General features: G+C 71.5%; 101 protein-coding genes, 1 tRNA gene, 2 pseudogenes and 1 riboswitch (1 of these 105 running past the window's edge). Of the genes and pseudogenes, 66 read left to right on the top strand and 38 right to left on the bottom strand.

The features are described from left to right. On the bottom strand, positions 1-2,143 hold the 5' portion of the coding sequence (locus tag AC067U_RS12765) for a YfhO family protein (protein ID WP_478829681.1). 269 nt of this gene lie to the left of the window's left edge; the window shows 2,143 of its 2,412 coding nt (coding positions 1-2,143); the start codon lies at positions 2,141-2,143; its stop codon lies off the left edge, out of view. A 177-nt stretch (positions 2,144-2,320) separates the two neighbouring features. Here AC067U_RS12765 and AC067U_RS12760 point away from each other — a divergent pair, with 177 nt between their 5' ends. Both AC067U_RS12760 and AC067U_RS12755 read left to right on the top strand, forming a co-directional pair. Then, complete coding sequence (locus AC067U_RS12760) at positions 2,321-2,941, top strand: SurA N-terminal domain-containing protein (protein WP_478829680.1); 621 nt, start codon at positions 2,321-2,323, stop codon at positions 2,939-2,941. 30 nt (positions 2,942-2,971) lie between these two features. Then, positions 2,972-3,979, top strand: coding sequence for a nucleoside triphosphate pyrophosphohydrolase (locus tag AC067U_RS12755; protein ID WP_478829679.1), 1,008 nt, complete (start codon positions 2,972-2,974; stop codon positions 3,977-3,979). Positions 3,980-4,076: 97 nt separating this feature from the next. On the opposite strand, the gene AC067U_RS12750 is transcribed toward AC067U_RS12755, so the two are convergent. Then, a complete protein-coding gene (locus tag AC067U_RS12750) occupies positions 4,077-5,303 on the bottom strand; it encodes a globin domain-containing protein (protein WP_478829678.1) in 1,227 nt (408 codons plus the stop codon). A 136-nt stretch (positions 5,304-5,439) separates the two neighbouring features. Continuing rightward, a complete protein-coding gene (locus tag AC067U_RS12745) occupies positions 5,440-6,672 on the bottom strand; it encodes a cytochrome P450 family protein (protein ID WP_478829677.1) in 1,233 nt (410 codons plus the stop codon). 157 nt (positions 6,673-6,829) lie between these two features. Here AC067U_RS12745 and AC067U_RS12740 point away from each other — a divergent pair, with 157 nt between their 5' ends. From AC067U_RS12740 to AC067U_RS12695, 10 genes and pseudogenes are all read left to right on the top strand, one after another. Then, positions 6,830-7,165 carry a recombinase family protein gene (locus AC067U_RS12740; protein ID WP_478829676.1) on the top strand — a complete coding sequence of 112 codons (336 nt, stop codon included), beginning with the start codon at positions 6,830-6,832 and terminating at the stop codon, positions 7,163-7,165. A 450-nt stretch (positions 7,166-7,615) separates the two neighbouring features. Continuing rightward, positions 7,616-7,756: pseudogene (locus AC067U_RS12735) on the top strand (cytochrome P450); the annotation flags it as partial. A 143-nt stretch (positions 7,757-7,899) separates the two neighbouring features. After that, entirely contained in the window at positions 7,900-9,156 is a 1,257-nt protein-coding gene (locus tag AC067U_RS12730) for a transglycosylase family protein (RefSeq protein ID WP_478829675.1), read from the top strand. A 275-nt stretch (positions 9,157-9,431) separates the two neighbouring features. Further along, a riboswitch (cyclic di-AMP (ydaO/yuaA leader) is annotated at positions 9,432-9,608 on the top strand. Positions 9,609-9,611: 3 nt separating this feature from the next. Beyond that, positions 9,612-10,340, top strand: coding sequence for a transglycosylase family protein (locus tag AC067U_RS12725; protein WP_478829674.1), 729 nt, complete (start codon positions 9,612-9,614; stop codon positions 10,338-10,340). A gap of 265 nt (positions 10,341-10,605) precedes the next feature. Continuing rightward, entirely contained in the window at positions 10,606-11,892 is a 1,287-nt protein-coding gene (gene eno / locus AC067U_RS12720) for a phosphopyruvate hydratase (RefSeq protein WP_478829673.1), read from the top strand. Between the two features lie 83 nt (positions 11,893-11,975). Next, positions 11,976-12,458: an FtsB family cell division protein gene (locus tag AC067U_RS12715; protein ID WP_478829672.1), complete on the top strand. Its 483-nt coding sequence runs from the start codon at positions 11,976-11,978 to the stop codon at positions 12,456-12,458. A gap of 31 nt (positions 12,459-12,489) precedes the next feature. Further along, complete coding sequence (locus AC067U_RS12710; protein ID WP_478829671.1) at positions 12,490-13,065, top strand: DUF501 domain-containing protein; 576 nt, start codon at positions 12,490-12,492, stop codon at positions 13,063-13,065. Then, positions 13,062-14,003 (top strand): Ppx/GppA phosphatase family protein, encoded by a 942-nt coding sequence (locus AC067U_RS12705; RefSeq protein WP_478829670.1) that lies wholly within the window; start codon positions 13,062-13,064, stop codon positions 14,001-14,003. Before AC067U_RS12710 ends, AC067U_RS12705 begins: the two co-directional genes overlap by 4 nt. Before the next feature lie 390 nt (positions 14,004-14,393). Beyond that, positions 14,394-15,776, top strand: coding sequence for an NAD(P)/FAD-dependent oxidoreductase (locus tag AC067U_RS12700; RefSeq protein WP_478829669.1), 1,383 nt, complete (start codon positions 14,394-14,396; stop codon positions 15,774-15,776). 140 nt (positions 15,777-15,916) lie between these two features. Continuing rightward, positions 15,917-17,299, top strand: a complete 1,383-nt coding sequence (locus AC067U_RS12695; protein WP_478829668.1) for a class I SAM-dependent methyltransferase — start codon at positions 15,917-15,919, stop codon at positions 17,297-17,299. Between the two features lie 108 nt (positions 17,300-17,407). Here AC067U_RS12695 and AC067U_RS12690 read toward each other — a convergent pair whose 3' ends face one another. Continuing rightward, positions 17,408-19,954 (bottom strand): ABC transporter permease, encoded by a 2,547-nt coding sequence (locus tag AC067U_RS12690; RefSeq protein WP_478829667.1) that lies wholly within the window; start codon positions 19,952-19,954, stop codon positions 17,408-17,410. 80 nt (positions 19,955-20,034) lie between these two features. Beyond that, positions 20,035-20,808 (bottom strand): ABC transporter ATP-binding protein, encoded by a 774-nt coding sequence (locus AC067U_RS12685; protein WP_478829666.1) that lies wholly within the window; start codon positions 20,806-20,808, stop codon positions 20,035-20,037. A 394-nt stretch (positions 20,809-21,202) separates the two neighbouring features. Between AC067U_RS12685 and AC067U_RS12680 the strand changes: the two genes are divergently transcribed. Both AC067U_RS12680 and AC067U_RS12675 read left to right on the top strand, forming a co-directional pair. Then, positions 21,203-21,284, top strand: a tRNA-Leu gene (locus AC067U_RS12680). 172 nt (positions 21,285-21,456) lie between these two features. Continuing rightward, positions 21,457-22,314, top strand: coding sequence for a Bax inhibitor-1/YccA family protein (locus AC067U_RS12675; protein WP_478829665.1), 858 nt, complete (start codon positions 21,457-21,459; stop codon positions 22,312-22,314). 144 nt (positions 22,315-22,458) lie between these two features. On the opposite strand, the gene AC067U_RS12670 is transcribed toward AC067U_RS12675, so the two are convergent. Then, a complete protein-coding gene (locus AC067U_RS12670; RefSeq protein WP_478829664.1) occupies positions 22,459-22,689 on the bottom strand; it encodes a DUF4287 domain-containing protein in 231 nt (76 codons plus the stop codon). 104 nt (positions 22,690-22,793) lie between these two features. Between AC067U_RS12670 and AC067U_RS12665 the strand changes: the two genes are divergently transcribed. Beyond that, positions 22,794-23,174 carry a hypothetical protein gene (locus AC067U_RS12665; RefSeq protein WP_478829663.1) on the top strand — a complete coding sequence of 127 codons (381 nt, stop codon included), beginning with the start codon at positions 22,794-22,796 and terminating at the stop codon, positions 23,172-23,174. Here the strand turns inward: AC067U_RS12665 and AC067U_RS12660 are convergent. The 3 genes from AC067U_RS12660 to AC067U_RS12650 all read right to left on the bottom strand — a co-directional run bounded on the left by AC067U_RS12660 (position 23,158) and on the right by AC067U_RS12650 (position 26,994). After that, on the bottom strand, positions 23,158-23,976 hold the full coding sequence (locus AC067U_RS12660; protein ID WP_478830099.1) for a hypothetical protein: 819 nt from the start codon (positions 23,974-23,976) through the stop codon (positions 23,158-23,160). The genes AC067U_RS12665 and AC067U_RS12660 overlap by 17 nt on opposite strands. 326 nt (positions 23,977-24,302) lie before the next feature. Beyond that, positions 24,303-25,523, bottom strand: a complete 1,221-nt coding sequence (locus tag AC067U_RS12655) for an acetyl-CoA C-acetyltransferase (RefSeq protein ID WP_478829662.1) — start codon at positions 25,521-25,523, stop codon at positions 24,303-24,305. Between the two features lie 418 nt (positions 25,524-25,941). Continuing rightward, complete coding sequence (locus AC067U_RS12650; RefSeq protein WP_478829661.1) at positions 25,942-26,994, bottom strand: SGNH/GDSL hydrolase family protein; 1,053 nt, start codon at positions 26,992-26,994, stop codon at positions 25,942-25,944. 144 nt (positions 26,995-27,138) lie between these two features. Between AC067U_RS12650 and AC067U_RS12645 the strand changes: the two genes are divergently transcribed. Together AC067U_RS12645 and AC067U_RS12640 are read left to right on the top strand one after the other, a co-directional pair. Beyond that, positions 27,139-28,524: a cystathionine beta-synthase gene (locus tag AC067U_RS12645; RefSeq protein WP_478830098.1), complete on the top strand. Its 1,386-nt coding sequence runs from the start codon at positions 27,139-27,141 to the stop codon at positions 28,522-28,524. A 417-nt stretch (positions 28,525-28,941) separates the two neighbouring features. Further along, the gene (locus AC067U_RS12640) at positions 28,942-29,787 is read left to right on the top strand and encodes a MurR/RpiR family transcriptional regulator (RefSeq protein WP_478829660.1); all 846 of its coding nucleotides are present in this window, start codon (positions 28,942-28,944) and stop codon (positions 29,785-29,787) included. Positions 29,788-29,857: 70 nt separating this feature from the next. Here the strand turns inward: AC067U_RS12640 and AC067U_RS12635 are convergent, their stop codons facing one another. After that, positions 29,858-31,012 carry an FAD-dependent oxidoreductase gene (locus AC067U_RS12635; protein ID WP_478829659.1) on the bottom strand — a complete coding sequence of 385 codons (1,155 nt, stop codon included), beginning with the start codon at positions 31,010-31,012 and terminating at the stop codon, positions 29,858-29,860. A gap of 105 nt (positions 31,013-31,117) precedes the next feature. On the opposite strand from AC067U_RS12635, the gene AC067U_RS12630 reads away from it, so the two are divergent. Further along, complete coding sequence (locus AC067U_RS12630; RefSeq protein WP_478829658.1) at positions 31,118-31,672, top strand: TetR/AcrR family transcriptional regulator; 555 nt, start codon at positions 31,118-31,120, stop codon at positions 31,670-31,672. A gap of 546 nt (positions 31,673-32,218) precedes the next feature. Here AC067U_RS12630 and AC067U_RS12625 read toward each other — a convergent pair. Then, positions 32,219-33,670: a type III PLP-dependent enzyme domain-containing protein gene (locus AC067U_RS12625; RefSeq protein ID WP_478829657.1), complete on the bottom strand. Its 1,452-nt coding sequence runs from the start codon at positions 33,668-33,670 to the stop codon at positions 32,219-32,221. Between the two features lie 104 nt (positions 33,671-33,774). Here AC067U_RS12625 and hutU point away from each other — a divergent pair, with 104 nt between their 5' ends. From hutU to AC067U_RS12585, 8 genes are all read left to right on the top strand, one after another. Continuing rightward, the gene (hutU, locus tag AC067U_RS12620) at positions 33,775-35,439 is read left to right on the top strand and encodes a urocanate hydratase (RefSeq protein WP_478829656.1); all 1,665 of its coding nucleotides are present in this window, start codon (positions 33,775-33,777) and stop codon (positions 35,437-35,439) included. Positions 35,440-35,588: 149 nt separating this feature from the next. Next, positions 35,589-36,803: an allantoate amidohydrolase gene (locus AC067U_RS12615; RefSeq protein WP_478830097.1), complete on the top strand. Its 1,215-nt coding sequence runs from the start codon at positions 35,589-35,591 to the stop codon at positions 36,801-36,803. Further along, a complete protein-coding gene (locus tag AC067U_RS12610; protein WP_478829655.1) occupies positions 36,800-38,137 on the top strand; it encodes a formimidoylglutamate deiminase in 1,338 nt (445 codons plus the stop codon). Before AC067U_RS12615 ends, AC067U_RS12610 begins: the two co-directional genes overlap by 4 nt. 300 nt (positions 38,138-38,437) lie before the next feature. After that, positions 38,438-39,607: an imidazolonepropionase gene (hutI, locus tag AC067U_RS12605; protein WP_478829654.1), complete on the top strand. Its 1,170-nt coding sequence runs from the start codon at positions 38,438-38,440 to the stop codon at positions 39,605-39,607. Positions 39,608-39,745: 138 nt separating this feature from the next. After that, on the top strand, positions 39,746-40,444 hold the full coding sequence (locus tag AC067U_RS12600) for an LPXTG cell wall anchor domain-containing protein (protein ID WP_478829653.1): 699 nt from the start codon (positions 39,746-39,748) through the stop codon (positions 40,442-40,444). A gap of 11 nt (positions 40,445-40,455) precedes the next feature. Then, a complete protein-coding gene (locus AC067U_RS12595) occupies positions 40,456-41,562 on the top strand; it encodes a COG1470 family protein (protein ID WP_478829652.1) in 1,107 nt (368 codons plus the stop codon). Beyond that, a complete protein-coding gene (locus AC067U_RS12590; RefSeq protein ID WP_478829651.1) occupies positions 41,559-42,686 on the top strand; it encodes a hypothetical protein in 1,128 nt (375 codons plus the stop codon). Before AC067U_RS12595 ends, AC067U_RS12590 begins: the two co-directional genes overlap by 4 nt. Further along, positions 42,683-43,999, top strand: coding sequence for a hypothetical protein (locus AC067U_RS12585; RefSeq protein WP_478829650.1), 1,317 nt, complete (start codon positions 42,683-42,685; stop codon positions 43,997-43,999). Before AC067U_RS12590 ends, AC067U_RS12585 begins: the two co-directional genes overlap by 4 nt. A gap of 93 nt (positions 44,000-44,092) precedes the next feature. Here AC067U_RS12585 and AC067U_RS12580 read toward each other — a convergent pair whose 3' ends face one another. Further along, complete coding sequence (locus AC067U_RS12580; protein ID WP_478829649.1) at positions 44,093-45,613, bottom strand: peptide MFS transporter; 1,521 nt, start codon at positions 45,611-45,613, stop codon at positions 44,093-44,095. Positions 45,614-46,011: 398 nt separating this feature from the next. Between AC067U_RS12580 and AC067U_RS12575 the strand changes: the two genes are divergently transcribed. Both AC067U_RS12575 and AC067U_RS12570 read left to right on the top strand, forming a co-directional pair. Next, positions 46,012-46,689, top strand: a complete 678-nt coding sequence (locus AC067U_RS12575) for a response regulator transcription factor (protein WP_365108821.1) — start codon at positions 46,012-46,014, stop codon at positions 46,687-46,689. A gap of 14 nt (positions 46,690-46,703) precedes the next feature. Further along, a complete protein-coding gene (locus AC067U_RS12570) occupies positions 46,704-47,969 on the top strand; it encodes an ATP-binding protein (RefSeq protein WP_478829648.1) in 1,266 nt (421 codons plus the stop codon). Positions 47,970-48,016: 47 nt separating this feature from the next. Here AC067U_RS12570 and AC067U_RS12565 read toward each other — a convergent pair whose 3' ends face one another. Beyond that, on the bottom strand, positions 48,017-48,595 hold the full coding sequence (locus AC067U_RS12565) for a GtrA family protein (RefSeq protein ID WP_478829647.1): 579 nt from the start codon (positions 48,593-48,595) through the stop codon (positions 48,017-48,019). Positions 48,596-48,808: 213 nt separating this feature from the next. Here AC067U_RS12565 and AC067U_RS12560 point away from each other — a divergent pair, with 213 nt between their 5' ends. The 3 genes from AC067U_RS12560 to AC067U_RS12550 are packed head-to-tail and all read left to right on the top strand — an operon-like array spanning position 48,809 to position 51,638. After that, positions 48,809-49,927 carry a 5-(carboxyamino)imidazole ribonucleotide synthase gene (locus AC067U_RS12560; RefSeq protein ID WP_478830096.1) on the top strand — a complete coding sequence of 373 codons (1,119 nt, stop codon included), beginning with the start codon at positions 48,809-48,811 and terminating at the stop codon, positions 49,925-49,927. Further along, a complete protein-coding gene (gene purE, locus AC067U_RS12555) occupies positions 49,924-50,451 on the top strand; it encodes a 5-(carboxyamino)imidazole ribonucleotide mutase (protein WP_478829646.1) in 528 nt (175 codons plus the stop codon). Before AC067U_RS12560 ends, purE begins: the two co-directional genes overlap by 4 nt. Next, a complete protein-coding gene (locus AC067U_RS12550) occupies positions 50,448-51,638 on the top strand; it encodes a dipeptidase (protein WP_478829645.1) in 1,191 nt (396 codons plus the stop codon). The genes purE and AC067U_RS12550 overlap by 4 nt, the downstream gene beginning before the upstream one ends. A 46-nt stretch (positions 51,639-51,684) precedes the next feature. Here the strand turns inward: AC067U_RS12550 and AC067U_RS12545 are convergent, their stop codons facing one another. After that, positions 51,685-52,050, bottom strand: coding sequence for a VOC family protein (locus AC067U_RS12545; protein WP_478829644.1), 366 nt, complete (start codon positions 52,048-52,050; stop codon positions 51,685-51,687). Positions 52,051-52,157: 107 nt separating this feature from the next. Here AC067U_RS12545 and AC067U_RS12540 point away from each other — a divergent pair, with 107 nt between their 5' ends. Next, on the top strand, positions 52,158-52,646 hold the full coding sequence (locus AC067U_RS12540; protein WP_478829643.1) for a CGNR zinc finger domain-containing protein: 489 nt from the start codon (positions 52,158-52,160) through the stop codon (positions 52,644-52,646). A 25-nt stretch (positions 52,647-52,671) separates the two neighbouring features. Here the strand turns inward: AC067U_RS12540 and AC067U_RS12535 are convergent, their stop codons facing one another. Continuing rightward, entirely contained in the window at positions 52,672-54,018 is a 1,347-nt protein-coding gene (locus AC067U_RS12535; RefSeq protein WP_478829642.1) for a UDP-glucose dehydrogenase family protein, read from the bottom strand. A gap of 153 nt (positions 54,019-54,171) precedes the next feature. Between AC067U_RS12535 and AC067U_RS12530 the strand changes: the two genes are divergently transcribed. Further along, positions 54,172-55,326 (top strand): acyl-CoA dehydrogenase family protein, encoded by a 1,155-nt coding sequence (locus AC067U_RS12530; RefSeq protein WP_478830095.1) that lies wholly within the window; start codon positions 54,172-54,174, stop codon positions 55,324-55,326. Positions 55,327-55,526: 200 nt separating this feature from the next. Here AC067U_RS12530 and AC067U_RS12525 read toward each other — a convergent pair whose 3' ends face one another. Then, positions 55,527-56,702 carry a tyrosine-type recombinase/integrase gene (locus AC067U_RS12525; RefSeq protein WP_478830094.1) on the bottom strand — a complete coding sequence of 392 codons (1,176 nt, stop codon included), beginning with the start codon at positions 56,700-56,702 and terminating at the stop codon, positions 55,527-55,529. Positions 56,703-56,837: 135 nt separating this feature from the next. Between AC067U_RS12525 and AC067U_RS12520 the strand changes: the two genes are divergently transcribed. From AC067U_RS12520 to AC067U_RS12485, 8 genes are all read left to right on the top strand, one after another. Beyond that, positions 56,838-57,380 carry a hypothetical protein gene (locus AC067U_RS12520; protein WP_478829641.1) on the top strand — a complete coding sequence of 181 codons (543 nt, stop codon included), beginning with the start codon at positions 56,838-56,840 and terminating at the stop codon, positions 57,378-57,380. Between the two features lie 82 nt (positions 57,381-57,462). Further along, positions 57,463-57,624 (top strand): helix-turn-helix domain-containing protein, encoded by a 162-nt coding sequence (locus AC067U_RS12515; RefSeq protein ID WP_478829640.1) that lies wholly within the window; start codon positions 57,463-57,465, stop codon positions 57,622-57,624. A gap of 65 nt (positions 57,625-57,689) precedes the next feature. Continuing rightward, the gene (locus tag AC067U_RS12510) at positions 57,690-58,289 is read left to right on the top strand and encodes a hypothetical protein (protein WP_478829639.1); all 600 of its coding nucleotides are present in this window, start codon (positions 57,690-57,692) and stop codon (positions 58,287-58,289) included. Between the two features lie 349 nt (positions 58,290-58,638). Beyond that, positions 58,639-58,989: a hypothetical protein gene (locus AC067U_RS12505; RefSeq protein ID WP_478829638.1), complete on the top strand. Its 351-nt coding sequence runs from the start codon at positions 58,639-58,641 to the stop codon at positions 58,987-58,989. A gap of 14 nt (positions 58,990-59,003) precedes the next feature. Next, positions 59,004-59,918, top strand: a complete 915-nt coding sequence (locus AC067U_RS12500; protein WP_478829637.1) for a phage major capsid protein — start codon at positions 59,004-59,006, stop codon at positions 59,916-59,918. A gap of 92 nt (positions 59,919-60,010) precedes the next feature. Next, positions 60,011-60,361 (top strand): hypothetical protein, encoded by a 351-nt coding sequence (locus AC067U_RS12495; RefSeq protein WP_478829636.1) that lies wholly within the window; start codon positions 60,011-60,013, stop codon positions 60,359-60,361. A gap of 482 nt (positions 60,362-60,843) precedes the next feature. Continuing rightward, complete coding sequence (locus tag AC067U_RS12490; protein ID WP_478829635.1) at positions 60,844-61,578, top strand: Lsr2 family DNA-binding protein; 735 nt, start codon at positions 60,844-60,846, stop codon at positions 61,576-61,578. Between the two features lie 88 nt (positions 61,579-61,666). Beyond that, entirely contained in the window at positions 61,667-63,007 is a 1,341-nt protein-coding gene (locus tag AC067U_RS12485) for a DUF3987 domain-containing protein (protein ID WP_478829634.1), read from the top strand. 60 nt (positions 63,008-63,067) lie between these two features. On the opposite strand, the gene AC067U_RS12480 is transcribed toward AC067U_RS12485, so the two are convergent. From AC067U_RS12480 to AC067U_RS12450, 7 genes are all read right to left on the bottom strand, one after another. Continuing rightward, positions 63,068-63,535: a hypothetical protein gene (locus AC067U_RS12480; RefSeq protein ID WP_478829633.1), complete on the bottom strand. Its 468-nt coding sequence runs from the start codon at positions 63,533-63,535 to the stop codon at positions 63,068-63,070. An 80-nt stretch (positions 63,536-63,615) separates the two neighbouring features. Continuing rightward, positions 63,616-63,840 (bottom strand): DUF397 domain-containing protein, encoded by a 225-nt coding sequence (locus AC067U_RS12475; protein ID WP_075970399.1) that lies wholly within the window; start codon positions 63,838-63,840, stop codon positions 63,616-63,618. A gap of 277 nt (positions 63,841-64,117) precedes the next feature. Beyond that, entirely contained in the window at positions 64,118-64,330 is a 213-nt protein-coding gene (locus tag AC067U_RS12470) for a hypothetical protein (protein ID WP_331798278.1), read from the bottom strand. Between the two features lie 303 nt (positions 64,331-64,633). Beyond that, complete coding sequence (locus AC067U_RS12465; protein ID WP_478829632.1) at positions 64,634-65,482, bottom strand: helix-turn-helix domain-containing protein; 849 nt, start codon at positions 65,480-65,482, stop codon at positions 64,634-64,636. A gap of 26 nt (positions 65,483-65,508) precedes the next feature. Further along, on the bottom strand, positions 65,509-66,039 hold the full coding sequence (locus AC067U_RS12460) for a DUF6879 family protein (RefSeq protein WP_344332682.1): 531 nt from the start codon (positions 66,037-66,039) through the stop codon (positions 65,509-65,511). Further along, positions 66,014-66,271, bottom strand: a complete 258-nt coding sequence (locus tag AC067U_RS12455; protein ID WP_331798277.1) for a hypothetical protein — start codon at positions 66,269-66,271, stop codon at positions 66,014-66,016. The genes AC067U_RS12460 and AC067U_RS12455 overlap by 26 nt, the downstream gene beginning before the upstream one ends. A 336-nt stretch (positions 66,272-66,607) precedes the next feature. Then, the gene (locus AC067U_RS12450) at positions 66,608-66,841 is read right to left on the bottom strand and encodes a GntR family transcriptional regulator (protein ID WP_478829631.1); all 234 of its coding nucleotides are present in this window, start codon (positions 66,839-66,841) and stop codon (positions 66,608-66,610) included. A 180-nt stretch (positions 66,842-67,021) separates the two neighbouring features. On the opposite strand from AC067U_RS12450, the gene AC067U_RS12445 reads away from it, so the two are divergent. Continuing rightward, positions 67,022-67,363, top strand: a complete 342-nt coding sequence (locus AC067U_RS12445; protein ID WP_478829630.1) for a hypothetical protein — start codon at positions 67,022-67,024, stop codon at positions 67,361-67,363. Then, a complete protein-coding gene (locus tag AC067U_RS12440; protein ID WP_478829629.1) occupies positions 67,363-67,578 on the top strand; it encodes a hypothetical protein in 216 nt (71 codons plus the stop codon). Before AC067U_RS12445 ends, AC067U_RS12440 begins: the two co-directional genes overlap by 1 nt. Before the next feature lie 301 nt (positions 67,579-67,879). Here AC067U_RS12440 and AC067U_RS12435 read toward each other — a convergent pair whose 3' ends face one another. Further along, a complete protein-coding gene (locus AC067U_RS12435) occupies positions 67,880-68,869 on the bottom strand; it encodes a helix-turn-helix transcriptional regulator (RefSeq protein ID WP_478829628.1) in 990 nt (329 codons plus the stop codon). 286 nt (positions 68,870-69,155) lie between these two features. Here AC067U_RS12435 and AC067U_RS12430 point away from each other — a divergent pair, with 286 nt between their 5' ends. The 7 genes from AC067U_RS12430 (at position 69,156) to AC067U_RS12400 (ending at position 76,425) form a co-directional block, all read left to right on the top strand. After that, a complete protein-coding gene (locus AC067U_RS12430) occupies positions 69,156-69,338 on the top strand; it encodes a hypothetical protein (RefSeq protein WP_478829627.1) in 183 nt (60 codons plus the stop codon). Between the two features lie 10 nt (positions 69,339-69,348). Next, a complete protein-coding gene (locus tag AC067U_RS12425) occupies positions 69,349-69,618 on the top strand; it encodes a hypothetical protein (RefSeq protein ID WP_478829626.1) in 270 nt (89 codons plus the stop codon). A gap of 167 nt (positions 69,619-69,785) precedes the next feature. Beyond that, positions 69,786-71,219: a CHAP domain-containing protein gene (locus tag AC067U_RS12420; protein WP_478830093.1), complete on the top strand. Its 1,434-nt coding sequence runs from the start codon at positions 69,786-69,788 to the stop codon at positions 71,217-71,219. Between the two features lie 114 nt (positions 71,220-71,333). Next, complete coding sequence (locus AC067U_RS12415; RefSeq protein WP_478829625.1) at positions 71,334-72,557, top strand: transglycosylase family protein; 1,224 nt, start codon at positions 71,334-71,336, stop codon at positions 72,555-72,557. A 293-nt stretch (positions 72,558-72,850) separates the two neighbouring features. Further along, the gene (gene manB / locus AC067U_RS12410) at positions 72,851-73,933 is read left to right on the top strand and encodes a mannose-1-phosphate guanylyltransferase (RefSeq protein ID WP_478829624.1); all 1,083 of its coding nucleotides are present in this window, start codon (positions 72,851-72,853) and stop codon (positions 73,931-73,933) included. A 52-nt stretch (positions 73,934-73,985) separates the two neighbouring features. Next, on the top strand, positions 73,986-74,789 hold the full coding sequence (locus tag AC067U_RS12405) for a polyprenol monophosphomannose synthase (RefSeq protein WP_478829623.1): 804 nt from the start codon (positions 73,986-73,988) through the stop codon (positions 74,787-74,789). A 52-nt stretch (positions 74,790-74,841) separates the two neighbouring features. After that, positions 74,842-76,425, top strand: a complete 1,584-nt coding sequence (locus tag AC067U_RS12400; protein WP_478829622.1) for a hypothetical protein — start codon at positions 74,842-74,844, stop codon at positions 76,423-76,425. A 68-nt stretch (positions 76,426-76,493) separates the two neighbouring features. Here AC067U_RS12400 and AC067U_RS12395 read toward each other — a convergent pair whose 3' ends face one another. Both AC067U_RS12395 and AC067U_RS12390 read right to left on the bottom strand, forming a co-directional pair. Further along, positions 76,494-77,624 (bottom strand): acyltransferase family protein, encoded by a 1,131-nt coding sequence (locus tag AC067U_RS12395; RefSeq protein WP_478829621.1) that lies wholly within the window; start codon positions 77,622-77,624, stop codon positions 76,494-76,496. Between the two features lie 130 nt (positions 77,625-77,754). Further along, on the bottom strand, positions 77,755-79,116 hold the full coding sequence (locus tag AC067U_RS12390; protein ID WP_478829620.1) for an LCP family protein: 1,362 nt from the start codon (positions 79,114-79,116) through the stop codon (positions 77,755-77,757). Between the two features lie 106 nt (positions 79,117-79,222). On the opposite strand from AC067U_RS12390, the gene AC067U_RS12385 reads away from it, so the two are divergent. Then, entirely contained in the window at positions 79,223-79,759 is a 537-nt protein-coding gene (locus AC067U_RS12385) for an acyl-CoA thioesterase (RefSeq protein WP_478829619.1), read from the top strand. Positions 79,760-79,795: 36 nt separating this feature from the next. On the opposite strand, the gene AC067U_RS12380 is transcribed toward AC067U_RS12385, so the two are convergent. After that, positions 79,796-81,274, bottom strand: a complete 1,479-nt coding sequence (locus AC067U_RS12380) for an LCP family protein (RefSeq protein WP_478829618.1) — start codon at positions 81,272-81,274, stop codon at positions 79,796-79,798. A 146-nt stretch (positions 81,275-81,420) separates the two neighbouring features. On the opposite strand from AC067U_RS12380, the pseudogene AC067U_RS12375 reads away from it, so the two are divergent. Then, positions 81,421-82,443 (top strand): annotated as a pseudogene (locus AC067U_RS12375) (glycosyltransferase family 2 protein); the annotation flags it as partial. Between the two features lie 489 nt (positions 82,444-82,932). On the opposite strand, the gene AC067U_RS12370 reads toward AC067U_RS12375, so the two are convergent. The 4 genes from AC067U_RS12370 to AC067U_RS12355 all read right to left on the bottom strand — a co-directional run bounded on the left by AC067U_RS12370 (position 82,933) and on the right by AC067U_RS12355 (position 89,146). Beyond that, positions 82,933-84,654, bottom strand: coding sequence for an LCP family protein (locus AC067U_RS12370; RefSeq protein ID WP_478829617.1), 1,722 nt, complete (start codon positions 84,652-84,654; stop codon positions 82,933-82,935). 107 nt (positions 84,655-84,761) lie between these two features. Further along, positions 84,762-86,591 (bottom strand): LCP family protein, encoded by a 1,830-nt coding sequence (locus AC067U_RS12365; protein WP_478829616.1) that lies wholly within the window; start codon positions 86,589-86,591, stop codon positions 84,762-84,764. Between the two features lie 161 nt (positions 86,592-86,752). Further along, entirely contained in the window at positions 86,753-87,952 is a 1,200-nt protein-coding gene (locus AC067U_RS12360) for an LCP family protein (protein ID WP_478829615.1), read from the bottom strand. 441 nt (positions 87,953-88,393) lie between these two features. Beyond that, positions 88,394-89,146: a TIGR03089 family protein gene (locus AC067U_RS12355; RefSeq protein ID WP_478829614.1), complete on the bottom strand. Its 753-nt coding sequence runs from the start codon at positions 89,144-89,146 to the stop codon at positions 88,394-88,396. 140 nt (positions 89,147-89,286) lie between these two features. Between AC067U_RS12355 and AC067U_RS12350 the strand changes: the two genes are divergently transcribed. Both AC067U_RS12350 and AC067U_RS12345 read left to right on the top strand, forming a co-directional pair. Next, positions 89,287-90,729 (top strand): peptidoglycan recognition protein family protein, encoded by a 1,443-nt coding sequence (locus AC067U_RS12350; RefSeq protein ID WP_478829613.1) that lies wholly within the window; start codon positions 89,287-89,289, stop codon positions 90,727-90,729. Positions 90,730-91,738: 1,009 nt separating this feature from the next. Beyond that, on the top strand, positions 91,739-92,746 hold the full coding sequence (locus tag AC067U_RS12345; protein WP_478829612.1) for a DNA-3-methyladenine glycosylase family protein: 1,008 nt from the start codon (positions 91,739-91,741) through the stop codon (positions 92,744-92,746). A gap of 9 nt (positions 92,747-92,755) precedes the next feature. Here the strand turns inward: AC067U_RS12345 and AC067U_RS12340 are convergent, their stop codons facing one another. The 3 genes from AC067U_RS12340 to AC067U_RS12330 are packed head-to-tail and all read right to left on the bottom strand — an operon-like array spanning position 92,756 to position 95,533. Next, a complete protein-coding gene (locus tag AC067U_RS12340; protein WP_478829611.1) occupies positions 92,756-94,048 on the bottom strand; it encodes a coenzyme F420-0:L-glutamate ligase in 1,293 nt (430 codons plus the stop codon). Next, the gene (gene cofD / locus AC067U_RS12335; RefSeq protein ID WP_478829610.1) at positions 94,045-94,998 is read right to left on the bottom strand and encodes a 2-phospho-L-lactate transferase; all 954 of its coding nucleotides are present in this window, start codon (positions 94,996-94,998) and stop codon (positions 94,045-94,047) included. Before cofD ends, AC067U_RS12340 begins: the two co-directional genes overlap by 4 nt. A gap of 31 nt (positions 94,999-95,029) precedes the next feature. Further along, positions 95,030-95,533, bottom strand: coding sequence for a cysteine dioxygenase (locus AC067U_RS12330; RefSeq protein ID WP_478829609.1), 504 nt, complete (start codon positions 95,531-95,533; stop codon positions 95,030-95,032). Positions 95,534-96,148: 615 nt separating this feature from the next. On the opposite strand from AC067U_RS12330, the gene AC067U_RS12325 reads away from it, so the two are divergent. The 3 genes from AC067U_RS12325 to AC067U_RS12315 all read left to right on the top strand — a co-directional run bounded on the left by AC067U_RS12325 (position 96,149) and on the right by AC067U_RS12315 (position 101,917). Further along, positions 96,149-96,412: a WhiB family transcriptional regulator gene (locus AC067U_RS12325; RefSeq protein WP_003983763.1), complete on the top strand. Its 264-nt coding sequence runs from the start codon at positions 96,149-96,151 to the stop codon at positions 96,410-96,412. 214 nt (positions 96,413-96,626) lie between these two features. Further along, positions 96,627-100,415: a glycosyltransferase gene (locus AC067U_RS12320; protein ID WP_478829608.1), complete on the top strand. Its 3,789-nt coding sequence runs from the start codon at positions 96,627-96,629 to the stop codon at positions 100,413-100,415. Further along, positions 100,412-101,917: a DUF5719 family protein gene (locus AC067U_RS12315; protein WP_478829607.1), complete on the top strand. Its 1,506-nt coding sequence runs from the start codon at positions 100,412-100,414 to the stop codon at positions 101,915-101,917. Before AC067U_RS12320 ends, AC067U_RS12315 begins: the two co-directional genes overlap by 4 nt. Before the next feature lie 42 nt (positions 101,918-101,959). Here AC067U_RS12315 and AC067U_RS12310 read toward each other — a convergent pair whose 3' ends face one another. Further along, positions 101,960-102,409, bottom strand: a complete 450-nt coding sequence (locus AC067U_RS12310; protein ID WP_478829606.1) for a metallopeptidase family protein — start codon at positions 102,407-102,409, stop codon at positions 101,960-101,962. Between the two features lie 180 nt (positions 102,410-102,589). Between AC067U_RS12310 and AC067U_RS12305 the strand changes: the two genes are divergently transcribed. The 6 genes from AC067U_RS12305 (at position 102,590) to AC067U_RS12280 (ending at position 109,029) form a co-directional block, all read left to right on the top strand. Then, positions 102,590-103,018, top strand: coding sequence for a DUF3499 domain-containing protein (locus tag AC067U_RS12305; protein WP_478830092.1), 429 nt, complete (start codon positions 102,590-102,592; stop codon positions 103,016-103,018). A gap of 78 nt (positions 103,019-103,096) precedes the next feature. Continuing rightward, complete coding sequence (locus tag AC067U_RS12300; RefSeq protein ID WP_478829605.1) at positions 103,097-104,461, top strand: phosphomannomutase/phosphoglucomutase; 1,365 nt, start codon at positions 103,097-103,099, stop codon at positions 104,459-104,461. A gap of 568 nt (positions 104,462-105,029) precedes the next feature. Further along, entirely contained in the window at positions 105,030-105,212 is a 183-nt protein-coding gene (locus tag AC067U_RS12295; protein ID WP_393573055.1) for a Trm112 family protein, read from the top strand. A gap of 192 nt (positions 105,213-105,404) precedes the next feature. Further along, the gene (locus tag AC067U_RS12290) at positions 105,405-106,538 is read left to right on the top strand and encodes an SIS domain-containing protein (protein ID WP_478829604.1); all 1,134 of its coding nucleotides are present in this window, start codon (positions 105,405-105,407) and stop codon (positions 106,536-106,538) included. 278 nt (positions 106,539-106,816) lie between these two features. Beyond that, positions 106,817-107,974, top strand: a complete 1,158-nt coding sequence (manA, locus tag AC067U_RS12285; RefSeq protein WP_478829603.1) for a mannose-6-phosphate isomerase, class I — start codon at positions 106,817-106,819, stop codon at positions 107,972-107,974. Positions 107,975-108,072: 98 nt separating this feature from the next. Then, entirely contained in the window at positions 108,073-109,029 is a 957-nt protein-coding gene (locus tag AC067U_RS12280; protein WP_478829602.1) for a cation diffusion facilitator family transporter, read from the top strand. 111 nt (positions 109,030-109,140) lie between these two features. On the opposite strand, the gene lepB is transcribed toward AC067U_RS12280, so the two are convergent. After that, positions 109,141-109,824 (bottom strand): signal peptidase I, encoded by a 684-nt coding sequence (lepB, locus tag AC067U_RS12275; protein ID WP_478829601.1) that lies wholly within the window; start codon positions 109,822-109,824, stop codon positions 109,141-109,143. Between the two features lie 418 nt (positions 109,825-110,242). On the opposite strand from lepB, the gene ahcY reads away from it, so the two are divergent. Then, on the top strand, positions 110,243-111,679 hold the full coding sequence (ahcY, locus tag AC067U_RS12270; RefSeq protein ID WP_478829600.1) for an adenosylhomocysteinase: 1,437 nt from the start codon (positions 110,243-110,245) through the stop codon (positions 111,677-111,679). Between the two features lie 114 nt (positions 111,680-111,793). Continuing rightward, a complete protein-coding gene (locus AC067U_RS12265; RefSeq protein ID WP_478829599.1) occupies positions 111,794-112,414 on the top strand; it encodes a hypothetical protein in 621 nt (206 codons plus the stop codon). A 12-nt stretch (positions 112,415-112,426) separates the two neighbouring features. Here the strand turns inward: AC067U_RS12265 and AC067U_RS12260 are convergent, their stop codons facing one another. Both AC067U_RS12260 and AC067U_RS12255 read right to left on the bottom strand, forming a co-directional pair. Continuing rightward, positions 112,427-112,729, bottom strand: coding sequence for a hypothetical protein (locus tag AC067U_RS12260; protein ID WP_478829598.1), 303 nt, complete (start codon positions 112,727-112,729; stop codon positions 112,427-112,429). A gap of 47 nt (positions 112,730-112,776) precedes the next feature. After that, positions 112,777-113,838: an RDD family protein gene (locus tag AC067U_RS12255; RefSeq protein WP_478829597.1), complete on the bottom strand. Its 1,062-nt coding sequence runs from the start codon at positions 113,836-113,838 to the stop codon at positions 112,777-112,779. A 116-nt stretch (positions 113,839-113,954) separates the two neighbouring features. On the opposite strand from AC067U_RS12255, the gene AC067U_RS12250 reads away from it, so the two are divergent. Further along, on the top strand, positions 113,955-114,962 hold the full coding sequence (locus tag AC067U_RS12250; RefSeq protein ID WP_478829596.1) for a stage II sporulation protein M: 1,008 nt from the start codon (positions 113,955-113,957) through the stop codon (positions 114,960-114,962). Positions 114,963-115,343 lie beyond the last annotated feature (381 nt).

Here is a 115,343-nt window from a genome sequence, read left to right as displayed (position 1 = left end):
CCAGCACCGCCGTGCCCTTCGACCCGGCCGGCAGCTCCGCCCGGACCCCGCGCGAACCGACCCGCACCGAGACCGCGGCCGTGTCCCGCAGCACGGACAGGGCCGCGTCGAGGCGGTTCCGGTTCAGGCACTCCAGGGTCCAGCGGCGCGGCTCCTGCTTGGTGAAGAGCAGCTTCGAGGACGCACCGTGCGAGACGCCCATCGGCTGCATCGCCGCCCGGTTCTTCGGGGCGTTCCCGCGCAGCGCGAAGGGCTTCCCGTCCGCCAGCCGCGCCCTGCCGTCGTACTCCGGGGCCCACAGGAACGCCTCCGTGCCGGCCGCGCACACCCCCGGGGAGACCGGCGCCTCGTACACCCGGGCTCCCAGCAGGAGTTCCTGGTTGCGGAACGGCGAGTCCCCGTAGGCCGGCCCGGCCGCGGCCGGCGGGCGGACCGTGACCAGCGGCAGGGTGTCCCGGCGCAGCACCGAACCGTCGGGCTGCAGCCGGGCGCCCACCGCGAACAGCGCGTCCGTCACCGGGTTGTCGATGCTCTGCACGTTCCGCCCGCGCGAGGTCCAGCCCGCGCCCAGCGCCGCCAGCGTCCGCGTGAGCACGTCCGGGGTGTGGCTGCTGTAGTACGCGCCGCCCTGCCCGCCCAACAGCATCGGGTCGTTCCCGCTCAGCGCCGGCCGGCTCGCGTCGGTGCGGTACGCGGGCCAGCCGTCGGCCGCGGCCAGCGCCCGGGCCCGCGCGGTGTGCTCCCGGCCCCAGGACGGGTAGTCGTCCAGCCCGGCCAGCTTCTCGTGGTGCCCCCACGCGGTGGTCGCCGCCGCCTGGCCGGCCAGCACCAGCGCGAGCAGCCCGGCCGCCGGAACGGCCAGTCGGCGCCGGTGCAGCAGCCACCAGGCGAGCCCGGCCGCCGCCAGCCCGCCCAGGAACAGGCCGTACGACCAGGAGGTCGGCAGCGCGCTGCCGGTGGCGCCGGCCGCGGCCAGGGCCACCACCGCCGCGCCGCCCGCGAGCGCACGCGGCCCCGGCCGGCCCGCCGCCAGCCCCGTCCACGCGGCGATGACCAGCACCCCCGCCAGCACGAAGGTCTGCCGGTAGGCGCTGCCGTTCGGGGTGGCGAACACGTGCCAGGCCAGATGGGTCGGCTTCCACTGGAAGGAGAGGAGCACCGCGAGCACCAGCCCGGTCCACCACAGCCGGGTCCGGGCCGGCACCGCCCGGTGGAACGGCAGTGCGGCCGCCAGCAGCAGCGTGCCCGTCCCCACGAACAGCGCCGGGGAGGAGAAGCTGTACGTGGCCGGCAGCAGCCGCGCGGACAGGTCCGCCCACTCCACCGGTTCGAACTCCTTCACCAGCCCCGGATAAGCGTGCCGCGAGCCGAGGAACACCGGGACCAGCACCGGCCCGGCCAGCGCGATGCCCAGCAGGGTGCTGACCGCCGCCCGCAGTACGACCCGCACCCGGTCGCGTACCTCCTCGCGCTCCAGCACCACGCGGACCAGCAGCACCAGCGCCGCACCCAGCGTCGCCATGTACGCCGTATAGAAGTTCGCCGCCCAGCACACCGCCACGACCACCGGGGCGAGCCCCGCACGGCGCCGCCGCAGCGCCCACTCGCCGGTCAGACAGAGCATCGGGAAGGCGATCAGGCCGTCCAGCCACATCGTGTTGTAGGAGGCCTCGATCACCGACCAGCCGCACAGCGCGTACGAGGCGGCCAGCAACGCCGCACCCCACCAGGGGCCGGGCCGCACCGTCCGCAGCAGCCAGGCCATCGCCGCCGCGGCCGCCGCGATCTTCACCACGGTGACCACGTAGACCGCGAGGTCGATGTCCTCCCGCGGGAACAGCCCCACCAGCAGGGCGAACGGACTGGTCAGATACGTGCCGAGGTCCGGCAGGAAGCTCGTGCCGTAGCCCGACTGCCAATTGAGCAGCACCCCGCCCGAGGCCTCGCCGTGCAACAGGTCCCACAGCCGGGCGTGGAAGGGCACGAACTGGTTGCCGAGGTCATTGATGCTGCGGTGCCGAGGACCGTACGGGAAGACGCGGGCGACCGCGTCCCCGGCACACACCGCCAGCGCGGCGATCAGCGCCGCGAGCACCGATCCGTACAGGCCGGGTCGGCGCGGGGAGTTGTGCGATGAGGGCATGGTGGGGTGACCTTGGCAGCATCGGGAAACGGACGGATGGCCACCGGGTGAACACGCACCCCAACCGCTCGGGAATCGTTGGTCGAACCAGTGGCCCGTACCAACCTGAGCTCATACCATCGATCACCGCAAGGCCCTTGTGCGCCGACGCACAATCTGATGGCCCTGGAGGCTCCTTTGCACCGTCGCACTGCGCTCTCCGTCTCCGCCGCCCTGCTCCTCGCGGCACCGCTGCTCTCCGCCTGCTCCGGCGAGACGCGCCCCGGCACGGCGGCCGTCGTCGGCGGCCAGCGGATCACGACCTCCACGCTCCAGGCCCAGGTGAACGACGTGCGGGCGGCCCAGCAGCGCACCGACAACCCGGCCCAGCAGATCGCCGCCGCCTCCCACCTGGAGCGGATCAAGCTCAGCAGGTTGGTCCAGCTGCGGATCCTGGAACGGGCCGCCGACGAGGCCGGGATCACCGTCACCACCAAGGAGACCGAGGACGTCGCCAAGAGCCAGCTGGCACAGGCCGGCGGCGACCCCGCACAGCTGGAGAGGATGCTGCTGGCCCAGCGCACCCCGCTGGCCCCCGGCCAGGCCGCCGACGAGATCCGCTTCCAGCTCCTCTACGGCAAGCTCCTCGACCGCTACGGCGAGGAGAAGACCATGACCCGCCTCGCCGAGGCCGCCGGGCAGCTGCACATCGAGATCAACCCGCGCTACGGCTCCTGGGACGCCAAACAGATCACCCTCGGCGAGAGCCGCACCCCGTGGATCACGCAGAAGACCCGCACCACGGAACCCCAGGCCTGACCCCGACACCGGCCGGGGTACTTTCGAGGGGTGACCCACGACCACGACGCCCACTCCGCGCACCCCGACCGGTCCGCCGACGGGGACACCGGCCGGATCGTCCTGCTGACCACCAGCCACCGGGTCGCCCCCGGACTGCTGTCCTGGTCCGCGTGGCAGACCCTGCGCGCCGCCGACCGGGTGCTGTGCGCCGACCCCGGACACCCGCAGCTGCCCTACCTGCGGGAAGCCGGCATCCGGGTCGAGCAGGACAGCCCCGACGCCCGCGACCTCGTCGAGGAGTGCGCCGGCGGCCGGACGGTCGTGGTCCTGCCCACCGGCGAGGGCGACCGGCACCTCACCGACGGCCTGGCCCGGATGGCCGGCTCGGGCCGCGTCGCCATGCCCGGCCTGGAGCTGCTGCCCGGCTCCTACGACCTGCCCGGCGCCCGGCTGCTCGACCTGGTCCAGGTCATGGACCGGGTCCGCCGGGAATGCCCGTGGACCTCGCAGAAGACCCACGAGGGCCTGGCCAAGTACGCCATCGAGGAGGCGTACGAGCTGGTCGAGGCCATCGAGGCGGGGGACCGCGAGGAACTCCTGGAAGAGCTCGGCGACGTACTGCTCCAGGTGGTATTCCACGCCCGCATCGCGGAGGAGAGCGAGGAGGAGCCGTTCTCCATCGACGACGTGGCCGGCGCCCTCGTCGCCAAGCTCGTCCACCGGCACCCGCACGTCTTCGGCGACGCCGAGGCCGAGACCCCCGAGGACGTCCGCGAGCACTGGCAGCGGACCAAGGCGGAGGAGAAGCAGCGCGAGTCGGTGACCGACGGCGTCCCGCTGGGCCAGCCCGGACTGGCGCTCGCCGCGAAGCTCGCGGGCCGGGCGCGCGCCGGCGGCATCGAGGTGGCCCTGCCCCAGGGCGAGGGGATCGGCTACGAACTGCTCGCGCTCGCCGCGCGCGCGGAGGCCGAAGGAGTGGAGCCGGAGACCGCGCTGCGCGCGGCCGCCCGCGCCTACCGGGACGCGATCCGGGCCGCGGAGGGCGTCGCCCAGTAGCCCCGCGAGCAGCCCCGGCGGCCGGCCACGGCCCCACATGGGCACGGCCCGCGTCGGTGCGGCCGCGTCGGTGCGGCCCGTGTCCGTGCGGCCCGAGTCACTGCGGCCCGTGTCCGTGCGGCCCGTGTCCGTGCGGCCCCGGGTCCCGCTCCGAGGGATTGTGCCAGTGGGTGTCCGGCGGGTTCAGGAACCACTCGCCGAACCCGAGCGGCCGGGACCGGCTCGTGGCGGGCACCGCGTCATGGAAGATCCGATCGGGCGGGGCACCCAGCTCCTCCAGCACCAGCGCGGTCACCTCGATGAACCGCGGCGGCCCGCTGAGGTACACGTCATGGTCGCGCCACAGCCCCCGGGTGCCGAGCGCGGTCGCCAGCCGGTCGGTGGCCTGGTAGCGGTGCCGCCCCGGAGCCGGGGTGATGTAGGTGACGCTCAGCCAGTCTGACGCCGCCGCCAACTCGTCCATCAGCGGCCGGTCGTACAGGTGGGCCTGGTCCCGGGCGGCGACGAAGAGCCGCACGTCCTGATCGGGAGGGCGTTCGGTGAGCTCCTCCAGCATGGCCCGCACCGGCGCCCAGCCGGTCCCGGCGGCGATCAGGCTGATCGGCCGGCCGTCCCGGCGCAGGACCATCCGCCCGCCCGGCGCGCCCAGCCGCAGCACCTCTCCCGGCTCTACGTCGCGCACCAGGGCGGTGCTCAGCCGGCCCCGGTCGATCCGGCTGACGTGCAGGTCCACGGTGTGGTCGGCGCGGGGCGCGTTGCCCAGGGAGTACGTGCGCCAGGTCGTCGGCACGCGGGCGCTGCTCACGCTGACGTACTGGCCGGGCCGGTACGGCAGCGGGAGGTGCGGCCGCAGGGTCAGCACCGCGATGTCCTCCCCGTACTGGAGGTGGCGGACGATCTCCGCGTCCCACCACGCGGGGTCCTCGCTCTCCGCGGCGCCGGCCGTCATCGTGTCGGCGATCAGCTGGTAGGCCTCGCCCCAGGCCTTCTCCACATCCGGGGTCCACGCCTGCCCGGAGGTCTCGGCGAGCGCGGCGAGCAGACTGGCGCCGACGGCGGCGTAGTGCTCGGGGCGGATCAGGAACTTCCGGTGGTCCCGGCCGAGTTCCCGTAGATAGGGGAAGACCGACTCGTCGTCCAGATGGGCGATGACATGGGTGAGCGCGGCGAACAGCCGGTCCCGCTGCCGTGCCATGTCCTCGAAGGAGGAGGGGAACAGCTCGCGGATCGCGGGGTTGTGCCAGAAGAGGTGCGAGTAGAAGAACTTGACCGCGTGTTCGGCCCGTCTCTCCACCACCGCGAAGCTGTTTCTCAAGATCCTCACATCCACAGACGAAAGTAGGAACAGAGCACGAGGCCAGGTCAAGTTCTGTCCGTTCTGCGGACAGCCGCGACGAACGCCTCATAACGGGTGGCGCCCTGATCCGGGTACTCCGTACGCGTGCAGGTCAGAAGCCCTCTCAGCGCTCCTGCGGCGTGAACCGGACCGGGAGCTCGCGCAGTCCGCGCATGATCAGACCCCCACGCCAGCGCAGTTCGGAGGGCTGGACGGCAAGTTGCAGGTCCGGCAGGCGGGTCAGGAGGGAACGGAGCCCCAGCTGCCCCTCCAGACGGGCCAGGGGGGCACCCAGGCAATAGTGGATTCCGTGTCCGTATCCGAGGTGCTGGTTGTCGGCCCGCGCTAGGTCCAGGGTGTCCGGGTTGGTGAACCGCTCGGGGTCCCGGTCGGCTGCGGCGAGGACGACGAGGACCGGGTCGCCGGCGGCGATGTCCTGGCCGCCGAGGCTCAGCGGGCGCGTGGCGAACCGCCAGGTGGCCAGTTCGACCGGGCCGTCGTAGCGGAGGAGTTCCTCGACCCCGGTGGCGAGCAGATCCGTCTCTCCGGCCGCGAGGGAGGCTTGCAGGCGAGTCCTCTGGTCGGGATTCCGCAGCAACGCGTAGGTGCCATTGCCCAGGAGGTTGATGGTGGTTTCGAAGCCGGCGAACAACAGGACGAAGCACATCGCCGCGGCTTCGTTCTCGGTGAGGTGCTCGCCGTGGTCGCTTGCCCGGATCAGTCCGGAAATCAAGTCGTCACCGAGGTCGGCCCGCTTGCGGTGGATCAGCTCCGCCAGATAGCCGCGGATCTTCTTCACCGACCGCGCCACCCCGCCCCGCGGCCCGCCACCGTGCCGGATCATCATGCCTGCCCAGTCCCGGAAGTCGTCCTGGTCCTCGCGGGGGACGCCGAGCATCTCGCAAATGGCGTAGATGGGGAGGGGGAAGGCGAACTCGTGGATGATGTCTGCCTCCCCCCTGCTCGCGAAGCCGTCGATGAGGTGGTCGGTCAGCTCCTGTACCCGCGGGGTGAACTCGGCGACCCGGCGCGGGGTGAATGCCTTTGACACCAGCCGCCGCAGGCGCGTGTGGTCCGGTGGGTCGATGTTGAGCAGGTGGGTCATCAGGCCGGCGCTGCGCTCACCCGGAATGCCCGTCTTGCCCGGCTCGGCATGGTGCACCGGATTCTTGCTGAGCCGTTGGTCGGCGAGCGCTTGGCGGGCATCGGCGTAGCGGGTGACCAGCCACGCCTCGACCCCGCTGGGGAGTTTGGTGCGGTGGACAGGGGAGTGTTCGCGAAGCCAGGCGTAGGCGGGGTACGGGTCGGTCGCGAACTCCCAGGTGAAGAGTCCGGGTGCGGGCGGCGGCTGGTGCATGGGAGCGACGGTATCCGGGCCGAGGCGAACGGGCCTCGCAGGCCCGGGCAACCCTGCCCCGTCTTTTCCCCCGCGCAGGTAGCGCAGGGGCCTCAACCTTCTCCGACGGTGCTGGAACACCCCGGAGTGCGTCCACCCTCGTCAACGGAGGAGTGACATGCCCATTGTGGCGCGCCCGTATCCTGATGAGCCCTGCCCTCTTGTCGTCGCGAAGTACCGACGAGTGTCCACTGACGACCAGGTCGACGGCTTCGGACTCGAAGATCAAGGCCGCATTCTCGGCGACTGGCTCGCACGCAGCCCCGGAGTCACCGTCTACGACGACTACGTGGACGAAGCGGTGTCCGGTGCCGGCGAACGCAGGCCCGAAATGGAACGACTCAGCGGTGATGCCGCCCGGTCCGACACGGCAAGGGCACCCTCAAGGACGAAGCCTGCGGGGATCCTTACCTTCCGGCCCGTGATGTCGAAGACGCTGTCTGGCACGAGCTGACGAGGCTCCTCAACGACGAGAACCGCCTACGCACCATGGCCGAGGAACGGCTCGGCAGCCTCCCCGGACGCAAGCGGAAGTACGAGGAGCGGGTCGAGCACGACGACCACCAGATCGAGCGCCGACGCGAACTCATCAGCACGAAGGTCCCCGAATACATCGCGGCCGGCGTCGACCCCCAGATCATGAAGGCGTCCGTCGAGAAGCTGAACCAAGACCTCCGCGCCTACACCGAGCGGCGCGACCACGCACAGGACTGGCTCGACCGGTACGCCGACCACGAGCGCAGGGTCGACAACCTTCTGGCCGTCATGGACGCCCTCGGCGCCGCCGGGCGGGGCGTGCCGGTCTACAGGCGCCCCACGATCCCGCGGTTGACGGTCGTCGGAGGCCTCCTCGGCGGCCTGTCGGCCGATAGCCGTTCCGTCGCGCTGCGGGGGAACGTCGGCGGGGCGGACAGCCTGTGCGAGTTTGCTGACGCGGATTCCGGATCTGGAGCTCGCGGTGGACCCGGCCGAGCTGCGCTGGCGCGGCGGGCTCATCATGCGCGGCCTGCGCACCCTTCCGGTTCGCTTTACTCCCCGTAATTAACTGACCTCCGGTCAGTCCGTTTCCTGACATCGCATCAGTAATGTGACCTTCGCGTGATCTGCGCTGCATCGACTTGTGACAAGCGTTCGGGGAGCGCTAGGTTCCACGGAACTTCCCCGCTGTCACGCGAAAGGTCCACCCTCATGCGTTCCGGGAACGGCCGTCACCGTAGGCCCCGTCAGGCACCCGCGTTCGTCGTCGCCGCCGGTGTCACCGGCTCGGCGCTCGCGCTGCCGCTGCTCGCCGCCACCAACGCGTCCGCTGCCGACACCGGCACATGGGACCGGGTGGCCGACTGCGAGAGCGGCGGCACCTGGAGTGCCGACTTCGGCGGGGGCGCGTACGGCGGACTGCAGTTCACGCAGGACCAGTGGGAGCGCGCCGGAGGCCTCGACTACGCCTCGCGCGCCGACCTGGCGAGCCGCTCGCAGCAGATAGCCGTGGCCGAGCGGGTGCTGGCGGCCGAGGGCCCGCAGGCCTTCGGGGCCTGCGCCGACCAGGCCGGGCTGGACAAGAACACCCCGGCCGCCCAGGTGAACCCGGGGCAGACGCAGATCGAGCGGCAGTCCGAGGCCAGGGAGCGGGCGGAGAAGTCCCGCGCGGAGAACCAGCAGGAAAACTCCACGCCGGTCGGCACCCCGGGCGGGGTGTTCATGCCGGGCATGCCGGCCATGCCGACGCCGGTGCCCCCGGCCGCCGAGCCCACGGCCCCGGTGGCCCCCGTCGCCCCGGAGGCCCCGGTGGCGCCCGAGGGGCAGCCGGCCCCGACCGCTCCGACCACGCCGCCGTTCACGGGCAACCCGACGGCCCCGCCGATCACGCCGGTCACGCCGACGACTCCGGGCACTCCGGGCACTCCGGGCACTCCAGGAACTCCCGGCAATCCGAATACTCCTGGCACACCCGGCACCCCCGGCAATCCGAACAACCCCGGTACCCCGGGCAATCCGAACACCCCGGCCGCGCCGACCACCCCCGGTGCGCCGACCACCCCGGCGAGCCCGTCCGCCCCCGGCACCCCGTCCGCCACCCCCGGCAGCCCGGGTGCCGTGACCGGAACGCCCATTTCCAGCACGACCCCGGACCCGTCGGCATCCCCGTCCGCCGATCCGTCAGCTTCCGCCGCGCAGCCGGGCGGAACCGCGCAGACCGACCCGGCGGCGGGCACCGGACGCCACCGCGGGGCCCCCGCGGTCGAAGCTCCCGCCCCTTCCGGCACTCCGGCCCCGCAGTCCGGGCCCACCTACACCGTCCAGGCCGGCGACAGTCTGACGAGCATCGCGGACGCCAAGGGCGTGAAGGGCGGCGCAAAGGCCCTCTACCAGGCCAATGAGCAGGTCATCGGGACCGATGCGAACCTCATCAAGCCGGGTCAGAAACTGGATGTAACCCCGGAATAGGGCCAGTTCGGACGACCGGAAAGCGATCAATGTCCCTTTCGTGCAAGTGAGACATGCGTCTCTTCCCGTCAACTGGCGTGTCCTACCTGTGACCTTCGGCGAACCGGCCCCTCACCTGCGCAAACACCCCTCCGGGGAGCGCAAGTAGGGGCCGTTTCGGGTACAAGACCCCGATTGAACATCCGGGCGGGACCTGTCTACCTTCTGAATCGCTCGCCACCGCGGGCCCCTTCGACCGCATCGCCGAGTCCTGCCGGCGGGCGGAGGGAACAGTCGTCGCGCAAGCGCCGAAGGCAGGAGCGGGGGAACCACAGGTTTTCCGCCGGAACGCGACCGTTCTGACCGACGGTCACCGACCGGCTAGGGGTAAAGCCACGCGCTAGGACGCGAGGCCGGGCAACTCACTCGCCCGAACCCGACAGCTCACCTCGCAGGCGTCGGTGAGGAGAAGTTCCATGCTGCTTTCCGGCAAGGGCAAGCACCGTCGCGCCAGCAAGGCCACCCGCATCGTCACGCTCGCCGGTGTCACCGGTGCCGCGATCGCCGCCCCGCTGATGGCCGCGGGCACCGCGAACGCCGCCACCGCCTCGCAGTGGGACGCCGTCGCCAAGTGCGAGTCCGGCGGCAACTGGTCGATCAACACCGGCAACGGGTACTACGGCGGCCTGCAGTTCTCCGCCTCCACCTGGGCGGGCTACGGCGGCAAGAACTACGCCCCGCAGGCCAACCAGGCCACCAAGGCGCAGCAGATAGCCGTCGCCGAGAAGGTGCTCAAGAGCCAGGGCAAGGGCGCCTGGCCGCACTGCGGCAAGGGCCTGACCAACTCCGCGTACAACGGCGGCGGCGGCACCGGCACCTCGAACGGCTCCTCCTCCAAGGCCAAGCCCGAGACCAAGAAGGCCGCGCCGAAGAAGGAGACGAAGCGCACCGAGACCTTCACCACCCGGTCCGAGCGCTCGAACACCCCGGCCCCGACCAAGCCCGCCGCCAAGCCGGCCACCCCGGCCCCGGCCACCCCGAAGACCGGCAACGGCTCCTACGAGGTCAAGTCCGGCGACACCCTCGGCGCGATCGCCGACGCCCACCACGTCCAGGGCGGCTGGCAGAAGCTGCACGAGCTGAACAAGGACATCGTCCCGGACGCCGATCTGATCTTCCCGGGTCAGAAGCTGAACCTTTCCTGACACCTGCTCGAACCCTTCCCGCCGCTTCCCGGCGGCAGGACACCCGCCCGGCGCGTCCCCGACGCGTCGGGCGGTGGTGTGTACGGCCGGGAGGCCCCGGACCGGGATGTATGTCCGGGTAGACGGGTATTCGGGCTCTTTTTCGTCCCAGGACCCGGGCGGTCGACCGGCCGACCGCCCGGCTCCGGTTAGGCTCTAGTCCGGCAGGGGTCGTGCCACGGCCCCCAGATGCCGCCGCACACCTAGCGTCACATCCCAGAAGGAGATGCTCGTGCCGTCCATCGACGTCGTCGTAGCCCGGGAAATCCTGGACTCCCGAGGCAACCCCACGGTCGAGGTCGAGGTTGGCCTCGACGACGGCAGCACCGGCCGTGCTGCAGTCCCCTCGGGTGCCTCCACCGGTGCCTTCGAGGCCATTGAGCTCCGCGACGGGGACCCCAACCGCTACCAGGGCAAGGGTGTCGAGAAGGCCGTTCTCGCGGTCATCGAGCAGATCGGCCCCGAGCTCGTCGGCTACGACGCCACCGAGCAGCGCCTGATCGACCAGGCCATGTTCGACCTGGACGCCACCGACAACAAGGGCTCCCTCGGCGCCAACGCCATCCTGGGCGTCTCCCTGGCCGTGGCCCACGCCGCGTCCGAGGCCTCCGACCTGCCGCTGTTCCGCTACCTGGGCGGCCCGAACGCGCACCTGCTGCCCGTTCCGATGATGAACATCCTCAACGGCGGGTCGCACGCCGACTCCAACGTGGACATCCAGGAGTTCATGATCGCGCCGATCGGCGCCGAGTCCTTCTCCGAGGCGCTGCGCTGGGGCACCGAGGTCTACCACACCCTCAAGTCCGTGCTGAAGGGCAAGGGTCTGTCGACCGGCCTCGGCGACGAGGGCGGCTTCGCCCCGAACCTCGGCTCCAACCGCGAGGCCCTGGACCTCATCCTCGAGGCCATCAAGCAGGCCGGCTACGCCCCGGGCAAGGACATCGCGCTCGCGCTCGACGTCGCCGCGTCCGAGTTCTACAAGGACGGCAAGTACAACTTCGAGGGCCAGGCCCGCTCGGCCGCCGAGATGACCGAGTACTACGAGGAGCTCGTCTCCGCGTACCCGCTGGTCTCCATCGAGGACCCGCTGTTCGAGGACGACTGGGCGGGCTGGAAGGTCATCACCGAGAAGCTCGGCGCCAAGGTCCAGCTCGTCGGTGACGACCTGTTCGTCACCAACCCGGAGCGCCTGGCCCGCGGCATCGAGGAGGGCACCGCCAACGCCCTGCTCGTGAAGGTGAACCAGATCGGTTCCCTGACCGAGACCCTGGACGCCGTCGAGCTCGCCCAGCGCAACGGCTTCAAGTGCATGATGTCGCACCGCTCCGGCGAGACCGAGGACGTCACCATCGCCGACCTCGCCGTCGCCACCAACTGCGGCCAGATCAAGACCGGCGCCCCGGCCCGCTCCGAGCGCGTCGCCAAGTACAACCAGCTGCTGCGCATCGAGGAGATCCTCGACGACGCCGCGGTGTACGCGGGCCGCTCCGCGTTCCCGCGCTTCAAGGGCTGATCGGTCCCTGAGCCTCCGTACGTCCCCGCCCGCGGTCCCGTACCGTGTGCGGGGACGTACTGCGTAATAAGGGGAGGCGCGACATGGCCGGGAACCGGGACCGGTTCTCCACCGCGACCAGGCTCAAGCAGCTCGGCGAGCGCACCGCAGCCCACGTCTACCGCTCCCAGTCGCGCCGTCAGGTCCGGCGCAGCCGGCTCACCGGCCGCGCCGCCCTCCTGGTCCTCGTCCTCTGTACGCTGGTCGTCGCCCTCGCGTACCCGATGCGCCAGTACGTCTCCCAGCGCTCGGAGATCACCGAGCAGCAGCGGGCCGCCGACGAGGCGCGCCAGCGCCTCGAAGAGCTCCGCGACGAGAAGGCCCGCTGGCAGGACCCGGCCTATGTGAAGCAGCAGGCGCGCAAGCACCTGCACTTCGTCCAGCCGGGGGAGGTCGGCTACACGATGGCCGACCCGGACGCCGAGGCCGAGGAGCGGCGCCGCACCGAACACGGCGCGGCCGACCGCCCCTGGTACTCGAACGTCTGGGACGGCGTGGACAAGGCCGACCGTCCCGACACCGACTGAATCAACCGCGAACGAAGAGATTCCTCCAGGCATGCAGACGCCCCCGCCCCAGACCGACCGGACCGAGCCGACCGCCGCCGACATCGAGGCGTTCCAGCAGCAGCTCGGCCGACCGCCGCGCGGGCTCCGCGCCATCGCGCACCGCTGCCCCTGCGGTCAGCCGGACGTGGTCGAGACGGCACCCCGGCTTCCCGACGGCACCCCGTTCCCCACGCTCTACTACCTGACCTGCCCGCGCGCCGCCTCCGCGATCGGCACGCTGGAGGCCAATGGCGTGATGAAGGAGATGCAGGCCCGGCTCGCCGAGGACCCGGAGCTGGCCGCCGCCTACCGGGCCGCGCACGAGGACTACATCCAGCGCCGGGACGCCATCGAGGTGCTCCAGGGGTTCCCGAGCGCCGGCGGCATGCCGGACCGGGTCAAGTGCCTGCACGTGCTGGTCGGCCACTCGCTGGCGGCGGGCCCGGGCGTGAACCCGTTCGGCGACGAGGCCCTGGCCATGCTGCCGGAGTGGTGGGCCAAGGGCCCCTGCGTCACCCCGTGCGGGGAGAAGAAGGACGAGAACGAGGACCGGAGCGGGGACCGGAACGAGGAGGGGACCGCATGATGCGCGTCGCCGGTATCGACTGCGGTACCAACTCCATCCGCCTGCTGGTCGCCGACTGCGACCGGGCCACCGGCGAGCTGGTCGAGCTGGACCGCCGGATGACCATCGTCCGGCTGGGCCAGGGCGTCGACCGGACCGGCCGGCTGGCTCCGGAGGCCCTGGAGCGGACCTTCGCGGCCTGTCGCGAGTACGCGGCAGTGATCAAGGAGCTGGGGGCCGAGCGGATCCGCTTCGTGGCCACCTCGGCCTCCCGGGACGCCGAGAACCGGGACGTGTTCGTGCAGGGGGTCAAGGAGATCCTGGGCGTCGAGCCCGAGGTGATCTCCGGCGAGCAGGAGGCGGAGTTCTCCTTCACCGGCGCCACCAAGGAACTGGCGGGCGTCGATCACCTGCCCAAGCCCTTCCTGGTCGTGGACATCGGCGGCGGCTCGACCGAGTTCGTGGTCGGCGAGGAGCACGTCCGGGCGGCCCGTTCGGTCGACGTGGGCTGCGTACGGATGACCGAGCGGCACCTGGTCGTGGACGAGCAGATCACCGACCCGCCGACCGAGGAGCAGATCGCGGCCATGCGGGCGGACATCGAGGCCGCCCTGGACCTGGCGGCGGAGACGGTGCCGCTGTCGGAGGCCCGCACCCTGGTGGGCCTGGCCGGCTCGGTGACCACGGTCGCCGGGATCGCGCAGGAGCTGCCGGAGTACGACTCGGCGCGGATCCACCACTCCCGGATCCCGATCGGGCAGGTCCGCGAGATCACGGGGCGGATGCTCTCCAGCACCCACGCCGAGCGGGCCGCGATCGGTGTCATGCACCCGGGCCGGGTGGACGTGATCGGGGCCGGGTCCCTCGTCCTGCTGGCGATCATGGAACGTATCGGCGCCTCTGAGGTCGTGGTGTCCGAGCACGACATCCTCGATGGAATCGCCTGGTCGGTCGCCTGAATCGCCTTGAAAAGGACGGCGGACGGGACTTTGGTCCCGGCCGCCGAAGAAACTTCGTGAAGTTCTTCACAAGGAAAAAGGGCCTGATGGGCCTCTGGAAGGGCCGGAAACGGCGCTCGGAGTCCCCGCGGGCCCTTTTCTCGTCCCGTTCGTACGAACGACGGACGCCACCGGATCCGCGTCAGAGGTACCCACCAAGGTCAGTGGTCCACTCCACTTTCGGCCTTAGAGGCCAGTTCAGGCCTGGTGTCCAACGGCTCCCGTTACACGTTGGTTCCCGTTGTGCGCCATGACCTGGGTCACGTGGGCCGCGGAGTGTAACAGAGGGTCGGTAGCTTCTTGTGAAGGGGCTCACGAGCGTCCCCCTAGCGGGTGCTGGATACTCGTTCCATGAGCACCACGGAGCGTCCCAGGATCCTCGTAGTAGGCGGTGGGTACGTAGGGCTGTACGCGGCGAAGCGCATCATGAAGAAGATGCGCTACGGCGAGGCGACGGTGACCGTCGTCGACCCGCGGTCGTACATGACCTACCAGCCCTTCCTTCCCGAAGTGGCCGCCGGCAGCATCTCGCCGCGGCACGTCGTCGTCCCGCTGCGACGCGTGCTGCCCAAGGCTGAGGTTCTCACCGGCCGGGTCACCACCATCGACCAGGACCGCAAGGTCGCCGTCGTCACGCCGCTCGTCGGCGAGGCGTACGAGCTGCCCTTCGACTACCTGGTGATCGCGCTCGGCGCCATCTCCCGCACCTTCCCGATCCCCGGCCTCGCCGAGCAGGGCATCGGCATGAAGGGCGTCGAGGAGGGCATCGGCCTGCGCAACCACGTCCTCGAGCAGCTCGACAAGGCCGAGTCCACGACGGACGAGAACGTCCGCCGCCGGGCCCTCACCTTCGTCTTCGTCGGCGGCGGCTTCGCCGGCGCCGAGACGATCGGCGAGGTCGAGGACATGGCCCGCGACGCCGCCAAGTACTACTCCACGATCAAGCGCGAGGACATGCGCTTCATCCTGGTGGACGCGGCCGACAAGATCCTCCCCGAGGTCGGGCCCAAGCTCGGCACCTGGGGCAAGGAGCACCTCGAGTCCCGCGGCATCGAGATCTACCTCGGCACCTCCATGGACTCCTGCGTCGACGGCCACGTCGTGCTGAAGAACGGCCTCGAGGTCGACTCCAACACCATCGTGTGGACCGCCGGCGTCAAGCCGAACCCGGCGCTGGCCCGCTACGGCCTGCCGCTCGGCCCCCGCGGCCACGTGGACACCGCCGCCACCCTCCAGGTGCAGGGCACCGACTACATCTGGGCCGCCGGCGACAACGCCCAGGTCCCGGACGTCGCCGCCCGCAAGGCCGGTGTCGAGAACGCCTGGTGCCCGCCGAACGCCCAGCACGCGCTGCGCCAGGCCAAGGTCCTCGGCGACAACGTGGTCTCCGGCATGCGGGGCTTCCCGCAGAAGGAGTACGCGCACTCCAACAAGGGTGCGGTGGCCGGTCTCGGCGTCCACAAGGGCGTTGCGATGATCGTCATGGGCAAGATGAAGATCAAGCTCAAGGGCCGGCTGGCCTGGTACATGCACCGTGGCTACCACGGCATGGCCATGCCGACCTGGAACCGCAAGATCCGCGTCTTCGCCGACTGGACCCTCGGCATGTTCCTCAAGCGCGAGGTCGTCTCCCTCGGCGCGCTGGAGACCCCGCGCGAGGAGTTCTACGAGGCCGCCAAGCCGGCCCCGGCTCCGGCCGCCTCGGCTCCGGCCGAGAAGGCCAAGGCGTCCTGACGCCCCGGCACTGACCGTTCCACCCCGACAGGGGCCGCCTGCCATCCGTGGTGCGGGCGGCCCCTTCGGCGTACCCGGGCGCCGCTCCGGCGTACCCGCGCCTCCCGCTGGGTAGACCGACTGACCGGAGGTGTGCGCCCATGACCGACGCCGCGCCGCGGTTGGCCGCTCTGACCGAGACCCTGCTGGGATCCCCGCCGCCCGTGCGCATCCGGGCCTGGGACGGCTCGGAGGCGGGCCCGCCCGACGCTCCGGTGCTCGTCGTCCGGGACCGCCGCGCCCTGCGCCGGATGCTCTGGCGGCCCGGCGAACTGGGCCTGGCCCGGGCCTGGGTGGCCGGCGAACTGGAGATCGACGGCGACCTGTTCGACCTGCTGGACCGGCTGGCGGGACTGCTGTGGGAGCGGGGCGCGGCGGACGCCCGCCCCGTGCCGCCGCCCCCGCGGTCGGCGCGCCGCCCGGAGCCCGCGGCGCTGGCCCGGCTGCGCCGGCGGGCCGAGAGCGGCCGGGTCGCACTGAGGGCCGCAGGTGACCCCGCCACCCGGACCGCCCTGCGGGACCTGCTCGCGCTCGCGGGCCCGCTGCCCCCGCCCCCGCCACCCCCCGAGGAGGTCGTCCGGCGGCGGTCCGGAGCCGCCCACAGCCGCCGCCGCGACCGGCAGGCCATCAGCCACCACTACGACGTCGGCAACGAGTTCTACGCCCTGGTCCTCGGCCCCTCCATGGTCTACAGCTGCGCCTACTGGCAGCCCGGAGGCACCCTGGAACAGGCCCAGCACGACAAGCTCGACCTGGTCTGCCGCAAGCTCGCCCTCTCCGAGGGGCACCGCCTGCTCGACGTCGGCTGCGGCTGGGGCTCCATGGCGCTGCACGCCGCCCGCGCGTACGGGGCCCGGGTCACCGGCATCACCCTCTCCCGCGAACAGGCCGCGTACGCCCGCAAACGGATCGCCGAGGAGGGCCTCGCCGACCGGGTGGAGATCCGAGTCCAGGACTACCGGGACGTCAGGGAGCGGCCCTACGACGCCATTTCGTCCATCGGTATGGCCGAACACGTCGGCTCGGTCCGCTACCGCGAGTACGCCGACACCCTCTTCGCCCTGCTGCGGCCCGGCGGCCGGCTGCTCAACCACCAGATCGCGCGCCGCCCCGAGCCCGACGAAACGGCCTACCGGATCGACGAGTTCATCGACGCCTACGTCTTCCCGGACGGCGAGCTGGCACCGCTCGGCACCACCGTCGGCGAACTGGAACGGGCCGGCTTCGAGGTCCGCGACGTGCAGTCGCTCCGCGAGCACTACGGCCTCACCCTGCGGGCCTGGGTGGCCCGGCTGCGGGAGAACTGGCCGGAGGCGGTCCGGCTCACCTCCCCGGGCCGGGCCCGGGTCTGGCTGCTCTACATGGCGGCCTGCGCGCTCGGCTTCGAGCACGCCCGGCTCGGCGTCAACCAGGTCCTGGCCGTCCGCACGGAGGACTCGGGGGCCTCGGGCCTCCCGTCGCGGCCCCGGGAGTGGCGGGAGTAGCGACGGCACGGGAACGGCACGGGCGCGGGACGGCAGGGCGCGCGGACGGAACGGCGAAGGCCCCGCGACCGGTCGGTCGCGGGGCCTTCGCCCGAGTTCTGCCGCCAGCTACTCGGTCTTGATGGCGGTCAGCATGTTCAGCCGGGCCGCGCTGCGCGCCGGCCACATGGCCGCGAGCACGCCCACCAGCGCCGCCAGCAGCAGGAAGAGGCCGATCCGGTCCCACGGCAGGACCAGCGAGTAGTGCGGGATGGACTTGGCGATGGTGGTGCCGCCCGCCCAGGCGAGGAAGACACCGCAGACCACGCCCAGGGACGCGCCGAAGAGGGAGATGACCACCGACTCCAGACGGATCATGTTCTTGACCCGGCCGCGGTCCAGGCCGACCGCCCGCAGCATGCCGATCTCCTGGGTCCGCTCGAAGACCGACATCGCCAGGGTGTTGACCACGCCGAGCACCGAGATGATCAGGGCCATGCCGAGCAGGCCGTACATGATGTTCAGAGCGGTGTTGATCATCCCGCCCATCTCGTTGCGCATGTCCTGCCGGGTCATCACGTTGACCGCCGGGTTGTTGCCCAGTGCGTCGAGGACCGCCTTCTCCGAGGCCTTGGACTCGCCGCCCTTGGCGTTCACGTACACCTCGGGGATGAGCGGGGTCTCCGCGTGCGCCAGGGCGATCCGGTCGTCGATGACGTAGGGGGAGAGCAGGCCTTCGAGGTCCTCGTAGACCGCGCCGACCTTGAGCCTGCCCTTCTTGCCGTCCTCGAAGGTGACGTCCAGGACCGAGCCGACGGTCAGCTTCTGGCTCTTGGCCGTCTTCTCCGCGACCGCGACCTCGCCGCGCGCGAGGCTCGCCAGGGAACCGCTGGTGACCTCGACGTTGAGCAGCTCGCCGATGGTGGCGGGGTTGACGCCGGAGGCGGCGCGGTACTGCTCGCCGACCTTCAGGGCGGTCGCGGTCTGCGGGGACACGGCGGTGATGCCCGGGGCCTTGGCCAGGGTCTCGGCGACCGACTTGTCCAGGCTGCCCACGCCCATGGCCATGGAGACCTTGTAGTCGGCCTTGAGCTTGTCGGTGCTCATCCGGTCCACGGCCTTGCCGACGGTGATGCCGATGACCGACATGGCGGTGACCAGGGTGAGGCCGATGGCCAGCGAGGCGGCGGTGACGGCGGTACGGCGCGGGTTGCGGACGGCGTTCTGGGCGGCCAGCTTGCCGGGGACGCCGAAGACCTTCTCCAGCACCGGGCGGATCACGGCGATCACCGGCCGGGCGAGCAGCGGGAGCAGCACGATCAGGCCGAGCATCAGCAGGAACCCGCCGGCGGCGACGGTGTACTTGCCGTCGGCGCCCTGGCCGACGCCGAGCAGGACGGTGCCGACGCCCAGCAGGCCGAGCACCGAGCCGAAGACGTTGCGCAGGACCAGCGACTTGGCGGTGGCCGGGAGGTGGGCGCTGCCCATGGCGGCGACCGGGGGGATCCGGCCGGTGCGCCAGGCCGGGATGAGCGCGGCGAGGGTGGTGACCACGACGCCGATCAGCACGCCGATGACGAGGGTGGCCGGGGCCACGACCAGGTCGCCGGCCGGGATCTTGGCGCCGAAGGAGTTCATCGCGGAGCGCATGGCGACCGCGAGGCCGACGCCGCCGAGCAGGCCGACGGCGGCGGAGATGACGCCGACCAGTCCGGCCTCGGCCAGCACGGACCGCATCACCTGGCCGCGCTTGGCGCCGACGGCGCGCAGCAGGGCCAGCTCCTTGGTGCGCTGGGCGACCAGCATGGTGAAGGTGTTGTAGATCAGGAAGATGCCGACGAAGAGCGAGATGCCGGCGAAGATCAGCAGCATCGTGCTGAAGGTGCTCATCTCGCGCTCAATGGCGCGGGCCTGCTCGTCGGCGAGCGCGGCGCCGGTCCTGGCCTCGGCGTGCTCGCCGACCAGCGGCTTGATCGCGGAGAGCAGGGTGTCGGCGGAGGTGCCGGCCTTGGCGGCGACCGTCAGGTCGTTGTAGTAGCCGGGCTTGAGGTAGAGCTGCTGGGTCTGGGGGGTGGTGAACAGCACCAGGCTGCCGCCGGCGTTGACCTGGCCGTCGTCGGTGGTGAAGACACCGCTGAGGGTGTACTCCTTCACCGGGCCGTTGGTGGCGACGCGGACCTTGTCGCCGACCTCGTACGCGCCCTTGTGGGCGGTCTCCCTGTCGAGGGCGATCTGGTCGGCACGGGTGGGTCCGGTGCCCTGGGTGAAGGCGTACTGCGGGTCCTTGCCGTCCTTGACCGGGGCGTAGTTGGAGCCGCGGTTGGCCCAGCCGGAGCCGATCAGCTTGCCGTTCTCGTCGCCGACGCCGGCGAAGCCGGAGATGCGGCCGGCCACGGTGGCGACGCCGTCGAGGGCCTTGACCTGGTCGAGGGTGCGCTGGCTGATGCCGGGCTCGCCCTCCTTGGAGCCGTCCTCGTTGCGGGTCTGGCCGTAGGAGGTGACGGCGACGGCGACGCCGTCGTAGCTCTTGGCGGACTGGCCGGAGAGGGCCTTGCCGACGGTGTCGCTGAAGACGAGGGTGCCGGAGACGAAGGCCACGCCGAGGGTGACGGCGAGCACCGTCATCAGCAGTCTGGCCTTGTGCGCCAGGATGTTGCGCAGGGCGGTACGGAACATGGTGGGGAATCCAGGAGTTCAGGGGTGGGCGGCGGACGCGAGGGGGCCGTGGCGGGCCGTACGGCGGGGCTGCCGGACGGTCAGCTGGTGCGGCCCTTGGCGTCGAAGTCCTTCATCCGGTCGAGCACCTGGTCGGGGCTCGGGCTGTGCATCTCGTCGACGATCCGGCCGTCGGCCAGGAAGATCACGCGGTCCGCGTAGGAGGCGGCCACCGGGTCGTGGGTGACCATCACGACGGTCTGGCCGAGCTCGCGCACGGAGTTGCGCAGGAAGCCCAGCACCTCGGCGCCCGAGCGGGAGTCCAGGTTTCCGGTCGGCTCGTCACCGAAGATGATCTCGGGGCGGGCGGCCAGCGCGCGGGCCACGGCCACGCGCTGCTGCTGGCCGCCGGAGAGCTGGGTGGGCCGGTGGGAGAGGCGACCGGACAGGCCGACCATCTCGATGACCGTCTCCAGCCACTGCTTGTCGGGCTTGCGGCCGGCGATGTCCATGGGGAGCGTGATGTTCTCCAGGGCGGTCAGCGTCGGCAGCAGGTTGAACGCCTGGAAGATGAAGCCGATCTTGTCCCGGCGGAGCTGGGTGAGCTGCTTGTCCTTCAGTGCGCCGAGCTCGGTGTCGCCGATCCGGACCGAGCCGGAGGAGAAGGTGTCCAGGCCCGCCACGCAGTGCATCAGGGTGGACTTGCCGGAGCCCGAGGGACCCATGATCGCGGTGAACTGCCCCTGGTGGAAGTCGACGGAGACGGTGTCCAGGGCGACCACCCGGGTCTCGCCCTGGCCGTACACCTTGGAGAGACCGGTGGCGCGCGCGGCCACGGCCTGGGCGGTGCGCGGGGCGTGGTTCATGGTGGTCACTTCGGTGCTCCTGTCGGGGCGGGGGACGCGTTCAGCGGGACGTTTCCATCCTCCTGGCGCCGGCCCGGCCCGGGATCAGCCGCCGAGCCCGTTCCCGGGGGGACCGCAGTCTGACGGCGGGGGGCGGGCGTACGACTCTGGTATGACGGCCCCCTCGGGGCAGGGGTGGCCCGGGGTGGCGTACGGCCGTGCCGAACGGCGTCGAAATCCCGTCATTTACGAATCGGGGACGACCGCCTCGCACAGGGGGCCGATCCTGGTGTTCTGTTAGCTGACGGTCACTCAGTCCCCAATAAAATCAGACAACATCGGAAAGAAGGCCGTCTGATGCGAGCGGTGTTCCGGTTAGGCTCACCATTGCGTTCACGGTTTTTGCACAAGAGCCGCACGCCTGGCCCGGATGGTGGAATGCAGACACGGCGAGCTTAAACCTCGCTGGCCTTCGGGCCGTGCCGGTTCGAGTCCGGCTCCGGGCACTCGCAGGCCGCCCCCTCCTTCCGGGGCGCCCGGCCCGGCGGAGCCCGCCTCTTTTGTCCACTGCGCTTCGCGCTGCCTTCTCCTAAGATCCTCCTCCAGCAGTAGAGTGATTTCTTTGCTAACGCATTACTCTTGATGCAAGGCCGCGCACGGTGGCCATGGAGGAGTGAGATGAGGAGCAGCAACCCGGTCTTCTCGCGACGGGGGTTCAGCCGCGACAACGGCGGCTACGCGGGCTTTGGCGCGCAGCCGCAGATGCAGGCCGGGACCGCGACCAACCCGTACGCGACCAACCCGTACGCCACCGACCCGCAGACCGGCATGCCGGCCGCCCCGGTCGCCGGCGGCGTGATGACCATCGACGACGTCGTGAGCCGTACGGCCATGACCCTCGGCACGGTCATCCTGACGGCCGTCCTGTCCTGGGTCCTGCTGCCCGTGGACCCGGCCAACATCAACAAGTCGTACGGCATCGCCGTCGGCGCCGCCCTCGTGGCGTTCGTCCTGGCGATGGTGCAGTCCTTCAAGCGCAAGCCCTCGCCCGCGCTGATCCTGGGCTACGCGGCGTTCGAGGGCGTGTTCCTCGGCGTGATCAGCGCCGCGGTCAGCACGTACATCTCCACGGGCGTCGTCATCCAGGCCGTGCTCGGCACGATGTGCGTCTTCGCCGCCGTGCTGTTCGCGTACAAGATGCGCTGGATCCGCGTCACCCGCCGCTTCTACGGCTTCGTGATGGCGGCCGCGCTGGGCTTCATCCTGCTGATGGCCGCGAACGCGCTGTTCGCGGTGTTCGGCGGCGGTGACGGCCTCGGCTTCCGATCCGGCGGCCTGGGCATCCTGTTCGGCGTCATCGGCGTGCTCCTCGGCGCGGCCTTCCTCGCCCTCGACTTCAAGCAGGTCGAGGACGGCGTGACCTACGGCGCCCCGCGCGAGGAGTCCTGGCTGGCCGCCTTCGGCCTGACCATGACCCTGGTCTGGATCTACCTGGAGCTGCTGCGGCTCTTCTCGATCCTCCAGGGCGACGACTAGTCGCAGGAGTCCACGGGATTCCACCGGAGTCCACGCGGTCGGCCCGGTGCCGGCCGCGACGGGGAAGGCCCCGCGAGCAACGCTCGCGGGGCCTTCCCGCGTTCGCGGACCGGACCGGGGCGGGCGGGCCGGCACCGGGCGGGGTCAGCCGAATTTTCTGGCGGCCCGGCGGAGGTCGTACTCGTGGAGGATGGCCTTGGCCTGGCCGTACGAGAGTTCGTACGCGCCGCGCAACCAGCTGAGTTTCTCCTCGAAGCGGACGAGGGAGGGGCCGTCGTCGACGGCCTGGAGCCAGTCGGACAGGTCACGACCGGTGGACTGCGGAATGCGGTCGATCATGTTGCGGTGGGTCTGCTCGGAGAACTCTACGGACATGGGCGCCTCCGGGGGTATGGCCGTGGTGCTGTTCTCTTCACGACACCATTCCGCAGTGTTCGCCTGTTGGCAATGGTGCCCGGACGGCGCGTAAGGTCGCTCGGGTGCTTGATACTTCGCCCCTGGACGCCGCCGTGGAACGTTTCGCCGACCGCCTGAGGGCCGCGCCGCAGAGCCGGCTGCAGCAGGGCGCGGCGGCCGAGGCGCTGGCGCTCGCACGGGAACTGGCGGTGCGCGCGCAGCGGCTGGAGGGCGTGGCGGAGCCGCGCGAGATGCCGGACGCGGGGCTCTTCGCGGTCGGGGACCAGGTGGCGGTCGCCGGCCGGGACCTGGCCGAGGCGCTGCGGCGGTTCACCCGGGAGGACGTACGGGAGGACTCCGGACAGGACGCCGGGGAGGGCGCGGACAGCGGGACGGCCCCGTCCGGGGATCTGGACGAGGCCGTGCGGCTGGTGGAGCAGGCGGAGATCAGAGCGATGCGATGACCCGGTCCGCCAGGATGTAGACGTTGCTGTCGGGGTCTTCGGAGTCCCCGCAGGAGAAGGTCAGGGCGTACGCGCCGGAGATCCCGGAGCCGCCCAGCAGCACCGGTGCGGTGCCCGACCGGAGCGCCTCGGCGAGTCGCTCGGCGGTCTCCCGGTGCCCCGGGGTCATGCACAGCGTGGTGCCGTCGGTGAAGACGTACACGTCCAGGGTGCCCAGCGGGCCGGGGCGGACGTCCGCGAGGGCCGTACGGGCCTCCGCGAGCTCCTCCAGCCGACTGACGGTGCGCTCGTGGTCGGCACCCGGGTGGGGCTGCACGGGCACGAAGTCGGGGTGCGAGGGGTGGCGCCGGCGCGCGGCGGCCAGCTCGGCGGAGTCCGCCGCGTGCTCGGGGTGGTCGTCCTCGAAGACCGCCTCCTCGGCCGGACGCGGCTCCAGGCCCACCAGGTCGGCCTGCCGGGGCAGGTAGACCGGGCTGTCCTCGCCCAGGCCGGTCAGGCCGCCGAGCAGCGAGGGGGCGTCGGCGGCGTCACGGGCCTCCTGCGCGGCCCAGAAGGCCCGTGCCTCGGCCAGCTCGCGCTCGCGCTCCTCGGCGAGGGCCTCGGCCACCGCGGCTCGTATTTCGGCGGCGGGGGTCTCCCCGCCGTGGCGGGCGTGCGGAACGGTCGCACCGCGCAGGTGGACCGAGGCCGCGAGCTCGTCACGCAGGGACGAGACCTGCTTGCGGAGACCGTGGACGGCGTGCAGCGCAGCAGCGCCCACGGCCGTGGCAGCGGCCGTGGTCAGCAGCAGGGCAAGAGACATGGCGCTCACTGACTAACTCCTGAGGTGATTCGATCCCCCGACTTCCTACAACAGCTTGTCCCGACAAGGGAATGGCGTGCAGTGCATTACGTCACGAAATGGACAGGGCTTTCGTCACGCCGGGCCCTCCCGGATATGCGTTGACCTGCAAAAACGCCGATCCCCCAGGACGAATGTCACATCCTGGGGGAGATTTGGTCACAAAACGGCCGCGGCGGGATTAGATTCGGCGTCAGTACGGCGCAACGATCTTGCCAACTCCTTGGGGCGTCTGGGGAGGGCTCGGGTCGCGCAGTCGACCGCCTACGGTCCGTACCGGCCCGGGACTAGCTGAGGCGCTCGATGACCATGGCCATGCCCTGGCCGCCGCCGACGCACATCGTCTCCACGCCGAACTGCTTGTCGTGGAACTGCAGGCCGTTGATCAGAGTGCCGGTGAGCCGGGCACCGGTCATCCCGAACGGGTGACCGACGGCGATGGCCCCGCCGTTGACGTTCAGCTTCTCCAGGGGGATCTCCAGGTCCCGGTAGGAGGGGATGACCTGGGCGGCGAAGGCCTCGTTGATCTCGAACAGGTCGATGTCGCCGACGGTCAGGCCGGCCCGCTTCAGCGCCTGCCGGGTGGCCTCGACCGGGCCCAGGCCCATGATCTCGGGGGACAGGCCGGTGACGCCGGTGGAGACGATCCGGGCCAGCGGGGTCAGGCCCAGCTCGCGCGCCTTGGTGTCGCTCATGATGACCACGGCGGCGGCACCGTCGTTCAGCGGGCAGCAGTTGCCCGCGGTGACCAGCCCGTCCGGGCGGAACACCGGCTTGAGGCCCTCCACGCCCTCCAGGGTGACGCCGGCGCGCGGGCCGTCGTCCTTGCTGACCACGGTGCCGTCCGGGGTGGTGACCGGGGTGATCTCCCGCTCCCAGAAGCCCTTCTTGATGGCTTCCTCGGCCAGGTTCTGCGAGCGGACGCCGAACTCGTCCATGTCCCGGCGGGTCACGCCCTTGAGCCGGGCCAGGTTCTCGGCGGTCTGGCCCATCGCTATGTACGCGTCCGGGACCAGGCCGTCCTCGCGCGGGTCGTGCCAGGACGAGCCCTCGCTCTGGGCGACGGCGGCGGTCCGGGCCTCGGCCTCGGCGAACAGCGGGTTGTGGGTGTCGGGCCACGAGTCCGAGTTCCCCCGGGCGAAGGAGGACACCATCTCGACACCCGCCGAGATGAAGACGTCGCCCTCGCCCGCCTTGATGGCGTGCAGCGCCATCCGGGAGGTCTGCAGCGAGGAGGAGCAGTAACGGGTGATCGTGGTGCCCGGCAGGAAGTCCATGCCCATCTGCACGGCCACGATGCGGCCCAGGTTGTTGCCCTGCTCGCCGCCGGGCAGGCCGCAACCCAGCATCAGGTCGTCGATCTCACGAGGGTCCAGCTCGGGGATCTTCGCCAGTGCGGCCTGGATGATCGTGGCGGTCAGGTCGTCCGGCCGGATGTCCTTGAGGGACCCCTTGAAGGCGCGCCCGATGGGCGAGCGGGCGGTGGAAACGATGACGGCTTCGGGCATCGGGACTCCAAGGAGGGGTGTGCGGCTGTGCGGACCGGATGCGAAGTTACCGCCCCGTACCGTCGGGGTCACCGCCTTCGCGGTGTGATGCGGGCCCCTTTTTCCACGAACCCCCTGCTCCCCAGGGCCTTGCCCGCTCCCACGCCCCCGAAACCACAGGCTGGCGCTCGGCAGCCGGCCCACCCCAGCCCGTCCCGCCGCCGGGGGAGTGCCGGCCGTGCCTCGGCCGTGCGGGGCGGGCGCGTCGGACCCGTCCGGCGGCCGTGTGGGCAGTCGTGCCGCTCGAGCAGGGGGGACCCCCATCGCCCTGCGGAACGCCTGCCCACACCTCCGGCGGAGGCCCGCCCACACCTCGGCGGGGCCGTCCGGGCCTTGGCGGGGGCCGTCCGGGCCTTGGTGGGGCCTGGTCGAGGTGCCGTCAGGCCGGGTGGGGCTCGATCGTGTCGGCGGGGCCGCCGGAGGCGGTCGCTTCGGCCGGCGCCGGCTCCGGAGAGGACTCCGGGGCCGGGAGGCGCCGCCGCCTGCGGTGCTTGAGGAGCGCCCACGGCCCACGCGCCGCGGTGACCTCCGTGCCCGCCTGCCCCGCCGCCGCGGACGCCGCCTTCGCCACCGGCAGCATGTCCTCGTCCCGCGACACGTCCAGCCGGTCGGACTCCGGCCACACCCCCAGCGCCGCGCACAGCGTGGGCAGCACCGCCATCGCCGCCGTCGCGTACCCCTCGGCCGACGGGTGGTACGAGTCCGGCCCGAACATCTCCCGCGGGTTCGCCGCGAACTCCGGCCCCAGCAGGTCGCCCATCGACACCGTCCGGCCGCCCTGTGCCACCACCCCTATGGTCTGCGCGGCCGCCAGCTGCCGGGACAGCCGCCGCGCCAGCCAGCGCAGCGGCTGGTACACCGGCTCGATCGTCCCCAGGTCCGGGCAGGTCCCGACGACCACCTCGGAGCCCGCCAGCCGCAGCCGCCGCACCGCCGCCGTCAGCAGCCGTACCGACTGCGTCGGCGGCATCCGCCGGGTCACGTCGTTCGCACCGATCATGATCACGCACACGTCCGGCGCGGGCCGGTCCCCGTCCAGCAGCAGTGAGACCTGACGGTCCAGGTCGTCGGACATCGCCCCGGACAACGCGACGTTCCGCATCTCCACCGGCCGCTCCGCGACCGCCGCCAGCCCCGAGGCCAGCAGCGCCGCCGGGGTCTGCCGGGCCCGCCGCACCCCCAGCCCGGCCGCGGTCGAATCGCCGAGCATGGCCAGCCGCAGCGGCCCCGGGCTCAGCTCGGGGCCGCCGAACTCGGTCCCGTACAGCCCGTCCGCCCGCGGCGGGTCGGGCAGCCCCGTGCCCACCGTCCGCTTCGCCAGCTGGACCTCCGCCAGGACCACCCCCACAGTCGCGACACCGAGCAGGCCCAGCCCGCCCCCTCCGTACGCCGCGCCCGCCGCGATGCGGCGGGCCGTCCTCGCTCTGGACACCCTTCGTGCCACCTCCTCGTCGCCGGACGGGTGCCGGACTGTCTGTCCGCTTCCTGCCCGTTAACGACGCTCGGCCAATCCCTTTCCGCATACTCTGGCGGCACCTCCCGGAGAACCCGTGGAGTCCCGTCCCTGGAGAACATGGTGCAATTCCACGACTCGATGATCAGCCTCGTCGGCAACACCCCGCTGGTGAAGCTCAACCGTGTGACCGAAGGACTTCAGGCCACCGTCCTGGCCAAGGTCGAGTACTTCAATCCGGGCGGCTCCGTGAAGGACCGCATCGCCCTGCGCATGATCGAGGCCGCCGAACAGAGCGGCGCCCTCAAGCCCGGCGGCACCATCGTGGAGCCGACCAGCGGCAACACGGGCGTCGGACTCGCCATCGTGGCCCAGCAGAAGGGCTACAAGTGCATCTTCGTCTGCCCGGACAAGGTGTCGATGGACAAGATCAACGTCCTGCGCGCGTACGGCGCCGAGGTGGTCGTCTGTCCGACCGCCGTCGACCCCGAGCACCCGGACTCGTACTACAACGTCTCCGACCGGCTCGTCCGTGAGACCCCGGGCGCCTGGAAGCCCGACCAGTACAGCAACCCGAACAACCCCCGTTCGCACTACGAGACCACCGGCCCCGAGCTGTGGGAGCAGACGGACGGGAAGATCACCCACTTCGTCGCGGGCGTCGGTACCGGCGGCACCATCTCCGGCACCGGCAACTACCTCAAGGAGGTCTCCGGCGGCAAGGTGAAGGTGATCGGCGCCGACCCGGAGGGCTCCGTCTACTCCGGCGGCTCCGGCCGCCCGTACCTGGTCGAGGGCGTCGGCGAGGACTTCTGGCCCACCGCCTACGACCAGAACGTCGCCGACGAGATCATCGCGGTGTCCGACAAGGACTCCTTCCAGATGACCCGCCGCCTGGCCAAGGAGGAGGGCCTGCTGGTCGGCGGCTCCTGCGGCATGGCCGTGGTCGCCGCCCTGCGCGCCGCCGAGGGCCTCGGCCCGGACGACGTGGTCGTCGTCCTCCTGCCGGACAGCGGCCGCGGCTACATGAGCAAGATCTTCAGCGACGAGTGGATGTCGGGCCACGGCTTCCTGGAGGACACGGGCCCGTCGGCGCGCATCGGGGAGGTCCTCGCCGACAAGCAGGGCACCATGCCCTCGCTGGTGCACATGCACCCGGAGGAGACCGTCGGCCAGGCCATCGAGGTGCTCCGCGAGTACGGCGTCTCCCAGATGCCGATCGTCAAGCCGGGCGCCGGCCACCCCGACGTGATGGCCGCCGAGGTCATCGGTTCCGTGGTGGAGCGCGAGCTGCTCGACGCCCTGTTCACCCAGCGGGCCGCGCTCTCCGACCCGCTGGAGAAGCACATGAGCGCGCCGCTGCCGCAGGTCGGCTCCGGCGAGCCGGTCTCCGACCTGATGGAGGTGCTCGGCGAGGCCGACGCCGCCATCGTCCTGGTCGAGGGCAAGCCCACCGGCGTGGTCAGCCGCCAGGACCTGCTGGCCTTCCTCGCCAAGGGCGCCAGGTAACAGGGCGTGCGGGCGCCCGCCGGACCGTGAACCGGCACGAAGCCGACACGTGACGGCAGCACCCGCTTAACACGCCTCCGGCACAGTGGTGGATGTCGGCAGGACCCGCCCCGACGGGCGGCCCGGCCGGCACCACCGAACGGCGTCGTGCACCTCCGGAGCGGCTCCCGGACCGTACGCACGCCATGGACGCGGACCCCGGCCCTGACCAGGTCGCCCGTGTCCTCCAGGCGGGGACCGCCGTCGTCCCGCCCCCCGGCCCGAGGCCGGGGGTGCGGCGGTCCCCGCCTGATTTTTTTTGCGTCCGGGGGCGGCGCGGCCGTCCAGCCCTTGGGCCCCCGCTTGCCGTCCTGCATAGGTGCATGCAGAGTGCTGCATGACTGAATACAGTTGCACCCGGACGGAGGACACCCCCGCATGACCGACAGCCCGGCCGCCCGGCTGCAGAAGCTGTTCGAGGGGCACCGGCTGACGCCGACCCAGCGCCGCATCGCGCACTGCATGGTGCGCGGCGCCGCCGAAGTGCCCTTCCTGTCCAGCGTGGAGCTCGCCGAGCTCGCCGGTGTCAGCCAGCCCTCGGTCACCCGGTTCGCGGTCGCGCTCGGCTTCGACGGCTACCCGGCCCTGCGCAGGTACCTCCGCGAGGTCGCTCCCGCGGAGCCGCCCCGCGCCGCCGGCCAGGCCGAGCACAACTCCTACCAGCAGGCCGTGCACGCCGAGATCGAGAACCTCCGCCACCTGGCCGAGATGCTCGCCGACCCCGGCCCCGCAGAGGAGGCCGGCCGGGTGCTGGCCGGCTCCGTCCCGCTGCCCGTGCTGGGGTTGCGCGCCGCGTCCTCGCAGGCGCGCGGCTTCGCGTACTTCGCGGGCAAGGTGCACCCCGACGTACGGCTGCTCGACGAGGGCGGCTCCATGCTCGCCGACCGGATCGACGCGGCCGCCGGCGCCGGTGCGACCGCCCTGCTCTGCTTCGCGCTGCCCCGGCACCCGCGCGAGGTCCTCGAAGCCCTGGAGTACGCCCGGTCCACCGCCGGCCTCACCGTGGTGACCGTGGCCGACTCCGCGTTCGCCCCGGTGGCCCGCCACTCCGACCTGCTGATCCCGGCCCCGGTGGGCACCGGCCTGGCCTTCGACACCGCCTGCGCGCCGATGTTGCTCGGCCGGGTGCTGCTGGAGGCCATGGCCGACGCCCTGCCCGGCGCCCAGGCCCGCCTGGAGTCCTTCGACGCGAAGGCCGCCGCCCGCGGCCTCTTCGTCGAGTAGCCCCGCCCCGCCTCCGCCCCTTTGCCCGGCCTCCGCCCGGTGCCTTCGCCCGGTGCCTCCGCCCGGCGGCTCAGCGGTAGTTCAGCTCGGCCAGTTCCGTCGCCAGCCGGGTGCGCAGCGCGGGGATCCGGGCCAGCAGTGGCAGCACCGCGTTGCGCGCCGAGCGCAGGATCCCGTTCCGGGTCGTGGCGACCCGGGTCATCCGGTCGGTGAGGGCCACCACCCGCAGGGCCACCGGGCGCCGGCGCGCCTCGTAGCCGTCGAGGTCGCCGGAGGCCAGGGCGCGGCCGAGGGCGTGGCCGTCCTGGATGCCGGTGTTCATGCCCTGGCCGCCGGCCGGGCTGTGCACGTGCGCGGCGTCCCCGGCGAGGAACAGCCGCCCGGCGCGGTAGCGGTCGGCGACCCGGTGGTGGATCCGGAACCGGGACGACCAGACGAGCGAGGTGACCGTGGCCTGGCCCGGGGCCCGCTCGTCCAGCAGGCGGCGGACGAAGGCGAGGTCCGGTTCGGCGGGTGCCTCGTCGACGGTGGCGACGATCCGGTAGCGCCCGCCGGGCAGCGGAGCGACCACGGTGAGGCCGGCGGCGGCGAAGGTGAGCGAGACCTCCCCGGCGCCCGGCGCCCAGTCCATGGCCACGTCGGCGAGGACGAAGGACTCCGCGTACGCGTTGCCCGAGAAGGGGATCCCGGCGGCCTCGCGGACCGAGCTGTGCATGCCGTCCGCGCCCACGGCGTACGCGGCGCGCAGGGTCTCTCCGGTGGCGGTGGTCAGGGTGACCCCCTCGGAGTCCTGGGTGACCCCGGTGACCTCGTAGGGGCGGTGCACCTCCCCGCCGAGGGCGCGCAGCCGGTCCAGGAGCACGGCCTCGGTCTCGTACTGGGGGACCATCAGCGCGTACGGGTGGGCGGTGGCCAGGCCGCCGAAGTCGATCGCGGCGAGCGGGCGGGCCCCGTCGCGGATCCGGAACCGGCTGACCGGGTTGCCGCGGCCGACGAGCTCGGCGGACAGCTTGCCGCTCGGGTCGAGCTCGTCGAGGACCTCCAGGGTGCGGGCGTGCACCACGGCCGCGCGGGAGGTATTGGCTCCCTCGGCCTGTCGGTCCAGGAGCACGAAGTCCACACCGGCCCCGGCGAGGGTCACGGCGAGGGCGAGGCCGGTCGGGCCGGCGCCCACGATGGCGACCTCGGTGCGGGCGGGCAGCGGGAGTGCGGCGGTGCTGGTCATGGCGGCCTCCTCCAGGTTGCCAACATTTGTTGGCCAACGTCTGTTGACTCAAGGGTGCGCCGCCCCGACTGGAAAGTCAACAGGCGTTGGCCTACATTTGTTGGCATGACAGCGCGAAAGTCGGACGAGACCAAGGCGGCGATCCTGCGGGCCGCCCGGGACCGGTTCGCCGCCCACGGATACGAGCGCACCACCATCCGCGCCGTCGCGGCGGACGCGGACATCGACCCCTCCATGGTCATGCGGTACTTCGGCAGCAAGGAGGGGCTCTTCGACGCCGCCCTCGCCGTGGACCTCCGGATGCCGGACCTCACCGCCGTCCCGGCGGCGGACCTCCCCGCGGCCCTGGTCGCCCACTTCGTGCGGCGCTGGGAGTACGACCCGGCCGACGACGCCCTGCTGGTCCTGCTGCGCTCGGCGGTCACCAACGAACAGGCGGCGGCCCGGATGCGCGAGGTCTTCGCGGCCCAGGTCGCCCCCGCCCTGGCCGCCGCTCTCGGCCCCGACCGGGCCGCCCGGTCCGCGGGCCTGGTCGCGGCCCAGCTCCTGGGCCTGGCCCTGACCCGCTACCTGCTCCGCCTCCCCGCGGTCACGGCCCTGGACACCGCCGCCCTGACCGCCGCCTACGCCCCGGCCATCGCGGCGACGCTGCGGGCCTGACCCCCGCGCGCGTGAAGGGGGACGGCTCAGACCGGGCGCCATACCGCGTGTACGGCGGCCAGGGCGAGCTCTCCGCCGGACGCGGCCCCTGTTCCGTCGTGGCCGGCCAGCGCGAACGCCCGGGCACGAAGGCGGTGACCATCCACGGCGGGTCGGCTTCCGGATCGGCGTCGACCACCTGTGCGGTGTAGTGCCCGCCGACCCGCCGGGCGGCCTCCACCTCGGTCCGGAAACGGGCCCGGAAGCCGGGAAGCGCTGCCAGTTCCGGACGGGCCGGCTTCACGGCCACCAGCCGCCCGCCACGGGAGCGGCCCTTGTGCACCCGGCCCATGCCGCCCTCGCCGAGCTTCGCGAGGATCTCGAACTCGCCCACCTGCCGCGGATCGTCGGGACCGAGTGCCTGCATGCGCCGCCTCCCCCTCCGTCTCCCGCCGGGCCTCCCCGGTGCCCGCGCTGTGCCGTACGGAGATCTGCTCACGGCAACAGCCCGTCGGTGCCGGGGAGTTGTCATCGTGCCGCACCGGTCGTGCGGGGCGCCAGACGTGGTCAGGGTGCGGCCGGGGAGTCCAGCAGGGCGTTCGGACGGTCGCCGCCCGCCTCCGCCACGATGTCCTCGGCCGTCTGGGCCCGGCGGACGAGGGCGAAGCGGACGGCACCGTCCGGCTGCACGGTGAAGCCGTACACGGCGGGCCGCGGCAGGCTGTTGTAGCCGTAGTGGGCCGTGAAGAAGTACGCGCCGGTGTCCGGGACGGCGATCAGGTCGCCGGGCGCCAGCTCCGGCAGCGCGCGGCCCTCCGCGACCAGGTCGCCGGAGAAGCAGGCCGGCCCCGCGATGTCCTGCGCCACCGGCGGCCCCGCCTTCGGCGCGCCCTTGGCGTCGTACGCCAGCACCCGCACCGGCCACGAGGCCGGGGCGTACACGGTCCGGGTCAGCACCTGCACCCCCGCGTGGGTCAGCGCGATCGGCCGCCCGCCCGTGCTCTTGGTGTACTCCACCCGGGCCAGCACCAGCCCGTGCTTGGCGAGGAGGGACCGGCCGAACTCGGTCACCAGCCCGTAGCGCCCCGAGAACAGGCCCGGCACGACCTCCCGGAGGACCGCGACGTACTCCGCGTACGCCGGCGCCTCCTCGTCGGAGGCGAAGTTCACCGGCAGCCCGCCGCCGATGTCCAGGGTGTCCACCTGCTGCCGGCCGGCCGCCGCGTTGATCTCCTCCGCCAGTTCGTACAGCTCCCGCACCCCCTCCGCGATCAGCGGCAGCGCCACGCCCTGCGAACCGGAGTGGGTGTGCAGCCGGGTGAGCCACGGGCGCTCCAGGTACGCCCGTACGAGCCACTCGCGCGCCCCCGGGTCCTGGAGCGCCACGCCGAACTTCGAGGTGGCCGTCGCCGTGGAGGTGGCCAGGATGGCACCGGGGCCGAGCTGCGGATTCACCCGGATCCCCAGCGGGGAGGCGGTCGGCGCGGCGGCGACCAGCGCGTCCAGGCGCTCCAGCTCCTGCCGGTTGTCGGCGTTCACCGCCACGCCCAGCGCCAGCGCCTCGCGCAGCTCCGCCGGGGTCTTGGCGGGGGAGTCCAGCACGGTCCGCTCCGGCGCCACCCCGGCCGCCCGCGCCAGCGCCAGCTCACCGGGACTGGCCACTTCGCAGCCGATCCCGCAGCCGGCCAGCAGCCGGAGCACCGGCACCAGCGGGGCCGCCTTGGCGGCGAAGGCGTGCAGGACCGGCGTGCCGGGCGGCAGGGCGGCCGCGAAGGCGGCCCGCAGGGCGGCGGCGGAGGAGCGGATCCCGGCCGTGTCCAGCAGGCAGACCAACGGGTCCGCGCCGTCCCCTCCGCCGTCCGGTCCGCCGGCCAGCCCCTGCGCCACGGCGGCACGTACGGCCAGGTCACGGCGGGCGGCGGGGGAGTCGGCGATGGAGGCGGCGGGGGCGTCGGCGGGGCCGGCGGCGGCCGCGGCGGAGCCGGAGCGGGTGGAATCCGTACCGGAGTCGAGGGCCATGTCCGCCAGCCAACCACCCGGCGCGTCCGCCCGCAGCTGTTGACTGAATCTATTCAGAGCGCGAGGATGTGAATGGATTGACCAACATCGGAGGAGGCACAGCCATGTCAGGACCCCGCCCCGTTCGCGCTGCGCGAGGACTTGAGCTCAGCACCCTGGGATGGCAGCAGGAGGCCGCCCTCCGGATGCTCCAGAACAACCTCGACCCCGAGGTCGCCGAGCACCCCGACAAGCTCGTGGTCTACGGCGGCACCGGCAAGGCGGCCCGCGACTGGCGCTCCTTCGACGCGATGGTCCGCACCCTGCAGACCCTCAAGCAGGACGAGACCATGCTGGTCCAGTCCGGCCGCCCGGTCGGCGTGATGCAGACCCACGAGTGGGCCCCGCGCGTCCTCCTCGCCAACTCCAACCTGGTCGGCGACTGGGCCAACTGGGAGGAGTTCCGCCGCCTGGAGGCCCTCGGCCTCACCATGTACGGCCAGATGACCGCCGGCTCCTGGATCTACATCGGCACCCAGGGCATCCTCCAGGGCACCTACGAGACCTTCGCCGCCGTCGCCGCCAAGAAGTTCGGCGGTACCCTCGCCGGCACCATCACCCTCACCGCCGGCCTCGGCGGCATGGGCGGCGCCCAGCCGCTCGCCGTCACCATGAACGACGGCGTCGCGATCTGCATCGACTGCGACCCGCGCGCCATCGAGCGCCGCATCGAGCACCGCTACCTCGACGTGAAGGCCGACAACCTCGCCCACGCCCTCCAGCTCGCCACCGAGGCCCGCGACCAGCGCAAGCCGCTCTCCATCGGCCTGCTGGGCAACGCCGCCGAGCTGCTCCCGCAGATGCTCGCCGAGGGCGCCCCGATCGACATCGTGACGGACCAGACCTCCGCCCACGACCCGCTGTCCTACCTCCCGGTCGGCGTGGCCTTCGAGGACATGGCCGACGCCGCTGCCAAGGACCCGGCCGGCTTCACCTCCCGCGCCCGCGAGTCCATGGCCCGGCACGTCGAGGCCATGGTCGGCTTCATGGACGCCGGCGCCGAGGTCTTCGACTACGGCAACTCCATCCGCGGCGAGGCCCAGCTGGCCGGCTACGACCGCGCGTTCGCCTTCCCCGGCTTCGTCCCCGCCTACATCCGCCCGCTGTTCTGCGAGGGCAAGGGCCCGTTCCGCTGGGCCGCCCTGTCCGGCGAGGCCTCCGACATCGCCAAGACCGACAAGGCGATGCTGGAGCTCTTCCCGGAGAACGAGTCCCTGCACCGCTGGATCAAGATGGCCGGCGAGCGCGTCCACTTCCAGGGCCTGCCCGCCCGCATCTGCTGGCTCGGCTACGGCGAGCGCGACAAGGCCGGCGAGCGCTTCAACGACATGGTGGCCAGCGGCGAACTGGCCGCCCCCCTCGCGATCGGCCGCGACCACCTCGACTGCGGCTCGGTGGCCTCCCCGTACCGCGAGACCGAGGCCATGCTGGACGGCTCCGACGCCATCGCCGACTGGCCGCTGCTCAACGCCATGGTCAACGTGGCCTCCGGCGCCTCCTGGGTCTCCCTCCACCACGGCGGCGGCGTCGGCATGGGCCGCTCCATCCACGCGGGCCAGGTCACCGTCGCCGACGGCACCCCGCTGGCCGGCGAGAAGATCCGCCGCGTCCTGACCAACGACCCGGGCATGGGCGTCATCCGCCACGTCGACGCCGGCTACGACATCGCCGAGTCGGTCGCCGACGCGAAGGGCGTCCGCGTCCCGATGCGCGAGGGTGACTCCGCGTGACCGAGCGAACCGGGGGCTCCGCCCCCGATCCCGCCGGGCCGCAGGCCGCAGGCCTGCGCCCGGCGCCGGCCGCGGCGCCCCCGGCGGGCTCCGCGGCCTCCGGCCCGGCAGCCCCCGCAGCCCCCGGGGGAGGAACCAGCTTCCACGGCATGTGGAACGAGCTCGCCCCCATCGGCCGCGACCGCGGCACCCGCGGCTACCGCCGCTACGCCTGGACCGAGGCCGACACGGAGTGCCGGGCCTGGTTCCGGGCGGAAGCGACGAGCCGCGGGCTCACCTACGAGCTCGACCGCAACGGCAACCAGTGGGCCTGGCTCGGCGACCCCGCCGCGGGCGACGCCGTGGTCACCGGCAGCCACCTCGACTCCGTCCCGGACGGCGGCGCCTTCGACGGCCCGCTCGGTGTCGTCTCCTCCTTCGCCGCCCTCGACGAACTCCGCGCCCGGGGCGTGGAGTTCACCAGGCCGCTCGCCATCACCAACTTCGGCGACGAGGAGGGCGCCCGCTTCGGGCTGGCCTGCGTCGGCTCCCGGCTCAGCGCCGGACAGCTGACCAAGGAGAAGGCGTACGAGCTGCGCGACGCAGCCGGCACCACCCTCCCGCAGGCCATGGAGGCCGCCGGGCACGACCCCGACACCATCGGGCCGGACCCCGAACGCCTCGCCCGCATCGGCGCGTTCGTGGAACTGCACGTCGAGCAGGGCCGCGCCCTGGCTGTGTCCGACAGCGGCTCCGCCGCGGGGTCCGGCTCCCCGGTCGGCATCGCCTCCGCCATCTGGCCGCACGGCCGCTGGCGGTACGACTTCCACGGCGAGGCCAACCACGCCGGCACCACCCGCCTGGTGGACCGCCGCGACCCGATGCTGGCCTACGCCGAGACCGTGCTCGCCGCCCGCCGCGAGGCCGAGCTGGCGGGCGCGGTCGCCACCTTCGGCAAGATCTCCGTCGAGCCGAACGGGGTCAACGCGATCCCCTCGCTGGTCCGGGGCTGGCTGGACGCCCGCGCCTCCGACCAGGTCGCGCTCGACCAGGTGATCGACGGCATCCGCAAGGCCGCCGGCGAATACGCCGACCGGCACGGCATCGAACTGGCCGTCACCCGGGAGTCCTTCACCCCGGTGGTCGAGTTCGAGCACGCCCTGCGCGACGAACTGGGCCGGATCCTGGGCGAGAAGACCCCCGTCCTGGGCACGGGCGCAGGACACGACGCCGGAATCCTCTCCGCCGCCGTGCCCACCGCGATGCTGTTCGTGCGCAACCCCACCGGCGTCTCCCACTCCCCGGCGGAGTTCGCCGCCGAGGACGACTGCGTCGCCGGCGTCCTCGCCCTCGCCGACGTACTGGAAGGACTCGCGTGCCGGTGACCACCACGTACTGGCTGGAACACGCCTGGCTCGGCACGACCGTCGAGCCGGGCGTGACCCTCGACGTGTCCGCGGACGGCCGGATCGCCGCCGTCCGCACCGGGACGGACACGCCCCCGCCCGGCGCGGAGGTGCTCCGCGGCCTCACGGTCCCCGGCCTCGCCAACGCCCACAGCCACGCCTTCCACCGCGCCCTGCGGGGCACCGTGCAGGTGGGCTCGGGCACCTTCTGGACCTGGCGCGAGGTCATGTACTCCGTCGCCCAGAACCTCACCCCCGACACCTACTTCGACCTCGCCCGGGCGGCGTACGCGGAGATGGCGCTGGCCGGCATCACCAACGTGGGCGAGTTCCACTACGTCCACCACGCGCCCGGCGGCACCCCCTACGCCGACCCCAACGCGATGGGCGAGGCGCTGATCGAGGCGGCCGCCGCGGCCGGCATCCGGATCACCCTGCTGGACACGGCGTACCTGTCGAGCGGCTTCGGCGAGGCGCCCAACCGGCACCAGCTGCGGTTCTCCGACGGCACCGCCGACGCCTGGGCCGAGCGGGCGTCCGCCCTCAAGCCCCGCGACCACGCCCTGATCGGTGCCGCCGTGCACTCCGTACGGGCCGTACCGGCCGATCAGCTGGCCACCGTCGCCGCATGGGCGGGACAGCGGCAGGCCCCGCTGCACGTGCACCTGTCCGAGCAGACCGCCGAGAACGACGCCTGCCTGGCCGCGCACGGCCGCACGCCCACCCAGCTGCTCGCCGACCACGGGGTGCTCGGCCCGCGCACCACCGGCGTCCACAACACGCACCTCACCGACGGCGACATCGCCCTGCTGGGCGGCTCCGCCACCGGCACCTGCATGTGCCCCACCACCGAACGCGACCTCGCCGACGGCATCGGCCCGGCCGTACGGCTGCAGCAGGCGGGCAGCCCGCTCTCGCTGGGCAGCGACAGCCACGCGGTGGTGGACCTGCTGGAGGAGGCGCGTGCGATGGAGCTCAACGAACGGCTCCGCAGCCGGACGCGGGGGCACTGGACGGCGAACGCGCTGCTGACCGCCGCCACGGCGGACGGCCACGCGGCGCTGGGGCTGCCGGACGCGGGCCGCCTGGAGGCGGGCGCGCTCGCCGACTTCACCACCATCGCCCTGGACTCGGTCCGTACGGCGGGTCCGCTGCCACGGCTCGGCGCGGAGACGGCGGTCTTCGCGGCCACCGCGGCCGACGTCCGCCACACGATCGTGGCGGGCCGCCACATCGTCCGCGACGGTCACCACACCCTCGTCCCGGACGTCCCGTCGGCCCTGGCCGAAGCCATCGCCGCGGTCCGCGGCTGACGTTGCCTTTGCCCCACCCCGCCCCTTCCCGAAACCGGGGCTGACGCCCCGGAGCTCCGACCCCGTTCGGGGGCCGCGCCGGCCGTGGCGGGCCTGCGGCGCCGTTGTGGTCGGCCGCGCAGTTCCCCGCGCCCCCAGGGGGGCGCCCCGCAGGGGCGCGGGGAACTGCGCGATCAGCCCGGGCGGCGCCGCAGGCCCGTGATGACCTGCCAGCCCCGAACGGGGGCGGGGTCCGGGGGCGGAGCCCCCGGTTTCGGGAAGGGGCGGGGAGGGGAAAGGGCGAAGCTCTGAGAGGAACCCATGACCACCACAGCCATCACCCACATCGGCAGCCTCGTCACAAACGACCCCGCCCTCGGCGAAGGCCCCCTCGGCCTGGTCACGGACGCCGCCGTCGTCATCGAGGACGACACCATCGCCTGGGTCGGCCAGTCGGCGAAGGTACCCGCCACGGACACCGCGTTCGACGCGGACGGCCGGGCCGTCATCCCCGGCTTCGTGGACAGCCACAGCCACCTCGTCTTCGCGGGCGACCGCACGCAAGAGTTCAACGCCCGCATGTCCGGCCGCAGCTACTCCGCCGGCGGCATCCGCACCACCGTCGCCGCCACCCGCGCCGCCACCGACGCCGAGCTGGAGGCCAACCTCCTGCGCCACCTCCACGAGGCGCGCCGCCAGGGCACCACCACCTTCGAGACCAAGTCCGGATACGGGCTCACCGTCGAGGACGAGGCCCGCGCCCTGCGCATCGCCGCCGCGCACACCGAGGAGGTCACCTACCTCGGCGCCCACATCGTCTCCCCGGACTACGCCGAGGACCCCGCCGCCTACGTGGACCTCGTCACCGGCCCGATGCTGGAGGCCTGCGCCCCGTACGCACGCTGGGTGGACGTGTTCTGCGAGAAGGGCGCCTTCGACGGCGACCAGGCCCGCGCCGTCCTCACCGCGGGCCGGGCCAAGGGCCTGATCCCACGGATCCACGCGAACCAGCTCAGCTTCGGCCCGGGCGTGCAGCTGGGCGTGGAGCTGGGCGCGGCCTCGGCCGACCACTGCACCCACCTCACCGACGCGGACGTCGACGCCCTGGCGAACTCCGAGACCGTCGCCACCCTCCTGCCCGGAGCCGAGTTCTCCACCCGCGCCCAGTGGCCCGACGCCCGCCGGCTGCTCGACGCGGGCGCCACCGTCGCCCTGTCCACCGACTGCAACCCCGGCTCCTCCTACACGAGCTCCATGCCGTTCTGCATCGCCCTCGCGGTCCGGGACATGGGCATGACCCCCGACGAGGCCCTGTGGTCCGCCACCGCGGGCGGTGCCCGCGCACTGCGCCGCACCGACATCGGCCGGCTGGCCCCCGGAGCGCGCGCCGACCTGGCCCTGCTGGACGCCCCGAGCCACGTCCACCTGGCCTACCGGCCGGGCGTCCCGCTGGTCTCGGCGGTCTGGCAGAAGGGCGTGCGCGTGCACTGAAGGACCGCCCGGAGCAGGGCCCGTCCGGGTCCCCCGGCTTGTTCCGTCCCTTGTCTTCCCTCCGCAAGGTCCCCGGCGTACCTTGAGCCCCCAATCTGATGTGCCGTCAGTAACTTGTGGTACGAGGGGAAGACCAAGGTGTCCGACCGGATACGCTCCACCGCGCTCCTGATCGCCTCCGCGCTCGCCGGTTCGGCGGCGGCCGTCCTGGCCGCCGCCCCCGCGGCCCACGCCGAAGTGGTCGACGTCAAGTACGACTGCAAGACCCCCATCGGCGACAAGTCGGCCGTCTCGCCCATCGACATCAAGGCGGTGAAGGAGGGCGAGGGCTACAAGCTGACGATGTCGTTCCAGAAGGGCGTCTCCTCCAGCCCGGTCGAGCTCGGCAAGGGCGCGATGAGCCCCAGTGCGCTGATCGTCGTCAAGGGCGCGGAGGAGGCGAGCGTCCCCGTCTCGGGCCCGCCCAACCCCGAGGCCGCGCCCGCCAACACCCCCATCAAGATCACGGACCTCTCCGGCACCTACAAGCCGAAGAAGTCCGGCAAGGTCACCTTCACCCCGGGCGTCCTCACCATCAAGGCGCTGGGCACGACCACCACCTGCACCCCGGGCAACGGCCCGAAGCCCTCGCTGGAGCTGGAGGTGACCGCCGCGGGCGGCGGCAACGACGGCAGCGGCGGCGGCAGCGGCACCTCGGGCACCGAATCCGACAGCCTGCCGCAGACCGGACCCGCCGACTCCGCCCTGGCCCTCGGCACCCTGGGCGGCACCGTCCTGCTCTCCGGCGCGGCCGGCGTGCTCTGGCTGACCCGGCGCGGGCAGCGGGCCCGGTCCTGAAGGTCCCCCCGATGCACGCGCGACACCGCCGGCGCCACCGAGTCCCCTGCGCCGTCCCCCCACGCGTCCGCCGGAACCCGCGCCGGGCCGCCGCCCCGCTGGCGGCCCCGCTCGCCGCCTTCCTGCTGGTCGCGGCGGCCCCGGCAGACCCGACGGACCGCACGGGCCCCGCGGTCCCGGCCGCCCGCGCGGCCTCCGTGACCCCCATGACCCCCGCGGCGGACCCCGGATGGACCGCCGAGCCGGCCACGGCCCCGTCCTCCGCCGCCCCGTCCTCCTCCGCTCCCCGTCCGTTCTTCTACCTGGAGGGACCGGCCGGCGGCGTGCTGGAAGACCGCCTCGTCCTCGCCAACCCCACCGACCGGGAGCGCGTCATCACCCTGCGCGGGGCCGACGCGTACAACACGGCGGACGGCGCCTTCGCGGTGCGCCCGCCCGGCTCCTCCACCGCGGCCGGCCCCTGGATCAGCTTCGGCACCCACGGCACGGTCAGGGTCCCGCCCCGGCACCGCGCGGTGGTCCCCTTCACGGTCACCCTGCCGCCCGACGCGGTGCCCGGCGACCATCCGGTCGCGGTGGTCGCCGCGGAAGCCGGCCACGAGGCGGGCGTACGCGTCCACCTGCGGGTCAGCGGTCCCACGCTGGCCGCCCTCACCGTCGAGGAAGTGTCGGTGACCGGCCGCGGGGCGGCCGCCCGGGTCCGCTACGCCCTCGTCAACCGGGGGAACGTGGCCCTGTCCCCGGAGGCGGCACTGCGCACGGACGGCCTGTTCGGCGGTCCGGAGGCCGGCTCCGCCCGCCGGCTGCCGGTGGAACTGCTGCCCGGCCAGCGGGTGGAGCTGACCGAACCCTGGCCCGGCGCCCCGGTGCTGGACGCGGTGGACGTCACCCTCACCGTCACCGCACCCGGCGGCGCCCGCGCCACCGGCACGGCCACGGCCCGCTTCGTGCCCTGGTCCGCCGCGGGCTGGACCGGAGCCGGCCTGATCGCCCTGGCGGCCGTGGCCCTCGCCGCCCGGCGCCTGGCCCGTTCCCGGCGCCGGGAACCCGCCCCGGCCGCCCTGCCGCCCACCCCACCCTCCGTACGGGAACCCGAGCTGACGGGAGCGTCGACGTGAGTACCACCCCCGCCCCGCGCCGGGCCGCCCGGATCCGCGCGGTGCTCACCGCCCTGCTCCTGCTGGCCCTGTCCGCCGGGCCGGCCGGGGCGGCACCGCGGAGCCCCGCCGCCCCGGCCGCCCCCGCCGAGGGGAAGGCCGCGGCCGAGCTGTCGCTGAAGGAGGCGGCCACCGGCACCGAGGTCACCGTCAACGGGACGGGCTGGCCCGCCGGGACGGTGGTCATGCTGCTGCTCTGCGGGCAGAACATGATCGGTGGCACCAACAGCTGCGCCAACGAGGCCGGGCAGGCGGCCTCGGTCGGAGCCGACGGGACGTTCCGCAAGGCCCTCTCCGTCGTGGCCCCGCCCAAGCCCTGCCCCTGCGTGGTCAACGTGACCTCCGTAAACGGGGACAGGTCCACCGTCAGCCTGCCCTTCACCGTCACCGGCCACCCGGTGGCCGAGCTCCCCGCGGAGTCCGGACAGGCCCGCCTCGCCCTGCTCACCGGCGTTCAGCTCAAGGGCGAGGACGGCGTGCTGACCTGGTTCGGCGCCCCGCCGTCCCGCAGGTTCACGGTGACCGTGGGAAACCTCGGTTCGGCCCCGGTCAAGGACCCGGTGTTCCAGATCGGCACCGCCCACGGGGTGTTCGCCCCGGTGTGGGAGGAACGGCAGTGGAAGGGCACCATCCCGCCCGGCCAGAAGGCCCGGGTGGAGCTCGACGTGGAACTCACCATGGGCGCCCACGGGGACTACACGGTCTCCCTCAAGTACGGCGACAAGGTGCTGGCCGCGCAGCCCTGGGGGGTCGACCGCCCGTACGGCGTGCTCCTGTTCTGGGGCCTGCTGTTCGTGGTCGTCCCCGCCGCGCTCTTCCGCATCGGCATGGCGGTCGTCGACAAGGTCCGGCCCCGCCCCGGAGCCGGCCCCCGTCCGGGCATCGGGCTCCGCACCCGTACCGGCGGGGCGGCACCCGCGCCCGCCGCCACGGGACGGCACCGCGCGGCCGGCACCCCGCCCGCGACGCCCCCCGGCGAGGCGTCCCCGCAGACCACCACGGCCGTCCTGCCGTGGTTCACACCGGCACAGCCGGCAGACCGATCCGCACCGTCAGACCATCCGACAACGAAGGGACATCCGTGAAGACCCAACGGAGGGTGAGCGCGGCCGCGGTCGCGCTGCTTCTCGGCGGCGCGGGCGTGGTGATGGTGGCCGCTGCCCCGGCAGGTGCGGCCGAGATCTCGTTCCAGACCGTCTGTGATCCCCCGATCGGGGACAACATCGAGGGCACGACCAAGGCCGAGGTGACAGTGACGCCCGCCGAGGCCAAGGTGGGTGACGAGGTGGAGGTGGTCTGGAAGACCACCAAGGCGGCTTCGGACAACCCGGGCTACATCGATCTGAAGGAAAACTCCGTGACCCCGTCCGGAGTGCTCAAGCTGGGCGGGGACGCCACCGGCGAGCTGCCGGTGCAGGGCAAGGCGGAGAACCCGCCCATCCCCAAGAACTCGCCGATGGTGGTCACTCCCATGAGGGCGAAGTTCAAGCTGACCAAGGCCGGCACGATCTCCCTGACCCCGGCCTCGTACAAGATCAACGCAATGGGCACCGACACCGTGTGCACACCCAAGCAGGGGACCACCGTCCCGGTCGCGGCCACGATCAAGGTGTCCGGTTCCGGCGGCCCGGACCCGTCGCCCACGGCCACGTCCAAGCCCACCCCCACCCCCACGGCGACCTCCTCGCCCACCCCGACCCCGTCGGGCAGCAGCAGCGCCACGCCCACGCCCACCGCGAGCAACAGCGGGCCGAGCGAGGTGCCCGGCAAGGAGGTCCCGGTGACCTTCGCCTGCGCGGCCCCGGGGCCGGCGAACATCCAGTCCAAGGTGACCATCGACGCCAAGCGCAACGGCGGCAGCTGGGACCTCACCGTCAAGACCGGGAAGGGCGTCATGAACAGCCCGGCCGACCTTCCGGCGGGAGCGCTCAAGCCCTCGATGGAGGTCGTCCTCGGCGGCGCCGACAGCGGCAGGGTCCAGGTGGCCGGACCGGGCAACAAGGAGCCCATCGGCGCGAACCAGCCGGTGAGCCTCAGCGATATGACCGGCACCTACAAGCCGGGCAAGACCGGCAAGGTCACGCTCAGCCCCGGCAAGCTGACGATCAACGCGCTCGGCATGAACATCGCCTGTGAGGCCAAGTCGACCGCGGTCTCGGTGGAGCTGGACACCTCAGCCCAGCCCGGCGGCAGCGGCGGCTCCTCCGGCTCCGGCGGCAGCTCCGGCACCTCGGGCGGCTCCGGCGGCTCCGGGGGCTCCGGCGGCAACCTCGCCGAGACCGGCGCCGAGGACGAGGGCGGCCTCAAGGCGCTCGCCCTGGTCGCCGGCACGGTGATCCTGCTCGGCGGCGCGGTGTTCACCTTCACCCCGTGGCGCCGCCTCGGCAGCCGGCGCTGAGGCGAGCCGCTCCACCCGCCCCGAGGAACGCGGAACGGCCCGCACACCGGTGGTGTGCGGGCCGTTCCCCCGTTCGGCGGGCGGGGCCGTGCGTCAGTTCACGTCGCCCATGAGCGCGTTGACCTTCTTGCGGTACATGAAGATCGCGAGGCCGGCGAGGACGGCGGCGAACGCCTGGAAGAGGATCACGCCGACGCCGTTCAGCTGGACCTCGGCCAGACCGAGCAGACCGGTGACGCAGTCACCGGCGGTGACGGCCAGGAACCAGACGCCCATCATCTGGGAGCCGTACTTCTGCGGCGCCATCTTGGTGGTGACCGACAGGCCGACCGGGGAGAGGCACAGCTCGGCGAGCGTGTGCATCAGGAAGATCAGCACCAGCCACCACATGGTGACCTTGGTGTCGTTGCCCGAGGTCTGGCTCAGCGGCAGGGCGAAGACGAAGAACGAGGCGCCGACGATGATCAGGGCCGCCGAGAACTTCACGATGGTGCTGGGCTCGCGGTTGCGGCGGGCCAGGGCCACCCACGCGGCGGCGAAGACCGGGGCCAGTGCCACCACGAAGAGCGGGTTCAGCGACTGGAAGATGGTGGTCGGGACTTCCCAGCCGAACAGGGCGCGCTCGGAGTTCTTGTCACCGAAGAGCGAGAGCGTCGAACCGCCCTGGTCGTAGATCATCCAGAACACGGCGGCGGCCACGAAGAACCAGATGTAGGCGCTCATCCGGGTCTGCTCGCCGGCGGACAGGTCCTTGTCCCGCTTGATGCGGACGAGGACGGCGACCGGGATGATCAGACCGGCGATGGTGATCGGGTACAGCGCCCACTTGATGGTGAACATGTCCGCCGCGACCACGGCGCCGTAGAAGACGGCGACGACGGCCAGGACGGCCAGGGCCTTGACGATCACGGCCTTGCGCTCGGCCGGGGTCAGCGGGTTCGGGACGAGGCTGCTCTTCGGGCTCAGGGTACGGCCGGCGAGCAGGTAGATCACGAGGCCGATGGCCATGCCGACGGCGGCGAGCGCGAAGCCGAGGTGCCAGTTCACGAGCTCGCCGACCATGCCGATGCCGACCGGGGCGAGGAGGGCACCGATGTTGATGCCGATGTAGAAGATCGTGAAGCCGCTGTCACGGCGCGGGTCGTCCACACCCTTGTAGAGGTGGCCGACCATCGTGGAGATGTTCGCCTTCAGCAGGCCGGAGCCGACCGCGACCAGCAGCAGGCCGACGAAGAACGCCGCCTGGCCGGGCACGGCGAGCGACACGTGACCCGCCATGATCACGAAACTGGCGACGGCGACCGTCTTGCGGGCGCCCCAGACGCGGTCACCGAACCAGCCGCCGGGCATGGCCATCAGGTAGACCATGGCCACGTACACGGAGTAGATGGCCGTGGCCGTCGCCGCCGTGAAGCCGAGGCCGCCGCCCTGGCTGCCGGTCGCGGCGTCCACACCGCCGGAGACCAAGTACAGGACGAGGAGCGCACGCATGCCGTAGTAGGAGAAGCGCTCCCACATCTCGGTCATGAAGAGCGTGGCCAGGCCGATGGGGTGGCCGAGGAAGGTCTTCTCGTGAGCTGCGCTCGGCGAGGCCTGCGTCAGGCTGGAAGCCATGTCGATCCTTGCTAACTCGGGACGCCGCGCTTCGTGAGCGGATACAGCGCCCGGGGAAGGGCGGCCCTTGCGCTGCGTCGCGCGCGGTGCCGGTCCCACAGGTCATTCACTGCCGTCGGGGCAGGGCCGAGTCCCCACAAGACTGGCGGCCCACCCGGACAGAGAAACAGGGACCTCATGCCGCTTTCGGGCATAAAAGTCCCTGAACTACTTCATCAGGAGTCTCGCCACCATACGACACGACAGTGCCGGATATGGAAGGAGTTGAGAGATGGATCACAGGTCGGGAGGGAACCGATCTGTCATATTCGAAGGTGAGTAGTAGTCCATAAGCGCAGATCGACGGGGGTCTGTCGGCGCAGTCCAGCATTTCGCGCCCGCGCATTACCATCACCCACATGACGCGTGTACTGCTCGCCGAGGACGACGCATCCATCTCGGAGCCCCTGGCCCGCGCCCTGCGCAGGGAGGGCTACGAGGTCGAGGTCCGCGAGGACGGCCCCACCGCGCTGGACGCGGGACTGCAGGGCGGCGTCGATCTGGTCGTGCTCGACCTGGGCCTGCCCGGTATGGACGGGCTGGAAGTGGCCCGCCGCCTTCGAGCCGAAGGCCACGGCTTCCCGATCCTGGTGCTCACCGCCCGCGCGGACGAGGTCGACACGGTCGTCGGCCTGGACGCCGGCGCCGACGACTACGTGACCAAGCCCTTCCGCCTCGCCGAGCTGCTCGCCCGGGTCCGGGCCCTGCTCCGGCGCGGCGCCGTCGAGCCCGCCCAGCCCCCCGCCACCCACGGCGTCCGCATCGACGTGGAATCGCACCGGGCCTGGATGGGCGACGAGGAGCTGCAGCTCACCGCGAAGGAGTTCGACCTCCTCCGCGTCCTGGTCCGGGACGCCGGCCGGGTCGTGACCCGCGACCAGCTGATGCGCGAGGTATGGGACACCACCTGGTGGTCCTCCACCAAGACGCTGGACATGCACATCTCCTGGCTCCGCAAGAAGCTCGGTGACGACGCGGCCAACCCCCGCTACATCGCCACCGTCCGCGGGGTCGGCTTCCGCTTCGAGAAGAGCTGAGTCCCACCCCAGCCATGCGCCGCCGCCTGATCCAGTCCACGCTCGCCGTGGTGCTCGTCGTGATCGCCGTGTTCGGGGTCTCCCTGGTCATCGTGGAGACCCGGACGATCACCAACAGCGCCCAGGAGATGGTCGAGTCCCAAGCCCTGACCCTGGTGGGCGTCGTCGAGGCGAACGTGCTGGAACGGCAGCCCGTCGACGCCGACGCCCTCGCCGACCGGCTGGACGCCGGCCGGTACGCCCGGGTGCACGTGCCCGGACGCCCGGACATCGAGCTCGGCACCCCCATCGACGGCAGTGTGATCCGGGGCAGCGCCCCCGGGGAGCACGGGGTGAGCGTGGTGGTCGAGGAGCCCCGCTCCACCGTCACCCGCGAGGTGGTCCGCACCCTGTTCGTGGTCGGCGCGGTCGCCCTGCTCGCGGTGGTGGCCGCCGTACTGCTCGCCGTACGCCAGGCCAACCGGCTGGCGTCACCGCTGACCGACCTGGCCGAGACCGCCGAACGGCTCGGCTCCGGCGACCCGCGCCCCCGGCACCGCCGGTACGGGGTCCCCGAGCTGGACCGGGTCGCCGACGTGCTCGACGCGAGCAACGAGCGGATCGGACGGATGCTGACCGCCGAGCGGCGGCTCGCGGCGGACGCCTCGCACCAGCTCCGCACCCCGCTGACCGCGCTGTCCATGCGGCTGGAGGAGATCACGGTCACCGACGACCTGGAGACCGTACGGGAGGAGGCCTCGATCGCCCTCACCCAGGTGGAGCGGCTCACCGACGTGGTGGAACGGCTGCTGACGAACTCGCGCGACCCGCGGACCGGCTCGGCCGTCCCCTTCGACCTCGACGAGGTCGTCAAGCAGCAGGTGGAGGAGTGGCGGCCGGCCTACCGCAGCGCCGGGCGGGCCATCGTGAGCTCCGGGAAGCACGGCCTGCGGGCCGTGGGCACCCCCGGCGCGGTGGCCCAGGTGCTGGCGGCACTGGTGGAGAACTCGCTGATGCACGGCGGCGGGACCGTCGCCCTGCGTACCCGGGTCACCGGCAACCAGGCCGTCATCGAGGTCACCGACGAGGGGCCCGGCGTGCCGGCCGACCTCGGCAACCGGATCTTCGAGCGGGCCATCAGCGGCCGGAACTCCACCGGCATCGGCCTGGCGGTGGCCCGGGACCTGGCGGAGGCGGACGGCGGCCGGCTGGAGCTCATCCAGGCGCACCCGCCCGTGTTCGCCCTGTTCCTGAGCCGGAAGGCGCCCGAACGCGCCGAACCGGAGAAGACCGTCCGCTGAAGCCGCCCCGGCGGAGGCGGGGCGGACCGGACCGGGAGAGCGCCGGGTCAGCGGTTGGCGGGCACCCGCTCGTCGGCCGGGGGCGCCGAGGGCGCGGAAGAGGCGGAGGACGCGGCAGGCGGGGCCGCCGAGACGGCCGTGGCACCGGCCCCGCGCGGACCGACCACCGCCGGAGCCGGACCGGGCTCGGGCATCGCCCGGAAGACCCAGGTCCGGTAGGACCAGAAGCGGAACAGGGTGGCCACCCCGATACCGATCAGCTTGAAGACGTTGTTCTGCAGCGGGCTGTCCCAGCCCGCGCCGTAGGTGGCCGCGTACAGGATCCCGGTCTCGATGACCATCCCGATCACGCTGAACACCAGGAACAGGACCATCTCGCGCTTGCGGTCGGACTTGTCGCGGTCGCGGTAGGTGAAGTACCGGAACCCTATGTAGTTGCACACGATGGCGACCGCGATCGCGATCACGTTGGCCCGGCCCACCTGGAGCTCGGTGGTGCTCCGCAGCAGGTTGAACACGCCCAGGTTGACCAGAACGCCCAGACCGCCGACGGCACCGAACTTCACGGCCTCACCGGCGAGGCCGCGCACCCGGTCCATGAGGGCCGCCTGCTGTGTCGCGCTCATACGGTGCTTCGCCCCTGTCGGTCGGTGAAGGGTCCTTCTGGTCAATCTGCTCATGCTAAGTGTCTGCCTGGTGGGACGTCTGCGCCTTCCGGCACAGATGTGACGAAGTCGTACACGAATGCGACACAGCGGGAGGCCTTCCGGCCATCGCCCTGGTCCAGATGGCGGAATACCGGCGGATACCCTGGAGGAGTGACGTTCCCGGTAGTCGGTATGGTCGGCGGCGGCCAGCTCGCCCGCATGACCCACGAGGCGGGTATCCCCCTCGGTATCAGATTCAAGATCCTCAGTGACAGTCCGCAGGACTCGGCGGCCCAGGTGGTGAGCGACGTCGTCATCGGCGACTATCGCGACCTGGACACCCTGCGCGCCTTCGCGCGCGGCTGCGACGTGATCACCTTCGACCACGAGCACGTGCCCACCGAACACCTTCGGGCCCTGGAAGCGGACGGAATCCCCGTCCGCCCGGGGCCCGACGCTTTGGTGCACGCCCAGGACAAGGGGGTGATGCGCGCCAAGCTCGACGAGATCGGCGCGCCCAGCCCCCGCCACCGGATCGTGTCCGATCCGGCGGACGTGGCCGCCTTCGCGGAAGAGGTCGGCGGGTTCCCCGTCATCCTCAAGACCGTGCGCGGCGGCTACGACGGCAAGGGGGTGTGGTTCGTCCGCACCACCGAGGACGCGGAAGCCCCCTTCAAGGCGGGCGTCCCCGTGCTCGCCGAGGAGAAGGTGGAATACGTCCGCGAGCTCGCGGCGAACATCGTCCGCTCCCCGCACGGCCAGGCCGTGGCCTACCCCGTCGTCGAGTCCATCCAGGTGGACGGCGTCTGCGACACGGTCATCGCCCCCGCCCCGAACCTCTCCGAGGAACTGGCCGGCCAGGCCCAGGCCCTCGCCCTGCGCATCGCCAAGGAACTCGACGTGACCGGCCACCTGGCCGTGGAGCTGTTCGAGACCACCGACGGCCGGATCCTGGTCAACGAGCTGGCGATGCGCCCGCACAACTCGGGCCACTGGACCCAGGACGGCGCGGTCACCTCCCAGTTCGCCAACCACGTCCGCGCGGTCCTCGACCTCCCGCTGGGCGACCCCCGGCCCCGCGCGCCCTGGACGGTCATGGCCAACGTGCTCGGCGGGGACTACCCCGACATGTACGCGGCGTACCTCCACTGCATGGCCCACGACCCGCAGCTGAAGATCCACATGTACGGCAAGGACGTGAAACACGGCCGCAAGGTCGGCCACGTCAACACCTACGGCGACGACCTGACCGATGTGCTGGAGCGCGCACGTCACGCTGCCGGCTACCTGCGAGGAACGATCACCGAATGAGCACCGCGATCCACAACACCGGGGACGCCCCCCTGATCGGCATCGTCATGGGCTCGGACTCCGACTGGCCGGTCATGGAGGCCGCCGCCCAGGCGCTGGAGGAGTTCGAGATCCCCTACGAGGTCGACGTCGTCTCCGCGCACCGGATGCCGCGCGAGATGATCGCGTACGGCGAGCAGGCCGCCGACCGCGGCCTGAAGGCGATCATCGCGGGCGCGGGCGGCGCCGCCCACCTGCCCGGCATGCTCGCCTCGGTCACCCCGCTGCCCGTGATCGGCGTACCGGTCCCGCTGAAGTACCTCGACGGCATGGACTCCCTGCTGTCGATCGTCCAGATGCCCGCCGGGGTCCCCGTCGCCACCGTCTCGGTCGCCGGCGCCCGCAACGCCGGCCTGCTCGCCGCCCGCATCCTGGCCACCCAGGACCCGGACCTCCTCGCCCGGATGAAGGACTTCCAGCAGGAGCTGAACGACCAGGCCACCGAGAAGGGCAAGCGGCTGCGCTCCAAGGTGGCCGCCGGATGACGGACGCCGCCCCCGGACCCCACCGGATCGCCGAGGCCCGGGAACTGCTCGCCGAGCACCCCGTGGTCGACGGCCACAACGACCTCCCCTGGGCGCTGCGCGAGCAGGTCCGCTACGACCTGGCACGGCGCGACCTCGCCGGCGACCAGTCGGCGCACCTGCACACCGACATCCCGCGACTGCGGGCCGGCGGCGTCGGCGCCCAGTTCTGGTCCGTGTACGTCCGCTCCGACTACGCCGGCGACGAGGCGGTCAGCGCCACCCTGGAGCAGATCGACGCCGTCGCCCAGCTGATCGACCGTTACCCCCGCCACCTGGTACGGGCGCTGACGGCGGACGACATGGAAGCGGCGCGGGCCGACGGGAGGATCGCCTCGCTGATGGGCGCCGAGGGCGGCCACTCCATCAACAACTCGCTGGCCACCCTGCGCGCCCTGCACCGGCTGGGCGTGCGGTACCTGACCCTCACCCACAACGACAACGTGGACTGGGCGGACTCGGCGACCGACGAGCCGCGCCACGGCGGCCTCACGGACTTCGGCCGCGAGGTCGTCCGCGAGATGAACCGCATCGGCATGCTGGTGGACCTCTCCCATGTGGCCCCCACGACGATGCGGGACGCCCTGGACGTCTCGGCCGCCCCGGTCATCTTCAGCCACTCCTCCGCGCGGGCGGTCTGCGACCACCCGAGGAACATCCCGGACGAGGTGCTGGAGCGGCTGCCCGCCAACGGCGGCGTCGCCATGGCCACCTTCGTACCGAAGTTCGTCCTGCCGGCGGCCGTGGAATGGACCCTGGCCGCGGACGAGAACCTGCGCGCCCACGGCCTGCACCACCTCGACACCTCCCCCGAGGCGATGGCCCTGCACCGGGCCTTCGAGCAGGCCAACCCGCGACCGGTGGCCACCGCCGCCACCGTCGCCGACCACCTCGACCACATGCGCGAGGTGGCCGGCGTGGACCACGTCGGCATCGGCGGCGACTACGACGGCACCGCCTTCACCCCGTCCGGCCTGGACGACGTGTCCGGCTACCCGAACCTGATCGCGGAACTCCTCGGCCGCGGCTGGTCCCGGCCCGACCTGGCCAAGCTCACCTGGTCGAACGCGGTCCGCGCCCTGCGCGACGCGGAAGCGGTGGCCCGCGACCTGTCGACCGAGCGGGGCCCCTCGAACGCGGTTATCTAGGACCCGGCGGTTCAGCAGGCGCACCGGCAGACCGGGGCGGCGCGGTTCAGCAGGCGCAGAGGCAGACGGGGTGCCCGGCCGGATCGGCGTAGACACGCCAGGTCCGGCCGGGCTCGCCCGCGTCCAGGGGCTTCGCGCCCAGCGCCAGGATGTGCCGCTCCGCGGCGTCCAGGTCCTCGACGGTCAGGTCCAGGTGGAACTGCTGCGAGCCCTCCGGGGAGGGCCAGGCCGGCGGGACGTGGCCCGGGGCGAGCTGGAAGGCCAGCGGCGTTCCCTCGTGAACCGCCAGGTCCGCCCAGCTGCCGTCCTCGTCCAGCGAGGGGGTGCCGCCGAGCAGCCCCGCGTAGAAGGTGGCGAGGGCGAGCGGGTCCGGGCAGTCGAGGACGACGGTACCGAGCTTGGCGACGGCCATGACGTACTCCTTCGAAGCGGCGAACGTGTTACCGGTAAGGCACCCTTGCCGGTAACGACCACCCTACGCGTTACCCCATCACCGATCCAGCAGGTAACTTCGAGAACATGAGCGTCGGACGCGCACCGGCCCCCGGAGGGCTCGCGCTGGTGGAAGAACTCGTCAACACGCTGAGCGTGGACACCGGCGAGGACCGCCTCGCCGCACGTTTCGGCCTGTCCGGCCCGGCCCTCGGCGAGGCCGCCGAACTCCGCGAGGCACTGCGCGCCGCCCTGCTGGCACATGCCGGCCACCAGGCCCCCGCGGGTACCCTGGCCGCGCTGAACCACCTGCTGGCCGGCGCCCCGCTGACCCTCCGCATCGACCGGGAGGGCGCCGCCACCCTGGCGGCCGACGGGGACGGGTTGACCGCCCGGATCGCCACGGCCGTCGCCGAGGCCGTCACCGCCGGCACCTGGTCCCGCCTCAAGGCGTGCGCGGCCGAGGACTGCCAGTGGGCGTACTACGACCGCAGCCCGGCCGCCCGCGGCCGCTGGTGCTCGATGTCGGTCTGCGGCAGCCGCGCCAAGATGCGCACCTACCGCTCCCGCGGCTAGAGGGGTTGCTGGGCCGGAGGAACCGCTACGCCCGCGGGCGCCCCATCGCGCGGTACGTCCAGCCGGCGGCCCGCCACCGCTCCGCGTCCAGCGCGTTGCGCCCGTCCAGGATCAGCGGCACGGAAACCGCACCCGCCAGTTCCGCCGGATCCAGCTCACGGAACTCGCGCCACTCGGTGAGGTGCAGCACCACGTCCGCACCGGCCACCGCCGCCGCGGCGGACTGGGCGTAAGCCAGCGTCGGGAACACCTGCCGCGCGTTGCCCATCCCCTTGGGGTCGTACACCGTGACCTGCCCGCCCTGCAGGTGGATCTGCCCGGCCACGTTCAGCGCCGGCGAGTCCCGTACGTCGTCGGAGTCCGGCTTGAAGGTGGCGCCGAGCACCGCGACCCGCTTGCCCAGGAAGGAGCCGCCGACCGCCTCCCGCGCCAGCTCCACCATGTGCCCGCGGCGGCGCATGTTGATCGAGTCGACCTCGCGCAGGAAGGTCAGCGCCTGGTCGGCGCCCAGCTCGCCGGCCCTCGCCATGAAGGCGCGGATGTCCTTCGGCAGGCAGCCGCCGCCGAAGCCGATCCCGGCGCGCAGGAACTTCGCGCCGATCCGCTCGTCGTGGCCGATGGCCTCCGCCAGCTTCACCACGTCGCCGCCGGCCGCCTCGCACACCTCGGCCATCGCGTTGATGAAGGAGATCTTCGTCGCGAGGAAGGAGTTCGCGGCCGTCTTGACCAGCTCCGCCGTCGGGAAGTCGGTCACCACCAGCGGGGACCCCTCCGCGACCGGCGTCGCGTACACCTCGCGCAGCAGCTTCTCGGCGGACCCGCCGGTCTCGCGCACGCCCACCACGATCCGGTCCGGGTGCAGGGTGTCCTGCACCGCGAAGCCCTCCCGCAGGAACTCGGGGTTCCAGGCCAGCTCCACGTCCCCGCCCGCCGGGGCCAGCTCGGTCAGGCGCCGCGCCAGCCGGTCCGCCGAGCCCACCGGCACGGTGGACTTGCCGACGACCAGGGCCGGCCGGGTCAGCAGCGGGGCCAGCGCGTCGAACGCAGCGTCCACGTAGCTCATGTCGCAGGCGTACTCGTTGTGCTTCTGCGGGGTGTTCACGCACACGAAGTGGACGTCGCCGAACTCCGCGACCTCCGCGAAGTCCATCGTGAACCGCAGCCGCCCGGTGGACCCCGGCAGCCCGGCCACGTGCCGTGCGAGGAGCTCCTCCAGCCCCGGCTCGTACATCGGCACCCGCCCCGCGGCGAGCATCTCGATCTTCTCGGGCACGACGTCCAGCCCGAGCACCTCGAAGCCCAGCTCGGCCATGGCCGCGGCGTGCGTCGCGCCGAGATAGCCAGTGCCGATCACAGTGATCTTGGGGGCCATGGGTACTCCGTAAGGGACGGCGGTGCGGTGTGCGGCCCCCGAGCATAGCCGCGCGTGTTGTCACCAAGCTCACGCGCGCGGCCCGTACCCCTACCGGCCGGTCGGCCATAGGCTTGGGTTACTTAACGGTAGTTAGCATGGGGAGTGAGTGCTTTGGCAGGTTCCGACTTCGACCTCTACCGCCCTGCCGAGGAGCACGAGATGCTCCGCGACTCGGTCCGCGCGCTGTGCGAGGCGAAGATCGCCCCGTTCGCGGCCGCCGTGGACGAAGAGGCGCGGTTCCCGCAGGAGGCCCTGGACGCCCTGGTCGCCAACGACCTGCACGCCGTCCACGTACCGGAGACCTACGGCGGCGCGGGCGCGGACGCCCTCGCCACCGTGATCGTCATCGAGGAAGTGGCCCGCGTCTGCGCGTCCTCCTCCCTGATCCCGGCGGTCAACAAGCTCGGCTCGCTCCCGGTGATCCTGTCCGGCTCCGAGGACCTCAAGAAGAAGTACCTGGGCCCGCTCGCCAAGGGCGACGGGATGTTCTCGTACTGCCTCTCCGAGCCGGACGCCGGCTCGGACGCGGCGGGCATGAAGACCCGCGCGCTCCGCGACGGCGACTCCTACGTCCTCAACGGCGTCAAGCGCTGGATCACCAACGCCGGCGTCTCCGAGTACTACACGGTCATGGCCGTCACCGACCCGGAGAAGCGCTCGAAGGGCATCTCGGCCTTCGTCGTCGAGAAGGGCGACGAGGGCGTCTCCTTCGGCGCCCCGGAGAAGAAGCTCGGCATCAAGGGCTCCCCGACCCGCGAGGTCTACCTCGACAACGTCCGCATCCCCGCCGACCGCATGATCGGCGAGGAGGGCACGGGCTTCGCCACCGCGATGAAGACCCTGGACCACACCCGCATCACCATCGCGGCCCAGGCCCTCGGCATCGCGCAGGGCGCCCTCGACTACGCCAAGGGCTACGTCCAGGAGCGCAAGCAGTTCGGCAAGCCGATCGCCGACTTCCAGGGCATCCAGTTCATGCTCGCGGACATGGCCATGAAGGTCTCCGCCGCCCGCGCCCTGACCTACCAGGCCGCGGCCGCCTCCGAGCGCGGCGACGCCGACCTCACCTACCTCGGCGCCGCGGCCAAGTGCTTCGCCTCCGACATCGCCATGGAGGTCACCACCGACGCCGTCCAGCTCCTCGGCGGCTACGGCTACACCCGTGACTACCCGGTCGAGCGCATGATGCGCGACGCGAAGATCACGCAGATTTACGAAGGTACGAACCAGGTCCAGCGGATCGTCATGGCGAGGAACCTGCCGTAGCAGGGTTTTCGCAGGTCAGACGCCTTCTCGGGTGATCCGGGAACGCTGATCGGCTTCCGGTCCGTTCGGGCCCGTTCCGGCCCTTTCCTGGGCGTCATGCTGGGGAAATCCTGGGCGGACAGTGGGCTGGAAACGAGTGCTGACCTGCACAAACGACAAGGCCCCCGGCATCGTGCCGGGGGCCTTCCGTATGGGCTGGGTCAGGCGACTTCGGCCCGCTCGGTGGGGTCGTCCGCACCAGGGGTCAGCATGGTTGCGATGGCTGCACGCCCGCGCTGCTCGGCCCCTTCGAAGATGTAGTGGTAGTGCTCGCGGAGCACGTCCGTGCTGCTGTGCCCCATCCAGTCGGCCACATCGTTCTCAGGGACGCCCGCGTACAGCAGCCGAGACCCGTAGTAGTGCCGCATGGAATGCGGCTTGCAGTAGGTCACTCCGCCCTTCGTCAGGGCCGCCAACCAAATCTGCCGGTAGAAGTACGAGGCGTACACGTACCCGGTCCGGGTGACGTTCGGGAACAGCAGACGCTCCGGCCCCCACACGCCGTGGTTCTTGATGTGCCTACGCAGCTCGAAGGCCACGTTCGGCGGAAGGGGCACGACGCGCCCCGGCTCCTCCTCGTCACGGGCCTTGATGTGTCGCCGCTGTAGCGCGCTGTTCTTCCCCGACTCTGATTCGCCGTCCTCCGCAATCTGGAAATCGACGCGCAGGACCTCGGCCTGGAAGTCGATCTGATCGCGTGAGACCGCCATGGCCTCACCGATGCGGAGACCGCACCCCGCCATGAGCCACAGCATCGCTCGGTAACGGGGAGGGGCTCCGTTCAGCATGGCCAGCACTTCCCGGGTCGTCAGCCGCCGGGCGTTGGTCTTGTGCTCGCGAATCTCCTTGGCACGGCTGCCCGCATGCCTGATCTTTTTGCACGGGTTGCGCCCGATGATCTCGTTGACGACAGCCCAATCCATCATCCCGGAGAAGAACGAGAACCGCTGGCGCCGGGTCCGGGCCGACAGCTTCCGATCCTGCTCCATCCACAACATCCACTGCTCGATGTCCGCGACCTTCAGGGACACGATGGAGCGGGCCTTGAAGAACGGTTCCAGGGTTGTGTTCTGGATCGAGCGGTACTGCTTCTTGGTGCTGTTCTCCAGCTTCCTTTGATTGGTCCACTGTTCCCAGACCGCCGTCACGGACTGCTTCCCCAGCTTGTCGTCCAGGTAGGTCCCGGCGTCTAGCTCCTGCTCCTTCCGCTTCCGGTGGTCGTCGGCGCGCTTCTTGGTCTCGAACGACTTCTGCCGCTGTTTCCCGTCCGGGTCGTACCAGAACGTCGTCCACTTCCTCGGGTCGTCCTTGGATCGCGCTACCCATGCCCTTGCCACGTCTGAGCCGGCCCTTCTCGTCGTGAATGGGCCCGCCCCCGCTGTCGTGGCCAGCCCCCTGGCTTCAGTCTGCACACCGTCCACCCTGGGTTGTCAACACGGGGTGGACCACTCCGAGTGGTGTATGGTCGGGGTATGCGAGCAGACGAGAGCGGATTCGAGATCACCCAGCAGCAAGGGGGTTGGGTGATCCGGATGTGGTGGCCTGTGGGGCCGATCACGGGAGGCCCACAGCGCATGACGGTGGAGCCGGCCGATGACGCCGAGCCCCGCGATGTCGTGCGCGGCATCTCCACGACCGTGCTCCGCAGGCTCGACATCGCGGCTGCGATGAACTTGGCCAAGATGGCGCCGAAGGCCCAACAGACCCTTGAGGACGTCACGCGGACGCTGGACGCCTCGGCGGAGGCTGCTGGCCGCCTCCTGGCAGCTGAAGGCGTCTCGGAGCGATACCTGGCAATGCTCGCTGCGGCGTACGCCGCCATGGCCGAGAGCGGGGCCCCGGCGCCGGTCCCGTGGCTTGCCCGACTGATCGAGCGTCGCCCAGAGACGATCAAGGACCACCTGAAGAAGGCGCGGCGGGACGGCTACCTGGGCACCCTGGCGGGCAAGGCGGGGGGAGAGGTGACCGACAAAGCCAAGGCGGTACTGGACTCCATGGCAAGCGCTGACGGTTAGTTGAGTCCGTAGTTCCTGAACTTCACATTTCGACGGCCCCCGAGGCGACTCGGGGGCTTTCCTATTCTCGGAGGTCAGTTTGGTGAAGCTGTTGACGGTTGCAGAAGTAGCCGAATTCTTGAACAAGCCGCGAAGTTGGGTCTATGACAACTGGAGAGGTGAGGAGATCCCGTTCCGGCGCGTGGGCCAGTCCCTCCGGTGCCGTCCGGCGGACTTGGAGACGTGGCTAGACCGTCAGAACTGAACGACAAGACGAACGACGCCCCCGAGGCAACCGGGGGCTTTTTGCTTCTCTGGAGAGGTAGACGAATGGCTGCGGTGGCGACCAAACCTGTTGAGTTGATTTGCGCGTGGTGCAACGAGGGGTGGACTTACGATCGACCGGTAGGGAAGCGCGGGCCCAATCCCGTAACCAACCCGAGTCATGCCCGCTGCAACGTGAAGCGCCAGAATCAGAACCGCGCCATTCGACGCCAACAGCAGCGCCATGGCATCAAGTACGAGACGTGGAGCGTGCGCCCAGTCGGCAGGGCCGAGAATCTGACGATTGAGGAAGAGGCCACCCGGCGGGAATCTGTGGAGCGCCCATGGTGGAGAAGCTGTCGAGCGGCGGACCTCAATGAGGGGTATCACCGCTACCTCTGGGACGAGTGGCGTAGTGACGCCCTGGCCAACGTGGAAAGCGTCGTCGAATACTCGACCGATGAAGACCGCAAGGTAGTTGACCTCTGGTTCCTGGAGAGCCGTGCGGCAAAGACCGGTGACTACCTTGGGCAGACGGCTCCTGCGAATCGCAGGCTAGCCGTTATTGGCTCTGCCCGGCCCTGGAATGAGGCAGAGCGCCCCGGGGCCCTCCTCTGCACCCGGGGACCCGTACAGCACATGAACCCGTTCGTCATGGGCGGGTGAAGACCACAGGTAAGCGCCGAAGGGGCCCTGTCCGATTATTTATAGGAGTGAGGGGCGTTCCCCTTGGAGTCAAGGCCGCTGGGCGGCGGCCCTCTGACGTGGACGAGAGTCCGGGCCTGTTCGAAGTCCTGAGCGAGTCATGAAGATGCTCAAATGCGGCTCTGCGGATACCTGCCTGTGACACACAGCAGAACAACCGGAGAGTGGTCCTCTACCCCTTGAAGTTGATTGATTGGGGGTAGGGGACCTGTCTTCTCTTACGTTGTCCTGTTGTGAGGTATAGGGCCGCCTCAAGAGCGGCCCTATACCACTTTTACTTCCTTGATTAGATCTTGAGGAGGTGTCGCCTATGAGCGACCCCCAGACCGATTCCCATTCCCCGGCCCTGGTGCCGGCCGACGGTTCCGAGGCCATTCGTGCCGAGGTGCGGCGCGAGTACGCAGCCAAGCTCGCACAGGCTGAACTCAAGGCCCAGGCAGCCCAGGCCGGTATCAAGCTTGGTGACGGTTTCGCGGACTATTTGGATACTTCCAAGCTCCTTGATGAGGACGGAAATCCATCGGCCGAGGCCATCGGCAAGGCATTGGCTCCGCTCGCTGCCGCCCAGGAACCGAAGTTCGCTCCTATTGCTGGAGCTGGCTACAACCGCTACGACCCGCCTGCGGCCCGCCGCGTTTCCCTTGATGTCCGTAAGCGCTAACTAGGAGTACCCATATGGCCTTTGCCTACCAAAACGCTTCCACTCACACCTTCGTCCCGGAGATCTGGGACGCCGACCTACTGACCCAGTTCGACCCGCTGTTGGTTTGGGCTTCTCCGATCGTCTCGAATAACAAGTACGAAGGTGAGATCCGGAAGAAGGGTGATGTGGTCCACATCAACTCGCTTCTGCGGCCCACGGTTGGGGACTACAAGCTCCCCGATGGCATGACTGCGCAGCGGCCGGAGACCGTGGATCAGAAGCTCCCGATCACTGAGGGCAAGTACCTACAGGTGCTCGTGGAGGACGCCGAGCGAGTCCAGCTCACCATTCCCGGCCTTGCTTCCCCGATTAACCAGCAGATGATCCGGTCCCTTGCCCGTGAGGCCGACACCTTCATGGGCGGCATCATTGCCAGCGGTGCCACGGCTCTGCCCAACGTCAAGCCGACCGCAGCGAACGTCTCTCAGAGCCTCTACAGCACGATCCTGGACATGATGTTGGCTCTGGACGACAACGACATCCCGGCAGGCCGGTACGTGGTCGTCTCGCCTCGGGTGAAGCGCTACCTCGTGGAACACCCGGCCGTCGCCAACGCTGCCGCCTACGGCGAGGGCGGCGTGACTGCGAACGGTGTTGTAGCGCGTCTGGCGGGCTTCACGATTCTGAGCACCACGGCCATGCCTGCGGGCGTGGACATCGTGGCCGGTCACAAGGACTTCGCCACGTACGCAAGCCAGTTCACAGGATTCCGAGAGGGCCAGTCGGAGAAGTACCGGGCCGACTACCTGGACGTTCTTCACCTCTACGGCGGCAAGATCGTGCGGTACCCCGAGCTGGACACCAAGAAGGCAGATTCTTCGTTCGATGAGTCCAAGCCGACGAAGGGCATCGTCAAGGCCGCCGTTGAATGGCCCATCTCGGCCTGATCACCCGCACCCGTCCCGGGCCCCTGCTGTGCTGGCAGGGGCCCGTTCCGTTCACCCTCCGCTCAGCCGGCGATGACTAAGGGAGATGATCCATGCCGAAAATGCGTAACCCCAATTCTCCGCACTCCCGCTTCAAGGGTTTGATTGAGCTGCCCTGGGATCACGGCCTACCGGTTCCCGACCTACCCACCATTCGGGAATGGTCCGATTCTGAGCGTTCCCAGTGGCGGCAGTGGTGGGAGGCTCCCCAGGCCGCTATGTGGGATGAGTCGTTCATCCCGACTGTGGCCGCAATGCTGACCTATTTCGCCAAGATCCTGGACGGGTCAGCGAATGCTAACCATCAGATGGAATTTCGGCACCTTGCTACGGCTCTCGGGTTGACCGCAGACGGTATGAAGCGACTCGGCTGGACGTTCCAGAGCGGCGGTGGTGACCAGTGAGCGCACGCCGGGCAGCCAAGGCCGGAGCCGCCGTCACCCACGACGGCAAGCATCGCCCCGGAGTCGAATGTCCCTGGTCAGAGCCGCAGTGCTCTGAGTGTGTGCAGGAGCTAGCCGTTCACATCGGGTGGCAGCTGACAGGCCAGGAACGCCCCTGGGGCGACGGGCTGATGCACGATTCGGGGCGCTGCTTCACCTGCGGGAAGGGGAAAGACTAACGGCCCATTCTGCTTCATATTTTGATTGGCAAACGCGATGGGAGGAAGGCGCCCCGGGCGGTCCCCATTTGTTTCTAACTAGATATTACCCCGGTAATTACATTCATGAGAGTAATAGTCTCGAAATCTGCCCGTTACCGTTCCGTGATAGGGGATTGGCAGAGTTGATCACGTCGCACCAACTGAGTGCGGCGGCCGTAAGAGCAGCGCTCCGGCCCATCGACTACTCGCCCTGTCGGCCCCGAATCAAAGGATTCTCACGTCATGCGTAAGACGGTTCTCGTCCCCGTTCTCAAGACGCTTTGTGACGCCCATCTGGCGAAGGATGGGAGTGAGGAAGAGGCGACGGACAGGCTGATTCTGGGAGTGCGCACGTGGGATCTCTGTGGGTCTCACGCCGAGTCGTTCGGGTTGTACCTGGTAGATGCCTTGGGGGCCCCGGACGATGTTGCGGACGACCCTGACTCCGTGGCGTTGGCTGATCTGGTGCCTGTCGAGTCGGAGTGCCACGACGTGCCGGACGTGAGCGAGGAAGCGGCGGAGCCTGAGTCGTCCCCTTCCGTGATGATCGCTGGGGAGGTTCCGGGCTACGACTGGGACACGGCCCGCGAGGCTGTGCGGAACCTGGGCTACGAGGTGGTTGGCCGCGCCGATGACAACACGGTCCTGCTGATCCTGGCCGAAGGTGGGGACCGCAACGGTACGAAGCTGCGGGACGCGGCTGAGCGTGGCATCCCCTGCATGGACGTCCGTGCGCCCGGACGGTTCAAGGCGGCTGTCTGTGCAGGTGAGTTGATCGGTGGTGACCCGCTTCCCCAGCCTGTGAAGGTGGACCGTTCCGGGATGAGCACGCGGGAGCGGAACCGACTGATCCGGGCATGGGCGCGCGAGAACGGGTGGCCGAAGCTTCCCGCTCAGGGTCGTGTCCCGATGGACGTCCGTCACGCGTACGAGCTGGCCAACCGGGCGCCCGCGCAGGGAAAAGCGGTAGCGGCCTGAATGCCGCCCCCACTGTGCCGGGCGCCAAGTGCGCCCGGCCTCCCCAGCCAGTGGCCACCCAACTAACCCTCCTTGAGATAGAGGCAGCATGAGCATCCCCGTTCTGTACGGTCCCATCGGTCGCGCGGTCCGAAAGATCGCCCCGTTTCTGGAGACGGACCCCTTGGGGGTGTATGTGGCGGCCCTGTCGATGTGGTCGGCCGCGATCGGTGGAACGGTCAAGGTGTCGTCGCGCGGCGGTCGCCGGCCCGTGCTCCTGTGGTCGGCCCTGGTTGCCGGAACAGGAAGGGGAAAGGGGACCGCCCTGCGGGCGGCGATTCAGGTCCTGGACGGCTCACTGGGGCGCTTCCTCGCCACGCACACCACATCCGGGATCACGTCCGGAGCCAGTCTGGTCAACCACTTGTGGGAGCAGCAGGAAGCGACCTCCGAGACGGAGCACGGGCGCGACGTCCGGGCCCTGGTGGTGGAGGAGGAATGGACGGAGGTCTTGAAGCGGGTCAAGCGCGATCCGTCGTTCACCACCAAGCTACGCGCGGCCTGGGACGGTGCAACGGTTCGGAACACGACCAAGGATGAAGCGCAGGAAGTGCGCGACCCTGCGATGGTTCTCCATTCGCACATCACCCCGTCTGACTGGGCCAAGTACGTTGGGGAGTCGGAGGCGGCCGGAGGCTCGTACAACCGCATCCTGCCCTTCCTGCTCGGGTCGGTTCCGATGCTGGACGATGACCGGATCAGTCTGCCGAAGCTGGACGGTTCCGAGCTGTCCGACGCTTACGGCTGGGCTACCGCCCGACCCCGGGTGATCACACTCTCCGAGGACGCACGGCCGCTGTGGCGGATCGTCCGCCGCTATGCCCGCATCCTGGGTGAGACCCTGCCCGAAGCACAGTCGGTGTTCATCGAGAGAACGGCCGAACAAACCCTTCGGGTAGCGGCCTGCCTGGCAGCGTCCGAGTGCTCCGAGACTGTCACGGAAGAGATCCTGTCAGCCGCCTTCACTCTCGTACGTCGCTCTGTCCAGGACGCCGTCCGGATCACCAAGGGGGCCAACGCCCCAAAGATGAAGCGGCAGCCGCTCAGCCTGACGGACAAGGTCCGAGCCCGAATCGAGCTGCATGGCGGCCGAGCCACGTCTTCTCAGGTCCTGCCCTACGTGGGAGCGACCGCCGAAGAGGTCAAGGCACTACCCGGCATCGTCGTCACCGTGGAACGGTCGGGGAAGACGGGCCGACCGGCCACCGTCTTCACACTTCGTGGTGACACTGTGCCGCAGCCGGCCAGCGCGGAGCATGAGGAGAACCGGGCCACCGTCGTCCGCCTGGACGCCTACCGCCCGACCCCGAAGCAAGCCCAGCAACCGGCAGTGAAGGAACGGCCCACTGCTCCCGTTCTCGACTCCAATCCGTTCCGCGCACTGCTCTGAACCGGTCACCAAACCAATGAAGCCCCGGCCAACTGGCCGGGGCTTCATTCGTTGCTTCGACTACTCCAGAGGGCAGGACAGTTCGGGACTGGAACGGTTCGGGGAGCAGGACACCAGCGCGACCGAATGGAAGACGGTGCCGTTGAGGTAGTGCCCCAGGGACACGTCCCCACCCCAGGTCAGCCGTTCCACCGCAGACTTCACCAACAGGACTAGCCGAGTCACTTCCCGATCGGCCTCCGATGCGAACCGGGGTGCGAATTCCGCCAACTGGAGCCCGAGCCATTCCCCAGCCTCTTTCGGCTCCTCCCAGGTGCCCCGCACCTGGGAGGCCGGTTTCGTCAGCCAGTGAGCGGTTTGGATCGGAGGGACGCCCGTTGCTGGGAAATCGGCTACCGCGTTGCGGTAGCGCTCCGTCAACGCCTCGTCGATTCCCACGGGCGGTGCGTGCTCCGGCGGTGGTCGCCGGATGCTCTCGTTGTCGAACGCCTTCTTCTCTCCGACCCATGCGTAACCGTGGTGGTGCACTGCCGCTCCGTTTCGGGGAATGGCGACGGCCCCGCCCGTCGGCGTGTGGGCGGGGCCGCCAGTCAGGTGGTGCTCAGGGATCAGGCGGAGAGGTCGAACCGCGCGGGGTCGATGCCCGCCGCGTCCAGCTCCGCCGTGGTGAACCGCAGCGGCTCCGCGTCAGGCCGCTTGCTGTCACCCATGGCCCACGCGTCCGGGCCGATCTTGGCGAGCGTCACGCACGCCTCGCCGTCCGGGTGCGTGCTGCCGCCGCACGCCTTCGAGAACTCGGCTCCCTCGATGGGGAGCCCGTACAGGTCGGTCATCGTCGTGCCCTTCCTGATCTGCTGTACGGCCGAACGAGAGCCGGCCGTCCCCCGCCCGCGACGGACGGAAGTCTCCAATGGGTGCTTCGGCTTCCCTGGGGCCGAAGCGGTTGCCCTCACCGCCCAGGGCGACACCCCAGTCAAGGGGCGGACCGGGCCGGAGCCTGGGCACGTCAACCCAGGCGAGACACGTCCTGTCTCTGCTCAACGGCTTGTCGATCGGGGGACTACCTGCCTCCCGCCGGGAGGGCAGCGGTGACAGGATTCTGTGATCGGCTCAGGGAGCCGAGGGCACTCGCAGCGCCTCTGCGATCTGCTCGACCGCATCAGCCCGGATCATGCCCAGGTGCACGTACGCATGCCCGTTGTGCGTCACCACGGGCCGGACGCTGCACCAGGCGCTCTCGGGCACTCCCAGGGCGGCGAGCGCCGCGCGTATGGACTCCGCCGCGTCCGTAGCCTGAGTCCTCGCGTCTCTCCACGTCTGCATGTCCATCAGTGCCCGGTCCCGTGCATCCGGAGCAGGATGTTGCAGTCGGCCACCGTCGTGCCGTCGCCCTCCAGCCCCGCCGCCTTCCGAAGCTGGCCCAGCCGGGCGCACTCCGGGCAACCCGGTACGGGCCGAGGCCGAGGCCGTTCCGCCCGCATCGGCAGCACCACCGGTGCTTCCTGCCACCGATTCGGTTCCGTCTTCGTCACGCCGCGCCCTCCCGATCGCCTCCGAGGTCGATGGAATGACCCTAGAAAGCAGGGAACGGAGCGGGCCACGGTCTTGCACGAGCTTGCACGCGAACTAACCGAGCGACGTGATCGCATCCGAGATCAGAGCACGGGCGGGTGCGCCGTAGACAGCGAGCTTGGACAGCTCGGAGAACGCCTTGGCGTACGTGGCAACCTCGCTGGGTGCCGTGACGTTCACTGCGGCCGTGAGCAGCTCCACGCTCGCTTGGCGGCCGTCGAAGAGATAGAAGGCTTCCAGGGGCCAGACAAGCCGCTGGGCCGTGAATGGGATTACCCCGAGGCTTACGTTCGGAAGCGCCATGACAGCCAACAGGTAGCCGAGCTGTCCAGCCATGGCGGCAGCGTCGCCAATGCGATAGCGGAGCACCGTTTCTTCCAGCAGCAGAGCGAAGCGGTGGTTGCCGTCATGGAGCACGCGTGAGCGTTCGATTCGGGATGCTGCCGCCGTCTGCGAGTCGTCAGGGGTGCCTTGAAAGGCGGCGATGGTCGATAGCAGAGCTGCCGCGTACGCCTCGGTCTGGAGCATGCCCGGCACCACGTTCGAGCAGTACACGCGGAAATGGCGGGTCTGCTCGTATAGGGGGACAACCTCCTCCTGCGCCCGGCGCATGCCGTGCCGGTGCAGCTTCTGCCAGTGGACGTACATCTGGTCGGCTTGCCGGTTCGCCGCGATCAGGTCGTCTGTCTGGTCTTCTGCTCCGCAGGCTTTGCACCAGGCGCGGATGTCGGCGGCCGACGCAGGAGTCTTGGCCCGCTCGATGCGTGATGACTTCGCGGGACTCCAGCCACACCGAAGAGCCAACTCATGCCCGGTCAGCTCCGCGTCTTTACGTACGCCCCCGAGGCGGGCGGCGATGGCTTCACGGGCGGCCTGGGCGCTGGAGGAGGGGGACGCAGACATGAGTGAGCTCTTCGTTTTCCGTCAGGTCAAACCGTGTACTTCTCGTGCGGGATACCGCGCTCCCAGACTGCCTCGAACGCAGTCGAGGCCAGTCGTGCCACGGCGGGCTCGGAACGAACCTCCCAGCCAGGCTCGGACCAGTTCCCGTCCCCGGAGAAGTGGTTGAAGAGCACGATCTCTCCGTCGAACACCCAGCAGTCGTTTCCGGGAAGCGCGATATCCGAAGCCTGCCGCCTGGGCAGCCAGCGGACCTGCTCCCCGGCGTGAAGGTTGACCACGGTGCCGGCGTGCTCGTACCGGATGTAATCCGTTACCGGTTCCGATACGACGCGGGCACGGCGGACGGTCACACCTCGGGCCACGGTGCTGCGAATCAAATCAACCCACGGCGTCCAGTAGGCGGACGCCGGGTCAATGTCTCGCTGACCCGTGCGCTTCCAGGTCTCGAAGTCCTCGGCCTCATCCCCGACGCCGTACGAGTCGCGCAGCTCCAGGTGCACCGCCGAGTGCTTGGCTGCTGCCAGCAGCTCGTTAAAGCCCGGCTCGTTCTGCGACATCGCACGCCTTCCTGAGCATCGGCACCATACGGGCCGGAATCCGAATCACGGCTTCGTGCGGAGGGATGCCCGGAGCGTGCCCGGGAGCCTCGAACGCGGCGCACTCCGCCTCTAGCTTTTCGTCTGGCTTCCAGCCCTGAAGCACCAGCTCCGCCTTTTCCTCGTCCACCCATACGGTGGGGGAGCCCTGCTGCCCGGTGTCTGGATCAATCCCGATGAACCGTAGTGCCATGACTGCCTCCGGTGTCGAGTGGCTTACGCCAACTTGCACGAGCGTCATCCCTGCACCGCTGGGACGTCAAGGGGGCCGCCGGAGCCCCGTACGACGGGTGGCAGACACCGCAGCAGCCTGACCAGGAGAGACAGGCCGGTGATCATGGGGGAATCCTGGGGAGGCCTCCTATACAGGGGGTGTCCGTGCAGGTCAGCGGCGGATGTGCCGTAAAGCACGCAGATCTACGAAGGCACGAACCAGGTCCAGCGGATCGTCATGGCCCGCAACCTGCCGTAACCCCGGCTGACCTGCGATTACGCGAACGGCCCCGGCTGCTGCCGGGGCCGTTCTGCGTTACTCGGGCTGCCCGAGGACGTAGGTCCCCTTCGCGGGCAGAGTTGCGACCAGCCCCCGCGACCGGAGTTCGGCGACGGCGCGGCGGACGGTCCCGATGCTGACCGAGTACAACTCGGTCATTGCCCGCTCACCAGGCAGCGCTGCGCCCGCCGGCAACTTGCCAGAGGCGATCTCGGCGGCGATCGCGTCCGCCAGCTTTACGTACTCGTACTGCGGAAGGCCGTTGCTCATCTCTCCACCCTGCCGCACTGTTGTGCGGCAGGCATCGTGCGAACGCGTCCCACCGCGTCGGAACGCAGAGGGACGCAGTGGGGTGCAGAGGGACGCGGTTCGCGATACTCTCGATACGAAGGACCCCGGCGACGGCTGCAACCGTCCCGGGGCATGGCCGATCTGAGGAGACAGACCGACATGGCAGACCCTATCCGCGCGCTCGCCCGCTGGGCGATGCTGTGGCTCAGGCCGAGTATCGGGGCACGGCGGACGCCGCTGGTGCCCGCACGCGCGCTGTCCGCCGCCCGGCCGGGCGAGACGGCACGCGTACGGCGGCCCTGGCCCCCCGCTCACCGTTCGCCATACGGCGTGGACGGGCCGCCGTTCGAGGGGAGCGAAAGCCCGCTCGTACGCCCGTACCTCCGCAACCACGAGGAACGCGCCCGCCAGCGCGACCGGCGCCTCGCCCTCGTCCTCGCCTCCGACTTCGGCATCGACCTGGACACCCACCTCGTCGGCGCGCGCCGGGCGGTGGCGTGATGGCCCGCCCGCCGGCCCGCATGTGCGTGGAATGCGAGCAACTCACCACGGACCCGGTGGTGATCTCCGAGGTCCACGCCGGTTCGGGCCCCGGCTTCACCGTCTACGCCTGCTCCGACTGCGCGCCTGACCTGCCGAGGCCCCCGGACGTCTTCGACCTCCTCGAATCCGGTTGGGGCCGACGCGCGATGGAGGCGGGGGAACAGGCCGACTGAGCCGACGGACGGGCACCCCACCAGAGCGCCCAGCGACTCTTCGACGGGACGCTCTCTCGTCTGGTCGCTGATGCGGGCTGTCGTGTAACCAGCCGTCAGGTGGTGGTGCTTGGGGAAGGCGTACAGGCCTGTTCTGGCCCGACTCGGTCGGTAGTCCGGTACACCGTCTCGTGGTCGCATTCGAGAACGCCCGGGTCCCCGGTGTGGCCGAGGACCCGGGCTGTCGCTGGTCAGGGCAAGGATGAGTATCTCTGGCCAGGGCCTCTGGCGCGCGCGGCGGCCGTGCTGCGCCGGGGAGGAGTCAGAGCCAGCCGCGCTGCGCCGCCTTGAGTCCCGCCTCGAACCGGCTGCTCGCCTCCAGCCGCTCCATCAGGGCGGACATCTGGCGCCGTACGGTCCGGAGCGACACCCCCAGCCGCTTGCCGGCCGCTTCGTCGGTCATGCCGGAGGCGAGTAGCTTGAGCAGCTCTCGGTCACCGGCTGAGGGACTGTCAGCGTCAGAGCGCGGCCGAGGATCGGCGCCGAGCGGCACAGCCGAGTCCCAGGTCTGCTCGAAGAGGGCGATGAACGAGCTGACGATGCCGGGCTCGGAGGTGCACAGCGCGCCGAGCTTGCTGTTGGCGGGATCGATGGGCACCAGAGCGGTCCGCCGGTCGATGACCAGCAGGCGGGGCGGGACCATCGGCGCGGTGCGGACTTCTCCGCCCAGATCCGTCAGCCAGCGTGCATAGCTGCGGGTCGCGGGGTCGTTGCGCGCGCTGTCCTGGTAAACGGTGAGAAGCCGGATGCCGCGCCGTCGGGCGTCTTCGTCCAGCGGGCGGGAGGCATCGAGGCTGGCCTGCGACTGGGCTCCCCCGGGCATGATCGACAGGCACTCCGTACGGAGGTCCCGCGCGAGTTCACGCAGCCGGTCCTGGATCGCGTCCAGGCCCATCAGCCGTTCCGTACCGTCCTGTTGGCCGGCGTGGCGGGTCGTGCTCAGGCTGGTCACGAGCCGGGCCACCGCCTCCTTGCTGCGGACGAGTTCCTGCTGCCGGCGGAGAACCTCGGCCTCTTGGCGGTGCAGGATCACCTGCAGGCCCACGGTCGGACTGACCGGCCGCAGCTCGCCGGGCACGTCCCTGGACGGCTGGAGCAGCTCCAGGTCGATCAGCCGGTCCAGGCCGCTCCGTACGTCGCCCTCCGGCAGGTCCAGCAGCAGGCACAGCTCGGCCATTCCAGCGGAAGGCCGTTCCAGCAGCCCCCGGTAGACGGCCTCGGCGGCGGTCCCCAGCCCCAGCGTTTCCAACATGGTGTTCCCCCCGGAGACGGCCCCTCCCCGTGCGCGAGGGACCTTGTGGATCACGGAGGTGCATCGTCGGACACAGCAGAGTGGTCCGCAAGATCGTTCCAGGTCAGCCTCGGCGTGCTGGCACCTTCGTGCCAGCACCTTCATGCCACCCCGAAATCCTTCTGCCGGGGTGCGCCGGAGGACAGGATGGTGATCACCGAAGGGGAGAGCGCGGCAGAAACCAGGCCAACACCCCAGAGGTAAAGCAGAGTTGATCCCACGTCCGTGATCACCGAAGGAGCCTCTGATGTTCCGGTCCACCCGCCTCTCCGCTGCCGCTCTGACCGTCCTGGTCGCTACCGCCGGAGCTGCTGTCGTGACGGGACTCGGCTGGGATGCGCCCCGCTCCGGTGCCGCCGTGGCCGTCGAGGCCAATCTCGGCTGGGACTCGGCCCGGGGCTCCCTCGCAAACGGTCTCGGCTGGGACTGACGCCGTGTACATGGCCGTCGCCCTGCTGGTCGGCGCGGTCCACGAGGGGGAGCCGGGCCGCGCCCGGGCGGATCTGATTCAAGACCTCCTCTGGGCCCACGCCCGGCCGGACGACGGCGTCGAGCACATCCGGGTCCGCCCGGTTGCGGACGGCTTCGAGGCCGTTGTCCTGCTGAGCGCCGACGGCGGCGTGGGCGAGCCGCCGCCCGGAATGCGGGCCCTGCTGCTCCGCGCTGGTCTACCGCTGGCGGCGCAGGGATACATGGTCCTGCTGCCCTGACCCCACTGATCTGCCCCGACCCACCCTGATCCCCTTTGGGCTCCCGCCGGATTGCCGGCTCCTGCACCGCCGAAGAAGCATTGCCTGTCATGTACACGTCGGCTGACGCGCCTGCTGCGCCCCGACTTTTCCCCTCTTGCCCGCAAACGGAGAACCCTGTGTCCACCATGCTTGTCCGCCGTGCCCTGACCACCTCGCTCGCCCTTACCGCCATCGCCCCCGGCATGCTGCTGCTGGGCGCCCCGAATGCCGCGGCGAGCGTCGGCTCCAGCATCGTCGCCACCGCCAAGGCGAACGTCGGCGAGACCGCCTGCTCCACGAACAGCTACGGAGAAAGAGGCTTCTACTCCAGTTGCACTGGCAACGGCGGTTACCCGGAAGCGTGGTGTGCGGACTTCGCCAAGTGGGTCTGGGCCAAGAACGGCGTCGACGTCAAGGGCCTCACCCCGGGGGCCGGCAGCTTCGGTCAGTACAACACGGTGAAGTCGAGCCCTCGGGTGGGCGACGCGGTCCTCTTCAACTACAACGGCGCCGGCTACGCCGACCACGTCGCCATCGTCACCTCCGTCAACACCGCGGAGGGAACGATCACGACCATCGGCGGCAACGAGGGCGGAGGCGGTTCCGCGTACTCCACGGTGAAGTCCTCCCAGCCCTTCAAGTCCGCCATCGGTTCCTACCGCGGCGGCCAGAGGATCTCCGGATATGTCTCCCCGAAGGGTGGTGTCGACAGCAGCCCGGCGCCGGTGGTCGAGAAGTCCCAGGGCAACAAGATCGCTCAGGTGGCCACGGGCAACACCGTGCACCTGTACGCGATCGGTGCCAACGGTACGATCTACGAGCGCAACGGTGACTACACGGCGAAGTCGTGGAGCGCGCCCGAGGCGATCCCGAGCAGCTCGATCACCTCGGTCACGGCCGCGGCGACCGGCGACACGGTCCACCTGTTCGCGGTCGGCGGTGGCGGTCAGCTGTTCAGCCGTGACATCAACTACAAGACCGGCGTGTCCAGCGACTGGTATGCCTGGGACAAGTTCAACGTGGACGCACTGACGGCCACGGTCACCGACAACAACCAGCTGCACCTGTTCATCGTCCAGGGCGGCAAGATCTACGAGCGCGACGGTGACTACAACAACGGCACCTGGTCGCAGTGGTACGCCTGGCAGTCCAGCGACATCACGTCCATCACAGCGTCCTCGACGGGCAACAAGGTCCGCCTGTTCGCGGCCGGCGGTGGCGGCACCCTCTTCTCCCGTGATGGCGACTACGACGCCAAGACCTGGACCGACTGGTACACGTGGGACCGCGACAAGGTCCAGGCGCTGGGCTCGACTGTGGCAAACAACCAGCTGCACCTCTTCGACATCGAGGGCGGCAAGATCAACAGCGCGGACGGCAACTACAACACGGCCACCTGGTCGCAGTGGTACGCGTGGAGCGACACCAGCGACCTGATCGCGGTCTCCGCCTCCATGACCGGCAACCAGCTGCACATGTTCGCCATGAACAAGGACGGCAAGCTCTTCGAGCGCGACGGCAACTACGACAACGGCACCTGGAGCGCCTGGGTCCCGTTCGGCACCGCCAACGGTTCCTGACCCGCCTCGAGCGTCCGGGGCCCGGTGTATCCCCCCGCACCGGGCCCCGGCCTCTGCCCCTCCCCCCTTGCCGACGCGCCGAGACGCGTCCTTCTCAGAAACGAGCCCCAACGGATGATTCGCAAGCGCGTCGCCACGGCCGTCCTCACCAGCCTGCTCTCCGGTTCCGCCCTCCTCCTCAACATCACGCCCGCCGGCGCTGCATCAGTGAGCACCTGGGACAAGGTCGCCGCGTGCGAGAGCGGCGGCAACTGGAGCATCAACACCGGCAATGGCTACTACGGTGGCCTGCAGTTCTCCGCCTCCACCTGGAATGCGTACGGCGGCAGCGCCTACGCCGCCCGCGCCGACCTCGCCACCAAGCAGCAGCAGATCCTCATAGGTGAGAAGGTGCTCGCCGGCCAGGGCGAGGGAGCCTGGCCGCATTGCGGTCCTCAGGCGGGCCTGGGCGCCGACAACGCCGACCCGTACCCGCCCACGCCCGCCCCCGCGGTCCGCCAGAGCAACAGGATTGCTCAGGCGAGCACGGGCAACACCGTGCACCTGTACGCGATCGGTGCCAACGGTACGATCTACGAGCGCAACGGTGACTACACGGCGAAGTCGTGGAGCGCGCCCAAGGCGATCCCGAGCAGCTCGATCACGGCGGTGACGGCGGCGGCGACCGGGGACACGGTGCATCTGTTCGCGGTGGGCGGCGGCGGTCAGCTGTTCAGTCGTGACATCAACTACAAGACGGGTGTGTCCAGCGACTGGTACGCCTGGGACAAGTTCAACGTGCAGGCCCTGGCGGCGACGATGACCGGTAACCAACTGCACCTGTTCATCGTTCAGGACGGGAAGATCTCCGAGCGGGACGGCAACTACGACACCGGCACTTGGTCGCAGTGGTACGCCTGGACCGACACCAGCGGCATCGTCTCGCTGACGGCCTCTGCCACCGGGAACAAGGTCCGGCTCTTCGCCGCCGGCGGTGGCGGCACCCTCTTCTCCCGTGACGGCGACTACGACAACGGCACCTGGTCGGCCTGGAGCCGGTGGGACCGAGGAAACGTGCAGGGTCTGACCTCTGCTGTGGCAAACAACCAGCTGCACCTCTTCGACATCGAGGGCGGCAAGATCAACAGCGTGGACGGCAACTACAACACGGCCACCTGGTCGCAGTGGTACGCGTGGAGCGACACCAGCGACCTGATCGCGGTCTCCGCCTCCATGACCGGCAACCAGCTGCACATGTTTGCCATGAACAAGGACGGCAAGCTCTTCGAGCGCGACGGCAACTACGACAACGGCACCTGGAGCGCCTGGGTCCCGTTCGGCACCGCCAACGGTTCCTGACCCGCCGAGTCGGCTCCGGGTCCGCCGGCCCTGGTTTGCGGAGGACATCCGCGAGCCGGGGCCGGCTCAGTGCCGGGCCCGGGTACTGAGGGAGGGATGAGCACCAGTGTCACACTCGCCGTACGGGCCCGACTGTCCCCCTCGGACACCCGCCAGTTCCCCGATGCCCGGAATCCGCTGCCCTCGGCCATGGCCGCCATAGCACGCCCAGGCTGTACGGCGGCGGCAGGGGCGGGATGCGTCGAACCTTAGGATGACTCTGCGCAACTGGTTCGGCCTCATGAGGGAGAGAGATGAAGGAAGCGATCCTGCTCGTCGGTGGGCAGGGGACCCGGCTACGCCCGGTGACGGTGAACACCCCGAAGCCGATGGTCCCCGCCGCGGGCGTGCCCTTCCTCGCTCACCAGATAGCCCGCGCTGCCGACGCCGGTGTCACGCACATCGTCATGGCCACCTGCTACCTCGCCGAGGTGTTCGAGCCGTACTTCGGCGACGGTTCGGTCTTCGGCGTCCACCTCGAGTACGTGGTCGAGGACGAGCCCCTGGGCACCGGCGGGGCAATCCGCAACGCCGCCGAGCGCCTCACCGGCGGCCCCGAAGAGCCCGTCCTGGTCTTCAACGGTGACATCCTCACCGGCCTCGACATCCGTGGCCTGGTCGATGCCCACCAAGCGGCGCAGGCCGACGTCTCCCTGCACCTCGTCCGCGTCGAGGACCCGCGCGCCTTCGGGCTGGTCCCCACCGACGCCGACGGCCGGGTCCTGGCCTTCACCGAGAAGCCGCAGACCCCCGAGGAGATCGTCACCGACCAGATCAACGCGGGTTGCTACGTCTTCCGCCGCTCGGTGATCGACTCCATCCCGGCCGGCCGGCCCGTCTCCGTGGAACGCGAGACCTTCCCCGGCCTGCTGGCCTCCGGCGCCACCCTGCACGGCGTCACCCAGGACACCTACTGGCTCGATCTCGGCAAGCCCGAGTCCTTCATCCAGGCATCCGCCGACCTGGTCCGCGGAGTCGTGGCCTCTCCCGCCGTCCCCGGCCCGCGCGGCGAGGCCCTGGTGCTGCCCGGTGCCGAGGTGGCCGACGGCGCCCGACTGACGGGCGGTACCGTTGTGGGGGCTGGTGCCCGGATCGAGTCCGGTGCCGTCGTCCACGGCTCGATCGTGCTGGACGGCGCACGCCTCGGCGCGGACACGCACGTGAGCGCCAGCCTGATCGGTGCCCGTGCCGTCGTCGGACCGCGCACCGTGCTGGACGGCGCGGTCATCGGCGATGACGCGCTGGTGGGGGCTGACAACGAACTTCGCGCGGGGGTGCGGGTGTGGTGCCAGGCAGAGCTGCCGGCTGCTGCCCTGCGCTTCTCCTCGGACCGGTGACACCGGCCGAAGGCCCCGCGCTTCACGACCGACTTCAGTGAGGCACAACCCTGTGATTGGCGAGCACGATTCCCCGCGCGCGACGGACCTCGCGACCACCCGGCTGCCCGAGACGTGGGCGCACACGCCGCTGACCGTGGTGATGCCCACGTACAACGAGGCGGGGAACGTGCCCGTCATGGCCGAGCTGCTCATGGGCCTGGAACTGCCGGGGCTGCACCTGCTCATCGTCGACGACTCCTCCCCGGACGGCACCGGAAAGATCGCCGAGGAGCTTGCGAAGAAGTACCGCGCCGAGGACGGCACCGCGCGCATGTCGGTGCTGCACCGCACCGCCAAGGACGGCCTGGGCCGTGCCTACACCGCCGGCATGACCAAGGCCATCGAGGACGGCGCCCGTTACGTCCTGCAGATGGACGCGGACGGCTCCCACCCGGCCGGGAAGATAGCCGAGATGCTGGGCGTGGCCCTGTCCACCGGCGCCGGCCTGGTCGTCGGCAGCCGCTACGTGCCCGGCGGCACCCTCTCCGATGCCTGGGGCGCGCACCGCAAGCTGCTCTCCCGCTGGGCCAACGCCTACGCGAGCACCATCCTGGGCACCCGGATCCGCGACATCACCGGCGGCTTCAATCTGTGGAGCGCGGACGCGCTGCGCGCGATCGACCTGGCCTCCGTCGACAGCGCCGGCTACAGCTTCCAGGTGGAGATGAAGTACGCCGCCCTGCGCCGCAGGTTCCGGGTCATGGAGGTGCCAATTCACTTCGAGGACCGCACCGTCGGCGAGTCGAAGATGAACCTGGCGGTCCAGCTGGAGTCCATCGCCATGCCGTGGAAGCTCCGCGCCCGCGCCCGCTGACCATGGCGGGACGTAGACCCACGCCATGAAGACCGACCGGGGGACACCCGAATTGACACGCGCTCTCGAGCCGTTGACCCGTCAGGACGATCGCCGGACGGAGGCGGCCCCCGCCGCCGCCCCGCCCGCCGCCACCCCCCGGCGGCGAAGCCCCTTCGGGCAGGGCCGGGCGGTCGCCGTACTGCACGGAACCGTGCTGCTGGTCACCACCCTGCTGGTGCTGATGATCGTCAAGTTGCCGTGGATCGGTGACCTGGGCGTTCACGCCGCCACTCTCGAACGCCTGCGGCACGACCTGCTCGACCCGGGCAACCCGATGGTCGACGCGGACACTGCCAGCCCGTACTATTCGCCCTGGATGGTGCTGCTCGCCCTCGTCGCCAAGCTCACCGGCGTCGGCACCTTCGGTGTGCTGAGACTCGGCGCGGTCGTCGGCCTCACCCTTCTCCTCACCGGGGTATGGCACTTCACCCGCCTCCTCAGCCGGCACCGGGCCGCCCCGCCGCTGGCCGTGCTGTGCCTGCTGTTCCTCTGGGGTCCGCAGTTCTTCGTCTGGAGCGGGTTCCTGGGCTTCACCTCGCTCAGCCTGAACATCTCGTACCCGAGCACCTTCGCCACCGGCTTCGGCTTCCACTTCCTGGCCCTGCTGACCAAGGCGCTGCACCGGCGCCCGGCGCCGGGATGGGCGGCCGCCCTGGGCCTCGGCGTGATGTGGGCGTTCGTCATGCTGTGCCACCAGTTCACCGGCGTGGTCATGACCTTCGGTGCCCTGGGCGTGCTCGGCGGGGTCCGGCCCTGGCCCGGCCGGCAGATCTGGATGCGCCTGGGCGCCGCCCTGGCTGCCGGACTGGCGCTGCTCGCCGCCTGGCCGTACTACTCCTACTTCTCCCTGTTCGGGGTCACCGGACTGGAGGAGATCCACCTCGGCCTTTACGACGAACTGTGGGGCAAGTGGGCGTTCGTCCTGATCGGCGTGGCGGCGCTGGCGCTGCGCTGGTGGCGGGACCGCCGCGACCCGCTGGTCATCTGGTTCCTGCTGGCCCTGGCCATGGTCGTGGGGGGCGAGATTCTGGACAAGTGGTCCTGGGGCCGAGCCGAACCGGCCGTCGCCATGCCCGCGCAGATCGCCGCCGCGCTCGCCGTGGTCCAGGGCGGCGCCAAGGCGCTCCGCGCCCTGTTCGCCGCAGTGGTGAGCGCCGCCCTGGTGGCCGGCGCGTGGGCACAGAACGATGCGCTCGGTTTCGTCATCCGCAAGGATGCGCTGCCCGCGGCAGTCACCGAGAACGCCTGGCAGGCGTGGGGCGGACACCGCTGGATGACCCGCCACACCGCGTACGGCGATGTGGTGATGACCCCCCAGAACACCGCGCAGACCCTCCCCGCGTATGGCGTGTACACCGTCGACCCTGGCTACCCGGACTTCTTCCTGCCGGACGAGAAGGAACGCGTCGAGGCCACCAAGCGCTACTTCGCGCCGGACACCCCGCGCCAGGAGCGCCTGGACATCCTGCACCGCTACAAGGTGAAGTGGATCATTCAGTGGCAGAACCAGGGCGGCCTCCTCGCCACCGATCCGGCGGTGCGCCTGACCGAGAAGGGCCCGACGGGCCAGCTCCTGCTCCGGGTGGCGGGCTGACCCCGGCGCTGACCGGCCGTGACACAAGGGCGCAACCGCCCATGACACAACGGGGGAGGGCCTGGCGGTCAGATCTTCCCGGGACGGCGGTCCAGCAGACGGCGGACCAGCCGGCTGCCGGGCCGTTCCACGTACCGCTGGATCAGCCAGCCGAGCAGTACCACGCCGGCGATGACCGACAGCAGCAGCGCCCAGGGTGCCACCTCGTCCTTAAGCCGTTCGAAGACGGTGACGCCGAGCTGCTGGTGGATCAGGTACAGCGGGTACGAGATGGCGCCGGCGGCCGGCAGCCACGCCCAGTCGATGCGGTCCAGCCACCCGAGGGCCACCGCGGCCATCAGCGCATAGAAGGCGGTGACGACCGCGACGCACACCGTCCAGGAGAGCTTCTCCGGGCCGTGGCTGTAGACGCCGACCGTGCCGATCATGTGATGCTGCATCAGCAGCCAGGACAGGGCCAGCAGGGCCCACGGTTCGGTGTAGCGCGGCCCCTCCCGGCGGATCAGGTAGAACGCGATGCCGGAGATGAACAGGGGCGCCGAGCCGGAGTTGGCGAGGGTGTCGAGCAGCGGTATGCCGGCCGTCGGGGCGAGCAGTGCGGCGATGGTCCACACCCAGCAGAAGGTGAGCACCCGGCGGTACGTCAGACCGGCCCAGGCCACGACGGCGAAGATCAGGTAGAACCGCATCTCGGCCCAGAGGGTCCAGTAGGACGGGTCGATCTCACCGACCTTGAGCGGGTCCTCCAGCATCGTCAGGTTGGTCAGGATGCGGCTCGGTGTGACCGCGTCCCGGCCGGTCAGCACGGTCGGGAGCAGCAGCAGGACGGCGGAGGTCGCCAGTACGCAGAACCAGTACGCGGGCATCAGCCGGATCACCCGACTGCGCACGTATGCGCCCAGGGACTTGCCCCATGCGGACATGCAGATGACGAAGCCGCTGATCATGAAAAACAGCTGGACGCCGAGCCAGCCGTAGGGCGCCACCACCCCGAGCACGGGGAAGGTCGCCGCGGTGTCGCCCCAGATGCGGTCGCCCGCGTAGTGGAACACCACGACCATCAGCGCGGCCATGAAGCGCAGGCCGTCCAGGACCCGCAGACGCGGCCGGGCGGCGGGCGGACGGGGTACCCCGGCGGCAGGAGAAGGGGACTCCGGCGTGCCGGCCGGGACGGCCTGCAGGGAGGCGGACAATGGCATGAGCACTCCAGATGGCCCCGACGCGTGACAGCTGGACAGTCTGATCAACCGGCCATGTGAAAGTCCAATCGGTGCCCGGTCCCCGTGAGGGAGGTCACGGGGGCCGGGCACCGGCGCCGGGACGCTCCCGTCACTGGCTGGTCACGGTCACCTTCTCGTCGTTCTGGATCTGCTTCACCAGCTGCTGCACCTTCGCCTTGTCCCAGACCAGGTTGCCGCCGCGGCTGCCGGAGACCGGCATGTTGATCGAGGTGCCGCCGCCCCCGGTGATGCCCTTCATCGCGAAGAACATCTCGCCCAGGTCGAACAGCGACATGTCCTCGTCCACGATCAGGGTGTCCAGACCGGCACCCATCACCGGGTACAGCTTGAACGGATTCATGATCGTGCCCGGCGTCGCCGCCTGGCTCGCCAGCGCCGCCAGGAACTTCTGCTGGTTCTTCGTCCGCGCCAGGTCCGACTCGGCGAAGGCGTACCGGGTCCGTACGAACGCCAGGGACTGCTCGCCGTTGAGGGTCTGCTTGCCGGCCTGGAAGTCGGCGCCCGACTTCTCGTCCTTGAAGCCCTTCTCGATGTCCAGCTCGACCCCGCCGAGGGCGTCGACGATGCCCGCGAACCCGGCGAAGCCGATCTCCGCGTAGTGGTCGATGTGCAGGCCGGTGTTGTGCTCGACGGTACGGACCAGCAGCTCCGGGCCGTCCATCGCGTACGCCGCGTTCAGCTTGGTCCGCTGGCCCTTCGCCTCGTACTTCTTGCCGGACTCCGACCCGACGAAGGAGGGGATCTCCACGTCCGAGTCACGCGGCAGGGAGATCATCGAGGTCCCGCCGGAGCATGCGGCGAGGATCATCATCGAGTCGGTCCGCTTGCCGTCGGCCGAACCGGTGTGGAGGCGCTTCTTCTCCTCCTGGCTCATGCCCTCGCGGCTGTCCGATCCCACGATCAGGTACGTGGTGCAGTCGTCGTCCTTCGGACGCTCGATCACCTTGGAGAGGTCCACCTCGCGGCGCACCTTGCCGTCCGCCCAGAAGTAGGTGCCGACCGTGGTCACCAGCAGCGCCGAGACCAGGACGATCGAGCCGATCTTGATCCGCCTGCGCCAGTCGGGAGCCGCGCCGGGACGGCGCGGGCCGCCGGGACCGCCCGGCCCCGGCCCCTGCCCCGGAATGCCGGGACCGCCGGGACCGCCGGGGCGTCCGCCCGAGGGGCTGCCGTACACCTGGCCGGTGTTGTAGCCGCTGTCGTAGCCGCCGAAGGTGTCGTGGGACTGCGCCTGCTGCGGCGGGACGCCGTAGCCCTGGGACTGCCTGCCCTGGCCCTGGCCCTGGGGCGGTACGCCGGGACGCGGCGGCTGCGCCTGCGGCTGAGGACGGCGCTGGACGTGCGGCATCCGGCGGGCCCCCTCGGGCTGCGCCCCCGCGCTTCCGCGTCCGTACCGCTCGTCCTGGCCGCCGTCGCGGCCGTCGTTCCACCCTCTGGGCCAGTCATTCATGCGGACAAGAATGCCTGGCAGCGGGGGGCGCCCGACAGGGCGGGTGGGGGTTCGTACCGGTGCTGTTGCACAGCTGATGCATCCGCGACGGATCTATGGTTCTCGTATGACAGACATACCGGGCGAGCTCAAGGGCAAGCCGACCTCCGCCTCGCGCACCACGCTCAGCCACATCATGACCGGCAACGACACCAACCTCCTCGGCACGGTGCACGGCGGCGTGATCATGAAGCTGGTGGACGACGCCGCGGGTGCCGTCGCCGGCCGTCACTCGGGCGGCCCGGCGGTCACCGCTTCCATGGACGAGATGGTGTTCCTGGAGCCGGTCCGGGTCGGGGACCTGGTGCACGTGAAGGCCCAGTGCAACTGGACCGGCCGGTCCTCGATGGAGATCGGCGTCCGGGTCCTCGCCGAGCGCTGGAACGAGTCCACCCCCGCCACCCAGGTCGGCAGCGCCTACCTGGTGTTCGCCGCCGTGGACGCCGAGGGCAAGCCGCGGCAGGTACCGCCCGTGATCCCGGAGACCGACCGGGACAAGCGCCGCTGGCAGGAGGCCCAGATCCGGCGCACCCACCGACTGGCCCGCCGCCGTGCGATCAGGGAGCTCCGCGAGCGGCGCGCCGCCGAGGGCCTGGACACCTGACCGACGGCCCCGACCGAACGGGCCGGGTCCCGCGGCCTATTGGCTGCCGCAGACCACCTGGTCGCCCGTCACCACGCCGAACTCGCCCTGGTACGGGTCCTCCGCGCGGACCGGAACGACCTTCCGGAAGTCCGATCCCGCGGTCACCAGCAGGGTCCGGCCCTGGCCGCGCACCGCGCGCAGCTCGCAGCCGGGCAGGGCCGTCGCCAGGGTGCGGGCCGAACGGTCCCAGCGGGGGTCGTACGCCACCACCGTGCGCCTGACCTCGCGGCTGGCCGCGTTGCCCGGGGTCCGGGTGGTGTTGAAGCCGGTGGCCCGCAGGGCCGCGTCCACCCGGCCGCCCAGGCCGTCGATCCGGGTGCCGTTCTCCACCTGCACCCGGATCTGCTGCGGAGCCACGTCCACCGGGACCGCGGCCGGCCCGCGGCTCCGGCCGGCGGCCGGCCGGGCCGGCGCCAGCGGCCGGTCCTCGCGCAGTGCCCGGAACAGTTCGGCGGCCTTGGGCTCGTCCCACTTCACCGTCGAACCGATCCCCTTGACCGGGTACGAGGCGTTGCCGATCGGCACCGAGGTGAACTCCGACGAGGCCGGCGTGAAATCGCGCATCGCCTGCCCCAGCGCCAGCATCTGCTGCGAGCCGAAACCCCGGTCCGCCCGCACCGACCCCAGCAGGGTGGAGCTGACCTGCTTGAACTTCACCGGGTTCAGCAGCACCCCGCCGCTGGTCGCCTGTTTGATCAGGGCCGCCAGGAAACGCTGCTGGCGCTGCATCCGGCCCAGGTCCGAGGCCCCGTCGACGTGCCGCGACCGTACGTACTGCAGCGCCTGGCCGCCGGTGAGCCGGTGCGTGCCGGGGAGGAGCTCCAGTCCCGTGTTGGGGTCCCGCATGGCCTTGGCGGTGCAGATGTCCACCCCGCCCATCGCGTCCACCGTCTTCATGAAGCTGGTGAAGTCGACCTCCAGATAGTGGTCGATCTTGACGCGGGTCATGTGCTCCACGGTCCGCACGGTCAGCTGCGGCCCGCCCTCGGCGTACGCGGCGTTCAGCTTCACCGGGTGCGCCCGGTGGTCCTTGCCGGTCAGCAGGTCGCGGTGGGCGGGTACCTCGGCGTAGCTGTCGCGGGGGAGGCTGATCACGCTCGCCCGCTCCCGGTCGGCCGAGATGTGCACCAGCATGATCGTGTCGGTGCAGTGGCAGGGCGCCCCGCCCAGCCGGTACGCGCGCCGTTCCTCCTGGGTGATCTTCTCCCGGCCGTCGGTGCCGACCAGCAGCACGTTCGTCCCGTGCCCGGCCCGGGGGCGGTTCTTCATGTCCTTGAAGGGGTCCACCCGCTCGATCCCGGTGTCCAGGCCCGTCATCACCGCGTGCCCGACCGCCCCGCAGCCCAGGACGACGACCGACAACGCACCGGCCAGCCGCAGCCCCCAGCGCGGCCGGTCCCCGCGGCCTGCCCCGCGCCGGGCGCGCCGGGGAGGGGCGGAGCGCCTGCGGGGTCGGTGCGGCGGCTGGGGCACGAGGGACACCTCCGCGGGGTGTGATCGATTCGTCAGAACAGTAGGCCCATACGATCGGCGGCAGCCGGCAGGGCAGGGACGGCGCGCACCGGTTTCCCCCGTACGCGGTAACGTGGCATCGACCCCGACCCCCTTCGAAGGACCCCATGCGCACCCAGCAGCAGCCCGCAGTCTCGGTGATCATGCCGGTGCTCAACGAGGAGCGTTACCTCCGCGACTCCGTCCGGCACATCCTGGGGCAGCAGTACGACGGCGAGATGGAGGTGGTGATCGCCCTCGGCCCGTCCACGGACCGTACCGACGAAATCGCCGCCGAGCTCGTACGCGAGGACCCGCGCGTCCACACCGTGCCGAACCCGACCGGCCGTACCCCGGCCGCCCTCAACGCGGCGATCGGGGCCTCACGCCACCCGATCGTGGTACGCGTCGACGGCCACGGCATGCTCTCGCCGAACTACATCGCGACCGCGGTGCGGCTGCTCGCCGAGACCGGCGCGCAGAACGTCGGCGGCATCATGCACGCCGAGGGCGAGAACGCCTGGGAGGACGCCGTCGCCGCGGCCATGACCTCGAAGATCGGCGTGGGCAACGCGGCCTTCCACACCGGCGGCCAGGCGGGCCCGGCGGAGACCGTCTACCTCGGGGTCTTCCGGCGCGAGGCGCTGGAGCAGCAGGGCGGGTACAACGTGGAGTTCATCCGCGCCCAGGACTGGGAGCTGAACTTCCGCATCCGCGAGGCCGGCGGGCTGATCTGGTTCTCGCCGGAGCTGAAGGTGCAGTACCGGCCGAGGCCTTCGGTGCGGGCGCTGGCCAAGCAGTACAAGGACTACGGGCGCTGGCGGCACGTGGTGGCCCGCTACCACGCCGGTTCGATCAACCTGCGCTACCTGGCCCCGCCGGTCGCCGTCTGCGCGATCGCGGCGGGCCTGGTCGCGGGCGCGCTGCTGACGCCGTGGGCCTTCGTGATTCCCGGCGGCTACCTGGCGGCGATCACCGCGGGCTCGGTGCCGGCCGGCAAGGGTCTCTCCTGGGGGGCCCGCCTGCGGATCCCGGTGGCCCTGGCGACCATGCACATGTCCTGGGGCTGGGGCTTCCTGACCAGCCCGCGATCGCTGGCGCGCAAGGTCATCGCCTCGCGCCGCCCGACGGTGCACGCGCCGCCGCCGGCCGCGCAGCCGGCCGACCGGCCGTACGGGCAGCAGGCGCCGCAGCAGCCGCAGCAGCCGTCGTACGGTCAGCAGCAGGCGCAGTACCCGCCGCAGCCGCAGTCGCAGTCGTACGAGGCGCAGCACCAGTACGCGCCGCAGCAGGAGCCGTACGCGCCCCCGCAACAGGAGCCGTACGCGTCCCCGCAGCAGGCGTACGACCCCGGGCCGTACCAGGCGCAGCAGCCATACGCCCCGCAGCAGCACGCGTACGCGCCCCAGCAGCCCTACGGGCAGCAGCCGTACCCGGGACAGCCGCAGCAGCCGTACCAGGACCAGCCGGCGCAGCAGGACCCGTACGCGGGGCAGCGGCAGGACCCGTACGCGGGGCAGCAGCAGCCCCCGCAGGACCGGCCCGCGGGCTGGTAGCCCGGCACACCGGCGTCCACGGACACGCGAAGGGGGCCCGGCGGAATCTCTCCGCCGGGCCCCCTTCGCGTGATCGGGCGGCCGCTACCAGGTGAATCCCGGCTGGATCGCCATGCAGGCCGACTCGTCGTCGCCGTTGAGGGCGCGCGCCGAATCCGGGGCCTTGGACGGGGGCGGCGGCGGCAGGGCGACGGTGTCACCGGAACGCCAGTCCTTGCCGACGAACAGGGTCACCCCGGAGACGTCCGTGGACCGCTGCACCGCGGTCGGCGGCAGCCCCAGCGCGGTCGCCACCGAGAGGGCGTCCCCGGCCTGGTCCAGCCCGGCGTACCGGATGACCGTGGTGTCCTCGGCCGCGGCGTGCTTGTCGGCCATCGCCCGGGTGTAGCCCTTGCGGGCGAGCAGCGTGACGATGTCGTTGGCGCGCATCCTGACGCTGGGCTGCGGGTTCGTCTTCCCGGCGGTGGCGTTGCGCACCATGATCGGGATCCGGTTGGGGGCGGCGGCCGGGTCCGAGGAGGGCGGCGGCAGCGGAGCCCCCGAGGCCGTCGATCCGGGGACCGGGGTGGCCGACGTACCGGGAGCGGTGGTGGACGCCGGAGCGGTGGGCGACGCGGCCGGGGAGGGCTGAGCGCCCTTGCCGTCGAGCGCGATGTCCTCGCGGACCATCCGGAACAGCGCCTCTGCCTCGCCGGGCTTGGGCTCCACCCGGTTCCCGTCCTGGGGGCTCGGGATCCACGGCATGGTGGTCATGGTGATCCGGCCGGTGGGGACCTTCTTGAGCTCCATGCTCAGGTCGTACAGCTTGTCGATCTTGTCCAGGCCCTCGTCCACGACCATGGCCTTGATGGCCGCCTGCGCCAGGCTGTTCAGCTTGACCGGATTGCTGAGCTTGGCGTTCTTGCGGAACTCGCGGGCCAGCGCGTTCATGTACATGTGCTGGGCGTGGGTGCGGCCGATGTCGGTGCCGTCCTCGAAGCCGTAGCGGGTGCGCAGCCACTGGAGGGCCTGCTCGCCCTGGATCTGGGTGGTGCCCCTTTGGAGCTTCAGGCCGGAGCCCTTGCCGTCCTTGGTGAGCGAGTGGACGTTCTGCTGGACGCAGACCGGGACGCCGCCAATGGCGTCCGCCATCGACACCACGCCCTTGAAGTCGATCATCATGAAGTGATCGATCGGGATCTTGGTGAGCTCCTGCCAGACAGCCACGGTGCAGCCCGGGCCGCCCCGGCTGAGGGACTCGTTGGTCTGCACGAGCCCGCGGCTGGCGGGGTGCACCTTGCCGTTGGTCTCGGTGCACTTGGGCATCTTCAGCAGGGTGTCGCGCGGCATGGAGACGACCGACATGTTGCTGCGGTCGGCGGACAGGTGCAGGAGCATCTGCACGTCCGCGAGCGGCGGGCCGTCGAAGGTGTCCTTACCCCCGCCCAGGGACTTGTTCTCGTCCCCGTCCCGGGCGTCGGAGCCGATCAGGAGGATGTTCAGCGGGGTCTGCCCGAAGGCGTTGGGCCGGGAGCCGCCCAGCTTGTTGTCGCCGAGGTTCAGCGCGTCCGTGCGGATGCTGTCGTTGAGGTAGCGGTAGTAGAGGTATCCGGCGCCGGCCGTGCCGAGTATCAGCAGGGCCAGGACGGACGACACCCAGCGCAGCACCCGCCGGCGGCGGGGCCGCCCGGGACGGGCCGGGCCGGCGCCCCCGCCGCCCCGGGGCCGGGGTATCGCGCCGGGCTCTCCGGGTGCGCCGGACCCGCCGGCCGTGCCGCCGGCGGGCCGGGAGGGCGCACCCTCCCCCCGCACGTTGCTGTGCCTCACGCAAAACCCCCCATGAAAAGGACCTGACGCATCAGGGATCTCAGGAATGATGCCGGTTCGTCAGGCGACGAGCCCGCATTGAGCCTTCATTGAGCCGTCACCGGACGTCATTTGGCACAGACGACCTTGTCCGCCTCGACGCGCTGGATGTCGTCCGGCGCCTTCTCCGGTGCCGTCAGCGGGATGCCCGCTCCCTTGAAGTCCGCCCCCAGGGTGAGCTTCATCGGGGTCTTCGGCGCCGCGTCCGCAGTGCCGATCACCAGCGCGGTGGCCGGCAGACCCATCATGTCCGCCAGCGCCCGAGCCTGATCGGCCTGGTTGGGCGCGTACTCCAGGGTCGTCTTCGGCAGCTTCGCGGGCGCGTTGCCCTGGTTGCTGGCCTTCAGGACGCCCTTGCCGTTCTGCAGCCAGGCCAGGGTGGTGGAGGCGGAGCCCCCGGGACCGCCGCCGTTGAACACCGCGACCCGTACGTCGGAGGGCTGCGCGCGGTTGCCTTCGAGCAGCGCCTCCTGCCGGTCCTTGGCCGCGTCCTTCTCCGCCTTCTTCTGCTGCTCCACCTCGGTGAGCGAGACGTCCTCACGGATCATCGACAACAGCGGCTCGGCCTTGGACTCGCTCACCACCACCGTCGCCTTGATCTTCTCGGCCGGGTTGTCCAGCACGGGCAGGGTGGTGAACGTGACGTTCTTGGGGTTGACGCCCTTCAGCTCACTGGCCAGTGCCGTGAGTTTGCCGATCGATCCGATGCCCGAGTCCACGGCCAGCGCCTTCGTCATGGCCTCCGCCATGGAGAAGAACTTCTTCGGACTGGACAGCGTGTCCTGGGACTTCATCTGGCGCATCATCGACCCGAGGAACTGCTGCTGGGTCTTGATCCGGTCCAGGTCGCTCTCGTTGCCGAAGGCGTGCCGGGTGCGGACGAAGGCCAGCGCCTGCTCGCCCTGCAGCTTGTGCTCGCCCTGCGACAGCTTCAGCTTGGACTTCGGGTCGTCGACCGGCTTGGCCAGACAGACCGGGACACCGCCGACCGCCGTGCTCAGGGACTTGACCGCGTTGAAGTCGGCCATCATGAAGTGGTCGATCGGGATGCCGGTGAGCTTCGTGACCGTGCGCATGGTGCAGCCCGGATCGCGGCCGCCCTGGCCGAGGCTGGTGTTGAAGCGGACGCCCTTCTCGCCGGGAACGGTCTTTATCGAGCCGTCCGTCTGCTTCGTCGGGCAGTCCGGGATGTCCGTGATCAGGTCGCGGGGGATGGACACCGCGGTCGCGTTGGTCCGGTCCTTGGACACGTGGAACAGGATCGTGGTGTCGGCGTGGCCCGCGCTGTTCTTGTCCCCGTAGCCCTCGTTGCCGGCGCCGGTGCGCTTGTCGGTGCCGAGCACCAGGATGTTGATCGGCTGGTCCTTCTTGAACCCGCCGGTGCCCGCGCCCGCCGTGTCGATGACGACGAGGTTGGAGTTCAGGTGCTGGTAGTACAGGTAGCCGCCGACCGAACCCGCGACCAGCAGGAAGGCCAGCGCGCCACCGGTGACGACCAGCGCCTTCTTCCGGCCGCCCTTGCCCGGCTTGTCCGCCTTGCCGCGCTTGCGGTTGCCGCGCCGGCCACCGCCCCCGGACGCCAGGTCGCCGCGGCGCGGGCCGGGGACGGCGGGGGAGGCCGCGCCGGGAGCGTCACCGGGGGCCGATGGGGCCCGGCGTGAGCGTCCCTGCGGGGAGGCCTGCGCGCTGCGGGAATCGCCTCGGGATCCGCTGCGGGAATCGCCTCGCGATCCGCTGCGGGAGTCGCCTCGCGATCCGCTGCGCGGGGCGCTCAGAGGTGAGCGCTGCTGCGGTGCGGAATGGTCCAGTCGCAGTTCGTAGTTGCCGGTGCGGGGGTTGAGGACCCACTGGTCTGCGGGATCGATTTCGTCCGCCCGCCCACGGCCTTGTGCATCCACGGTCAGTCGAATCCTCCGTCGGTGGCACCGGGTCGCTCACCATATCCGGCCGCTTCCGTGCCGAACCACGCCGGTGACAAATTCCACGCACCTTATAACGGGGCATTCCGGTTAAGAAGCTCGGTTCGGACGGCGCCTTTTGGGATTGCTTTACCGGCCGGTCACCTGCAGGACGCGGCCCCGGCCGTGGTCCCCGTAAACATGGGGACGGGTGAAGGGGACCCGGTGGTTCCCTCCGACGGGCCCCGTCCTTCCGGCCGGTCGGTCCGCTCCTCCTCGGCCGCGGGCGGGGTGAGCGTCAGCGGCCGGTCCGCGCGCAGTTCCCGGAACAGCCGTGAAGCGTCCGGTTCGAGGAGTTCATCCCGGTTCGGGTTGTTGGGGTAAGGGTGTCGGGGGACTGTCAGGAACTGCACCTTGTCGGTGGGTATGTCCCGCATGTTGCGGACGAGTTCGTACAGGCCGCGCAGCGAGGCCAGTCCCGGGTCCGTGGTGACCGACCGGGTCGCCGCGTCGAGCAGCGGGTAGAGCCGGGCCGGGTTCAGCAGCACCCCGTTGCTCTGCACCTTCTTCACCAGCGAGCCCAGGAACTGCTGCTGGCGCTGCATCCGCTCGGTGTCGCTGCCGTTGCCCAGGCTGTAGCGGGCGCGCACGAAGCCGAGCGCCTGCTCTCCGCGCAGGGTCTGCCGGCCGGCCGGCAGCCGCAGCTTCGCCTCGACGTCGTCGATCGGTTGCTTGAGGCAGATCTCCACCCCGCCGACCGCCTCCACCATCTTCTTGAACCCGCGGAAGTCCACCACCATGTGGTGGTCCACCCGGATCCCGGTCAGCCGCTCGACGGTACGGATGGTGCAGGCCGCCCCGCCCCACTCGAAGGCCCAGTTGAACTGGGCGTACTGCTCGGCGCTGCGGCTCCCGTCGGGCCTCCCGCAGCTCGGGACGACGGTCATCAGGTCCCGGGGCACCGACACGGCCGTGGCACTGCGCCGGTTCGCCGCCAGGTGCAGCAGGATCGTGGTGTCCGAACGCTCGGTGGTGCGGTCCCGGCCCCCGTCGAGCCCGTACCGGGCGTTGCCGGGGCCGGCCCGCGAGTCCGAGCCGATGAGGAGGATGTTCTGGGCGTCGCCGGAGGTGCGCGCCGGGCGCTCCCGCTCGTAGCGTTTGAGCTCGGCGATGGCGGAGGAGTCCTCGGTGATGTTCGCGTCGAGCTTGGAGTAGAGCCACCAGCCGGTGGCCGTCCCGGCCAGCACGAGCAGGACCGTCCCGAGCCCGATCCGGCGCAGCAGCCGGCGCCGACGGCTCGGGGGCTTCGGTCCGCCCCCGGCCGCTGCGGTGCCGCCGGGTATGCCCGCGCTGTCCGTCACTCGCGTCCGTCCCCTCACGCGTCGCCGGCGGCCGTACGTACGGGTGCGGCCGCCGGGTGCCGCTCACGGACCGGACCCGACGGGGCCGGGACCGGCCTGGTCTGGTCTGGCTCGGCGGGCCTGGCCGCGTCCGACCTTGGTCGAGCCCGGCCGGTCGGGACCCGGTCCGTGAGACACACCCTTCGCCGAGCATGACCCGGGGACGGCTGTGCGGCCCGGGGGCGGGGGTGTGGACTCCGCCGAACGGGTGACAAGGTGGATGATGCCGCAGGTGACAGGGGGTCTTCGGGGGGCCTCCGGGGGTCCGTCTTGGGGTCCGTCTTGGGGCCCGTCGTGGGGCCCGTCGTGGGCCCGTTGTGGGTTCCCTCTCCCTCCGGGGTCCTGTTGTGGGTTCCGTCGTGGGTCCCATCCGGGGTCCCGTTGTGGGGCCCTGTCCGCGGGCTATTCCGCGGTGTGGGTGACCCGCTCGCTCTCGCGGCGCTGGGCCAGGCCCTCCCCCGACAGCCGGTCCAGGTTCCGGCACAGCACCACCGAGCCGCCCGTCGCCAGCGGCGCGAACAGCCCTGCCGAGAGCCCTTCCCAGCCGTCGTACGGGAGCCCGGACAGCATCCGGGAGCCCTCGCCGAGCCCGAGCTTCGCCGCGTCCTCGCGGGCCCGCTCGACCAGCCGCGCGTACGACAGTTCGACGCCGTCCACGACCAGTCCGGCGGCATCCGGGTCCACCGGGACGAAGGGGGCGAACCGGTCGCCCTGTCCGGGAACCTCCACCGCGTAGTCCAGGAACCCGGCCGGCGGCTGCGGGAACCGTCCGCCCAGCGGCCGCAGCGCCAGCGCCACCCGCTCACCGCCGCAGGCGGCGGCCGCGTCCAGGGTGTCCGGACCGCTCACCACCAGGTCGGCGTCGGCCGGATCGCCGCCGGGCTCGACCACCACGCCGACGGACGCGGCGGCGACCAGCCAGACCGCTGTCTGCCAGTGGGCGGGGAGCAGCAGCGCCAGCCGGTCTCCCGGGCCGGCGCCCAGGTCGCCCTGGAGCAGGTTCGCGGTCTTGGCCACCCAATTGGCGAAGGTGGCGACGGACAATTCGACCCGCTCGCCCGTGGCGTCGTCGTAGAAGGTGACGAGCGGGCGGCCGGGGTCCGCGGCCAGGGCGGATCGCAGCAGGTCGGCAGGGGTGCGGTCAGTGGCGTTCACCCGCCCCAGGGTAGTCGGGGGGCCTCGCCCGTCCGGCGGACTCGGGCCTGAGCCGTCCGGGGGAGCGCGGTCGCCCGGCGCGCCGACGGCCCGTCAGTTCCCGCTGGCAGGTGTCGCGGACCGGGCCCACGATCTTTCACATGCGTGGATTCCTTGCTTCCTCGATCGGCGTGGCGACCGCGGCCGCACTGGCCCTCCCGCTCGCGCTCCCCACCCCCGCCCTGGCCGAGTCCGCCGCTCCCGTGGGCCCAGCCGGGTCGACCCAGTCGCTGCCGCTGGTCCCGCTGGGGCCGGAGCGGGGCCGGGCGACCGGAGTCCCCGGCATGAGCGCCTCGCCCCGCGTGCCCGAGGCGCAGGGCCTGTCCGCCCGCGAGGTCAAGACCTTCTCGATGGTCGGCGTCGTCTGGGACGACGCGGGCACGGAGCTCTTCGGGCGGGTCCAGGTGCGCACCCGCTCGGTCGCCGACGGACTCTGGTCCGACTGGCAGGACGTGGAGACCCACAACAGCGAACACGCGGCGGACCCGGACGGTGCGGAGCGCTCCTCGGGCCGGGTGCGCGGCAGCACCGCCCCGCTGTGGGTGGGCCGGTCGGACGGGATCGAGGTCCGGGTCCAGGCGGAGTCGGGCGTCCGTACGCTGTCCAGCCTGCCGACGGGCATGCGGATCGAACTGGTCGACCCGGGCGAGGTACGGGCTCCCTCCGGCGACGACAAGAACGGCTCCCTGCCCGGAGCGGGCGAGGGCGCGGGCGAGGGCGAGGGGGAGGGGGAGGGGGAGGGCAGTGGCAACGGTGACGGCAAGGCCAGGCCTGGTGCGGCCTCGGGCATGACCATGGCGATGGCGGAGTCCTCGCTGGCCAACGTGCCGCACGCGCCGCTCGGGGCGAGCGAGATCACGGAGCTCAACAAGGCGGACGCCACCGCCGACGCGGTCTTCGCGAGCAGGGGTGCGCTGGAGGCGGCGGCCCGCCCGTACATCGGACCGCGCCCGAAGATCATCACGCGGAGGGGGTGGGGCGCGGACGAATCCCTGCGCGAGGCCGGATTCGTCTACACGCAGTCGGTGAAGGCGGCGTTCGTGCACCACAGCGCGTCCGGCAACAACTACGACTGCAAGGACGCCCCGGCGGTGCTCCGCAGTCTGTACCGGTACCACGTGGTGAGCAGCGGTTGGCGGGACATCGGCTACAACTTCGCCGTCGACAAGTGCGGCAACGTGTACGAGGGTCGGGCAGGCGGCATCGCGAAGCCGGTGCTCGGGGCGCACACGATGGGCTTCAACGGAAACAGCATGGGGATCGCCGTACTGGGCACCTTCACCTCTTCGGAGCCGCCGGTGGAGGCGGTGGAGGCGGTGGCGGAACTGACGGCGTGGAAGCTGGGCCTGTTCAATGCGGACCCGCGCGGGAAGACGGTGCTGAAGTCGGGCGGCGGCAACAAGTTCCCCAAGGGCAGAAACGTTTCGATGAACGTGATCTCGGGCCACCGGGACGGCTTCGCCACGGAATGCCCCGGCAAGCGGCTCTACGGCCGACTGGCACTGGCCCGCTCCGAGTCCGCGAAGCTCCAAGGACGGTCTTGAGGGGTGGCCCGCGCAGCTTCACTGCTTGAGCCCCGCCGGGCTCGGTCGGGGTGCCCACGACCTCCACCGGCACCGCGGTATTGAGCTCGACGACGTAGTGGGGCGGGGCCGGGGTGGGAGTGACCGACTCCGGCCCCGGGCGTGGGCGAAGTGGCCTTGGGGGACGGAACCCTGGGAGGGGGCCGGGCGGCGGAGCCCCGGGATGGGGTCGGGGGCGGAGCCCTGGGACGGGGCCGGGGGTGGAGACCGGGACGGGGGCTGGGGTGGAGACCGGGACGGGGCTGGGCCGAGCCCCGGAAAGGGGCCTGGGGCGGAGCCGCGGGACGGGGTTTGGGGCGGAGCCGCGGGACGGGGGCTGGGCAGGGCCCGAGACGGGGTCTGGGGCGGAGCCCCGGGACGGGGTTTGGGGCGGAGCCGCGGGACGGGGGCTGGGCAGGGCCCGAGACGGGGCCTGGGGCGGAGCCCCAGTTTCGGGAAGGGGCGGGGTGGGGGAATCGCCCCGCAGGGACCCCCGCCGCGTGTACGGAGCCGGGTTCGGCTGGGCGGGGGCGAGCGGGTGCCCGGGGGCTGCCCGTCAGTCCCAGTGTCATTACGTGCCGGCCGCCGGCGTCAAGGGCGCTCCCGTTGGTCGCGTCGGCAAGCCGATGGCCCGTTGGGCCACCCTTGACGCCGACGACCGTCACGCAACGACAAGGACTGTCGGGCGGCCCCCGGGGGATGGCATGGGGGGACCGAGGCCGCCTGGGTTCGGCGTTGGCGGGCACGGGCGGCGGCTGCCGCTCGGCCGGCCGCCCTCCGGGCGGGCGCTTGAGTGAAGTGGATCAGATCTACGTAATCCAGGGCGGTCCGGGCGCATCAGATCGCTACGTGCTCCTGCCGGCCGGCGGATGCGGCCCGCCTGGGGCTGGTCGTGGGCCGCCCACGATCGCTACTCGCTTTCGGCGGACGGCGGATGCGGGGCGTGAGGGGTCCGGCCGTGTCGAGGGGTCGGCGAGGCTACGCTCGAGGGGTGGCAGGCCGATTCGATCCGCTGACTCCCACCGCCGCGCGAGGTGGGCGGGTCGACGTGCCCGTTCCGCGGGAGGTGGGCGGGAGGGCGCGGTCCGGGGCGAAGCGGCGGGTCTGGGTGCCGGACGGGCCCACGGACCTGGGGCTCACGTTGGGGCCGCTGCGGAGGGGGCCGGCCGATCCCACCTTCCGTACGACGGCCGACGGGTCGGTGTGGCGGGCCACGCTGACGCCGCAGGGGGCCGCCACGATCCGGGTGTCGCAGCACGGGGGTGCCGTCGAGGCCGATGCCTGGGGGCCCGGGGCGGAGTGGGTGCTCGATGGGCTGCCCGCGCTGATGGGTGCCGAGGACGATCCCGCCGGGTTCACCCCGCGGCACCGTCTGGTGCACGCGAGTCACCGGCGCCGCGTCGGGCTGCGGCTGACGCGTACGGGGCTGGTCCTGGAGAGTCTGATCCCGGTGATCCTGGAGCAGAAGGTCACCGTGGACGAGGCGTACCGCGCCTGGCGGCGGCTGGTGCGGCAGCACGGGGAGCCCGCGCCGGGGCCCGTTCCCGGGCAGGGACTTTACGTCATGCCCGACGCGCGGGGCTGGACGCGGATCCCGTCCTGGGACTGGCACCGGGCGGGTGTCGACATGAAACGTTCGGCCACGATCATCCGGGCCGCCCGCGTCGCACCGCGGCTGGAGGAAGCCGCGCGCATGCCGCTCGCGGAGGCGGCCGGCCGGCTGGAGGCCGTGCCCGGCATCGGCCCCTGGACCTCCGCCGAGACGCTGCAGCGGAGCAATGGTGCCGCCGACGCGGTCACCACCGGTGATCTGCACCTGCCCGGCATCGTCGGGTACGCGCTGGCCGGGAACCCGGACGCGGACGACGAGGAGATGCTGGGGCTCCTCGCCCCCTACGCCGGGCAGCGGCACCGTGCGGCCCGGCTGATCCTGCTCTCGGGGCGGGTTCCGCCGCGTCGGGCTCCGAAGATGCGGCGGACCGATATCGCCGCCTGGTGAGCGCCGGCCTCAGCGGACCTCGATGAACGCCTCCGGGGTACGGGGCGGGCGGTCCGGCGGGGCGGCTGCTGGGTGGCCCACCGCGACGGCGCCCATCGGGTCCCAGTCCGCGGGGAGGGACAGGACGTCGCGGACCACGTCACGGCAGAACATGGTGGAGGACACCCAGGCCGAGCCCAGCCGTTCCCCGGCGAGGGCGACCAGGAAGTTCTGCACGCCCGCGCCGGCCGCCACCACGAACATCTCGCGCTCGGCGCCGTCGCGGCGGGCGTCGCCGTAGTGGTGCGCGCCGTCGGTGACCAGGCAGGGGACGACGAGGTAGGGAGCGTTCCGCAGGACGTCCCCGCGCCGGACGCGTTTGGTGATGGACTCCTCGGGCTTTCCGTCGCGGCGCAGGTCGGCGATCCACGCGTCCCGCATGGCGTCGAGCAGGGCGTGGCGGGACTGCGCCGACTCCAGCAGGACGAAGCGCCAGGGGGTGGTGTGGTGCGGGGCCGGGGCGGTGAGGGCCGCGGCGACCGCCCGCCGGACGGCTCCCGGGTCCACCGGCTCGTCCGTGAAGTGGCGTACTGTCCGGCGCTGCGTCACGGCCTCCCGTACGGCCTCGGAGGTGCCCAGCCGGAACATGTCGTCGGCCGGTGACCGGACCAGGTCCCGGGCCGAGCCCTGGCCGAGGAGGCCGGCCAGGCCGCGTACGACGGCCACCGGGCAGCCGGTGGACTTGCCCTTCACCAGGTCGCCCGCGGCGGCCAGTTCGTCGGCGGTGGCCGTTATCGTCGCGCTGAGCGGGTTGCCGTGGGCGTCGGTGCCGCCGCGCAGGTCCTCGAGGACCTGGACGCCGGCGGCCCCGATGGCGACGTCCGTCAGGCCGGTCCGCCAGGGCCGTCCGAAGGTGTCCGTCACGACGACGCCGACCTCGATCGAGAGCAGGGCCCGCAGCCCGGTCCGGATCGACTCGGCCGAGGCGTCGGGGTCCTCGGGCAGCAACAGCACCGTGCCGGCCGCGGTGTTCGAGGCGTCGACCCCGGCCGCCGCCATGACCAGGCCCTGCCGGTTCTCCACGATCCGCAGCGGGCCCCGGCGGGCGACCACCCGTACGGTCTCCGCGTCGATCGCCTCCTCGCGCGAGCCGGCCGCGAGGATCCGGCCCTCCGCCTTGGAGACGATCTTCGAGGTGACCAGCAGGACGTCGCCGTCCCGCAGGTCCGGGGCGGCGGCCGCGATCAGCTTCGCCAGGTCGTCGCCCGGCTGGACCTCGGGGATGCCGGGGACCGCGTGCACCTCGTACGAGGGCGCGGTCACCGGGCCGTCTCCGCCAGGTCCAGTGCGGCCCGCGCCATCGCCTCGGTCGCCGCGAGGTCGGTCATCATCAGCGGTACGGCGCGGCACTCGATGCCCGCGGCGCCGACCTCGGCGACGGCGGCGGCGTCCGCGGTGTCCACCAGCCAGCCGTCCAGGAGGTCGGACCCGTAGTGCAGGGCGACGGCGGCGGCCGTGGACTCCACCCCGACGGCGGCCAGCACCTTGTCCGCCATGCCGCGCACCGGGGCCCCGCCGACGATGGGGGAGAGGCCGACCACGGGCGCCGGGGACGCGGCGACGGCCTCGCGGATGCCGGGCACGGCGAGGATGGTGCCGATGGACACCACCGGGTTGGACGGCGGGAAGAGGATGACGTCGGCGGCGGCGAGGGCCTCGGTGACTCCGGGAGCCGGCTTCGCCTGTTCGGCCCCGACCGGTACGACGGCCTCGGCGTCCACCGAGGCGCGCAGCCGCACCCAGTACTCCTGGAAGTGGATGACCCGCCGCTCGCCCTCCAGGGTCACGGCGACGTGCGTCTCCACCCGGTCGTCGGACATCGGGAGCAGCCGTACGCCGGGCTGCCAGCGGTCGCAGAGCGCCTCGGTGACGGCGCTCAGCGGGTATCCGGCGGACAGCATCTGGGTGCGGACGATGTGGGTGGCGAAGTCGCGGTCGCCGAGCCCGAACCACCCGGGCCCGACCCCGTACGCGGCGAGCTCTTCCTTGACCTTGAAGGATTCGTCGGTGCGGCCCCAGCCCTGCTCCTCGTTGATGCCGCCGCCGAGGGTGTACATCACGGTGTCAAGGTCGGGGCAGACCTTCAGCCCGAACAGGTGGATGTCGTCACCGGTGTTGCCGATGACGGTGATGTCCGCGTCGGGGACCGCCGACTTCAGTCCGCGGAGGAAACGGGCGCCGCCGATGCCGCCGGCCAGAACAACAATGCGCATGCAGCGCAGTGTGTCACGGCCGTGATCACCGTCAGGCGGTTACCGGCGAGAGGGCGGCCGGGGTGCACCGGGGCATGTCGTGCATCGGCATCGCGGTGAGTCCGGGGAAGTACACGTGCAGGCTGACCGCGCCGTCGAGGGAGTCGTTGACCACCTCGTGGGCATAGCCGGGGGCGAAGACGTGCTGGGTGCCGGGGGCGAGGGTGCGCCCGCCGCGCGGACCGTGCTCGGTGAGTTCGCCGTCGAGGACGGTCAGCACACCGGAGGACCGGCCGTGGTCGTGGCGGCCGCTGCCCTGGCCGGGGACCCAGCTGAGCAGCCAGACCTCGTAACCGGGCCCGGTGCGCAGGCGGTGGTACCAGCGGGTGGTGGCGTCGTACTCGACGAGGTGTTCCCACGCGGCGCGGTCCGCGGCGATCTCGCGGGCCAGGCCGATGAACTCGGCCACGGTGGTGGGGTGTTCCTTGGCGGGCTGCAGCAGGTGCGGGACCTCAAGGATGTCGCCGGCGATCTGGAGGTCGCTGTCGTTGTTCACGGGTTTCCTCGGCGGAAGTCAGTGGCGCGGGGCGCGGGGGGTGCTGTGGGCGGTCGCGAAGGGGGTGCGGAGGCTTCAACAGCCGCGACAGCAACAGAGACCCTGGGCAGCACGCAGGAACCCACGAACGGGGGTCCGGGTGGCGGCTGCGGTCACTGACATGCGGACAAGTGGAGCCGCTCGGGGGCCGGACTGTCAACCCAATGTCCGCTTTGCGAGAAAAGATTCACCTCATCCGGTTACTGTGCGCGGAGAAAGGTTTGTGCAGTGGGGGGTCGGGGATGTGGCGGAGCGATCGCGCTCGTAAACACGCACGCCGCTTCGTGACCGGACTGTGATCTCCGCCGCTTCTGTGGCCGGATTGCAACCACACAGGAGGGTGACGCGTCGGCCCGAGTGTGATCGACAAGCGGAGGCGCCCTGCGGCAAGTGTCACGATTTTTGGCGATATGAACACTTTCTGCATAGGCTTGGTTCCGCAGAGTGAATAAGGGGCCCAATAGCAGATCTCGGCTTGACTGCCCCGGATCCACACACTTGTAATTTCACTCGTGTCGTTCCGGCCAGACCGGGCACGGCAACCACGGGGACGCACAGACAGAGCGAGGGGCGCACATGACCGAGCTGTTTCAGGAACTGCTGGTCGAGGAGGCGGACGAGGAGCTCGGATGGCAGGAGCGCGCTCTGTGCGCCCAGACCGACCCCGAGTCGTTCTTTCCCGAGAAGGGCGGCTCCACCCGGGAAGCCAAGAAGGTCTGCCTCGCTTGTGAGGTCCGCTCCGAATGCCTCGAATACGCCCTTGCCAACGACGAGCGCTTCGGCATCTGGGGTGGTCTGTCCGAGCGTGAGCGTCGCCGTCTGAAAAAGGCCGCCGTCTGATCGGTCCCGACCGCCGAGCAGCACGCATTGCACACATAGCGAACAGAGCAAACGGTCCGCCTCCTGCACCTTCCCCGCTGGAGGCGGACCGCCGCATTCCAAGGCCCTTCCAAAGGCTAGTGTGGGGCGCTGTCCAGCCGACTCCGAGGGCCCACACCCCCGGACCCACCCCGGACCCGTCCGGGGGACCCCCAGCCGGAGGGCCCGTACCGCGATGTCCCTGCACCCCCACCAGGCAACCGCCGCCACAGCCCCCCCGGCGTTCCCGCGGCACGTCGTCACGGCGGTCCTGGTCGCCCACGACGGCGCCCGCTGGCTCCCGCAGGCCCTCTCCGGACTCCTCGGCCAGGACCGCCCCGTGCAGAACTGGGTCGCCGCCGACACCGGCAGCGCCGACGACTCCGCCCGGCTGCTGGCCGACGCCCTCGGCGACGAGAGCATCCTCCACCTCGCCCGCCGCACCTCCTTCGGCGCCGCCGTCGACGAGGCCGCCCGCACCGCCCCCGTCCTCACCCCCGAGGACCTCCCCTACCTCAAGCGCCCCAGCGGCTGGGACCCCGTCAGCCGCACCTGGCGCGACGACACCTACGACCTCCCCGAACTCCCCCACGGAGAGCCCGTCCAGTGGCTGTGGCTGCTGCACGACGACTGCGCTCCCGAACCCGACGCCCTCGCCGAACTCCTCCGCGTCGCCGACGAGAACCCCGACGCCGGCATCCTCGGTCCCAAACTCCGCGGCTGGTACGACAAGAAGCAGCTCCTCGAAGCCGGCGTCACCATCGCCCACAGCGGCCGCCGCTGGACCGGCCTGGACCGCCGCGAACAGGACCAGGGCCAGCACGACCAGGTCCGCACCGTCCTCTCCGTCTCCACCGCCGGCATGCTCGTCCGCCGCGACGTCTACGAGGCCCTCGGCGGCTTCGACCGGCGCCTCCCGCTCATGCGCGACGACGTCGACCTCTGCTGGCGCGCCCACCGGGCCGGCCACCCCGTCCTCGTCGCCCCCGACGCCGTCCTCCGCCACGCCGAGGCCGCCGCCCGCGAACGCCGCACCGTCGACTGCGCCGGCCGCGGAACGGTCGGCCCCCACCGCGTCGACAAGGCCGGCGCCGCCTACACCGTCCTCGTCAACACCCCCGGCAGGGTCCTCCCCTGGGTGCTGGTCCGGCTGGTCCTCGGCACCCTGCTGCGCACCCTCGGCTACCTCGTCGGCAAGACCCCCGGCCAGGCCGTCGACGAGTTCACCGGACTCCTCAGCACCCTGCTCCGCCCCGGCCGGATCCTCACCGGCCGACGCAGACGCAGCCGCGCAGCCGGCCCCGCTGTGGCCGCCAAGCAACTCCGCCCGCTGTTCCCGCCGCCCGGAGCCACCCTCCGCGCCAACGTCGAACAACTCGCCGGCCACCTCGGCGCCGGCCGTGACAGAGACACCACCGGCGCCGGCCGGCACGGCGGCGGCCTCGAATCCGGCCCCGGCGGCGACGACGCCGACTACCTCCACATCGAGCAGTTCGCCCGCCTCAAGCGGATCGCCCGCAACCCCGCCCCCGTCCTCTTCGCCCTCCTCCTGCTCGTCTCCCTCGTCGCCTGCCGTTCCCTGCTGGGCGGCGGCACCCTGATGGGCGGCGCGCTGCTGCCCGCCCCCGCCGGAGCGGGCGACCTCTGGCGCACGTACGCCGACGACTGGCACCCCGTCGGCACCGGCTCCACCGCCGGCGCGCCCCCCTACCTCGCCGTCCTCGCCGCGCTCTCCGCGGTGCTCCTCGGCTCCACCCAGGCCGCCCTCACCCTGCTCCTGGTGTGCTCCGTCCCGCTCGCCGGACTCACCGCCTACTTCGCCTCCCGGCCGCTGGTCGAATCCCGGCTGGTGCGCGCCTGGGCCGCCGTCGCCTACGCCTTCCTGCCCGCCGTCACCGGAGCCCTGGCCGGCGGCCGGGTCGGCACCGCCGTCCTCGCCGTACTCCTCCCGCCGATCGCCCGCGCCGGCGTCTCCGCGTACGGACTCGCCGCCGCCGGGGACCCCGACGGCGACCGCGGCAGCTGGCGCGCCGTGTGGACCTACGGCCTGCTCCTCACCCTGGCCACCGCCTTCACCCCGGCGCTCTGGCCGCTCGCCGCCGCCCTCGGCACCGCGGCCCTCGTCCTGCGCCGCGCGGAATGGAAGACGTACGCCCCCCGCCACGCCGCCCTCCTCGCAACCCCGCTGCTGCTCCTCGCCCCCTGGTCGCTGACCCTGCTCGGCCACCCCGACCGCTTCCTCCGCGAGGCCGGACTCCCGTACGGCGGCGGCGCCGCCACCGCCCTCGACCTGCTCGGCATCAGCCCCGGCGGCCCCAAGACCGGCGGCGGGCTGCTGCTCCTGGGCATCGTCCTGGCCGCGCTGGCCGCCCTGCTCCGCGACGGGCGCGCCTTCGCCGTCCGGACCGCCTGGGCGGCCGCCCTCACCGGACTCCTCCTCGCCGTTCTCACCAACCGCACCGGCTGGGCCGGCCCCGCCACCCTCGTCTACGGCCTCGCCCTGCTGGCCGCCGCCGCGGTCGGCGCCGACGGCGCCAAGGACCGGCTCGCCGCCCACGGCTTCGGCTGGCGCCAGCCGCTCGCCGCGCTGATCGCCCTGGCCGCCGTGGCCGGCCCGCTGCTCGGCGCGGCCGGCTGGACGGCCGTCGGCGCCGACGGCCCGCTGGACCGCCGCGACCCCGTACAGGTCCCGGCCTTCGTCGCCGAGGAGAGCGGCACCCGCGACCAGCCCCGCACCCTGGTGCTCGGCGGGCGTCCCGCCGGCGGAGCGAAGGGGAACAGCTCCACCGCCGCCGTCTCCTACACCCTGGTCCGCGGCTCCGGCGGCCGCCTCGGTGACGCCGAACTCGCCGCCGCGACCGGCGGCGACCAGCGCCTCGACAAGGTCGTCTCCAGCCTGGTCGCCGGCTCCGGCGCCGATCAGACCGACCAGCTCGGCGCCTTCGCCGTCCGCTACGTCCTGGTCCGCGACGGTGCGCCGGAGCAGTTCCGCCACGTCCTCGACGCCACCCCCGGCCTGAGCCGCCTGAGCCAGCTCGACGGCAGCGCCCTCTGGCGGGTCGACCGGCAGGTCGCCCGCGCCGTGATCCTCTCCGGCAAGCCCGGCGAGGCCCCGATCCCGGTCGCCTCCGGCCCCGTCGAGGCCCACACGACCGTCCCCGCGGGCGGGCCCGGCCGGACCCTGCGGATCGCCGACCGCGCCGACGCCGGCTGGCGGGCCACCCTGGACGGCGAGCCGCTGCGGGCCAAGACCCTCGACGGCTGGGCCCAGGGCTTCGAACTCCCCGCCTCCGGCGGCCGCCTGGACCTCGTCCACGCCGACACCGCCACCGGCACCGCCTGGCACTGGGCGCAGGCCCTGCTCGCCGTCGTGCTGCTGGTGCTGGCCCTGCCCGGCCGCCGACGTCAGCTCGACGACGACCTCCCCGACGAGGAGGGCACCGGCGCCGACGGTGCGGGCGGCGGGGAGTCCGGCGAAGGCCGCCGGGCCCGCCGCCTGCGGGCCGGAGCCGGAGCGGCCGACCCGGCGGCGGACGCAGGGGCGCCCGTCCAGGCCGACCCGTACGCGGAGATCCCCGCGCAGGTGCCGTACCCGCAGGACACGTACGGCTACGACTACTCCGGCGCGGCGGACGGCGGCACGGACGGGGAGCCGGTTCACGGCGTCCACTCCGACCACACCGGGAACGGGCAGCCGCAGGACCCCGGCTACGGAGCCCACCTCGGGCAGCAGGCGTACCCGTACGAGCAGCACGCGCAGCACGAGCGGTACGGGCACCAGGACCAGTACGGGCACCAGGACCAGTACGGGCACCAGGACCGGCACGGACAGCACGGACAGCACGGACAGTACGGCGACCCGTACGGGCAGCCCGAGCAGCAGGATCCGTACGGGCAACACGAGTCCTACGGGCAGCAGTACGACGCATACGGACAGCCGATCGGCCACCAGCAGCCGCGTCCGGACGGGAGCCACCGGCAGTGAAGCGCGCACCCCTGACCCTCGCGGCCGCGGCGGCCGCGCTCGCCGCCCTCACCGGAGTCGCCGCCCTCACCGCCCCCGACGGCCCGTCGGCCACGGCTGCCGGGGCCGGTGCGGCGGCCGCCCGCCGGCCCGTGGAGCGGTCCGCCCTGGTCTGCCCGGCCCCCTCCGGGTCGGACATCGCGGAGACCGCCTACACCGCCGTCACGCCCGTCGGCGGGGCGGCCGGCGCGGCGGCCGGCAAGGGCACCGCCCGCCTGCTGGGCGCCACCAAGGAGCAGAAGCCGCTGCTGGAGCTGAAGGAGGCGGGGAAGCCGGTCGGCGCCACCGCCTCCGGGGCCGAGGCCCCCGCCCTGACCGGCACCGCCGACGGCTCCCTCGCCCCCGGCTGGACCGCCCAGCAGACCACCAAGGTGTCGGTGGGGCAGGCCCGCGGCCTGCTCGGTCTGGCCTGCACCCCGCCCGGCACCGACTTCTGGTTCCCGGGCACCGCGACCTCCCAGGGCCGCCAGGACTACGTCCACCTCACCAACGCGGACGACACCCCGGCCGTGGTGGACATCGAGCTGTTCGGTCCGGAAGGCCGGGTCAAGGCGGAACAGGGCAGCGGGGAGAACATCCGGGTCGGCCCCAAGTCCTCGGTGCGGGTGCTCTTGAGCACCCTGACCTCCGCTCAGCTGCCCGACATCACCGCCCACGTGACGACCCGTTCGGGCCGCGTCGGGGCCTCGGCGCAGGTCATGGAGGACGGGGTCGGCGCCGACTGGCTGCCCGCCTCCGCCGACCCCGCCGGCTCCCTGGTGCTGCCCGGCATCCCGGCCGACGCGACCTCGGTCCGGCTGGTCGCCCACGTCCCCGGTGAGGAGGACGCCGACCTACGCGTCCGGCTGGCCGGGCCGGGCGGCTCGATCAGCCCGGCCGGCAGCGAGCAGCTGCACGTCAAGGCCGGGATGACCACCTCCCTCGACCTGAAGGACGTCACCCGCGGAGAGCCGGGCTCGCTGGTGCTGACGCCCGCCGACTCGAAGAAGTCCGTCCCGGTGGTGGCGGCGCTCAGGGTGGTCCGGGGCACCGGAGCCAAGCAGGAACTCGGCTTCGTCCCGGCCGCCGGCCCGGTGGCCGCCCGGGCCACCAACGCCGACAACCGCACCGACCAGGGGGCCACCACCCTCTCGCTCACCGCGGTGGGCACCGACACCAAGGTGCGCGTCACCGCCTCGCCCGGCACGCAGGGCGGCGAGCCCGCGAGCCAGGAGTACACGGTGAAGGCCGGCACCACCCTCGCCGTGGCACCCCCGCCGGTACCGGGCGGCGGGGCCAAGGGTTCGTACGCGCTGACCGTGGAGACCCTTTCGGGTGGCCCCGTGCACGCGGCCCGCACCCTGTCGCTGCCGCACGAGGGCACCCCGTTCTTCACGGTGCAGCCGCTCACCGACGACCGGGGCACGGTCTCCGTCCCCGAGGCCTCCCAGGACCTGACGGTCCTGGACGACGAGCGGGACTGACGCATCCGAACCGCGGAAGGCGACCGGCCCGGCGGAGGGGGCTCAGTCCTGCCCGTAGCGGGGGTCGACGGTCTCGGGTGACAGCCCGAGCAGTTCGGCCACCTGCTCCACCACGATCTCGTGCACCAGCAGGGCCCGGTCGTCCCGGGTCTTCGAACGGATCTCCACCGGCCGCCGGTAGACGATGATCCGGGCCGGCCGACCCTCGCGCGGCTCCACCAGCCCGCCCAGCGGCACGGCCTCGTCGCTCCATCCGGTGTCGGCGCCGCCCGGCGCCCCGGGGACCTCGGCGACCATGAACTCCACTTCGGCGAGCTGCGGCCAGCGCCGCTCCAGCCGCTCGACCGAGTCCTGCACCAGATCCCCGAAGAGCTCGGCCCGGCTGGCCGACAGCGGCACCTGCGGCGGGGCGACCGGCCCGCGCATGCCCCGGCCGTGCCGGTCGCGTCGGCGGGGGCGGGGCTCTGTGGGCTGCGGCGGGGAAGTGTCCATCACCCCGGCAGGGTAGCTCCCGGAGGCCCCCGAAGGGCCCGATTCCGCCGCCGGTGAGCGGATGACGCACAGCGGACATTCCAGGCGGGTTCCGGCAGTGGGAACGACCGGGCCAGGCATGCCGCGGGCCCGGCTCCGAGCCCTCACGGACGGGATCGCGCCACGACACGGGGGAGTGAGCTGACCCGGAGTCGTCGCGGCCCGGTCAAGAGTGCGGTACCGTCCAACGTCGTGAGCCTTGTACGTCGCTGTTCGCGCACCGCGTGCGGCCGCCCTGCCGTCGCAACACTGACGTACGTCTACGCCGATTCGACCGCAGTCCTCGGCCCGCTCGCCACCTACGCCGAACCCCACTGCTACGACCTGTGCGCCGAGCACTCGGAGCGCCTGACCGCGCCGCGCGGCTGGGAAGTCGTACGCCTGTCCGACGGTTCCGCGCCATCCCGCCCGAGCGGGGACGACCTCGAAGCGCTGGCCAACGCCGTGCGCGAGGCGGCCCGCCCCCAGGGCCGGGCGGCGGAGGCCGGCGGCAGCGGCCGGTCCGGCGCGGCGCAGCGGAACGAGACACGCCGCGGCCATCTGCGCGTACTGCGTTCGCCGGATTCCTGACGCTTTTGCGCTGCTGAAGGCCCCCGCCCGGCAGGGTAGGTTGTCCGGACGGACAGGACCCCAGGTGGAGGGCAGGCAGTGGCTGCTGATCTTTCGAACATCGTCAAGGCGTACGACGTACGCGGAGTCGTCCCGGACCAGTGGGACGAGACTCTGGCGGAGCTGTTCGGGGCGGCGTTCGTCGAGGTCACGGACGCGACGGCGATCGTCATCGGCCACGACATGCGGCCCTCGTCGCCCGGCCTGTCCGCGGCCTTCGCGCGCGGCGCGGCCGCCCGCGGCGCCGACGTCACCCTGATCGGCCTGTGCTCGACCGACCAGCTGTACTACGCCTCCGGCGCGCTCGACCTGCCGGGCGCCATGTTCACCGCCTCCCACAACCCGGCCCAGTACAACGGCATCAAGCTGTGCCGGGCCGGCGCGGCCCCGGTCGGCCAGGACACCGGCCTCGCGGACATCCGCAACCTGGTGGAGAAGTGGACGGAGACCGGCGCCCCCGCCGCGGCCGGCACCCCGGGCACCGTCACCGAGCGGGACGTCCTCGCCGAGTACGCCGCCCACCTGCGCGGCCTGGTCGACCTGTCGGCCATCCGCCCCCTGAAGGTGGTCGTGGACGCGGGCAACGGTATGGGCGGCCACACCGTCCCCTCGGTCTTCGACGGCCTCCCGCTCTCCGTCGTCCCGATGTACTTCGAACTGGACGGCACCTTCCCCAACCACGAGGCCAACCCGCTGGACCCGAAGAACATCGTGGACCTGCAGGACCGGGTCCGGGCCGAGGGCGCCGACCTGGGCATCGCCTTCGACGGCGACGCCGACCGCTGCTTCATCGTCGACGAGCGCGGCGAGGGCGTCTCCCCGTCCGCGATCACCGCCCTGGTCGCGGCCCGCGAGCTGGCCCGCAACGGCGGCACCGGCACGGTGATCCACAACCTGATCACCTCCTGGTCGGTCCCGGAGGTCGTCAAGGAGAACGGCGGCACCCCGGTCCGCACCCGCGTGGGCCACTCCTTCATCAAGGAGGAGATGGCGAAGACCGGCGCGATCTTCGGCGGCGAGCACTCGGCGCACTACTACTTCAAGGACTTCTGGAACGCGGACACCGGCATGCTGGCCGCCCTCCACGTCCTCGCGGCCCTGGGCACCCAGGACGGCCCGCTCTCGGCCCTGGTCTCCTCCTACGAGCGCTACGCCGGCTCCGGCGAGATCAACTCCACGGTCGCCGACCAGGCGGCCCGCCTCGCCGCGGTCAAGGAGGCGTACGGCTCCCGCGAGGGCGTCGAACTGGACGAGCTCGACGGCCTGACGGTCTCCTCCGCCGACTGGTGGTTCAACGTCCGCGCCTCCAACACCGAGCCCCTGCTCCGCCTGAACGTCGAGGCCCGCGACCCCGAAACGCTCACCCGCATCCGCGACGAAGCCCTCTCCCTGATCCGCGCCTGACCCTCCCGGGGGCTGGGGTCCAGCAGAACGCCTGCCCCCACCGAGGTGTGGGCAGGCACCTCCGCCGGAGGTGTGGGCACGCAGGGCGATGGGGGTCCCCCCTGCTCGAGCGAAGTCGAGAGCTTGGGGGAGGGTGGGCACACCGGAACGCCGCCCAGCGGGCTGCGCTCCCGCCCCACCGAAGCGTTGCCCCGGCTCCGCGCGCAGCCGGGCCCGGCCAGGGCGGTGGCTTCGCCGGACCCGGCACCGCCACGAGCGGAGCTCCGCCCGGACGGGGTCCGACCCCGTGAGCGGGGTCGGGGCCGAGGGAGGCTGCGCGCCCCTCGCGGGACCGGGGTGCCGTGTGCCCACCCTCCCCCAAGCTCTCGACTTCGCTCGAGCAGGGGGGACCCCCATCGCCCTGCGGCACGCCTGCCCACACGGCCGACGGGCGGGGCCCACGGCCACGGCAATGGCCGACACCCACCCGGCCCGGAAACAACCCCCGCCGAGTTCAGGGCGGCGCCCCGCAAGCCCTGGCGGTACGCTGACCTGGCCCAACCTCATACGTATCCCGAAGGGACCCCTCATGCCGCTCGAAGCCGGCCTCCTGGAGATCCTCGCCTGCCCGGCCTGCCACTCCCCCCTCCAGGACGAGACCAAGGCCGAGACGCCCGAGCTGATCTGCACCGGCACGGACTGCGGCCTTGCCTACCCGGTCCGGGACGGCATCCCGGTGCTGCTCGTGGACGAGGCCCGCCGCCCCGCCTGAGCGCCCGACCCGGGCGAACGCCCGAGCCGGGTGACCCACCCCGGCCGGGTGAGCCACCCGCGCCGGGTTACCGCCCGACCCGGGCGAACGGCCGAGCCGGCGGTGACGGACCGCCGCCGCCCCAGAGCCGTGAGCCGAGATCCGTGAGCCGAGATCCGAGAGCCTGAGAACTCAACCGACCGGAGGCCCCGCATGCTGGACGAGTCGCTGCTCGACGCACCGGAAGACCTGGCCCGCGCCGACCGCCGCGGACTGCTCCGCGGCGCGGCCGAAGCCGGGGCCCGGGTCCGCACCGCGGCCCGGCACGCGGCCGAGGCGGGCCTGGGCGACCTCCGCCCGGACGGCCGTCCCCGGACCGTCCTGATCGCCGGCCCCGGCACCGCCGCCACCGGCGTGGCCGACCTCCTGGGCGCCCTCGCCGGCGCCTCCGCCCCGGTCACCCGCCTGCACCCGACCGGCGTCGCGCACGCCGCCGGGGCGCTCCGCTGGGCCCTGCCCGGCTGGGCGGGCCCCGTGGACCTGCTGCTCGTCGCCACCACCGACGGCACCGAGCCCGGCCTCGCCCAGCTCGTCGAGCAGGCGTACCGCCGTGGCTGCACCGTGGTCGCCGTGGCCCCGCCCCGGTCCCCGATCAACGAAGCCGTCGAGGCCGCGCACGGCCTCCTGGTACCGATGGCCAAGGCCCCGTACGAGGACTACGACGAGAGCGCCGCGGCCGGCCCCGGAGCCCTCTGGGCCCTGCTCACACCCCTGCTCGTGCTGCTCGACAAGGTCGGCCTGATCGCCGCCGCCCCCGACACCCTGCAGCTCGTCGCCGACCGCCTCGACCGCACCGCCGAACGCTGCGGCCCGGCCATCGCCACGTACAGCAACCCGGCCAAGACCCTGGCCGCCGAGCTCGCCGACTCCCTCCCGCTCATCTGGAGCGAGGGCCCCGGCGCCGCCCCGGCCGGCCGCCGTTTCGCCGCCACCCTCGCCGAGCTGGCCGGCCGCCCCGCGCTCGCCGCCGAGCTGCCCGAGGCGCTGCCCCGCCACGGCGTCCTGCTCGCCGGGGCCTTCGCGGCCGGCGCCGACCCCGAGGACTTCTTCCGTGACCGGGTCGAGGAGCCGCAGGCCCTGCACACCCGGGTGGTCCTGCTCCGGGACCGGCCGTCCGGCGGGCTCACCGCCGCCCCCGCCGCCCGCGAACTCGCCCTCAGCCACGACACGGCCATCAGCGAACTCGAACCCGAGGAGGGCGGGGAGCTGGAGCAGCTCGCCGAGCTCCTCGCCATCACGGACTTCGCCACCGCCTACCTCGCGCTGGCGTCCGGGGGCCGCCCCTGAGGCGCGTACGTACCCGCGTACGAACCCGCGCACGCACCAGGGGACACCCGCCCCGCACACCCGAAGCATCGGCAACACCCACAGCATCTGCACCGCCTGCACCATCTGCACCGCCTGCACTGCCCGTACTGCCTGCACCACTCGCACCACCAGCCGCACCAGGGCGCACCCAGCGCGCGATCAGCGCACCCCCGCACCCGGCGCAGCAGCACACCTGCGAACCAGCGCACCCGTGCCCCGCCGCGCCTCCCACACCGAGGAAGCCAGGAAGACCACCGATGGACCGCCTGACGAACACCGTCCGCCCCTACGCCTGGGGCTCCACCACCCTGATCCCGGAGCTCCTCGGCACCCGGCCGACCGGCGAACCCCAGGCGGAGATGTGGCTGGGAGCGCACCCGGGCGCCCCCTCGCGCCTCGACCGCGGTTCCGGTGAGACCGCCCTGTCCGAGGTCATCGCCGCCGACCCGGAGCGCGAGCTCGGCGCGGCCACGGTAGCCAAGTTCGGGCCCCGGCTGCCCTTCCTGCTCAAGATCCTCGCGGCCGGGGCGCCGCTCTCCCTCCAGGTCCACCCCGACCTCGCCCAGGCGGCGGAGGGCTACGCCGACGAGGAGCGCCGAGGCGTCCCCGTCGACGCCCCGCACCGCAACTACAAGGACGCCAACCACAAGCCCGAACTGATCTGCGCGCTCACCCCGTTCGACGGGCTGTGCGGGTTCCGTCCGCCGCTGGAGGCCGCCGACCTGCTCTCCGGGCTCGACGTCGACTCCCTCAAGCCGTACGTGGACCTGCTGCACGCCCACCCCGAGGAGTCGGCGCTGCGCGAGATGCTGACCGCCGTGCTCAGCGCGGACCGGGAGCAGATGGCCGAGACCGTGGCCGAGGCCACCGCCGCCGCCACCCGCCTCGGCGGCGCGTACGCCCCCTACGCCGACCTCGCCCACCACTACCCGGGCGACCCGGGCGTGATCGCGGCCATGCTCCTCAACCACGTCCGACTGCAGCCCGGCGAGGCCATGTTCCTCGGCGCCGGCGTCCCGCACGCCTACATCAGCGGCCTCGGCGTCGAGTTGATGGCGAACTCCGACAACGTGCTGCGGTGCGGCCTGACGCCCAAGCACGTGGACGTGCCCGAGCTGCTGAGGATCGTGAAGTTCGAGGCGTCCGAGCCCGCCCTGCTCCGCCCCGAGGGCGACGGCGAGGAGGTCTACGAGACCCCGATCGACGAGTTCCGCCTCTCCCGCTTCGACCTGGCCCCGGCCGCCGCCCCGGTCCTCCTCCCGGCCGGCACCCCGCAGATCCTGCTCTGCACGGCCGGCTCGGCCCGGGTCGGCGAACTGACCCTGGCACCGGGCGAGTCCGTCTTCGTACCGGCAGGAGAAAAGGCCGAACTGTCCGGAAATGGTGCGGTCTTCCGCGCCACCGTGATCGCCTGACGCGCACCATCCCCACCGGGGGGATCACCAGGGGCTGCAACAATGTGCGGCCGTACCAGTGACAGCAGGGTCAGGGTCAGGAAAGGACATCCGCACTCATGAGCGCGTCGGGCGGCACCAAGGCGATCGTGGCGGCACTCGCCGCCAACCTCGCCATCGCCGCAGCCAAGTTCGTTGCATTCCTCTTCAGCGGCTCCTCGTCGATGCTCGCGGAAAGCGTCCACTCACTGGCGGACTCCGGAAACCAGGGCCTGCTGCTCCTCGGCGGCAAGAAGGCCCAGCGGGAGGCGACTCCGCAGCACCCCTTCGGCTACGGGCGTGAGCGCTACATCTACGCCTTCCTGGTCTCCATCGTGCTGTTCTCCGTCGGTGGCATGTTCGCCATCTACGAGGGCTACGAGAAGATCAAGGACCCGCACGAGATCGAGGCCTGGTACTGGCCGATCGGCGTCCTGGTCTTCGCGATCATCGCCGAGAGCTTCTCCTTCCGCACCGCCATCAAGGAGTCGAACGAGCTCCGCGGCGGGCTGACGTGGACCCAGTTCGTCCGGCGTGCCAAGGCGCCCGAGCTGCCCGTCGTGCTCCTGGAGGACCTCGGCGCGCTCGTCGGCCTGGTCCTCGCCCTGGGAGGTGTCGGCCTCTCCCTCGCCACCGGCAACGGCGTCTGGGACGGCATCGGCACCCTGTGCATCGGCACCCTGCTCATCCTGATCGCCATCGTGCTGGCCGCCGAGACCAAGTCGCTGCTGCTCGGCGAGGCCGCGGGCATCGAGGACGTCGAGAAGATCAAGACCGCCATGGTCGACGGGGACACCGTCACCGGCCTGATCCACATGCGCACCCTGCACCTGGGTCCGGAGGAGCTCCTGGTGGCCGCCAAGATCGCGGTGAAGCACGACAACACCGCGGTCCAGGTCGCGCTCGCGATCGACGCCGCCGAGCAGCGCATCCGTGAGGCGGTCCCGATCGCCCGCGTCATCTACCTGGAGCCGGACATCTACCGGGAGCCCGCGCCGGAGCAGGCCGCCGGCGCGACGGCGGCCACGGCCGAGTAGGCACCCGCACCGCTTCCGGCCGGACGGGCGCAGCGCCCGGGACCCGGCCCGGACGAGCGAAGAGAGGCCCCCCGCGAGCCATGGCCCGCGGGGGGCCTCCGCGTCTCCGCGTCAGTCCGGGACAGCCGATCCCCACACCTGCACGGCCGGTACCGGCCGCCGCCGCACCACCAGCCAGGCGATGCCCAGCCCGGTACCGATCAGCAGCTGCACCCCCGCGAGGAACACCAGGGCGCCGCCGACCGCCATCGCGGTCTGCGCTCCCCGCCACTCGACGCCGATCACGTCCGAGACCGGGACCGTTCCGTCGTCCTCCTCCAGATGGAAGCGGGAGTCGAAGGAACTGGTCCGGTTGTCGCCCATCAGGAACAGCCGGCCTTCGGGGACGGTCACGCGGAAGGAGTCGAAGGTGCCCGCCACCGGATCCCCGCGCAGATACGGCTCCTTCAGCGGCTTCCCGTTCAAGGTGAACGCCTCGGCATCACGCTCGTACGCGATCACGTCGCCGCCGACCGCCACCACCCGCTCGACCGCGTTGAAGTCCTCGCCCCAGGCGGCGGCCCGGAACAGGATGACGTCCTCCCGCCGGACCTCGGTGCCCCTCCGGAACCCGACCCGGTCACCCGGCTCATAGGTGGGCCGCATGTGCTGGCTCCGTATCTCGGCGCCGGTGAACAGGACCCGCCCCGCCACGAACGCCCCGCCTCCCACGACCGCGCCCAGGAGCAGCAGGACGAAGGCGGCGAACCCCAGCCCCCGCCCGGGCCCCCTGCCCTTCCCGTCCTCGTCCTCCACGAAGCCCCTCCCCGGATGCGTTCCGTACACAGGTGTGCCGCGCGAGGCATCGTATGGACGGAGAGCGATCTTCCGGAAAGGGCAAGCCGCCGGGTACGCCCCGGCCGAACGCGTCCGCCCGACGTCCCGCACCCGAGAAGGGCCTCAAAAGTCCGAAAGGCCCTGAACGGAACCGCCAGATGACCGAAACCGGCGCGTGAGATCTGCCAAGTCCCGCTGGGGTCCGCTGGTCCGATCGGTGTAGATTCGTTTGCAGTGCCAGACGTCGCTGCTGAGGGCAGGCGGTGCGGTCTCCATGACCGGCCGAGGGGAGAGAGGGCCTCCGACGGACCGCGCCCGGTGTGCCGTTCCCGGAAACCTCCGGCCGGTGCACGGACCAGCCGTACCCACCCTCTCGAACCACGAGGAGCAGCACGCAATGGACTTCAAGGTCGCAGACCTTTCCCTTGCCGCCTTCGGCCGCAAGGAGATCACCCTGGCCGAGCACGAGATGCCCGGCCTGATGTCGATCCGCCGCGAGTACGCCGAGACGCAGCCCCTGGCCGGCGCCCGCATCACCGGCTCCCTGCACATGACCGTGCAGACCGCCGTTCTGATCGAGACGCTCGTCGCCCTCGGCGCGGAGGTCCGCTGGGCCTCCTGCAACATCTTCTCCACCCAGGACCACGCGGCCGCCGCCATCGCGGTCGGCCCGAACGGCACCCCGGAGAACCCCCAGGGCGTCCCGGTCTTCGCCTGGAAGGGCGAGACGCTGGAGGAGTACTGGTGGTGCACCGAGCAGGCGCTGACCTGGGCGGACACCCCCACCGGCGGCCCGAACATGATCCTGGACGACGGCGGTGACGCCACCCTCCTGGTCCACAAGGGCGTCGAGTTCGAGAAGGCCGGCGCGGCCCCGGACCCGTCCACCGCGGACTCCGAGGAGTACGGCTACATCCTCACCCTGCTCAACCGCACCCTCGGCGAGAGCCCGCAGAAGTGGACGCAGCTGGCGTCCGACATCCGCGGCGTGACGGAGGAGACCACCACCGGTGTCCACCGCCTCTACGAGATGATGTCCGAGGGCACCCTGCTCTTCCCGGCCATCAACGTGAACGACGCCGTCACCAAGTCGAAGTTCGACAACAAGTACGGCTGCCGCCACTCCCTGATCGACGGCATCAACCGCGCCACCGACGTCCTCATCGGCGGCAAGACCGCCGTGGTCTTCGGCTACGGCGACGTCGGCAAGGGCTGCGCCGAGTCGCTCCGCGGCCAGGGCGCCCGCGTCATCGTCACCGAGATCGACCCGATCTGCGCCCTGCAGGCGGCGATGGACGGCTACCAGGTCACCACCCTGGACGAGGTCGTGGAGACCGCCGACATCTTCATCACCACCACGGGCAACAAGGACATCATCATGGCCTCGGACATGGCCAAGATGAAGCACCAGGCGATCGTGGGCAACATCGGCCACTTCGACAACGAGATCGACATGGCCGGCCTCGCGAAGATCGACGGCATCGTCAAGGACGAGGTCAAGCCGCAGGTCCACACCTGGACCTTCGCCGACGGCAAGGTCCTGATCGTCCTCTCCGAGGGCCGCCTCCTCAACCTGGGCAACGCGACCGGCCACCCGTCGTTCGTCATGTCCAACTCCTTCGCGGACCAGACCCTGGCCCAGATCGAGCTGTTCACCAAGCCCGAGGAGTACCCGACCGGCGTCTACGTGCTGCCCAAGCACCTCGACGAGAAGGTCGCCCGCCTCCACCTCGACGCCCTCGGCGTCAAGCTCACCACGCTCCGCCAGGAGCAGGCCGACTACATCGGCGTCAAGGTCGACGGCCCCTACAAGCCGGACCACTACCGCTACTGATCACCCGCCGATCGCCCACCGCTGAGGCGATCGGCCGATCAGCGGAACCCGAGTCAGGCCCCCGGCAGCCATGCCGGGGGCCTGCCCCGTTCCCCGTACCCAAGGACCCGCCCCATGCCCCGCGGCCGCTACTCGCTGCACGACCCGCACGACCACACCCCCCTCGGCGAGGAGCACTTCCACTGCGCCCCCGGCCCCTCCGGCTGGCGCTACGTCTCCCAGCTCACCACCCCGGACGGCGAGCACGCCGGCTCCGTGGACCTCGCCCTGGACGAGCTCGGCCGCCCCATCCGCCTCGAACTCAACGCCGCGAGCTGGCAGGTGCGCGGCGCCGCCATCGACGGGGTCACCTGGGTCCGCACCGACCCCACCGGCACCGAGGCCACCGAGGGCAACGTCCGCGCCCCCGCCTTCACCGGCACTTCCCCCGCCTTCCTGATCGCCACCGCGCGGCTGCTGCGCCTGACCCCGGGCGCCCCCGCCACCCGGGTCCGCCTCGTCCGCTTCACCGACCCGGTCCTGGCACCCCTCACCGTCGACCAGGCATGGGCCCTGCTGGCCACCGAGACCCACCCGACCGACAGCGGCCCGCTCGCCGTCGACGAATACCGGGTCACCTCCCTCGACACCGGCGAGGTCCACACCGTCCACATCGCCGGAGACGTGGTCCTCTCCGCCCCCGGCATCGAACTCGAACACCTGGAGACCCCGCCCTCGGTGTTCCCCACGGACTGACGGCCCAGGCGGTCAGTACTCCTCGTCGGGGTAGTTCCACTCCAGCACGCCCGTCGCCGCAGGCGCCGCCTCCTTCACGTACCAGGCGAAGGACTTCTCGAACTCCGGGCACCAGAGGTAGGAACGGCTGACGATGAGCGGGAAACGGGTCTCCCCGACGACGAGGCAGGCCCCGTCCTCCTCCACCGCCATCCCGACCTGGTCGGCGATGCCTTCGTCCGCCATCAGCCCGCGGAGCTCCACGATGATCGCCTGAGCCTGCGCCTCATCGGCGATGTTCGTGACCCGGAAGCCGAATCCGATATTCACTGACATGCCGAGCAGGCTAGATGATCACACCGACGACGCCACCGAGCTGCCCCTCACGCAGGCGGCGCGAACCCGGTCTTCCGGCCCGGAGAAGTCGGGGCGGCCGGAGCAGCCGGGGGACCGGCCGGCACAGCCGACGCAGCCGGTGCGGCCACCACAGGAGCGACCGGCCCGGCAGCGACCGGCCCGACAGGATCGCCGGGTATCCCGCCCGGGGCGGGCACCGGCTGCCCGGGATGGGGCGCGGGCGGCGCGGGATACGGCGCGGGCTGCCCGGAGTGGGCCACCGACTGCCCTGCATAAGGGGAGGCCGACGGGTGACCAGCGGGAGCACCCGGCCCCGCCCCCACACCGTTGCCCGCCGCCCCCGAGCCGAAGGCGCGAGCCGCATCGCGCGACTGCCGCTCGTGCACCACCGCGGCCAGGAAGGCGGCAGCCGGTATCCCGGGCGGCGGCACCGCCCCCGTCCGCGCCACCAGGTCATCCGCCAGCCGCGCCGCCATCTGCGCGCCGACCTGCGGATCCAGCTGCCCCATCCGCGTCAGGTACTGCCGTATCGCCAGCCACAGCCCGTCCGGTACGCCCGACAGGTCGAGCCCCGTGAACTGCCCGGCCAGCCAGGGCGGCGGGGGCGGCACCGGCAGCACCCGGGCCCCGGGTACCCGCTCCCGCACCACCAGCGTCCCGCCGAACACGTCCCCGAGACGTCGGCCCCGTTCCGACACCAGCGAAGCGATCACCGCGATCATCCCGAACGTCAGCAGCAGTTCGATCACGCCCATGGCCCCGCGCACCAGCGCGTGCCGGAACCGGATCGGACCACCGTCGTCCCGGACCACCCGCAGGCCGAGGGCCAGCTTCCCCAGCGAGCGACCGTGCGACAGCGTCTCCACCGCTATCGGAACACCCACCAGGATCAGCACGAACGACCCGACCGCGATCGCTGCCTGCGCGGCCTCGTCCAAGGAGGCCGTCGCGACGGCGATGCCGAGCGTGATCAGCACGTACCCGACGAAATACACGACCAGATCGAGCATGATCGCCAGCGCCCGGCTGGGCAACCTGGCCGGCCGCAGCCCGAGGACGACCGCGTCCCCCGTCACCAGACCACTCACCGAAGCCCACCCTTCACCGCAGACCTGACCTGCCCCTTGGTCTTCAAGTCTGCCAAGCTGACGACAGCCCGAGTAAGGGCTGTGGACAACCGACGGGGCAGGGGAGCGGCAAACGAATGGATCTCGACGTCTTCGTCACCGCACACCGCGCCGAGTGGGACCGGCTGAAGCAGCTCCTCGGCCGCGGCCGTCGGCTCACCGGCGCCGAGGCGGACGAGCTCGTCTCCCTCTACCAGCGGACCGCCACCCACCTCTCGCTCATCCAGTCCAGCGCTCCCGACCCCATGCTCACCGGCCGGCTGACCCAGCTGGTCGCCCGGGCCCGCGCGACCGTGACCGGCGCCCGCCGGTCCTCCTGGCGCGACGCGGCCCGCTTCTTCACCGCCGGGTTCCCCGCCGCGGTCTACCGGAGCCGCCGCTGGTGGGGGCCCACCGCGGTGCTGTCCGTCGCCCTGGGCGTCCTGATCGGCTGGTGGATCGCGACGCACCCCGAGGTCCAGGCCTCCATCGCGGCTCCGGAGGACCTGAAGGCCCTCACCCGCCCGGGCGGCGAGTACGAGACCTACTACTCCAGTCACCCGGCCGCCTCCTTCGCCGCCCAGGTGTGGACGAACAACGCGCAGGCAGCCGCCATGTGCCTGGTCCTGGGCGCGTTCCTCGGGATCCCCGTGCTGTGGATCCTCTTCCTGAACATGGCGAACCTGGGCGTCGGCTTCGGCCTGATGGCCTCCGCCGGCCGGCTCGACGTGTTCCTGGGCCTGATCCTCCCGCACGGCCTGCTCGAACTGACCGCGGTGTTCGTGGCGGCCGGCACCGGCCTCCGCCTCGGCTGGACGGTCATCGACCCGGGCCCCCGCACCCGCCGCGAAGCCCTCGCCGAACAGGGCCGCGCGGCCCTGGGCATGGCGATCGGCCTGGCAGCCGTGCTGTTCGTCTCAGGCCTCATCGAAGGCTTCGTGACCCCGTCCGGACTCCCGACCTGGGCCCGTATCGCCATCGGCATCGTCGCCGAGGCCCTCTTCTTCCTCTACGTCTACGTCCTCGGCGGCCGCGCAGCCCGCGCCGGCGAGACGGGAGACGTGGAGGCCGCGGACCGGGCGGACCAGCTGCCGACGGCGGCATGACCGCCTCGATGTGCGCCCGGCCCCGCTCTCCTGCTAGTGTCTCGTCGTCCCGCAAAGACTGTTGACACCGTCGGCGCGGGGAGGTAGATTCGAACGGTTGCGTCGGACTGGACAGTCCGATCGTCACCAACTAAAGTCTCTACTCGCTCCCGAACTCGGAATCGAATTCCAAAGTTGGAGCACACTCTCCGAAATCCTGTCGGATGTCGAAGCCGGAAAAACCCGGTGAGATTCTCTGATAGAGTCGGAATCGCCGGAAGGGAAAAGCGCGAAAGCGCCGGAACCCGAAAGCGCCGAGGAAATCGGGTCGGAAAAGATCTGATAGAGTCGGAAACGCAAGAACGAAGGAAGCGCCCGGAGGAAAGCCCGCGAGGGTCAGTA

Source organism: Streptomyces sp. NPDC043853 (genome assembly GCF_056436025.1).
The sequence above is the reverse complement of the archived record's forward strand: the minus strand, read 5'-3'. Positions and strand labels throughout refer to the sequence as shown.

Coding starts and splice junctions, on each gene's coding strand:
- AC067U_RS12745 (WP_478829677.1), bottom strand. CDS start 6,672: ATGCACCAGCCGCCGCCCGCACCCGGACTCTTCACCTGGGAGTTCGCG.
- AC067U_RS12740 (WP_478829676.1), top strand. CDS start 6,830: ATGCCCATTGTGGCGCGCCCGTATCCTGATGAGCCCTGCCCTCTTGTC.
- AC067U_RS12730 (WP_478829675.1), top strand. CDS start 7,900: ATGCGTTCCGGGAACGGCCGTCACCGTAGGCCCCGTCAGGCACCCGCG.
- AC067U_RS12725 (WP_478829674.1), top strand. CDS start 9,612: ATGCTGCTTTCCGGCAAGGGCAAGCACCGTCGCGCCAGCAAGGCCACC.
- eno (WP_478829673.1), top strand. CDS start 10,606: ATGCTCGTGCCGTCCATCGACGTCGTCGTAGCCCGGGAAATCCTGGAC.
- AC067U_RS12715 (WP_478829672.1), top strand. CDS start 11,976: ATGGCCGGGAACCGGGACCGGTTCTCCACCGCGACCAGGCTCAAGCAG.
- AC067U_RS12710 (WP_478829671.1), top strand. CDS start 12,490: ATGCAGACGCCCCCGCCCCAGACCGACCGGACCGAGCCGACCGCCGCC.
- AC067U_RS12705 (WP_478829670.1), top strand. CDS start 13,062: ATGATGCGCGTCGCCGGTATCGACTGCGGTACCAACTCCATCCGCCTG.
- AC067U_RS12700 (WP_478829669.1), top strand. CDS start 14,394: ATGAGCACCACGGAGCGTCCCAGGATCCTCGTAGTAGGCGGTGGGTAC.
- AC067U_RS12695 (WP_478829668.1), top strand. CDS start 15,917: ATGACCGACGCCGCGCCGCGGTTGGCCGCTCTGACCGAGACCCTGCTG.
- AC067U_RS12690 (WP_478829667.1), bottom strand. CDS start 19,954: ATGTTCCGTACCGCCCTGCGCAACATCCTGGCGCACAAGGCCAGACTG.
- AC067U_RS12675 (WP_478829665.1), top strand. CDS start 21,457: ATGAGGAGCAGCAACCCGGTCTTCTCGCGACGGGGGTTCAGCCGCGAC.
- AC067U_RS12670 (WP_478829664.1), bottom strand. CDS start 22,689: ATGTCCGTAGAGTTCTCCGAGCAGACCCACCGCAACATGATCGACCGC.
- AC067U_RS12660 (WP_478830099.1), bottom strand. CDS start 23,976: ATGTCTCTTGCCCTGCTGCTGACCACGGCCGCTGCCACGGCCGTGGGC.
- AC067U_RS12655 (WP_478829662.1), bottom strand. CDS start 25,523: ATGCCCGAAGCCGTCATCGTTTCCACCGCCCGCTCGCCCATCGGGCGC.
- AC067U_RS12640 (WP_478829660.1), top strand. CDS start 28,942: ATGACCGACAGCCCGGCCGCCCGGCTGCAGAAGCTGTTCGAGGGGCAC.
- AC067U_RS12635 (WP_478829659.1), bottom strand. CDS start 31,012: ATGACCAGCACCGCCGCACTCCCGCTGCCCGCCCGCACCGAGGTCGCC.
- AC067U_RS12630 (WP_478829658.1), top strand. CDS start 31,118: ATGACAGCGCGAAAGTCGGACGAGACCAAGGCGGCGATCCTGCGGGCC.
- AC067U_RS12625 (WP_478829657.1), bottom strand. CDS start 33,670: ATGGCCCTCGACTCCGGTACGGATTCCACCCGCTCCGGCTCCGCCGCG.
- hutU (WP_478829656.1), top strand. CDS start 33,775: ATGTCAGGACCCCGCCCCGTTCGCGCTGCGCGAGGACTTGAGCTCAGC.
- AC067U_RS12615 (WP_478830097.1), top strand. CDS start 35,589: ATGTGGAACGAGCTCGCCCCCATCGGCCGCGACCGCGGCACCCGCGGC.
- hutI (WP_478829654.1), top strand. CDS start 38,438: ATGACCACCACAGCCATCACCCACATCGGCAGCCTCGTCACAAACGAC.
- AC067U_RS12595 (WP_478829652.1), top strand. CDS start 40,456: ATGCACGCGCGACACCGCCGGCGCCACCGAGTCCCCTGCGCCGTCCCC.
- AC067U_RS12580 (WP_478829649.1), bottom strand. CDS start 45,613: ATGGCTTCCAGCCTGACGCAGGCCTCGCCGAGCGCAGCTCACGAGAAG.
- AC067U_RS12575 (WP_365108821.1), top strand. CDS start 46,012: ATGACGCGTGTACTGCTCGCCGAGGACGACGCATCCATCTCGGAGCCC.
- AC067U_RS12570 (WP_478829648.1), top strand. CDS start 46,704: ATGCGCCGCCGCCTGATCCAGTCCACGCTCGCCGTGGTGCTCGTCGTG.
- AC067U_RS12565 (WP_478829647.1), bottom strand. CDS start 48,595: ATGAGCGCGACACAGCAGGCGGCCCTCATGGACCGGGTGCGCGGCCTC.
- AC067U_RS12560 (WP_478830096.1), top strand. CDS start 48,809: ATGGTCGGCGGCGGCCAGCTCGCCCGCATGACCCACGAGGCGGGTATC.
- purE (WP_478829646.1), top strand. CDS start 49,924: ATGAGCACCGCGATCCACAACACCGGGGACGCCCCCCTGATCGGCATC.
- AC067U_RS12550 (WP_478829645.1), top strand. CDS start 50,448: ATGACGGACGCCGCCCCCGGACCCCACCGGATCGCCGAGGCCCGGGAA.
- AC067U_RS12545 (WP_478829644.1), bottom strand. CDS start 52,050: ATGGCCGTCGCCAAGCTCGGTACCGTCGTCCTCGACTGCCCGGACCCG.
- AC067U_RS12540 (WP_478829643.1), top strand. CDS start 52,158: ATGAGCGTCGGACGCGCACCGGCCCCCGGAGGGCTCGCGCTGGTGGAA.
- AC067U_RS12535 (WP_478829642.1), bottom strand. CDS start 54,018: ATGGCCCCCAAGATCACTGTGATCGGCACTGGCTATCTCGGCGCGACG.
- AC067U_RS12520 (WP_478829641.1), top strand. CDS start 56,838: ATGCGAGCAGACGAGAGCGGATTCGAGATCACCCAGCAGCAAGGGGGT.
- AC067U_RS12510 (WP_478829639.1), top strand. CDS start 57,690: ATGGCTGCGGTGGCGACCAAACCTGTTGAGTTGATTTGCGCGTGGTGC.
- AC067U_RS12505 (WP_478829638.1), top strand. CDS start 58,639: ATGAGCGACCCCCAGACCGATTCCCATTCCCCGGCCCTGGTGCCGGCC.
- AC067U_RS12500 (WP_478829637.1), top strand. CDS start 59,004: ATGGCCTTTGCCTACCAAAACGCTTCCACTCACACCTTCGTCCCGGAG.
- AC067U_RS12495 (WP_478829636.1), top strand. CDS start 60,011: ATGCCGAAAATGCGTAACCCCAATTCTCCGCACTCCCGCTTCAAGGGT.
- AC067U_RS12490 (WP_478829635.1), top strand. CDS start 60,844: ATGCGTAAGACGGTTCTCGTCCCCGTTCTCAAGACGCTTTGTGACGCC.
- AC067U_RS12485 (WP_478829634.1), top strand. CDS start 61,667: ATGAGCATCCCCGTTCTGTACGGTCCCATCGGTCGCGCGGTCCGAAAG.
- AC067U_RS12475 (WP_075970399.1), bottom strand. CDS start 63,840: ATGACCGACCTGTACGGGCTCCCCATCGAGGGAGCCGAGTTCTCGAAG.
- AC067U_RS12470 (WP_331798278.1), bottom strand. CDS start 64,330: ATGCAGACGTGGAGAGACGCGAGGACTCAGGCTACGGACGCGGCGGAG.
- AC067U_RS12465 (WP_478829632.1), bottom strand. CDS start 65,482: ATGTCTGCGTCCCCCTCCTCCAGCGCCCAGGCCGCCCGTGAAGCCATC.
- AC067U_RS12460 (WP_344332682.1), bottom strand. CDS start 66,039: ATGTCGCAGAACGAGCCGGGCTTTAACGAGCTGCTGGCAGCAGCCAAG.
- AC067U_RS12455 (WP_331798277.1), bottom strand. CDS start 66,271: ATGGCACTACGGTTCATCGGGATTGATCCAGACACCGGGCAGCAGGGC.
- AC067U_RS12450 (WP_478829631.1), bottom strand. CDS start 66,841: ATGAGCAACGGCCTTCCGCAGTACGAGTACGTAAAGCTGGCGGACGCG.
- AC067U_RS12445 (WP_478829630.1), top strand. CDS start 67,022: ATGGCAGACCCTATCCGCGCGCTCGCCCGCTGGGCGATGCTGTGGCTC.
- AC067U_RS12440 (WP_478829629.1), top strand. CDS start 67,363: ATGGCCCGCCCGCCGGCCCGCATGTGCGTGGAATGCGAGCAACTCACC.
- AC067U_RS12435 (WP_478829628.1), bottom strand. CDS start 68,869: ATGTTGGAAACGCTGGGGCTGGGGACCGCCGCCGAGGCCGTCTACCGG.
- AC067U_RS12430 (WP_478829627.1), top strand. CDS start 69,156: ATGTTCCGGTCCACCCGCCTCTCCGCTGCCGCTCTGACCGTCCTGGTC.
- AC067U_RS12425 (WP_478829626.1), top strand. CDS start 69,349: ATGGCCGTCGCCCTGCTGGTCGGCGCGGTCCACGAGGGGGAGCCGGGC.
- AC067U_RS12420 (WP_478830093.1), top strand. CDS start 69,786: ATGCTTGTCCGCCGTGCCCTGACCACCTCGCTCGCCCTTACCGCCATC.
- AC067U_RS12415 (WP_478829625.1), top strand. CDS start 71,334: ATGATTCGCAAGCGCGTCGCCACGGCCGTCCTCACCAGCCTGCTCTCC.
- manB (WP_478829624.1), top strand. CDS start 72,851: ATGAAGGAAGCGATCCTGCTCGTCGGTGGGCAGGGGACCCGGCTACGC.
- AC067U_RS12395 (WP_478829621.1), bottom strand. CDS start 77,624: ATGCCATTGTCCGCCTCCCTGCAGGCCGTCCCGGCCGGCACGCCGGAG.
- AC067U_RS12390 (WP_478829620.1), bottom strand. CDS start 79,116: ATGAATGACTGGCCCAGAGGGTGGAACGACGGCCGCGACGGCGGCCAG.
- AC067U_RS12385 (WP_478829619.1), top strand. CDS start 79,223: ATGACAGACATACCGGGCGAGCTCAAGGGCAAGCCGACCTCCGCCTCG.
- AC067U_RS12350 (WP_478829613.1), top strand. CDS start 89,287: ATGCGTGGATTCCTTGCTTCCTCGATCGGCGTGGCGACCGCGGCCGCA.
- cofD (WP_478829610.1), bottom strand. CDS start 94,998: ATGCGCATTGTTGTTCTGGCCGGCGGCATCGGCGGCGCCCGTTTCCTC.
- AC067U_RS12325 (WP_003983763.1), top strand. CDS start 96,149: ATGACCGAGCTGTTTCAGGAACTGCTGGTCGAGGAGGCGGACGAGGAG.
- AC067U_RS12320 (WP_478829608.1), top strand. CDS start 96,627: ATGTCCCTGCACCCCCACCAGGCAACCGCCGCCACAGCCCCCCCGGCG.
- AC067U_RS12310 (WP_478829606.1), bottom strand. CDS start 102,409: ATGGACACTTCCCCGCCGCAGCCCACAGAGCCCCGCCCCCGCCGACGC.
- AC067U_RS12295 (WP_393573055.1), top strand. CDS start 105,030: ATGCCGCTCGAAGCCGGCCTCCTGGAGATCCTCGCCTGCCCGGCCTGC.
- AC067U_RS12290 (WP_478829604.1), top strand. CDS start 105,405: ATGCTGGACGAGTCGCTGCTCGACGCACCGGAAGACCTGGCCCGCGCC.
- manA (WP_478829603.1), top strand. CDS start 106,817: ATGGACCGCCTGACGAACACCGTCCGCCCCTACGCCTGGGGCTCCACC.
- AC067U_RS12280 (WP_478829602.1), top strand. CDS start 108,073: ATGAGCGCGTCGGGCGGCACCAAGGCGATCGTGGCGGCACTCGCCGCC.
- ahcY (WP_478829600.1), top strand. CDS start 110,243: ATGGACTTCAAGGTCGCAGACCTTTCCCTTGCCGCCTTCGGCCGCAAG.
- AC067U_RS12265 (WP_478829599.1), top strand. CDS start 111,794: ATGCCCCGCGGCCGCTACTCGCTGCACGACCCGCACGACCACACCCCC.
- AC067U_RS12260 (WP_478829598.1), bottom strand. CDS start 112,729: ATGTCAGTGAATATCGGATTCGGCTTCCGGGTCACGAACATCGCCGAT.
- AC067U_RS12250 (WP_478829596.1), top strand. CDS start 113,955: ATGGATCTCGACGTCTTCGTCACCGCACACCGCGCCGAGTGGGACCGG.